Origin of the sequence: Streptomyces sp. NPDC096046 (assembly GCF_040303285.1) — a bacterium.
Classification (GTDB): Bacteria; Actinomycetota; Actinomycetes; order Streptomycetales; family Streptomycetaceae; genus Streptomyces.
Map to the genome: position 1 here is coordinate 1 of NZ_JBEOSZ010000012.1, position 115,343 is coordinate 115,343.

A 115,343-nucleotide genomic window follows, 5' to 3' on the forward strand; every position below is an offset into this window, starting at 1 on the left:
CAAGCCCAAGTACACCCAGTACGAGGGCTTGCACCCGGCACGCCGAGAGCACGCACCGGACGCCGCTCCTTGACGGGCAAACGTTGCCTGCCGCGACACTAGACTCGTCCGGAAACAGCCCGTACGACCATGGCCAGTGCTTCCGCCAACCCGAAGGGCTCCGGCGCCTTGATACGGATCGAATCAGTCACCAAGCGCTATCCGGACGGCACGGTGGCTGTCGACCGGCTCTCCCTGGAGATACCCGACCGCTCGATCACCGTCCTCGTCGGACCCTCGGGCTGCGGCAAGACCACCACCCTGCGGATGATCAACCGGATGGTCGAACCGAGCGAGGGCACCATCCTCCTCGACGGTGAGGACATCCAGCGCCGGCCCGTCACCACCCTGCGCCGGTCCATGGGTTACGTCATCCAGAACGCCGGCCTCTTCCAGCACCGCACGATCCTCGACAACATCGCCACCGTGCCCCGCGTGCTCGGCTGGGGCAAGCAGAAGGCGCGGGCGCGGGCGGCCGAACTGATGGAGCGCGTGGGCCTCGACGCCGCGCTCGCCAAGCGGTACCCGTACCAGCTGTCCGGTGGCCAGCAGCAGCGCGTCGGCGTGGCCCGGGCGCTCGCCGCCGACCCGCCCGTGCTGCTCATGGACGAGCCGTTCTCGGCGGTCGACCCGGTCGTACGCAAGGGACTCCAGGACGAACTGCTGCGCATCCAGGACGAGCTGGGCAAGACCATCGTCTTCGTCACCCACGACATCGACGAGGCGATCAAACTCGGCACCATGGTCGCCGTGCTGCGCGAAGGCGGTCACCTCGCCCATTACGCACCCCCCGCCGAGTTGCTGTCCCGCCCCGCCGACGCCTTCGTCGAGGACTTCCTCGGGGCCGACCGCGGCATCCGGCGGCTGTCGTTCTTCCCCTCCGCCGAACTCCCGCTGACCACCGGCCCGGTGATCCCGGTGGACGCCACCGCCGAGCAGATCGCCGCCCCCGACGCCCCCTGGCTGCTCGTCACCGACACCCAGGGAAGGCCCCTCGGCTGGGCCGAGCCGCACGACCTGACCGCCGGCGACCTCGACCCCGGCCGGCTCCTGCCGCACGGGCGGCCGTTCGTCCCCGGCACCGACTCCCTGCGGGTCGCCCTGGACTGCGCCGTGCTCTCCCCGGCCGGCTGGGCCGTCGCCGTGGACGACACCGGGCGGGTGACCGGCGTGGTCTCGCAGGCGACCATCGGCGAGGCGATCCGCGGCGCCCACGCCGCCGGCCGGGCCGACGAGGCCAAGGTCGCGTCGTGAACGGTTTCTTCGACATCCCGAGCGACCTCCAGCACAGCTACACCGGACTGATCGGACTGCATCTGCGCGAGGCCCTGCTGCCGGTGCTCGCCGGGCTGCTGCTCGCGCTGCCGCTCGCCCAGCTCTGCGTCCGGTTCCGCTGGCTGTACCCGCCCGTGCTCGGCGCCACCACCATCCTGTACGCCGTCCCGTCGCTGGCCTTCTTCGTGGTCCTCATCGACTACACCGGGCAGACCGAGCTGACCGTGATGATCCCGCTGGCCGTGTACAGCCTCGTGGTGCTCGTCCCGGCCATCGTCGACGGCGTGCGGTCCGTGCCGCAGGAGACGCTGGCCGCGGCCACCGCCATGGGCTTCGGGCCCGTACGCCGCTACCTCCAGGTGCAGTTGCCCATCGCGGTGCCCGCCATCATCGCCGGGCTGCGGGTCGCCACCGTCTCCAGCATCTCCCTGGTCAGCGTCGGCACTCTCATCGGCAACCAGGGCGCCCTCGGCAACCTGCTCGCCGACGCGCAGAAGTACGACCGTCCCGAACTGGCCGTGAACTCCGTGATCACCACGGCCGTCCTGGCCATCCTGTGCGACGCCCTGCTGGTGCTGCTGCGCGTCGCGCTGACCCCCTGGATGCCCAGCGGTACCCGCAGGCGCTCCAAGACAGCGCGGCAGCCGCTGCCCGCCCCCCAGGACGTGACCCGGTGAACGTACTGAACTTCGTCCACGCCTTCTTCAGCGACAGCGCCCACTGGCACGGCTACGACGGCATCCCGCAACGCCTGCTCGAACACGTCCGGTACTCGGCCCTGGCCCTGGTCCTCGCCGCCGCGATCGGCCTGCCCGTCGGCCTGCTGACCGGGCACACCGGGCGGGGCGGCAACGCCCTCGCGTTCATCGCCACCGCCGCCCGCGCGCTGCCCAGTTTCGGCCTGCTGGTGCTGATCGTCGTCCTGATGGGCTTCGGCCTGCTGCCCGTGATGATCCCCCTCGTCGTGCTCGCCGTGCCGCCGATCCTGGTGACCACCTACGAGGCCGTCCGCACCGTCGACCCGTCCCCGGTGGACGCCGCCCGCGGCATGGGTATGCACGAGTCGCGGATCCTCTTCCAGGTCGAACTGCCGGTCGCGCTGCCGCTGATCCTCAGCGGTCTGCGCTCGGCCGCCATCCAGATCGTCTCGACGGCCACCATCGCCGCGTACGTCAGCCTGGGCGGCCTCGGCCGCTACATCGTCGACGGGCTCTACCAGCGCGACTACGAGAAGGTCGTCGGCGGCGCCACCCTGGTCGCCGTCCTGGCGCTCGTCACGCTGGCGCTGTTCTGGGTGGCGGGCCGGGTGGCCGTGTCGCCGGGGGTGCGCAGACGCCGAGACCCGGCCTCGACCCGGTAAACCGTGACCAAGACGCTCTTGACTGATCATCAAGCGCCTGGATTGGATCGTTGAATGACTTCTACCGCGAAGAGCAGCAGGTCCAGGACGAGGCACACCGGCGCGGCGGCCGTCGCGCTCACCGCCGCGGCGGCGCTGCTCGCGGGCTGTTCGTCCGGCGACTCCTCCGGCAACCCCCTGGCGGGCGAGAAGGCGAAGGCCGGCACCGTCGTCGTGGGCTCCAACAACTTCGCCGAGAGCACCCTGCTCGCCGACATCTACGGCGAGGCACTCAAGGCCAAGGGCCTCGAGGTCACCTACAAGCACAACATCGGCAGCCGTGAGACGTCCTACGGCCTGATGAAGAACGGCTCCGTCACCGTGCTGCCGGAGTACAACGGCTCGCTGCTGGCCTACCTCGACCCCGAGGCCGAGCAGAAGTCCACCGAGGCGGTGAACGCGGCCGTCAAGGCCAAGCTCGACAAGAAGCTGACGATCCTTCAGTCGTCACCCGCCGAGGACAAGGACTCGGTCACCGTCAACGCCGAGACCGCGAAGAAGTACAGGCTCACGTCCTCGTCCACCCTCGCGGACCTCAAGGAGGCCGCACCGGACCTGGTGATCGGCGGTTCGCCCGAGTTCCAGACCCGGCAGCAGGGGCTGAAGGGCCTGAAGTCCGTGTACGGCCTGGAGTTCAAGTCCTTCAAGGCGCTCGACGCGGGCGGCCCGCTGACCCAGGCGGCGCTGGCCCAGAACACCGTCCAGGCCGCGGACATCTTCACCACGGACCCGACCATCGTGAAGGAGAAGTTCGTCGTCCTGAAGGACCCGGAGAACCTCTTCGGGTTCGCGAACGTGACCCCGCTGGTCAACAAGAGCGGCCTCTCCCAGAAGGGTGTCGACGCGCTCGACGCGGTCTCCGCCGAGCTGGACACGAAGACGCTCCTGGAACTCGACGCGCAGGTGCAGCTCCAGAAGAAGGACCCGCTGGACGTGGCGACGGCGTGGCTGAAGTCGGTGGGCCTGGTCTGAGCCGGCCGCCCGTCGCGAGGGGATGACGGGCCGGGCCACATCCGCAGGGGACCGAACGCGGGCCGGTGGTGGGGCGTCACAGGGAGGGAACCACCCCGGCACCGCGACTCCCTGGGAGAGCCATGCGTACCGACAGGACACGCACCGCACGACTTCTGCTCGTCCTCGCCCTGTCCGTCACCGGAGCCGGTGCCGCCGTCGGCTGCGGCCCGGCGGAGGCCGACGGCGGCCGGCCGACCCCGCCGGCGCGGGACGACGACCGCGCCCGCCGGGTCGCCGAGGCCTGGGACGGCTCACGGGCGGCCGCCCGGTGGCACGAGGGCTACCACCCCGTCGCCCCGGTCGTCCAACCGCCCGCGGAGGGCCTGCGCGGCGACGACCGGCGCGCCTACGCGAACGGCGCCTTCGACCTGCGGGCACCCCTTCCCTCCGCCCGGGGCGAGAGCGGCCGGGTGACGTGGCCGGACGGGACGTCCCTCACCAGGCCCCTCGCGGGGGCCGACCGGGTCTACCGCACCTTGGACCGCGACAGCGGCCCGGGTCCCCGACTGACCGTCACCAGGGCCGAGCGGGGGGAGATGACGGTGCTCACCGCCCGCGGGCCGGCGACCGTCCCGGCCTGGCTGTTCACCCTGGAGGGCTATGCCGGTCCGCTGAAGAGCGCCGCGGTGAGCCCCTCCGCACCGCCGGAGCCGCCCGTCGGGCCGCTCCGGCCGGACGTGCCATCCGATGTGCTGGCGCCGCTCGGCGGCCTGACGAGGGTGGCGCGGGACGGCCGGTCCGTCACCGTCGTGGCGCAGCACGGCTCCTGTGACGACGGCCCCGTCGTGGCGGCTCACGAGACCGAGGGCAGCGTGGTGCTGTCCGCCGCCGTGACGGGCGCCGAGGACGGTCCCTGCACCACCGAACTGCTCGGCGAGAAGGTGACGGTGAAGCTGGACCGGCCGGTCGGCGACCGCGTCGTCCTGGACGCGTTCACGGGACGCCCGGTGCCGTACACCGAGTGGCCGGGCGCCGCTCCCGGCCGGAGCTGAACCGTTCCGCCTCAGGCCTGCACCGCCGACGCGATCAACTGGTCGATCAGGGCGATCAGCACGTCACGGCAGGACTCCCGGTCCCGGGCGTCGCACAGCAGCACCCGCACGTGCTCGGGCACCGCGAGCGCCTCCCGGATGTCCTCGGGCGGATACGGGTGCTCACCGTGGAAGCCGTTGACCCCGACGACGAACGGGATGCCCCGGCGCTCGAAGAAGTCGATCGCGGCGAAACTGGACTCCGGTCTGCGGACGTCGACCAGGACCACCGCCCCCAGCGCGCCGAGCGCCAGGTCGTTCCACATGAACCAGAACCGCTGCTGCCCGGGGGTGCCGAACAGGTACAGCACCAGCTCCCGGCTGATGGTGATCCGGCCGAAGTCCAGGGCCACGGTGGTGGCCCGCTTCTCCTCGATGCCGTCGAGATCGTCGATGCCCAGACCGGCCATGGTCAGGGGTTCCTCGGTGCGCAGCGGGACGATCTCGCTGACCGACCCGACCATGGTGGTCTTGCCCACGCCGAAGCCTCCGGCGATGAGGATCTTGACCGTGTCGGGTGCCGAAGACGCGTCAGTGGCAAGGTCAGAGCCGGCCAAGGCCGTCCCTCACTTTCTGCAGCAGGTCCAGGTCCGGAGTGGTGCGGGAAACGAGGCGCGGTGGGCGGACGGTGATCCGGCCCGCCTCCAGCAGATCGCAGAGCAGGATGACGACCACGCTCACCGGCAGGTCGAGCCGGGCGGCCAGCTCCGCCACGGCGAGCGGCTCGGCGCACAGCCGCAGGATCCGGGTGTGCTCGGGCTGGCACCGCGCGGCCGAGGCGGGCTGCGGATCGACCGCCGTGACCGTCGAGATGAGCGTGAAGTCGGCGCGGCTGGGCCGGGTCCGGCCACCGGTCAGAGCGAACGGCCTGACGAGCCGGCCCGCCGCATCACCTCCGCCCACCTCACACGCCGGGGTCGACGACGGGGCCGGCCACGCCCCGCGGTGCGGCGCTCAGGTGCTCGCCGATCTTCTTCACCAGCATGTTCATCTGGTACGCCACCACTCCGACGTCCGCGCCGGGCCCGGTCAGTACGACCAGATGCGCGCCGGGACCGGCGGAGGTCAGGATCAGATAGCCGTTGGCCATCTCGATGAGCGCCTGGCGCACCGGACCGCCCCGGAAGTCCATGCTGACGCCCTTGCTGAGGCTCATCAGCCCGGACGCGGTCGCCGCGAGCCGCTCGGCGTCGTCGCGCAGGAATCCGGTGGACCTGCTGACCACCAGGCCGTCCTCGGAGAGCACCACCGCCTGGTTCACGTCGGCGACCCGCTCCACGAGTCCGGTCAGCAGCTGGTCAAGCTGGGTGTGCGTGGCGGGGATGGGGCGTGTCATTGCGGTGTCCTTCGTCAGCGGTCGGCGGGCGGAGTGGGGGGGACGGGACCGGCGGCGGCCTGCCCGGGTGCCGCGGCCGCTTCCACGTCGTACGGCGGCTCGGCGTCGTCGTCACGGGCCCGGAGTGTGCCGCGCTGGAAACCGGCCAGGGAGGACGCGGCGGCCTCCGCGGTGAAGTCGTCGGGGGAACCGTCGTCACCGGCGGGCGCCGCCTCCTCGCGCAGCTCCTCCACCAGGCTGGTCTGCGGCACCCTGCGGGGGAGTGGGGCGAGACCGTCCCGGCGGAGGACGACCTCGCGCGTGGCGGACGGGGCGGCGGAGGCGGTGCGGGCCGTGACGAGGGGACGGGGCTCACGGGCGGCCCCGGCGGCGCGTCCATCGGCCCCGGGAGCGTCGGAGCGCTGCGGCGCCTGACTCGGCTCGGCGTCCATCGCACCCCGTCCTTCCGCCACCGGCGTGCCCTCAGGGGTGCCACCGTTCTTCGCACCGCCGGCCGGGACCGCGAGGCCGTCGACCCCGGCTCCGTCCGAGGCGGCCCCTGCCCGCGGCGCCCCGCCGTCCGCGATCTCCCGCACCACGATCTCGTGCGGTATCAGCACGATCGCCGTGGTCCCGCCGTACGGCGACATGCGCAGGGTGACGGCGATGCCGTGCCGGTGGGCCAGCTGGGCGATCACGAACATGCCGAGGCGCAGGTCGTCGGCGAGCGCCACCACGTCGAACTGCGGGGGCACGGCGAGCTGTTCGTTGAAGGACGCGTAGTCCTCCTCCGACATGCCGAGGCCGCGGTCCTCCACCTCGACGGCCAGGCCCCTGGCCACCATCCCGGCCCGCACCGTGACGGGACTCGGGGCGGGGGAGTACGCGGTCGCGTTGTCGATGAGCTCGGCCAGCAGATGGATGACGTCCGCCACCGCGGGCGGCGCGACGTACACCTCCTCCTCGGTGAGCACGTCCACCCGCTGGTACTCGGCGACCTCCCCGACCGCGCTGCGCAGGATGTCCATCAGCGCGACCGGCTCGGTCCAGCTGCGGCCGGGCCGTTCGCCGCTGATGATGACGAGGTTCTCCTCGTAGCGGCGCAACTGGCTGGCCGTGGAGTCGAGTTCGTACAGACCCTTGAGGATGTCGGGGTCGGTGTGCTCACGCTCCAGCGTGTCGAGTTTGCTCAGCTGGAGGTTGACCAGGTTCTGGCTCTGCCGCGCGATACCCAGGATGATCTTCTGGAAGCCGCGCCGGGTGTCGGCGAGTTCGACGGCGGTGTGCACGGCCGTGCGCTGCGCGGTGTTGAACGCCCGGGCCACCTGGCCGAGTTCGTCGTGACCGTAGTCGAGTTCGGTCGTCGCCGACTCCGGATCGACCGTCTCACCCCGCTCCAGCCGCGCCACCACGTCGGGCAGCCGCTCCTGCGCGAGGCTGACGGCGGCCCGGCGCAGGCCGCGCAGCCGCCGGGACAGCGAACGGGTGATCCGCCAGGACATGCCCACGCACACCAGCAGCGCGAGCAGCCCGCCGGCACTCAGCAGCGCCGCCTTGAGCAGCAGGGCGTCCGCCTTCTCGGCACTGCGCTCCAGCAGCCCCGCCGTCTGCTGCTGGATGAGGCCCGCGTACTCCTCGGACAGCTTGTCCATGGCGGTGTTCCACCGCTGCCGCGCGTCCGGCAGGGCGATCCGGTCGGCGGAGGCAGCCGAGTGGCGCGCCGCCAGCACCTGGTCCTCGACGGACTGCAGCGCCTGCCACTGCGGACCGGCCAGGATGCGCTCCGTCTGCGCCTTCGCGTCGCCCGTCAGCTGCGGCACGACCTGGTCCTGGACCAGCCAGCGGCGCGTGTTCACCAACTCCGTGAACCGCGTCCACGCCTCGTCGTCCAGATGCCCGGACGGCCAGGCCAGGGTCAGCTGCGCGTCCTCCTGGGAGACCAGCTCCGCCGCGTGCTCGAGACCGACCAGCGGGCCGGCCTGCGAGGTGAGGTCGCCGTCGTCGACCTGCGACAGCTCCTGGAAGGCGTGGATCTGGTCGTCGATGATCGAGGAGTACTGGTCCAGCGCCTGCTGCGCGGTGATGTCGGTCGGGTCGTCCACCTGGTCCCGGTAGTACTCCAGGCTGCCCACCGAGCCCAGCACCGAGTACAGCCGGTCGGATATGCGGGAGGGCGCCTTCTCGATCGCGTCCGCCTGTCCGACCAGCTTGGCGACCGCCTTGTCGGTCTCCGCGCGCTGCGCGTCGAGGGCGGCCCGGGAGCCCTTCGGCGAGGCCAGCCACGCGGCCGACAGACTGCGCTCCCGCTGCAGCGCGAGCGTCGCGTCGGTGCCCATGGCGCCGGTCGACCGGCTGAGGTCCGTCTGGTCGCGCAGCCGGAGGCCCTCCGAGAACATCTGGATCGTCGTCACACCCCACATGGCGGCGAGGGTGACGCCGGGCACGAGGGCCAGGAGCACCAGGGAGAGGCGAATGGAACCGAGACGGCGCCGGGCACCTGTCCGTCGAGACATCGTCGTCCTAGGGGCGATCAGCGGCGGGTGGGGAACGGGGAGACGGAGGGGGCGAGAGGTGGGGAGGGGGGCGGGTGTGGTGCCTTCCCAGGTATGGCACATGGGATGCGCAGGATGTTATCCGTACATGTGGACGTACGGGCCGGGCGTGACCGAATCTTTGACGGCACCGTCACAGGAAGCTCCGGTCACCGGGTCCCGGCGGCCGCGAACCGTGCCACGGCGGACACGTTCGACCTGGTCACGAAGGCGGGACCGGTGAGTACCGGCGCCGTCCCGCCGCCGCTGACATTGCCGTTGGTCCGGTACAGCCACAGCGCGTCCACCGCGAGATAACCCTGCAGATACGGCTGCTGGTCCACGGCGAACTGCACCTGGCCGCTCCGGACCGCCTTGACCAGGTCCTTGTCGAGGTCGAAGGTGGCGACCTGGGCCTTGCTGCCGGCCTGCCGCACCGCCTTGACGGCGCTGAGCCCGTACTGGGCGCCCAGCGTGACGACTTCGTCGATGCTCGAGTCCTGCCGCAGCCGGGCCGCGATCGCGGCGGTCACCGCGTTCATGTCACTGCCGTCCACGTACAGGTTGTCGGTGGCGCCGCGGAACGTCTTGCGCACACCGGCGCAGCGGGCCTCCAGCGCCACGTTGCCCCGCTCGTGCACCACGCACACGGCGTGTTCGGCCTTGAGGTCGTTCAGCTTGTCGCCGACGGCCCGGCCCGCGACGGACTCGTCCTGACCGAAGTACTGCAGGAGCCCGGCCGGGCGCCAGGCGTCGATACCGGAGTTGAGCCCCACGACGGGGATGCCGGCCGCCTTGGCCTGGGCGACCGGGCCGCGCATCGCCGCCGGCTTGGCCAGGGTCACCGCGATGCCGTCGGCCTTGTCGCGGACCGCCTCCCGCACCAGGTCGGCCTGCGCGGCCGGGTCGGCGCTGCTGACGTACGTCAGGTCGACACCGTCCTTGGCCGCCGCCACCTCGGCGCCCCTGCGCACCAGATCCCAGAAGGCGTCGCCCTCGCCGCCGTGCGTCACCAGGGTGACCTTCATACCGCCGCCCGGCCCGCTCGCCGTGTCCGGCCCGTCGTCGGCCGTGCCGAAGGCGGAGCAGCCGGACACCAGCAGGCACAGGGCGGACGCCAGGGCCGCGAGTCGCATGCGTCTCACGGAGGTGTGCGGCGGGGGAGGAGTGTTCATGAGGGGCGGACCTCGCTGTGCGGCCGAGCAAGAGCAGGGTGAGAGTGCAGGCGGGCCGCAGGGTGTGCACCGGCCGGATGACTCTCGTAGGCCCGGAGCCAACCGTGTGTGACCACCGGTCGTCAAGTGAGCGCCCACATGCAGTGAGTTGATGGTGCCGCATCGTGATGATCTGTCCGACCGGTCGAACAGCGGCGCCGGGGACAGCTCTCACCTCGGCTTTCCGTACCGTCCGTGCGGTTCGGCCGCCCTGTGGACTGGGGCGGCGCCGGGCTCCCGCTCGCGATCACCGCCACCGCGACCGGCTCCGGTTCGGGGCGCCCGCCCGGGCCGGCCGTCTACGGCGAGAACACGCTGCCGGACCCGGCACGAAGGCTGGGCCCGCTCGATGCGGATCCTCGAGAGCGAGGCCAAGGCCATGAAGAGGGAGGGCGGTTGCGGCGTGGCCCCGGGAGCAGCCCCGGGCCGCCACGCCGGTGCCGCCACACAGGGCCGGTAGCGCGGCGGGAGCCGCTTCACCACAGGGCTCAGGGCTGCCCCACCGGCGCCGGGGCCGCGGTCTCCGCCCGGGCCTCCTTCCGGCGCTGCCTGCGGCTGACGCGGGGCTCCTGGTCCGGGAGCCAGCCGAAGGCGAGGCAGCTGCCGGCCACGCCCAGGAGCAGGCCGACGAAGAAGCCGCCCAGGTTGGAGGTCAGCCAGGTGCCCAGGGAGACCAGCACCCCGACGACCGAGTAGAACAGGCGCTGAGCGGGGTTGAAGAGGATCAGCACGCCGCACAGCAGCATCACGGCCGGGAGCAGATAGCCGGCCAGGCCCTGCATGCCGACGTGCAGGATGACGTCCAGCGACGCCTTCAGGGTGAGCAGGACCTCCGCGCCGCCCAGGGCGAGCAGCAGCCCGCCCCAGAACGGCCGGCCGGCCCGCCACCGCCCGAAGGCGGGCCGGAACCCCTCGCGCGGACCGCGCGGCATCAGCAACCCGATCCGCTGAAGCCCAGCTTCAGTCCGGGCAGTTTGAAGACGCCGGCCGTCGTGGCGTAGTTGGTCTGCCGCAGGTTGGCGATGTGCACCGTGTCGGACTGCTGGCTGAACACGCCCTTGGGTCCGCGGCCCTTCGGTCCGGCCTTGTCGAGCGTGCTGGCGTCGTTGCCGATCTCGATGTTGTTGAACGCCGCGTCGCCGGTCAGCTCGGTGGAGTCGGTCGTCAGATCGCTGGCGGTGACCTTCCGCGCCCCTTCACCCGCCCTGATGACCAGGTTCGTACCGCCCAGATCCACGCTCTGGCACAGCTTGGTGAGGGACGCGTTCTTGATCACTGACGTGACGACCAGCACCTGACCGCCGGTGTCACCCGCGTTGGGGCTGCCCTCGGCCATCTCGTCCAGGCCGCCGAACTGTGCGAAGCCGGTGCCGTTCAGCTCGGTCGCGGTGACGGTGAACGGCATGCCGGAGATGGCGAACTGGACGCCCAGCGCCCCCTCGGCGGTGAGGACCGCGAGGCCGGCGGCGACCAGGGTGGCCGGCACCGCCATCACCGCGGCCCGGCGTGCCCGGACCCGCCCGCGTCGCGCGGGAACGTCGCTGCCGGTGTCCGGGGCGGCGGCGCCGTCGGCTCTCTCGGGGGTGTGCTCGGCGGAGGAGGTCATGTCTGCTCCAGGTGCGGGTGGGTGCGGATCGGGACGTCGGTGGCCCATTGCCCTGGCGCGGACATCGACGGCGTACGCACATCCCCCGCAACTCCCGGCGGTTGCAAGGGCTTTCTGGTTACGCCGCAGTAGCCATCGAGGAAGTTACCGGCGGTTACATCAAGGGTCAAGGGAAGTGTGAACAAAGAGTGTCGATTCTGCGCCGCAGGTGAGTCGCCGATGCCGCGAAAGGCTCAGTCAACACACAACTCCGTTGCGAGGCCTTGACGTTGACGGAGACACAGGTCTACAACTCTCCTCGTCCCACCGGATCCGTGGCGCCGGATCCGCCGCGCGGCACCGTCCGCGTGCCCCGGACCCGCTCGTCCCCGTACGGGCAGCTCGTCACCCGGTGCGTCCGTACGGACAGCTCGTCACCCGGTGCGTCCGCACGGGCTTTCCCTCGCCCGAGTCCCCCCGCCACGGCACGGCCGCTCGCCTGGAGCCGTGTCACCGGCCACCCCCCGCCCGGCCCGGCCGCAGGTCCCTTCCCGTGTGGGCCTCCGGCCGGTGACCGGCCTGCCGCTGCCGGCCCGTCACGTACGGAGAAGGCGTGACGAGCCGGCAACGGCGGACGCCCGGCGCACCCCCACCCCACACCCCCCGCTATGAAAGAGGTACACCCGCATGCGTACACGCACCCTCCTCGCCCTCACCGCCACCGTCGCCGCCCTGGGCCTCGCCGCCCCCGCCTCCGCGGCCGACACCCCCGTCCTGACCACCACCGACGGCGCGGCCGTCGCGGTCGGAGACGTCCTCGACGCGTCCCTGGCGAGCGGCACCGCCGCCACCTTCTACTCCAGCGCGACCGGCACCAGCGGCATCTCCTGCACCAAGTCGGCGTTCTCCGCCACCGTCACCGACAACCCGGCCGCTCCCGGCACCGCCACCGAGTCCCTGACCCAGCACAGCTTCGACACCAGCGGCTGCAGCACCAACGTCGTCGGAGTCCTCGGCGTCAGCGGCATCACCGTCGACAACCTGCCCTACACCACCAGCGTCTCCTCCGACGGCACCGTCTCCGTGACCCCGGCCGCGGGCTCCACCGTCCAGTCCACCGTCAAGCTGCGCACCCTGCTCGGCTCCATCACCTGCGTCTACCAGGCCCCCGGGCTGACCGGCACGGCGAACAACGCCGACAACAGCATCTCCTTCAGCAACCAGCAGTTCACCAAGGTGTCCGGCTCGTCGCTGTGCTTCGCCAACGCCTTCTTCACCGCCAAGTACGCCCCGGTGACCGCGGGCGGCGTCGCCGTCCACGTCAACTGAACCGCGGTGTCCCTCAGTTCAGCGTCGCCGTAGCCGAACGGCCAGGGCGGCGCCGCCGGTGAGCAACAGCACCGCCGCGGCGCCGCCCGCCAGCATGGGCGCGGACGGGCCGGAGGTACCGGCCAGGGGCGTCCGGTCGCCCCGCGGGCGCGAGGTGGGGGTGTGCGCGGCAGGGCCGGCTGCCGGCTCCTTCCTCACCGCCTCCCCCTTCCGCTCGGGCCGCGCCTCCTGCGCCTCCTGCGGCTTCTTCCGCTCCGCCTCCCTCTCCTCCGCCGGCTGCGGCTCCTTCTTCTTCTCCGTCTCCGGGAACACCACGTCCGAGCACGAGTAATAGGTGTCCGGCGTACTGCTGTTCTGCCAGACCGTGTACAGCACGTGCCGCCCGGCCCGGTCGGACGGCAGGGTCGCCTCGAAGCGGTACGCGCCGCCCGTCAGGTCCGGGTCCGTCGCCTCCGCGAACGGCTTCCCGGGCAGGTCGGACCAGGACAGCGGCCCGGACGGGTCGTAGCCGGGCTTCGTCAGATACATCCGGAACGTGCCCGCGTGCGGGATCGTCGAGACGTACCGCATCGTGAGCGTCGCGCCGGGTGCCACCCGCGTCGAAGGCCAGTCGGCGCGGGCGAGATCGAGGCCCCGGTAGGCGGGCAGCCCCCCGCTGCACAGCTTCCCGTCGGGGACGACGTCGCGGTCCCGGCCGTTCACGTTCGCCACCCGCAGGTTGTCCCACGCCGTGAAGGGCGCCCCGTTCGCGGCGACGGCCGCACGGCACGCCGCCGAGCCGGCGCGGTCACCGCCCTCCGGGGAACAGGCCACCACCCGGCTGACCGGGTCCGTCGGCGCGCCGTGCGCCCGGGCCGTCCCCGCCGTCCACAACGGCAGCAGCAGCGGTGTCACGAGACCGGCCGCGAGGGCGGTGCGGTGTGCGGGTCCACGAAACATCCGTCTGCGTCTCCTCGGCCGGGGCGGTGACGTTCGGTATGCAGTACGGGAAACCGGCCCGGTGTGTTCATCACGCCACGACCTGCTCGAAAAGGGTCCATTGAGCGCTCAACTGCCCGCCATAGAGGGTCGCGTGGCGACCGGATCGAGGGTTTCCCCCGTATCCCGGTGACCTTCCCTTTGCCTATCGTTCGAGCACAGCTGACCCACAGGTAACCCCGAACGGGACAGCGGCTGTTCGCGCCTGGCCGGCCATCGCGTCGCTCTTCGCTTTTCGAACCACCCCCCTCCGCTTCGAGGACGAAGCGACTCCACCGCCGCTCCGCCCAGCCCGGAGTCCGGCCACGAAAGGCAACGACCGTGCGTATCTCCCCAGAGCTCCGGCGGAAGCTGATATCCGTCGCCGTCGTCTCCACGGCCCTGCTGACCGCAGCCCCCGCCTCGGTCGCCGTCGCCCAGGAATCCGTCCCCGCCCCGGCCGCCGTCCCGGCCGCACAGACCGAGGCCGCCCCCGGCACCACGGCCGAGCGCCTCATCGTCGGCTACAAGTCCGGTGCCGGCGAGGCCACGTCCAACAAGGCCGCCGCCGCCGACGCCGCGGCCAAGGCCGAGAAGACGGGCGAGGACGTCGACTTCCAGCGCCGCCTCGGCACCGGCGCCGCCCTCGTCGACCTGGGCACCGACTCCACCCGGGCGTCCGTCGCCGACGTCGTCGCCGCGTACCAGGCCGACCCGCAGGTCGCCTACGTCGTCCCGGACCGCCTGAACAAGCCGACGGCCGTCACCCCGAACGACACCGAGTACGGCAAGCAGTGGGACCTCTTCGAGTCCACCGCGGGCATGAACGTTCCCGGCGCCTGGGACACCACCACCGGCACCGGCGTCACCGTCGCCGTCATCGACACCGGCTATGTGGCTCACTCGGACCTCGCCGCGAACATCGTCGGCGGCTACGACTTCATCTCCGACACCGCCGTCTCCGTCGACGGCAACGGCCGCGACAGCAACCCGGCCGACCCGGGCGACTGGTACAACGCCAACGAGTGCGGCACGGGCATCCCGGCGTCCAACTCCTCCTGGCACGGCACCCACGTCGCCGGCACCATCGCCGCCGCCACCAACAACGGCAAGGGCGTCGCCGGCGTCGCCTACGGCGCGAAGATCTCCCCGGTCCGCGTCCTCGGCAAGTGCGGCGGCTACGACTCCGACATCATCGACGCCATCACCTGGGCGTCCGGCGGCACCGTCTCCGGCGTGCCCGCCAACACCAACGTCGCCAAGGTCATCAACATGAGCCTCGGCGGGGGCGGCGCCTGCTCCAGCGCCACCCAGAGCGCCATCAACGGCGCGGTGAACCGCGGCACCACGGTCGTCGTCGCGGCCGGCAACGAGAACCAGAACGTCTCCAACGCCTCCCCGGCGAACTGCAACAACGTCATCGCGGTCGCCGCGACCAACCGCTCCGGCGCCAGGGCGTCGTACTCGAACTACGGTTCCCTCATCGACATCTCGGCCCCCGGCGGCGAGACCCGCACCGGTACCGCCAACGGCATCCTCTCCACGCTGAACTCCGGCACCAAGACGCCGTCGAGCGAGAACTACTCCTTCTACCAGGGCACCAGCATGGCCACCCCGCACGTCGCGGGCCTCGCCGCCCTGATGAAGTCGGCCAACTCCGCCCTCACCCCGGCGCAGATCGAGTCGGCCGTCAAGGCCAACGCCCGTCCGCTGCCCGGCACCTGCTCCGGCGGCTGCGGCGCGGGCCTCGCGGACGCCGCCAAGACGGTCCAGGCCGTCAAGGGCGGTTCGTCCACCGGCACGACCTTCTCCAGCGGCACCGCCGTCGCCATCCCGGACAACGGCGCGGCGATCGAGTCGCCGATCAGCGTCACCGGCCGCAGCGGCAACGCCCCCTCGGCCCTCCAGGTCGGCGTGGACATCACCCACACCTACCGCGGTGACCTCGTCATCGACCTGGTCGCGCCGGACGGTTCGGCGTACCGCCTGAAGTCCGCCGGGTCGGACTCCGCCGACAACGTGAACACCACCTACACGGTGAACGCCTCCGGCGAAGTGGCCAACGGCACCTGGAAGCTGCGCGTCCAGGACACCGCGGCGCAGGACACGGGCACCCTCAACGGCTGGAAGCTGACCTTCTGAGCACTCTGATCCTCTTCGGGGAACGCTGAACAAGGCAGGCCACACAGCGGGCGGGCCGGCCGGTGCGGATGGGGCACCGGCCGGCCCGCCTTTGCGTTCGGCCCCACATCCCCCACAGTTAGATACCGAACCCGCTGTTTCCTTTCACCAGTCGCGCTTGTTTTGCCGGATGTGCACCCGCACTCCGGCACACTCGTGTGATGAGGGCCGTCTCAGGGTGAGTTATCGTGTACGGGGGGTAAAAACAAACGGCATGACCCGTTCATTTCCGTCCCGGGAGAGTTCAGTCGATGGCGAGGCAGTTGCGAGCCGAGCAGACCCGCTCGACGATCATCACGGCCGCCGCTGACCTGTTCGACCGTCGCGGCTACGAATCGACCAGTCTCAGCGACATCGTGGAACACGCCCACGTCACCAAGGGCGCCCTGTACTTCCACTTCGCGGCCAAGGAGGATCTCGCCCACGCGATCCTCGAACTCCAGTCGCACACCGCTCGCCGACTGGCGACGGAGACGGACCATCGCGGCCACACCTCCCTGGAGGCGCTGATGCGCCTCACGTTCGGCATCACCCGCATGTCCGTCGAGGACCCGGTGCTGCGGGCCGGTCTGCGGCTCGCCACGGGCGGGATCCGGCCGCGGCCGCCCCTGAGCCACCCGTTCACGGAGTGGCTGGACATCGTCACGGCCCGGCTCGTCGGCGCGGTCAAGGAGTCCGACGTCCACCCGGACATCGACATCGACGTCGTGGCCCACTCGCTGGTCTGCTTCTTCGTCGGCACCCGTGTCGTGGGCCGCTCCCGCGAACCGGTGGCGCGCCAGCCCCGCCGGACGGCCGAGATGTGGAACATACTCATCCGTGGCCTGGTCCCGGTGACCCGCCGCGCCCGCTACCTGAGCCTGGCCGCGCGTCTGGAGCGGGAGATCGCACCGGTGTGACCGGAGCGCCGGGCGGCTCGTCCGGTACCCGGGCACGCGCGTTACGGTGAGGCCCATGCCCGACATCCCCTCCGCCCCCGTGCTCCTCGGCAATCAGCCGGGCTCCTTCCCCCACAGTGTGCTGGCCGAGCGGCACCCCGCGATCATCAAGCAGGTCCGCGAGGCCTTCCCGTACGAGCCGGCCCAGCACCGCGCCCTCGATCAACTCCTCGCCAACTGCACCGAGGGCACGATCGAACCCCTCCCCGCCGACGCGCACGACCGGGATCACTGGGAGAGCTGGGGACTTCGCGCGTACACCGGCCGGTCCTGGTTCGACGTACCGTGGCTGTGGTCCGAGAGCTGGTTCTACCGCCGACTGCTCCAGGCCGTCGGCTACTTCGGCCCGGGCCCCTGGCAGGGCATCGACCCCTTCCGCCCCTTCAAGCGCGCCGAGCTCGACTCCGCCGAGACCGACGAGGAACTCGCCGCACTCGGCGACCTCACCGGCCGGTCCGCCGCCGACCAGGCACAGGCCCTGCTGCACGGCTCCCTCTGGGGCAACCGCGCCGACCTCGGCTTCCGCCTCTCCGCCGAGGGCGCGCGGGACGCGGACGCCGCTCCCGGACTGGTCGCCGACGACAGCGACCGGCTCTGGTCACTGCTCGACACCACGGGCCCGGGAGCCGGCACCCTGTGTCTGGTCGCCGACAACGCGGGCCGCGAACTCGTCCCCGATCTCCTCCTCGTCGCCCATCTCCTGGACAGCGGCCGCATCGGACGGGCGGTCCTGCACGTCAAGCCGTACCCCTACTACGTCTCCGACGCCACCACCGCCGACGTCGTCGACGCCCTGCGCCGGCTGACCGGCGCCGGGGGAGCGGCCGCCGCGTACGGGCGGCGGTTGTGGTCCGCCCTGGCCGACGGCCGTCTCGCCCTGCGCGCCCATCCCTTCTCCTGTGCCCCGCTGCCGTACCAGGAGATGCCCGGCGATCTGCGCGCGGAGTTCGCGTCGGCCACGCTGACGATCGTCAAGGGCGACCTCAACTACCGCCGTCTGGTGGGCGACCGGCGCTGGGCCCCGACCACCGCCTTCGCGGACGTCACCGGCTACTTCCCCGGCCCGGTCGCCGCCCTGCGCACCCTGAAGTCCGATGTGATCACCGGCCTCGGCGCGGACACCGAGGCCGCCCTCGTCGCGGCGGAGGACCAGCGCTGGCGCACCAGTGGCACGCACGCGCTGATCCAGGTACGGGACGTCCGGTAGAGAACCGGGTACGGGACGCCGGGTAAAGAGGGCGGTGGCGCCTTCGGCCCGCAGGGCCTTGAGGGGGGAACGTCACAACGGCTCGGTGGGAGGCCCGTATTCGCCTCCGATTCACGCGATGGTGTCATCATGTCCGGCCCGGCGGATGCCGCCGCGGGGCGCCGGGTAGGGCCCGGCCATGACGCAGCCGTTCGAACTCCCGCACTTCTACCTGCCGCACCCCGCGCGGCTGAACCCGCATGTCGACGAGGCCCGTGCCCATTCGACCGAGTGGGCGCGCGAGATGGGCATGCTGGAGGGATCCGGCGTCTGGAAGCGGGCCGACCTCGACGCGCACGACTACGGCCTGCTCTGCGCCTACACCCACCCCGACTGCGACGCCCCCGCCCTCTCCCTCATCACCGACTGGTACGTGTGGGTCTTCTTCTTCGACGACCACTTCCTGGAGATGTACAAGCGCAGCCAGGACCGCACCGCCGGCAAGGCCCACCTGGACCGGCTGCCCCTGTTCATGCCACTGGACCTGTCGGTCCCCGTCCCGGAACCGCGGAACCCGGTCGAGGCGGGGCTCGCCGACCTGTGGGCGCGCACGGTACCGACGATGTCCGAGGACTGGCGCCGCCGCTTCGCCGTGGCCACCGAGCACCTGCTGAACGAGTCGATGTGGGAGCTGTCCAACATCAACGAGGGGCGGATCGCCAACCCCGTCGAGTACATCGAGATGCGCCGCAAGGTCGGTGGCGCCCCCTGGTCGGCGGGTCTCGTGGAGTACGCGACCGCCGAAGTGCCCGCCGCGGTGGCCGCGACCAGACCGCTGCGCGTGCTGATGGAGACGTTCTCCGACGCCGTGCACCTGCGCAACGACCTGTTCTCCTACCAGCGTGAGGTCGAGGACGAGGGCGAGAACAGCAACGGCGTGCTCGTCCTGGAGACCTTCTTCGGCTGCACCACGCAGCAGGCCGCCGACACCGTCAACGACATCCTCACCTCCCGCCTCCACCAGTTCGAGCACACGGCGTTCACCGAAGTGCCCGCGGTGGCCCTGGAGAAGGGGCTCGGGCCGGACGAGGTCGCGGCCGTGGCGGCGTACACGAAGGGATTGCAGGACTGGCAGTCCGGCGGCCACGAATGGCATCTGCGCTCCAGCCGCTACATGAACGAGAACGCGGTGCGCGGCGGCGGCCCGTGGCCGGGATGCACCGCCATCGGCACCTCCGCCGCCGACGTCCGCGCCCTGCTCGCGACGGCGGGAGCCGACCGTCTGCGCTCCTACACGCACGTGCCGTACCAGAAGGTCGGGCCGTCGCGGATCCCCGACATCCGCATGCCGTTCCCGCTGGAGCTCAGCCCGCACCTGGACAACGCCCGCCGCGGCCTGCGCGCCTGGGTGGAACGCATGGGCATCCTCGCCGAGGGCGTCTGGGACGAGGACAAGCTGCGGGCCTACGACCTCCCGCTCTGCTCGGCCGGCCTGGACCCGGACGCCACGCCCGAGGCCCTCGACCTCAGCGCGCAGTGGCTCGCCTGGGGCACCTACGGCGACGACTACTACCCCCTGGTCTACGGCCACCGCCGCGACCTCGCCGCCGCCCGCCTGACCACGGCCCGCCTGTCCGACTGCATGCCGATCGCCCAGGAGGAGCCGCCGATCCCGGTCAACGCCATGGAGCGCGGCCTGGCCGACCTGTGGGCGCGCACCACCGCCGAGATGACGCCCGAGACGCGGCGCACCCTCAAGGACGCCATCGACGTCATGACCGAGAGCTGGGTGTGGGAGCTGTCCAACCAGCTCCAGAACCGCGTGCCCGACCCGGTCGACTACCTGGAGATGCGCCGGGCGACCTTCGGCTCCGACCTCACCCTCGGCCTGTGCCGGATGGGGCACGGACCGGCCGTCCCGCCCGAGGTCTACCGCAGCGGCCCGGTCCGCTCCCTGGAGAATGCCGCGATGGACTTCGCGTGCCTCCTCAACGACGTCTTCTCGTACCAGAAGGAGATCGAGTTCGAAGGGGAGATCCACAACGCGATCCTCGTCGTGCAGTCCTTCTTCGGCTGCGACTACCCGACCGGACTCGGCATCGTGCACGACCTGATGAGTCGGCGCATGTGCCAGTTCGAGCACGTCGTCGAGCACGAACTGCCCATCCTGTACGACGACTTCCAGCTCACAGGGGAGGCACGCGCGGCGATGGGGACGTATGTGGCGGACCTGCGGAACTGGATGTCCGGCATCCTCAACTGGCACCGTGAGGTGGACCGTTACAAGGACGCGTGGCTGTCCCGCCGCGCCCACGGCTTCCTCCCGGACCGCCCCCCGGCCGTGCCGGTGCCCGCCTTCCGCTGAGGCGGGGGTGGCGCCCGGGGTGCCGGGTCGGCCTTTCTGTTCCTGCGGGGCCGTGCCGGTGCCTGTCTTTCGCTGGGGCGCGGTGGTGCTCGGGGTGCCGGGTCGGCCCGCCCCTTCCGCGGCTCGTACCGCATCCGGCGACCGGGTGCGGTACGAGCCGTGTCCGCGTTCCGTGCTTCTCCCTCACCGCGCCGGGCCCCGTTCAGTCTCACTCGTTCGTGACTCGTCGGCCGCCGATGTGCCGGGTAGAGCACCTGCCGTGATCGCTCCGGGATCCGCCGGAGGCGATCGGCACCATCCGGAGGCGAGCCATGGAACAGACCGCGCTGAGACCCAAGCCGATGCCGGGTCGGGAACCCGGGTCGGCCGCGCCGGCGACGGGGCCCGGCCCGTTACGGCACCGCCCGCACGCCGCCCGGCGACGGGGCCGGAGGCTCCTCAACGTCCTGCTGGCGGGGTTCGCCGGCGCGGTCCTGGTGCTGTCCGGGATCGGCCTCGGGGCGATGGGCGTCACCGTGGCCGGCAAGGACGGGCGCTTCGACCCGCGGGCGTGGCACACGCCGTCGCTCCCCGGCCCCGGTCCCTCGCCCTCCGCCGCTCCCGCCGGGCCCGTCACCGCGACCCTCGGCGTGCAGGTCATGGACGCCCGCAAGCCGGGTGCCGTGGTCGTGGGGCTGCACGTCCCCGGCCCGGCCCAGGCCGCCGGTCTGGTGCGCGGCGACGTCCTCCTCGCCTTCGGCACGACCCGGATCGACACCGCCGCCGATCTGGCCCGGGCCGTCGCCCGCGCCCGCCCCGGTTCCGAGGTCAGGCTGACGGTCCGGCACCGCGGCGGAGGGTACGAGCAGCTGACGCTCGTACCGGCGGTCGCCGCGTGAGGCACGGCCTCAGGTCACGACCCGGAAGTGGCTCGTGAGCCGCCCCGAGTCGTCCAGGACATGGAACGCGTACCCGGGCGGCGCGTCCCGGTCCGCGACCCGCTCGCCCTCCCAGGGCAGCCGCAGCGTCCACGCCACCCCGGGCCCGACGGTCAGCGGCCGCCCGGCGAACGTGGTGGCGGCGGGGGTGTGGGCGTGGCCGGTGATCAGCCCGGCGACCTGAGGGCGGCGGGCCGGCAGGGCGGCCAGCCGGTCCGGGTGCCGCAAGGGGTGGGAGTCGGGCAGCGGATGGTGCAGGGGCACCGGCGGGTGGTGGAACGCGAGCAGGGCCGGAAGGCCGTCGTCGAGTCCGTCGAGGGTCGTCTCGATCCAGTCGTACGTCTCCTCGTCCAGTTTCCCGTCGTCGCGGCCCGGCACGCTGGAATCGCACAGGAGCACCGCGCCGTCGCCGAAGACGTGGACGCTGTCGACCGGCCCCCTGCCCCCGGGCCGGCGCAGCAGCGCCTTGCGGTGGGCGGTACGGCTGTCGTGGTTGCCGGGGCAGGTCAGTACCGGGAACGGGGCGTCGCCGGTGTGCAGCCCCAGGATGCGGGCCGCCTCCTCGTACTCCGGCTCCGTGCCGTGGTCCGCGATGTCCCCCGTCACCAGCAACGCGTCCACGTGTCCCGGCAGCTCCCACAGGCGGTCGCGCACCCGCTCGGCGCGCTCTGTCGCCCGCGCGCTCCCGTCCAGATGCAGATCGCTGATGTGCGCGAGTACCAGCACTGTCGTACGCCCCCCCTGTCGATCACTAATGGAAGACAAGTGTCTAAGCATTAGGGCTAATGCTCCAGCAATGCTCTGGCGTTAGGCGGGTTGCCCGGGCCGATACCCGCGGACGGCTCGCGCCGCCCCCTCCGGACGGGCAGGATGCTGCCCGTAGCCCCTTCGTCCGTTCTGGGAGGCCCGGATGACCGGAAGCACGGCCGCGTCGTTCACCGCCGACGACTACCGGGCCCGAATGGAGCGGGCCGCGCGCACGGCCGCCGAGGCAGGCCTCGCGGGTCTGCTGGTGGCCCCGGGACCGGACCTGGTGTGGCTGACCGGCTACACGCCCCCGGCGGTCACCGAACGGCTCACCCTGCTGGTCCTCGCCGCCGGGCAAGACCCCGTCCTCGTCGTCCCCGCCCTGGAGGCCCCGGACGCGCGCCGGGCGGCCGGGGCGGCCGCCCTGACCCTGCGCCACTGGACCGACGGCAAGGACCCCTACGCCGCCACGGCCGCACTCCTGGACTCCAAGGGCCGGTTCGGCATCAGTGACAACGCCTGGGCCCTGCACCTGCTGGCCCTCCAGCAGGCCCTGCCCGGCAGCTCCTACGCCTCGCTCACCGAGGCCCTGCCGATGCTGCGCGCCGTCAAGGACACGGCCGAACTGGACCTCATGGCGGCTGCCGGCGCCGCCGCCGACGCGACGTTCGAGGAGATCCGGAACCTGCCCTTCGCCGGCCGCCGGGAATCCGAGGTGGCCGCGGACCTCGACCGGCTGCTGCGCCGGCACGGCCACGAGCAGGTCGACTTCACCATCGTCGCCTCCGGCCCGAACGGAGCCAACCCGCACCATGAGGCGGGCGACCGCGTCATCACCCGCGGCGACATGGTCGTCCTCGACTTCGGCGGCCTGCGGGACGGCTACGGCTCCGACACCTCCCGCACGGTCCACGTCGGCGAACCCGCCGACGAGGAACGCCGCGTGCACGCCCTCGTGCGCGAGGCCCAGGAGGCCGGCTTCCGCGCGGTGCGGCCCGGGGCCGCCTGCCAGGACGTCGACCGGGCCGCCCGCGCGGTCATCACCGACGCCGGTTACGGCGAGTACTTCATCCACCGCACCGGACACGGCATCGGCGTCACCACGCACGAGCCGCCCTACATGATCGAGGGCGAGGAGCGGCCCCTCGTGCCCGGCATGTGCTTCTCCCTGGAACCCGGCGTCTATCTGCCCGGCCGGTTCGGGGTCCGCATCGAGGACATCGTCACCGTCACCGAGGACGGCGGCCGGCGCCTGAACACCACCACGCGCGAGCTGGTCATAGTGGAGTGAGGCCCCGATGTCCCCAGCCCGCCTCCCGAACGGCAACGGCGCGATCATGACCCAGGCACCCACACCCACCGCGGACACCGTCCGCCGCCTCGTCCTCTCCCTCCTCCAGGACGGCAAGGAGGACAAGGGCGCCCGGGACGCCCAGGACGGCAAGGACGCCCGGGGCGGCAAGGACTCACGCCCGGGCGGGAGTGGCCCCGGCCCCGACGTGCGCCCCGCCACCCCGGGCACCGATCCCGTCACCTGGTGGGTCGGCGCCCGCCACGTGTTGCGCCTGGCCCCCGACCGCGAGGCCACCCTGCGCCAGCGACGTGAGCTGCGCCTGCGCGACCTCGTCCGCCCGCACGTCCCGATGGCGGTGCCGGCCAGCGTCGCGCACGGCGAGTGGGCGCCCGGGCTGGCCTACACGCTGGACATCAGGGTGCCCGGCGGCTCGGGTGAGGAGCACGACGTGTCCGCCGTCGGGGAGGCCGACCTCGCCGCCCTCCTCACGGGCCTGCGCGAGGTACCGGTGCGGCAGGCCGAGACGCTCGGCGTGCCGCGCGCCGCGCCGCGCTCCCTGGAGGCCCTGCGCCGGGCCGCCGTGCGCGCCGCCGAACGCCTCGCCGCAGCCGACGAGTTCGACGCCGCACGCCTGAACCAGCTCACCCCGCCCGCCGCCGCCCAGCTCGCCGCCCAGCCCGGCACGGCGGTCCTCACCCACCACTCCCTGACCGGCGGCCACCTCGTGGTCAGCGCCGACGGCCGGGTGCGCGGCGTGCTCGGCTGGGCCGGCGCGGTCGTCGGCGACCCGGCGGAGGACATCGCGGGCCTCGCGCTCGCCGTCGGCTCACCCGCCGCCGTCCGCGCCGCCACCCTCGCCGGCTACGGCGCCCGCCCCTGCCTGCGCGGCCTGTGGCTCGCCCGCTGCGACACCGTCGTCCATCTCGCCGAGGCCCTCACCGGCAAGGACACCGCCCTCCCGGGGACCCGGCTGCGCCGCGCATGGGAGCCGATCCTGCTGGAACGGGTGACGGATTTGGGGGACGCCGACGACGCCCTGTAGCGGGCCGGGCGCTCCATCCCGCACGGCTGTCATCGAGGGGCCGGGCGCGCCGACCCGCCGGGTGCTCACTCCCGCAGCAGCACCACACTCGACTCCCCGGGCAGCCGCACCACCCCGTCCGCCCCGGGCGGGTCCACCGGCTCCCACGCGGCCAGCACGCGCGCGTGGGGTACCCCGAGCGGCAGCTCGGCCGCCCCGGGGGCCAGGTTCACCGCCACCAGTACGTCCCCGCGCCGGAAGGCGAGCCAGCGGCGCTCCTCGTCGTAGGCCACCTTGGTGTCCGCGAGGTCGGGGTCGGTCAGGTCGGGCTGCTCGTGGCGCAGGGCGAGCAGCCGCCGGTACCAGGCCAGCACGCGCGCGTGCGGCTCGCGTTCCGGCTCGGACCAGTCGAGGCAGGAGCGGTCCCGGGTCGCCGGGTCCTGCGGGTCGGGAACGTCCTCCTCCTTCCAGCCGTGCGCGGCGAACTCCCGCCGCCTGCCCCGCCGTACGGCGTCCGCCAGCTCCGGGTCGGTGTGGTCGGTGAAGAACTGCCAGGGTGTCCCCGCGGCCCACTCCTCGCCCATGAAGAGCATCGGCGTGAACGGCGCCGTCAGGACCAGCGTGGCCGCGCACGCCAGCAGCCCGGGCGAGAGCAGGGCCGAAAGCCGGTCGCCCTGGGCGCGGTTGCCGACCTGGTCGTGGGTCTGGTTGTAGCCGAGCAGCCGGTGCCCGGCCACCCGCGTACGGTCCAGCGGGCGCCCGTGGTGGCGTCGGCGGAAGCTCGAATAGGACCCGTCGTGGAAGTAGCCGCCGGTGAGGGTCTTGGCGATCCCCGCCAGCGGGGCACGCGCGAAGTCGGCGTAGTAGCCCTGCGACTCGCCGGTCAGCGTGGTGTGCAGGGCGTGGTGGAAGTCGTCGTTCCACTGCGCGTGCAGCCCGAGGCCGCCCTCCGCGCGGGAGGTGATGAGCCGGGGGTCGTTCAGGTCCGACTCGGCGACCAGGAACAGCGGCCGGTCCACCTCCTCGGCCAGAGCGTCGACGGCGGTGGAGAGCTCCTCGAGGAAGTGATGGGCGCGCGTGTCCACCAGCGCGTGCACCGCGTCCAGGCGCAGTCCGTCGAGCCGGTAGTCCCGCAGCCACGCCAGCGCGCTGCCGATCAGGAAGGCGCGCACCTCGTCCGAGCCGGGCGCGTCCAGGTTGACCGCCGCGCCCCAGGGGGTGTGGTGGGTGTCCGTGAGGTACGGCCCGAAGACGGGCAGGTAGTTGCCCGAGGGCCCGAAGTGGTTGTGCACCACGTCGAGCACCACCCCCAGGCCGAGCGCGTGGGCCCGGTCGGCGAAGCGTTTCAGCGCCTCGGGACCGCCGTACGGCTCGTGCACCGCCCACAGCGAGACGCCCTCGTAGCCCCACCCGTGCGTGCCCGGGAAGGGGCACAGCGGCATCAGTTCCACGTGCGTGACGCCCAGTTCGGCGAGATGCCCGAGCCGCTCGGCGGCCGCGTCCAGGGTGCCCTCGCGCGTGTACGTCCCCACGTGCAGCTCGTACAGCACCGCGCCGGGCAGCGGCCGCCCCCGCCACCGCGTGCGCCACGCGTACCGCTCGTGATCGACGACGGCGCTCAGCCCGTCCGGGCCGTCCGGCTGCCGGCGCGAGCGCGGATCGGGCAGCACGGGACCGTCGTCCAGCGCGAAGCCGTACCGGGACCCGTCGCGCGCCTCGGCCTCGCCCTTCCACCACCCCGCCCGTTCCGGATCGCGTTCCAACGCGCGGGTGACGTCGTCGCACCGGAGCGTCACACGGCCGGCCTGTGGTGCCCACACCTCGAACTGCACGGACGGTTCCCCTTCGTCTGCTCACCGTGATGTAGCCCGTCCATGGTGCGTCAAACGAGATCAATCCGCCGGTGCATCCACCCTTTTGCGGCGGGTCTCGCCGGTCACGCGCGCGTGGCACCGGGTTTCCCGCTTTCTGGACAGCCCGGCCGCGCTGCCCGACAATCACCAGGGTGACGTCGTCCTTCGAGTTCAACACGTTCCCCGCGCGGCTCTCCGACGCGGAGCGCGACCGGGCGCTGAAGGTACTCCGTGACGGCGTCGCCATGGGCCGCCTGTCCCATGACACGTTCGTCCGGCGCATGGAGCTGGCGCTCGCCGCCCGCCGCCCGGACGAACTCGCCGTGCTCACCGCCGACCTGCGCACCGAGAGGCGGTTCTCGCGCCTGGTGTTCGGCACCGTCGAGGCGGTCTCGGGCTTCACCGTGCGCATGCGCAGGGCGTGGCAGTCCGAGCGGCTGCCCAAGCTGCTGCTGCCGCATCCGTCGCACGGCCATCCGCTGCGCATAGGCCGCGACCCCGCCAGCGGACTGCGCCTCAACCACGAGACGGTCTCCCGCGTGCACGCCGAACTCCGTCACCAGGGCGGCCTGTGGGTCCTGCGCGATCTCGGTTCCACCAACGGCACGACGGTGAACGGACGGCGTGTCGTCGGCGCGGCCGTCGTACGCGAGGGGGATCAGGTGGGCTTCGGCCGGATCACGTTCCGGTTGTCGGCCGGCTGACCGGAAACAGAGCCACGCCCCGGCCCTGGCCTGGGCATGACCGCGCGCCGGTCGTGGAAGCGTGGCCGAAATGCCTTTGCCGTTCACGGTGTTGACGTACCCCTGAAGTCGTGACTGACTGTGTGTACGCCATCTACACCTGGTGAACCGACGGCACCGCATGGGGGAGGTGTGCCCTGCCGCCCCTCCCGCGCTATCCGACCGTCGACGAACTGGGCGCCCGGGCCACCGCCCTCGTCGCCCGCCACCCCCGTGACGCCCGGTTGCGCCGGGTCGGCACCTCCCGCGCGGGCACCCCCCTGTGGCTGCTCTCCGTCGGCCACGGCAGCCGCCAGGCCCTGGTCGTCGCAGGCCCCCACGCCAACGAACCGGTGGGCGGCGCCACCGTGCTGCGCCTGGCCGAGCGGACCCTGGCCGACCCGCGGCTCACCGAGGGCGCCGACGCCACCTGGAACCTGCTGCTGTGCCTCGACCCGGACGGCTCGCGCCGCAACGAGGGCTGGCTGTCCGGCCCCTACACGCTCGGCCGGTACGTCCGGCACTTCTTCCGGCCCGGCTTCTTCGAGCAGCCCGAGTGGCTGCCCGACGGCGCGGCCGGCGCCACCCTGCCGGAGACCCGGGCCCTGCTCGGCCTCCAGGACGAACTGCGCCCGTTCCTCCAGTGCTCCCTGCACGGCGTGGACATCGGCGGCGGCTTCGTCGAGATCACCCACGACCTCCCGGGCTTCGACCGGCGTCTCGCCCACATCGCCGCCCGGCTCGGCGTCCCCCGCGAACTGGGCGCCTACGACGCCCTGTACTGGCCCGGCCTCGGACCCGCCGTCTACCGCATCCCGCCGCCGCGCCGGGCCGACCTGGCCGCGGCCATCACGGAGGCCGCCGTCGAGTCCACGTGGTTCCACCCCTACCGGCACGGCACCGTCACCGCGGTCGTCGAGGCGCCCATGTGGGGCGTGACGGCCGTGGCGGACGACTCCCCGCCCGCGGACCGGGACGCCGTGCTGCGGGCCGTCAGCCGCACCCTGCGCCACGACACGGGCCTCCTGCGGCATCTGCTGACCCGGATCGGACCGCATCTCGCCGACGTGCCCGACGCGGCCCGCCTCCTCGCCCCGGTCGACGACTACCTCCTGGTCTGCCCCGGCCTCGCCGACGCCTGGGACCCTGACACCGGCGACAGCCCGGCCCACCCCCTCCCCGCGCTGAGCACCGCCCACCTCGTCGCCCTGCGCATCTCCGGGCGGCGGCTCGCCCTGCGCACGGCGGGACTGCTGCACCAGCTCGTACGGGCCGCCGGAAGCGACCCGGCCGGGGCGCTGCCGGAGCTGGACCGGCTGATCGACGCGTGGTGCGCCGACTACCGCGACGGCTGCCGGGCGCGCTGGATCCCGGTGGCCCGCCAGGCCGAGTACCAGACCCGCGTGGTGCTCGCCGCGTTCGAGCTGGCCGGACGGCACGCGCCCGCGCGCTCCGGCTCGGGCGAGACCGTGCCGGTGCAGCGGGACTGAGAACGCGGAACGGCCGGGGCGCCCCGCGGTGTCCGGAGCACCCCGCCGCGTGGCCCCCGCGACGCTACGAAGCCCTCTCGCGGGCGTGCAGCGCCGCCGCGACCACCGTGCGGGACTGGTGCTCCACCTGGTGCTCCAGGGGCACCCAGCGGGCGCGGAAACGTTCCGCGAACGCGTCGCTCCAGGTCGAGACGAGCCCCTCCAACTGCTTCGCCGCCTCGTCGTCGGTCCCGCGCAGCACCCGCAGCAGCATGGCCGCCGCCCGCAGCGGCACGCGGCGCGCGAAGGCGTCCACGCTGCCGACGTACGCGCGGGTGAGATCGGCGGGCGGAGTGTGCACCAGGTCCGCGGCCAGACCCGGCACCAGCTCCAGCCCCCACCGGGCGGCCCGCAGCAACGGCCCGTCCAGGTCCGCCAGCCGGGGCAGCGCCCCGTCCAGCACCCGCGTCACCTCCCGCGCGTCGCTCTGCAGCCGGCGCGCCAGCCGCCCGATCGCCGCCGCCGGAGCAGGATGCGGAGCCGGGTCGTCGACCAGGTCGCTCGCCCACATCGGCACCTCGACCACCGCGGTCAGCCCGCCGTACCGATGGGCGTGGTACCAGGTGCTGTGCCGCGCGTCGTCCGGCAGGCTCGGGTACGCCGGCCCGATCTCCGGCGCGGGCATGACGTGCACGCCCGGCCCGGACGCGGGCCAGCCCGCGGCGTCCGACGCGCCGGTCTCCACCGGGATGTGCAGCTCGGCCGCCGATTTCGCGAACGGCTCGGCGAGCCCCGGCACGTCCTTCGTCAACTGCACCCAGCTGCCGCCCAGGTCCGTGCCGTGCAGCGTCACCTGGAGGTAGGGGCGCAGCTCGTCGATGACGCCCGTCAGGACCCGGGTCTCGGGCGGCAGCCGGTCCGGCGGCAGCAGCGACGGCGCCCACTCGGGCTGCTCCGGGCCCGCGGGGCGGAAGAAGCCGAGGTGGTAGTCGAAGAGGCTGCGCGGCGCCGGCGTCACATGCAGGCTCGCCCCGTCGGGGTCCGCGCACAACAGGAAGTGCCACGCGATGCCGTCGCGCAGCTCCCGCTGCTCCAGGACCCGCCGGGCGAGCGCGAGCAGGGTGCAGGAGCCGGTCGGCTCGTTGGCATGGGCGCCGGCCACCACCAGTACCGCGCGAGGGGCGCGGCCCACGGACAGCAGGTGCAGAGGTCTGCCGGCGCGTGAGGCACCCACCTGCCGCAGGGTGCACACTCCGGGGCGCTGAGCGGTCAACGCCCGGGCAGCAGAGACCTGTTCGGTCACCGTCGGGTAGCGCAGCTCCGGCAGGACACTCACCCCCGTCACATCCGCCCGAGTTCGCCATCGCAGTACCCCACGGCCATGGTGCGGTGTCAAGGGCCCGACCGGGGAGGCTCCCGGAGGCGCCCGGAAGCACTGGCCGCAGGCTCCCGCTGGTTCGGCCTCCACCCCGCCGGGGTCAGGAGCGCCTGCGCATACGCGTCATGCGCCTGGCCCCCCCGGTGGTCGCGGGCCACGATGTCGTCGCGGGTGGCCACCAGGGCGGGCCGGTCGACCGCGTCCAGGTGGCCTTCACACCCCGGCGTTCGCGGGCCTCGGCGATTGTGTCGACGCGTTCGGCCGCGTGCGGCATCGCGGTCGTGTCCCCCGTCGTGGTGTAGCCGATCACGGTCCGTCGCCTCCGCTTCGGAGCCGTCCGGTACGTGCCGCTGCGGTCCGTCGTGCGATCACCGCTGGTCCCGGCTCGGCGAGCCCCAACAGGGCCGCCGACGAGGGCGATTCGGACCGCGACCTGCGGATTCCGCCAGCTTGATCGGCTACACCACTCGGCGGGACGCCATCGGCATCGCCTTGCCGGGGGTGCGGCCGCGGGTGCGGGCATGTCCCGCCGACCTTGTCCCGCTCGACGAGCACGGCCGCGAGGCCGAGGACCGCCGACCGGCGCGGCGGAGAGGTTCGTGGACCCGCCGCGGACCGCCTGGCCGCGCCCGCGGGCCCTTGCACGGCCGACGCGATCCTCGCCGCATCGGCCGTCCTCGGACCGGCCGCCCGACCGCCGAGGGCGAGGAGCCGCCAACGAGGACGGCCCCGCCGTCCCCTGAACTCAGTCACCCAGCCTTTCCAGCAGCGCCACCGGCACCCCCGCGAACAGTTCCTCCACGCGCGCGTGCCCCGTGAACTCCCGCCCGGGCTCCAGCACGTCCGCCCAGCGGCCCGGCGGCAGCGGCAGCCGTGTGTCCCGCCAGCCGCCCGCCTCCGCGAGCCGCAGGGACAGGCGTGTCACGGCCGTCAGCACCTCTCCGGAGCGGACGAAGGCCAGGCAGTGGGCCGCCGCCGGTCCCTCGGCCGGCAGTGCCGTGTACGTCGCCGTGTCGCCGAAGGCGCCGGGCCGCTGGGCCCGCAGTCCCAGCGCCGCCCGCGTCACCGCCGCCTTCCGCCCGGACGCGCCGCCGGACTCCTCGGGCGGGAAGCCCACCGCCCGCCGGTTGTCCGGGTCGACCAGCGCCCGGTACTCGGCCTCCGTGCCCTGGTAGACATCCGGGACGCCGGGCATCGTCAGCTGCACCAGGGCCGTGCCCAGCACGTTGGACCGGATGTGCGGCGCCAGTGACTCCCGGAAGGCGGCGACCCGCTCACCCGGCGCCCCGCACGGCCCGGCCGCCACGAACCGCTCCACCGCCTCCTCGTACGGCGGCTGCCGCTCGGTCCAGCTCGTGTACAGGCCGGCCTCCCGCACATGCTTCAGCAGCGCCCCCCGAACCCGTTCCAGAGCCCCCGACGCCGGGCCCAGCCCGAACACCGTCTGCCAGGCCGCCCACGCCAGTTGCGCGTCGGGCGCACCCTCCCCGGCCCGGGTCACCTCCGCGAGCACGTCCGCCCAGCGCTCCGGGCACTCGGTGAGCACGTGCAGCGCCGCCCGGACGTCGGCACTGCGCTTGGTGTCGTGCGTCGAGGCCACGGTGCCGGACACCGGCCAGTCGCGCTGCAGACGGGCGCAGTACGCGTGGAACTCCTCCGGCGACAGCGCGGGAGCGCCCGGATTCCCGCCCACCTCGGTCGCCGACAGCAGCGGCACGTACCGGTAGAACGCCGTGTCCTCCACCGACTTGGCCCGCAGCGCCGACGAGGTCTGCGCGAACCGCGTCCGGAACTCCAGCTGCGCGGGCCCGTCGCCGTACCGCCCCAGCACGAGGTCCCGGACGACGTCCACGGCACCGGCCTCCTCGGGCACCGCGAAGGCCTGCCGGGCCTCGGCCGCCGCCGCCTCGGTGACCACGGTCGCCGCGTCGACGGACTCGTAGGACCGGTAGACCTCCATCCGTACGAGGAGCTCCTGGAGTGCCGTGCGCAGCGCCCAGGGCGCGCGGTCGCGCAGGGCCGGTTCCGGTGAGGTCGCGCAGAGCCGGGTCGCCACCCGGGTCAGCCGGTCGGTCTCGGTGGCCAGCTCGTGCGTGAGGACCTTGTACGCCGCCCTCCGCACCGTCGCCTCCCACGTCCCGCCCCGGTCCGTCTGCGGGGCCGCGAAGCGCCGGTACCGCCCCAGGAGGTCCCCGAACCCGGCCGGGTCCGTGAAGACCCCGTCCACGTGCCGCAGGGCGTCGTAGCCGGTGGTCCCGGCGACGGGCCAGGAGGCCGGCAGGTGCTCGCCGTCGGCCAGGATCTTCTCCACGACCGTCCAGCGGCCCCCCGTCGCCTCGTGCAGCCGCGTGAGGTAGCCGTCGGGGTCGGCGAGCCCGTCGGGGTGGTCGACGCGCAGCCCGTCGATCACACCGTCGTGGAGCAGCCGGAGGATCGTGCCGTGGGTGGCCTCGAACACCTCGGGGTCCTCCACCCGGACCCCGATGAGCTCCGAGATGCTGAAGAAACGCCGGTAGTTGAGTTCGGTGCGGGCCAGCCGCCACCACACCGGGCGGTACCACTGGGCGTCCAGCAACTGCGGCAGCGGCAGGTCCTCGGTGCCCTCGCGCAGCGGCAGGACGTGGTCGTGGTAGCGCAGGACGTCACCGTCGACGCGCAGCTCGTCGAGCACCTCGCCCAGCGGCCCGCCGAGGACCGGCAGCAGCACCTGGCCGTCCTGTGCCTCCCAGTCGATGTCGAACCAGCGCGCGTACGGCGACTTCGGGCCCTCGCGCAGCACCGCCCACAGGGCGCGGTTGTGACGCGGGGACATGGCCATGTGGTTGGGGACGATGTCCACCACCAGGCCGAGCCCGTGCTCGCGTGCGGTGCGCGCCAGCGCCCGCAGCCCCTCCTCGCCGCCCAGCTCCTCACGCACGCGCGCGTGGTCGACGACGTCGTAGCCGTGCGTCGAGCCCGGCACCGCCTCCAGGACGGGGGACAGGTGCAGGTGCGAGACGCCGAGCGAGGCCAGGTACGGCACCGCGGCCGCGGCTGCTCCGAACGGGAAGTCGGGCTGCAGCTGCAGCCGGTACGTGGCCGTGGGCACCAAGGGGTCAGGTCGCTCAGGTGTCATGGAAACGTACGTACCCGCCACGCCGCCGTTCGTGTCATCGCTCGCGCCAGGTGCGCCGCGCGTCGCCCGGACGAGTGGCTCTTTCCGGACGACGCGGCGGCGGCACGGCCCCGGGGGGCCGCCGGGCGGTCACACGGGCCGCTGGAGCACCGTCATGCTCCGGTCCGTCAGGGTCAGCCGGTCCCCGGCCTGCACCTTCGGGCCGGTGCCGGAGGGGAGCCCGCTCGCGCGGGCCGTGTCGACCACGACCTCCCACTGCCGCCCGTGATTGACCGGAACCACGAACTCCAACGGCTTCGGCGAGGCGTTGAACATCAGCAGGAAGGAGTCGTCGGTGATGCGCTCCCCGCGCGCGCCCGGCTCGGAGATCGCGTTGCCGTTGAGGAACACCGTCAGCGCCGAGGCCTGCGCCGAGTCCCAGTCGCGCTGGGTCATCTCCCGGCCGTCGGGAGTGAACCAGGCGATGTCGGACAGGTCGTCGTGCGTGCCCTCCACGGGCCGTCCGTGGAAGAAGCGCCTGCGGCGGAAGACCGGGTGGTCCCGGCGCAGCCACACCATCGCCCGCGTGAAGGCCAGCAGCTCCCGGCTCAGCCCGCCCTCGGCGTCCTCCCCCTCTTCCGGCCACTCGACCCAGGACAGCTCGTTGTCCTGGCAGTAGGCGTTGTTGTTGCCGTGCTGGGTGCGGGCGAACTCGTCGCCGTGGCTGATCATGGGCACGCCCTGGGACAGCATCAGCGTCGCGATGAAGTTGCGCATCTGCCGGGCGCGCAGCCGCAGCACGTCCGGATCGTCGGTCTCGCCCTCGACTCCGCAGTTCCAGGACCGGTTGTGGCTCTCGCCGTCCCGGTTGCCCTCGCCGTTGGCGTCGTTGTGCTTGTCGTTGTAGGCCACCAGGTCGTGCAGCGGGAAGCCGTCGTGGCAGGTCACGAAGTTGATCGAGGCCAGTGGGCGGCGCCCGTCGTCCTGGTACAGGTCGGACGAGCCGGTCAGCCGGGAGGCGAACTCGGCGAGCGTGCGCTGCTCGCCCCGCCACAGGTCGCGCACGGTGTCCCGGTACTTGCCGTTCCACTCGGTCCACAGCGGCGGGAAGTTCCCCACCTGGTAGCCGCCCTCGCCCACGTCCCACGGTTCGGCGATCAGCTTCACCTGGGAGACCACCGGGTCCTGCTGCACCAGGTCGAAGAACGACGACAGCCGGTCCACCTCGTGGAACTGCCGGGCCAGCGTCGCCGCCAGGTCGAAGCGGAACCCGTCCACGTGCATGTCCGTGACCCAGTACCGCAGCGAGTCCATGATCAGCTGGAGCACGTGCGGGGACCGCATGAGCAGGGAGTTCCCCGTCCCGGTCGTGTCCATGTAGTAGCGCGGGTCCTCCGTCAGCCGGTAGTAGCGCGAGTTGTCCAGGCCCTTGAAGGACAGGGTCGGGCCCAGGTGGTTGCCCTCGGCGGTGTGGTTGTAGACCACGTCGAGGATCACCTCGATCCCGGCCTCGTGCAGCGCCTTGACCGCCGACTTGAACTCCAGCACCTGCTGTCCCCGGTCGCCCCAGGACGCGTAGGCGTTGTGCGGCGCGAAGAAGCCGATGGTGTTGTAGCCCCAGTAGTTGTTCAGGCCCATGTCGACCAGCCGGTGGTCGTTCACGAACTGGTGGACGGGCATCAGCTCCAGGGCGGTGACCCCGAGCTCGGTGAGGTGCTCGATGATCGCCGGGTGCGCGAGGGCCGCGTAGGTGCCGCGCAGCTCCTCCGGGAGGCCGGGGTGGCGCATGGTGAGGCCCTTGACGTGGGCCTCGTAGATCACCGTGTGGTGGTACTCGGTGCGCGGACGCCGGTCGTCGCCCCAGTCGAAGTAGGGGTTGACCACGACCGACGTCATCGTGTGCGGCGCCGAGTCGAGATCGTTGCGCCGGTCGGGATCGTCGAAGTGGTAGCCGTAGACCTCCTCGCCCCATTGGATCGAACCGCTGATCGCACGCGCGTACGGGTCGAGCAGCAGTTTCGCGGAGTTGCAGCGCAGTCCGCGCTCCGGGGCGTACGGGCCGTGCACCCGGAACCCGTACCGCTGTCCCGGCATGATGCCCGGCACATACGCGTGCCGCACGAACGCGTCGCTCTCCCGGAGCTCGATCGCCGTCTCCGAGCCGTCGTCGTGCAGCAGACACAGCTCTACTCGGTCCGCGGCCTCCGTGAAGACCGCGAAATTGGTACCGGCGCCGTCGTACGTGGCACCGAGTGGATACGCCTCGCCAGGCCAGACCTGCATGAATACGACTCTTTCAGGTGTGCGGCGCCGGTGGGGACGCCTAGGTCCCGAGTCTCCCCGAAAGTGAGGGAACCTCCTATGACTTATCTCCCTCTTACCGAGTGACCAGTGCATACGCGGTATGCCAAACCATTGGGGCAATCACATACTCCCGGGGCTTGGGGGAGTAGGGGGAAGACGTGCGCAAGATAGTGCACCGCCACCTGGGCAAGGTGGTGGCGGGTACGGCCATCGCGGTGGCCGGGACCGCCGTGATGATCGGGATCACCCTGCCGGGCACGGCGGGGGCGGACGACACGGGGACCCGTGCGGGGCAGTCCGTCCCGCGGGAGACCGGCGATCCGGCGGGCGGCGGCCCGGCGGACGGCGGCCCGGCGGGCGGGGGCCGGGCCGTGGCGCCGGGGGTCGTGGAGGAGGCGCCGGCCGAGGGTCAGCGGGGCGAGGGCCGTGATCCGCTGACCGACGACGAGCTGAAGCGGGTCGAGAAGATCGCTCTCAGCCGGCAACTGTTCCAGAGCAGTGAGAGCGTCGACGGCGATCGCGGCCCGCAGCGCCTCGGCGTCGACCTCGCCGAACCCGAGGCCGACGAGGTGGGCAAGCCGGACGCGCCCCGGCGTGCCGACGTGACGTTCTACGACTACCGGGACGACACCCTCGTCACCCGGACCGTCGACCTCGGCACCGGCAAGGTGGTGAGCACCGGCACCCAGCACGGTGTCCAGCCGCCGTTCAGCCGCGCCGAGAAGGCCGAGGCGGCCGCACTCCTGATCGCCGACCCGCTGGGCGCGGACCTCAAGGCCGACTACAAGGACGCCACCGGCAAGGCGCTCACCTCCCCGGACCAGCTCCAGCTCAGCGGCGCCGTCTACCGGGCCGCGCCGGGCGCCCAGCCCGCCGCGCTCGACCGGTGCGGGGAGCACCGCTGTGTCCGGCTGTTCCCGAAGATCAAGAACGGGCCGTGGGTCGACGCCAGGTCGCTGGTGATCGACCTGAGCGCCCGCAAGGTCGCCCGGCTCGGCTGACGCACCCTCTTCGCTCACCCGTCCACCTCGCTCCTCCTCGTCAGGGAGTCATCTCGTCATGCGTGTGAACAGCAACACCAAGGTCCGCACCCGGGCGGCCGTGGGCCTGACCGTGGCCGTGCTGGCCGTCGGCGCCACGGCCGGCGCCGGACCGGCCACCGCCCAGCCGAAGGCCGCCCCCGCGGCGGCACCGGCCGCCGACTGCAGCGCCGCCTACCGCATCGAGCAGAAGCTGTCCTCCGGCACGACCTGGCGGATGTGCTGGCGCTACGACGGCAAGGCCGGCCTCGTCCTGGAGAAGATCTCGTACCAGCCCAAGGGCGAGCCCAAACCGATCAGAGTCCTCAACAGCGCCCGCCTGGGCCAGATCCACGTCCCCTACGACGACGGCTCGGTCGAGTACGACGACCTCACCGGCTTCGGCTTCGCCCAGGGCCTGATGAACCTGGCACCGGGCGAGTGCCCCGGCGGGGCCATCAAGACCGTCAAGGTCCCCGACTCCTGGACCGACGACCCGAACGTCAAGGGCCTGTGCACCACCACCCGCTCCCGCGGCCACGCCTACCGCATGCAGGGCGACACCGCGAACAAGGTCTACCAGGCCCAGGGCAAGGACCTCCTCGTCTACACGGTGAACCAGGTCGGCTGGTACGAGTACATGACCGAGTGGCGCTTCCAGGACGACGGCACGATCACCATGAACGTCGGTGCCACCGGCAGCCTGTCCTGGGACGACTACGACGCCGGTGACGGCCGCGGCTGGCCCATCGGCAAGGGCGCGAGAGCCAAGGCCACCAGCCACAGCCACAACGTCTTCTGGCGGCTCGACTTCGCCCTGGACGGCTCCACCAAGAACCGCGTCGAGCAGTACGACTCCGCCGTCGCCGCGCCGACCCGGGGGCAGCGCGCCCCCACCACCAAGACGACCCGCACCAAGGTGACCAAGGAACTGGCCGGAGACAGCAAGAACTACCGCTGGTGGCGCATGGTCAGCGCGACCGGCAAGAACAAGGACGGACACGCGCGCTCCTACGAGATCGTCCCCGGGGCCACGACCAAGTACCCGGGCCGCGGCTACACCAAGCGCGACCTGTACATCACGCAGTACAACAAGTGCGAACTGTTCGCGAGCCACAACCCCGGCAACTGCGGGGCCGGAGCCGGAAAGTCCGTCGACAAGTGGGTGAACGGACAGACCCTGACCCACCCGGTCGTCTGGATGAACATCGGCTTCCACCACATAGCCCGGGACGAGGACCAGCAGCCCATGCCCGTCCACTGGCAGGGCTTCTCCATCGCCCCGCGCGACGTCACCGCCATGAATCCGCTCACTCCGGCCGAGCTCGCCTGGCAGAACGGCCAATGGCGGCCGCGCGGTTGAGAACCACCCTGCCCATCCGGCTGCACCGCCGACCGCTCCCGGAGTACCCTTCCTTGATCGTTGACAAGGGCGGTGCCCGGGGGAGCGGAAGGCGGTGCGCGGGTGGGCTCGGGAGGGCTGGAGCTGCCCCCTGGTGACGAGGGTCACGAGGGGCACTCCGCAGATGTCCCGACCGGTGCCGTGTCCCTGGCGCGGCCGATGGACGCGACGGGCTCGATCGGTCCGGAACTGGACTGGGACGCCGACGCCTGGCGCGAGGTGCGCACCCGCGCCCAGCGGGCCGGCCGGGCCTACATCTGGCTGAACCTCGTCGAACAGCGGCTGCGCGCGGTGGTCGCCGCCGTCCTGCGGCCGGTCTACGAACCGGTGCACGGCGAGGACTGGGTGGTGGCCGCCGCCGGACCGGCCGGCCAGGAGTGGGTGCAGCGCGCGGTGGCCGTGCGCGAGGTCAGCCGCCGCAAGGGCTATCTGCTCGACCCGGCCGACGACAACGTGCTGTCCTTCCTCACCCTGCCGCAGCTGCGCGAGCTGATGGTGCAGCACTGGCCCTGCTTCGAGCCGTACTTCGACGACCGCAGGGACGTCGAGCTCGCCCTGGACGAGCTGGAGGTCACCCGCAACGTCGTCTCCCGCAACCGGGCCCTGTCCGAGGCCGTGCTGAGCCAGGCGGAGCGGGCCTCTGCCCGGCTGCTGGAGATGCTCGTCGCCGGCGGGGACGTGCCGTCCGCGCGCCGGCTGCCCATCGACGCGGTCGAGGACCTGGTCGGCGACCGGTACGCCGACGTGGTCGCCGTGCACGCGGACCGGGTGCGGCTGATGCGGCAGTTCCCGGCCGAGGACATCTTCGGCGCCGCCCGCCGTCTCGACGCCATCGGCATCGGCCTCAACCTGCTCGTGCAGAACTTCTCCGGCCGGCGCCTGGTGCGGCTGGCCGAGTCCGGCTGCCGGGTCAGGCTGCTGTTCCTCAACCCGGCCTCCAGCGCGGTGAAGCGGCGCGAGCGCGAACTCGGCATCAAACGCGGCGAGCTCAGCCGGGCCGTCGAGATGAACATCCTGCACATGCGCCGGGTGCGCGCCCGGCTGCGCGACCCGGGCGCCTTCGAGATCCAGGTCTTCGACGAGACGCCCCGCTTCACCGCGTACCTGGTCGACGGCGACGGCGCGGACGGCATCGCGGTCGTGCAGAACTACCTGCGCCGGACGCGGGGCATGGAGGCACCGGTTTTCGTCCTGCGCAACAGCGGCAAGGTGGTCAAGTCGGGCGAGATCGACGAAAGCGGCCTCTTCCCCACCTATCGCGAGGAGTTCGAGGTGATGTGGGCGGATTCGCGGCCGGTGTCGTGAAGTGTGCCCGCCTTGCGCGGTGGTGCCCGGTCCGTCGGCGGGCGTGAGCGGAACGCGGCCCTCTGATTGTCAGTGGTGCGTGCGAAGGTGGAGGCCACTGGGGGAACGCACCACAAGAAGGGGGACCGCCCATGAGCTGGCACCGGGAGCTGCTGGTCGGCTTCGACCTGGAGACGACGGGCACGGATCCGCGCGAGGCGCGCATCGTCACGGGGGCCGTGATCGAGGTCAGGGGCGGAGAGCCGATGGGACGCCGGGAGTGGCTCGCGGACCCGGGAGTTCCGATCCCCGAGGACGCGGTGGCGGTGCACGGCATCAGCAGCGAACGCGCGGCTTCCGAGGGCAGACCGGCCGACCAGGTGGCGGACGCCCTGGCCGACGTCCTCACCTCCTACTGGAAGACGGGCGTGCCGGTCGTCGCCTACAACGCGACCTTCGACCTCACCCTGCTCTCCGCGGAGTTGCGGCGCCACGGCCTGCCGTCCCTGCGCGACCGCCTGGGCGGGGTGGACCCGGCCCCGGTCATCGACCCGTACACCATCGACCGCTGGGTCGACCGCTACCGCCGCGGCAAACGCAACCTCGAAGCCGTCTGCGCCGAATACGGAGTCGTCCTCGACGCCGCCCACGACGCCACGGCCGACGCTCTGGCGGCCGCCCGCCTGGCCGGCGCGATAGCCGACCGCCACCCCAAGATCGCCACCCTCGGCCCGGCGGCCCTGCACCATCGCCAGATCGAGTGGTACGCGCGGTGGGCGGCGGACTTCCAGACCTTCCTGCGTGGCAAGGGCGACGCGACGGCCCTGGTCGACGGGGCATGGCCTGTGCGGGAATTGGCGGACGAACCGGTCTGACAGAGCTCGCCGGCCGTCAGAACGGATACCACCGCACCGTCTCGTCCCCCTCCCGCAAGGACCTCACTCGCCGCTCGAACTCGGCCAGCGCCTTCGGGTTGCTCGGCGCGTGCTGGGCGACCCACGCACAACTGGCCGTCTCCCGGGCCCCGCGCAGCACACCGCAGCCCTCCCACACGCGTACGTCCCAGCCGTAGGTGTCGGCGAACGACGCGTACGCCCCGTCCGACACCCCGTACCGGTCGTGGGACAGCACCATCACCACCAGGTCGTGCTCCCGCAGATCCGCGGACACCGTCTCCAGGTCCACCAGTACGGGCCCGTCAGGGCCGACATGCACATTGCGCGGCAGCGCGTCCCCGTGGATCGGCCCCGGCGGCAGATGCGGGGTGAGCGCGGCCGCCCGCGCGGCGAACCCGTCCCGCCGCTCGCGCAGATACGCCGCGTCCGCGGGGTCGATCGCGTCCCCCGCGAGCCGCAGCCAGCGCTCCACACCGCCCAGCAGATCACGGCCCGGCAGCTCGAACGGAGGCAGCGCGGTGGCGTGCACGACCCGAAGGAGTTCGGCCAGATCCCGCGGCTCGGCGGGCCGCACGGCATCCGGAAGCCGGTGCCACAGCGTCACCGGATGCCCGTCCACCAGCAGCGCCTCGGGCTCGGCCGCCCGCACCGCCGGCACACCCGCCCCGGCGAGCCACACCGCGATGTCGAGTTCACGGCGCGCCCGGCCCAGGAGTTCGGAGTCCCGGCCCACCTTGACGACCAGGTCACCGGCGGCGAACACCGCGTTCTCGCCCAGGGCCAGCAGCCGTGCCTCCCGGGCCGCACCGGGCAGCACCCCTGCCGCCGCCAGTACGTCCCGCGCCCGAGTCTCGTCCATCGTCCGCCTCCGCCGTCCACGCTTCGGCCGTCGGGTCCCGGCCGTTCACCGGTCAGTGTCGCATCGGCGCAGGCCGGGCGGCGGCCGGCTGCTCCTGGGGCGGCACCCGCGACGGTGTGCTGCGGAGGCGACTTGAGGAGGACGGCACCCGGCGCCGACGCGCTACCGGTGCTGCGGCGCATTCGTCACGCACGCCGGCGCCGGCGGCAGCCAGGAGGGCCTGGTCACCGCCACACCGATGATCGCCGTCCCCCAGGCGGCGGACCAGTTCGCCAACGCGGAGATGCTCCAGGGTCTCGGCGTGGCCCGGTACCTCCCCGCGGAGGAGGCGACCGGCGAGACCCTGCGCGAGGCGGCCCTCGCCCTGGCCGGTGATCCCGAGGTGGCCCGCCGGCTCCAGGAACTCCAGGCGCAGACGGCCCGGGAGGGCGGCACCGGGCGCGCGGCCGACCTCATCGAGGGCGCACTGGACGCCTCATGGCAGGCCAGGCATCGACGTCCGGTGACGTGCTCCGTCGTCTCGTAGGCGAAGGCGGTGTCCTCGATCAGGGCCCGGGTTCTCGGCGTACTCGGGTTCAAGCTCAGGAGTCCGCCGGTGGTGACCGTCCCCGCGGGACCGGAGCCGGTTCGGGGATCCTGAACAGCTGCTCGGCGGCGGATGCGGAAGGGCCCGCCGGTTCCCCCGGAGACCGACGGGCCCTGCGTGCGGCGGTTTCGGTCAGACCTTGACGGGCTCGCCCTCGTCGTCCCGCGCCGCCGGTCGGGCGATCGCCTGCGGTGCCTCGTCGTGCGTGAGGTCCGGCAGCCGGTGCAGCCACTTCGGCAGGTACCAGTTGCGCTCGCCGAGCAGCGCCATCACCGCCGGCAGCAGCACGCCCCGGATGATCGTCGCGTCGATGAGCACCGCGGCGGCGAGGCCGACGCCCATCTGCTTCATGGACTGCATGGACAGCGTCCCGAAGATCGCGAACACGGCGACCATGATGACCGCGGCACTGGTGACCACTCCGGCCGTGGTGACCACACCGTGCCGGATCGCGTCCGTCGTCGGCAGGCCCCGAAACCGCGCCTCACGGATGCGGGAGACCACGAACACGTGGTAGTCCATCGACAGCCCGAACAGGATCACGAAGAGGAACAGCGGCAGCCAGGTGATGATGGCGCCGACACCCTCCGCGCCCACCAGGGACGCGCCCCAGCCGTGCTGGAAGACGGCGACGAGGATGCCGTACGCGGCGCCCACCGACAGCAGGTTCAGCACGATCGACGTGATGGCGATGGTCAGCGAGCGGAACGACAGCAGCATCAGCGCGAAGGCGAAGAGCACCACGAACGCGAACACCGGGACGACGGCGCCCGCCAGCTGGTCGTTGAAGTCCTTGGAACCGGCCACCTGCCCGGTGATGGGCGCCTCGACCCCGTCCACCTTGCCGAGCGTGGCCGGACGCACCTCGTCGCGCAGCTTGTCCAGGCTCACGCCCGCCTGGTCCTGGTCCGAGCCGCCGACCAGCGGGACGTAGACGAACGCGACGTTCTGCGCGTCGTGCAGCTTGATCTCCACCGGGCCGCGCGAGGCGCCCGAACTGATCGCCCGTTCGCGGAAGTCGGCGAGTGCGGACTTCACCTCGGGCGCGTTGATGTCGTCCGCCTTGACGATCACCTCGGCCGGTTCGGAGCCGCCCGGAAAGGCGTCGTTGAGCCGGTCGTACGTCTGCACGATGGGCAGCGAGTCGCCGAACTCCTGGTCCAGGGTGAACTGTTGCGTCTTCATGCCGAGCGCGGGAGCCGTGATGGCCAGCAGCGTACCGGCCGCCACGACGACGGCGATCACCGGCTTGGCGAGGACGCGCCGCAGTACGGCCGTCCAGAACCGGCTGTCCTGGCTGTCGCGGCCCCGCTTGCGCCGCCGCAGGAACGGGATGCGGCCCTTCTCGACGCGCTCGCCCAGCAGCGACAGCAGCGCGGGCAGCACCGTCACGGAGCCCACCATCGCCACGGCCACCACCATCAGCGAGGCCAGACCCATCGCCTCGAACTCGGCCAGCCCGGTGAACAGCATGCCCGCCATCGCCACGCACACCGTGACACCCGAGACGACGATCGCCCGGCCACTGGTCGCGGCGGCGATCCTGAGGGCCGTCTGCGCGTCCCGGCCGGCCTCGCGTTCCTCGCGTTCGCGGCGCAGGTAGAACAGGCAGTAGTCGACGCCGACCGCCAGACCGACCAGCAGCATCACGGAGTTGGCCGTGTCACTCATCGGCATGACGTGGCTCACGACGCCCATCAGACCCATCGTCGCCATGATCGCGGTGACCGCGAGCGCCACCGGCAGCAGCGCCGCGACCAGTGCTCCGAACGCGATGAGCAGAATGCCGAGGGCCACCGGCACCGCGGAGTACTCGGCCTTCTTGAAGTCGTCGCCGAACGCGTCGTCGAACGTCTTCATGATGCTGGCGCCGCCGATCTCCTCGATCCGCAGCGCCGCGTGGTCCTGCTGGACGCCCTCGACGGCCTTCAGCACCGGCTCGATCCGCTCGCCCGCGGTGTCCGGCTCGCCCCGCACGTCGAACTGCACGAGCGCGCTGCGGCCGTCCTCCGAGATCGTCTTCGTGTCGTACGGCGAGGTCACGTCGGTGACCCGGCCCGTCCCCTCGACCGCTCGCACGACAGCGCCGACGGCGTCCCGGAACTCGGCGTCCGTCGCCTTCAGGCCGCTGCCCTTCGCCTGGATCAGGACCGTCTCACTGGCGGGCTCGTCGATCCCGGCGTCCTCGATGATCCGCGCGGCGGTGTGCGTCTCGCCCTTCAACTGGTCGCTGTCCTTGACGTCGACCCGGCCCGCCACCGAACCGAGCCCCATCGCCAGGACGACGAACAGCACCCAGATGCCGACGGCGGCCCATCGGTGCCGGGCGCTCCAGCCACCGGCCCGGGCGGCGAGCCCCCGCACCCGTATGTCTCCGTTCCCCATGACGGGCCTGCCCCCTCGTGATGCGGTGGCGACCCCCTGCCGCCCCCTTCCGTTCCGAAGGTATGGGCCGGATCAAGCCGTCTCGTCGTGCTGCCCGGTGAAAGGGCGGGGCCGCACCTCATCCCCACGGAGCGAGCCCCCTCCCCACTGGGGAGGACCCCCACGGACGGTGGTCCCTTACACCTATCGGGAGACATACCGGGCTCCCCGGGTGTGTGGATCCTGAGCAGACGGTTGTGCCCCGCGAAGACCGGTGAGTACTTTACGGGGCCGGGCAGCCGCCCGCCGCGGCCGTCGTGCCCACCCCCACGGGGCACGACGGCCGCTCTATCGTGAGCGGATGACGACGACATACGCGGCTCTGCTGCGCGGAATCAACGTGGGCGGCAGCAGGAAGGTCCCCATGGCCGACCTGCGCACGCTCCTGGTCGGCCTCGGCCTCGACGACGTCCGTACATACCTGCAGAGCGGCCAGGCCGTGTTCTCCTCCGGCCACGGGGACGAGGAATCACTGGCCGCGGAGATCGCGCGGGCCGTCGAGAAGCACTTCGGCTTCGCCGTCGACCTGATCGTGCGCGACCACGCCTATCTGCGGGCGATCGCCGACGCCTGCCCGTTCCCGGCCGCGGACCTGGAAGCCAAGCAGCTCCACGTCACCTACTTCTCCGCGCCCGTCACCCCCGACCGCTTCGCGGAGATCGACCGAGAAGCCTGTCTCCCCGAGGAGTTCCGCCTCGCGGACCGGGCCCTGTACCTGTACGCCCCGAACGGCCTGGGCCGCTCCAAGCTGGCCGAACAGCTGTCGAAACCGCGCATCAACAAGGGCGTGATCGCCACGACCCGCAACTGGAACACCGTCGTCAAGCTGGTGGAGATGACAGGTGCCTGAGCACAACCCGGCCGTCGAGTCGGCGATGGAGGGCGAACTGGCCCTGCTCACCACGAAGATCCGTTGTTCGCCCGAGCGGGTCGGGGCGCTGCTGCACCCCGACTTCCACGAGTTCGGCGCCTCCGGCCGGCACTGGAGCCGGGCCGCGATCATCGCCTCCCTGGCCGCGACCACCGAGCCGGGAGCCCGGCCCGTCGCCGTCTCCGCGCTGAGAGGCGTCCAGCTCGCCCCGGACCTGGTCCATCTCACCTACGACACGGAGTACGACGGCAGCCGCGCCCACCGCAGTTCGCTGTGGCGGCGCGCGGAGGGCCGCTGGCTGCTCTGGTTCCACCAGGCGACCCCGTTCAGCGAACGGACCACCTGACGGCGCTCCCCGCGCGCCCCTGTCGGCAGGCCCGGCGCGGCTCGCGGGGCAGTGCCCCCGGTCGGGTTCCCCGGGATCGCTGTACGGCGTCCGGCGCACAGGGAAGTCCTCGTTCCTGCCGAAACCTTCGGCCCTGCGCCAGGGGCAAGGTCATCCCGGTCGCCGTTCCGGTGAACACCTCCGCCGCCACCTCCGTACCTACGGACGCAGGGACGGCACGAGAACGGAGTCTCGCGAGAGGAATCGCACGGCCACCGACAGGAGCCCGCAGTCATGAGCGACACGAACCTCGTCTACGCCTACGCGGTCCTGCGCCGCACCCCCGAGGCCGCGGCGGCGACGGCCCACCCGCGCGGTGTCGCCGGAGAGCCGATCCACCTGGTCGCCCCGGCGGTCACCGGCCCCCAACTCGCCTTCGCCGTCGGCCACGTCCCGTCGGCCGACTACGCCGAAGCCCCCCTCCAGGCCCACCTCGACGACCTGGACTGGCTGGAGTCCACGGTCCGCTCCCACCACGCCGTGGTGGCCGCCCTGGTCGCCTCCGGCACCGCCGTGCTTCCCCTGCGCCTGGCCACCGTCTACCGCGACGAGGACACCGCACGGCAGGCCCTCGACACCCGCCGCGGCTACTTCCTCTCCCTGCTCGACCGCCTCACGGGCCATGTCGAACTCGGCGTCAAGATCTACGCCGCCCCGGACATCACTCCGCCCGAAGCCGGCACCGAGCCCGGGCAGGACCCGGTCACCGCCCTCGGAGTCGGCCGCGCCTACCAGGTGATCCGCCGCCGCAGACAACGCCGGAACGACGACGCCTGGCGCACGGTCGCCCTGGCCGCCGCCCGACTCACCGAAACGGCCGGCGCCCTCGCCGTCGACCGCGTCGCCCACACCCCCGAACGCGGCAGCCTGGCGGGCTCGGCCCCGGGCACCAACATCGGCAACGACGCCTACCTCGTCCCGAAGGACCGGGTCGCCGCCTTCCGCACGGGCATCCTGGCGGCCGCCCGGGGCGTCCCCGGCCTCCGCGTGGAGATCAGCGGTCCGTGGGCCCCCTACTCCTTCGCCCTCCAGCCCCAGCCGCACGAGGAGACGGCGGCGTGACGCTCACCTCGTCCGCAGCCCTGCCGACGCCCTCGGACACCGAGGGGTGCCGGAGACGGTCGAGAACACCGTGCGGCCACACCGGCGCGATGGCACGGACATCCGGCACCCCACGTACACCAGACCCCGGACTTCCGCCGACCCGGCACGGGTCCGTGGCCCTCGCCCCGTCCGGGCGCTCCTGACCGGCCGTCGGGCCGGTCAGGAGGATCTGGCCAGGGCAAGGACGACGTTGTGCCCGCCGAAGCCGAAGGAGTGGCTGACGGCGACGCGGACGTCCTGCCGGCGCGGCTCCTCGGTGACGCAATCGATGTCGAACTCGGGCGCCGGGGCGTCCAGGTTCGCGACCGGCGGTACCGTGCCGTGCTGCAGCGTGAGCACCGTCAGGGCCGCCTCGACGGCGCCCGCCGCGCCCAGGCTGTGGCCGAGCACGCCCTTGGGCGCGGTGACGCTGGGGCGGTGCGGCAGCACCCGGGAGATCAGGGCGGCCTCCCCGGCGTCGTTGAGCGGCGTCGAGGTGCCGTGCGCGTTGACGTGGTCGACGTCGCCCGGGGACAGGCCGGCGTCCGCCAGGGCGGTGCGCAGCGCGGCCTCCGCGGCCCGGCCGTCCGGGGCGGGTGCCGTGGGATGGTACGCGTCCGTGGTGCTGCCGCAGCCCACCAGCCGGGCGCGCACGCGCGCGCCCCGGGCGGCGGCGTCCCCGGCCCGCTCCAGGACGAGGACGCCGGCGCCCTCCGCCATGACGAACCCGTCACGGTCGGCGTGGAAGGGCCGGGACGCCCCGGCGGGCGCGTCGGTACGCCGGGACAGGGCGCCCACACGCCAGAAACCGGTGGCCGTCAACGGGGTGACGGCGGCTTCACTGGCCCCGGCCACCGCGATGTCGCACCGGCCGGAGGCGAGCAGGTCACGAGCCGCGGCGACAGCGGTGGCGCCCGAGGCGCAGGCCGTGGCCGGGGCGAAACTCGGACCACGGGCGCCCAGGTCGATGGAGACCTCCCCGGCCGCCATGTTCGGGATGATCAGGGGGATGGTGAGCGCCGAGACCATGTCGGGGCCCCGTTCCTCCAGGCGCCGGGCCTGCTCCTCGCGCACCGCGTCCGCGCCCAGCCCGCAGCCGATGACGACCGCGACCCGATCGCCGTTCCACGTCCGCGGATCGAGCCCGGCGTCGCGCACCGCCTCCCGGGCGGCGAGCACTGCCAGCACGGCGTTCCGTGACATGCGCCAGGCGGCGCGTCCGACGCGCCGGTCCAGGGCGTCGCGGGAGAGGGGGACACGGCAGGAGAAGTCCACGGGCAGACCGGCCAGCATCGGATCGGAGGCGGCCGCGCTGCCCACACCGCGGCAGACCGTGCCCCAGGTGGCGTCGGCGTCCTCCCCGGCGGGGGTGAGCAGGCCGACACCCGTGACGGCGACCGGCTCGGTCACGACCGGGCCGCCCTCTCCGTGTTCTGCGCGCTCTCCGCGTTCTCCGCGCGCAACGTCTCGATATGGTCGACGACCCGGGCGAGGGTCGCATCGCGGGAGACGTGTTCGTTGCCGATCCTCACTCCGAGGCGCTCGTGCACGATGAGCACCAGCTCCGTCAGGGCCAGCGAGTCCAGGTCCAGTTGCCCCAGCGTCAGCTCGGGCCGGATCTCGTCCTCCGGGACGCGGAAGGCGCTGGTCAGGATGGAACGGACGGTGGTGTAGGTGTCCGGCACGGCGTTTCCTCGCTGTCGTTGGGGGCGGGCGGGGCGGACCGGGTGAGCTCGGCGATGCCGGCGTCGAATCCGATCGGTGGCTCGAAGTCGAGGTCGCGGCGTGCGGCGGTGAGGTCGAAGTAGTGCGGATGGAGCAGTTCCGCGACGAGGAAGCGGCTCAGGGCGTGGGTGCGGGTGCTCCGGGCCGCGCGCAGGAGCGCTTCGCAGGCGCCGGCTGCGGCGGTCGCGAGCCGGGGCGGTAGGGCGCACCAGCGGGCGTCGAGGCCGGCGGCCCGCAGAAAGTGCCGGGTGATCTCGCGCAGCGGACGCGGATCGTCCTGGCCGATGAAGTAGGCGCGGCCGCCCGCCTGCTCCGGTGACTGCCGCAGCCGGTCCAGGGCGAGCAGATGGGCGTGGGCGGCGGTGCGGACATGGGTGGTGTCGACGAGGTTGGAGCCGTCCCCCGGCATCAGCAGCCGGCCGACCCGCACGGCGCGCGCGAGGGCGGGGACGAAGTGGGGGTCGCCCGGCCCCCAGATGATGTGCGGGCGCAGCGAGACGGTGGCCAGCTCCGGACCGTGTGCGGCCAGCACCAGGGCCTCGGCGCGGGCCTTGGTGGCGGGGTAGGCGGCCAGGTGGCAAGGGGCGTGGGGGAGGCTCTCGTCGACCCCTTCCAGGCCGCAGGGCCGGAAGGCGACGCTGGCCGTCGAGGTGTGGAGGAGCGTGCGGACGCCGTGGGCGCGGCACTGCTGGATCACATGGCGGGTGCCGACGACGTTGGTGGCCCAGTAGGGCCGCGGCGGGCCGCTGACGCCGGCCAGGGCGGCGTTGTGGACGACGGCGTCGCACCCGGCGACGGCGCGCGAGACCGCCGCAGGGTCGGCGAGGTCGCCCACGTGCTGCCGGACGTCGAGCTCCTCCAGCGCGGTGCTCGGGCGGCGGCACAGGGAGGAGACGACGTCGCCGCGTGCGCGCAGCTGACGGCAGATCTCCCTGCCGAGGAAGCCGCTCCCGCCGGTGACCAGTACCTTCATCGGCCCCTCCCGCGCAGGTGCCGGGCGGCCCAGCCGGCCAGGCGCATGCGGTCGATCTTGGAGTTGTGCCGGGGGTCGGTGGGGAAACGGGGGCGGATCAGCAGGGCGCCGACGCGGTGGCCCTCCGGATGGTCCTTCAGGGCCGCACGCACGGCTGCCAGGGCAGCGCCGCGGGAGGTGGCGGGCAGGGGTTCGACGCACAGGACGGGCAGTTGGCAGACGGCCGTGCCGACCCCGACCAGGGCGGTGCGCCGGATGCCGGGTGCGGTGTCCGCGGCCGCCTCGATGTCCTCGGTGGTCAGAGTGAAGCCGGGGCCGGTGATCAGGTGGGCCTTGCGGCCGAGGAACCACAGCCGGCCCTCGTCGTCGAGCCGGCCCAGGTCCCCGGTGCGGTGCAGCACGCCGTGGTCGGTGTCGCTCTTGGCGACGGCGTCGGCGTCGGGACGCGCGTGGTAGGCGGGGCTGACGGTGGGACCGGAGACGGCGATCTCACCGAGCCCGGTGGCGTCGGTGTCCAGGATCCGGGCGCGGAGGCCGGGCAGGGGCCGGCCCAGACAGGTGCCGGCGTGCCCGGCGGGTGGCCGATCGCGGGTGGCACGCAGGTCGTGGTCGTCGATCGAGGAGACGGGCAGGCACTCCGTGGCGCCGTACACGCTGAGGATCTCGGCGTCGCCCGGCACGGCCTCGCGCAGGGCTTCGGTGAGGCGGACGCGCAGCGGGGCGCCGAAGGACAGGACCTGCCGTACCGAGGGAAGCCTGATGCGGTGGCGGGCGCAGTGGCGGGCGATCAGGGTCAGGACGGCGGGAGACGCCAGCAGGATGCTCGCCCGGTGTTCCAGGACCGGCCCGACGAGTTCCTCCGGCGAGGTGCGGGCCGGGGCCAGGTGGTTGACGGCCGGGGCGAGGGTCGCCACCCCCAGCAGCGGGCCGAGCAGTGCGACGGGCAGGAACCCGGCGAGGAGTACGTCGTCGGGCCGGGGATCCATCAGAGTCGTCAGCGCGTCGAGCTGGCCGGCCAGCGTCGTGTGGTGGTACTCCGCCCCCTTGGGCCGTCCCGTGGACCCGGACGTGAAGGCGATGAGGGCCGGTCCGTCGCCGTCGGGCTCCGGCGTCCGCGGAAGCGGGCCGGCGGCGTCCGGCGTCCGGGTGACCAGCCGCCGCGCCCCGGGGAGGGGGGCGGATCCGGTGACCAGGGGGATCCGGACGTGGGGGCGGCCCCACCCCAGGGCCCGGCGCCCGAGGTGGGCCAGCGGTTCCCCGACGAAGACGTCCGGAGCGACGTCCTCCAGGCAGCGGCCCACCTCGGCGCGCGGTTCGATCAGCACGGGGACGGCGCCGAGGAGGCCGAGGGCGTAGGAGACGGCCGTGAGGTCGTGGGCGTCGCGGGTCATCACGACGGCCTTGTGGCCGGGCCGGACCCCCGCCTCGCGCAGGGCCCGCGCGAGGCGGTGACAGCGCCCCACCAGCTCGCCGCGACGGGTCGTGCGGGAGGCTCCCTTGCGGCATTCGACGAGGGCGACGGCATCGGGCCGTCCGGCCAGGCGTGCGGCGATGCCGGCAACGGTCACGGTGCCCCCTGGAGGAAGTCGCGGATGAGGTCGCTCAGTTCGGCCGCGGCGTCTTCCATCACGAAGTGCCCGGCGTCGGGGAAACGGTGGATGACGGCGTGCGGGTGGCGGCGCGCCCACTCCTCCAGCAGGACCGGAGTGAACACGGGATCGCGCATGCCCCAGCCGATGAGCAGCGGCAGCTCCGTCAGGCCCGGTCCGGCACCGGGAGGGTCGAGCAGTCGCCAGACGGGGTCCGCCGGGCCGCGGGGGATCGCGCGCACGGCGTCCGTGACGGCCCTGCGTTCCCGCCTGCGGGCGTAGGGGCGCAGGAAAGCCCGGCGTTCGGTCGGCGGCAGCGGGCGGTGCACCCCGGCGTGGACGGCGACGCGGGCGAACGCGTTGGTGGCGTGGACGAATTCCGCGACCGGCCGGTGGTCACGGATCCAGCGCAGGTAGAACGGCAGCCGGAAGCCGTCCGGGAAGGGGAAGGCCAGGGTGTTGCAGACGACCAGCCGGGCCACGACCCCCGGGTTCCGCAGCGCCCAGGCGATGCCGAGCGGGCCGCCCCAGTCATGCAGGACGAACGTCCAGCCCCGCTCCGGCAGGCCCGCGTCCCGCACCAGGTGGCGGTGGAGACCGTCCAGGCCTTCCAGCTGGGCCTCGTAGGGGTCGGGGACGCCGTCCGCCGGCCGCAGATGCCGGGACAGCCCGAAACCGGGCAGGTCCGGTGCCACGCAGCGGGCGTGCGGGGAGAGCCGGCGCAGCAGCGCGCGCCAGACGTAGCTCCACGACGGGTTGCCGTGCAGGAACAGCACCGGCGGGCCGGAGCCGAGGTCGAGGTAGTGCTGTCCGGTGACCGGCACCCGCCGCCAGTGCCGGGGCGCCGGATAGCCCGGCAGCAGCCGTGCCCGGGCGGCGGCATCCGGTACCGGGGCGTGGCCGGCTGGTGCGGTCACCACCGGACGAGGGCCAGGCCGAAGCTGAAACCACTGGCCAGGCCGATCATCCCGACCAGGTCCCCGCTCTCGATGCGGTCGGTCTCCCGGGCCTTGGCCAGTTGCAGGGGCAGGGACGCCGCCGCGCAGTTCCCGTGCTCGGCCACCGCGGGCATGCACCGGTCCTCGGGGAGGGAGAACGAGTCGATCACCTCGCGGTACTGCGGCATGGCGATCTGGTGGAAGGCGATGAAGGCGAAGGCGCCGCAACGCGCCGCTTCGAGTTCCTCCCCGGCCGTGTCCAGGATTTGGGGGAGCACGTCGAGCGCGCTCTGCCGCAGGTCCCCGTTCAGCCGCAGGGTGGTGTGGTCCTCGTGGACGGAGAGGTGGTGCATGCTTCCTCCGCCGGCCACCGTGCACGCCTGCCAGGCCGGGGAGTTGCTGACGAACCGCAGGGACAGGATGCCGGGGTCGCCGTCGCCCGCGGGGCCGGCGGTGAGCACCATCGCGGCGCCGGCGTCGGAGGCGGTGTAGCCGGGCAGGGCCCTGAGCAGATCCTCCCGGGTGGGGGTGTGCCAGCGGGTGGCCAGGGTGGAGGGTTCACCGCAGGCGATGAGGACCGTGCGGTAGCGGCCGGTCTCGATGAACGACGCGGCCACCTCCATGGCGTTGAGGAAGCTGTTGCAGGCGTTCTTGACGTCGAACACCGGGCAGGAGGCGCCCAGTTTGGTGGCCACGATGTGGGCCGTGGCGGGTTCGACCAGGTCCTGCGAGGTCGAGGCGAACAACAGCAGGCCGATGTCGTCGATCCTCAGGTCCGCCTCGTCGAGCGCCGAGCGGGCGGCCTTCACGGCGAGATCGGAGGCGTTCTCGCCGTCCTCGTGCACATGGACCCCCCGGACCCCGGTGAGATCCTCCAGCAGACCGGGCGGTGGCGCGTAGCCGCCGGTCTCGGTGATCTTCACGCGGATCTCCTCCAAGGTCCGGTAGCGGGACGGAAGATGAGCGGAAACGGCGGCGATGCGCGCGCGGAGGGCTTCGGGCACCGCGTCACCGTAACGACGCGATGTACGCCGACGGGCCGGAATGCCGTTTGTACGGTGGTCTCCACCCCAACGAGTGATCCGCAGCGGGTTCTTCGTTCCCCGAACCCGTCCCAGCCGCACCATGTGACCGGCAACCGGCGTGTGAAGACGGGGGACTTGACGATGCACCAGCTCGAACGGGCCGTGGCGGTGGTGGGTGTCGGCTGTCGCCTTCCCGGTGGCGTCACGGACCTGGACGGACTGTGGTCCGTGCTGCGTGACGGGCGGGACGTGGTCGGCGAGATGCCCGCCGACCGGCTGCCCCGGGACCGCACCGTCGACCCGGGCCCCGTGCGGCCCGGCCGCAGCTACACCGCCGCCGGCGGTTTCCTCGACGACGTGGCCTCCTTCGACGCCGCCTACTTCGGCATGTCGCCCGCGGAGGCCCGGCACATCGACCCGCAGCAGCGACTGCTCCTGGAGATGGCCGCCGAGGCACTCGACGACGCCGCCATCCCCGCCGAGTCACTGGCCGGGTCGGACACCTGCGTGTACGTGGGCGTCTCCGACCCCGGCTACGGCGTGAGCCTGTCGATGATGCAGAACCACACCAGCCCGCACACCATGCCGGGCGCCACCCTGTCCATCACGGCGAACCGGATCTCCTACGCCTTCGACCTGCGCGGCCCGAGCATGGCCGTCGACACGGCCTGCTCCTCCGCCCTGGTCGCCCTGGACCGGGCCTGCCGCACCCTGCACGAGGGCACCGGCCGCGTCGCCCTCGTCGGCGGTGTCAACGTGCTGTCCAACCCCTACTCCTTCGCCGGGTTCTGCTACGCGAACATGCTCTCCCGGCGCGGACGCTGCGCGGCGTTCTCCGCGGACGCCGACGGCTTCGTCCGAGCCGAGGGCGGCGGGGTGGTCGTCCTCAAGCGCCTCGCGGACGCGGTGGCGGACGGCGACCGCGTCCACGCCGTACTGGCCGCCACCGGCAACAACACCGACGGCCGCAGCACCGGCATGATCGTGCCCAGCGCCGAGGCCCAGGAGGCGCTGCTGCACACGGTCTACGCCGAGGCCGGCATCGACGCGGACGACCTGGTGTACGTCGAGGCCCACGGCACCGGCACACAGGTCGGCGACCCCGCGGAGGCCGAGGCCATCGGCCGGGCGCTGGGCCGGCGCCGCCGCCGCGGCCCGCTGCCGATCGGCTCGGTGAAGTCGAACGTCGGCCACCTCGAACCCGCCTCGGGCATGGCCGGCCTGCTCAAGGCCATCCTGGTGCTGCGCCACCGGCTGGTACCGGCGTCCCTGCACGCCCTTCCCCTCAACCCCCGCATCGACTTCGACGGCCTCGGACTCGCCCCCGCCGTCGAGCCCGTACCGCTGGAGCCGGGCGAGAGGGCCGCCGTCGGCGTGAGCGCCTTCGGCTTCGGCGGGGCCAACGCCCACGCCGTCCTCACCCTGCCCCCCGCCGCCCGGGATCCCGAGCCGGGCCCGGCGCCGCAGAGCCGCCCGCTGCCGCTGGTCGTCTCCGCGCGGTCGCCCAAGGCGCTGAAGCAGATGACCGCCCGCATGGCGGAGCGGCTGCGGAACACGGCGCCGGAGGAGTTCTACGACCTGGCCCGCACCAGCACCGTACGCCGCACCGCGCACCCGCACCGCGCCGCCGTCCTGGCCGCCGGCCCGCAGGACGCCGCCCGGCAGCTGGACCGGCTGACGGTCGCGGAACCCGCCCGCGGGGCCGTCGTACGCAAGGGCGAGCGGGACGGAACCGCGTTCGTGTTCTCCGGCAACGCCTCCCAGTGGCCGGGCATGGCCGCCGACCTGCTGGAGAGCGAACCGGCCTTCCGCCGGGCCGTCGAGGAGGCCGACGCGGCCCTGGCGCCCCACCTGGGCTGGTCGGTGACCAAGGAACTGGCCCACCCGCGCCCGAGGACGTGGCAGCGCACCGAGATCGCCCAGCCGGTCCTGTTCGCCGTGCAGGTCGGCCTGACCGCACTGCTGGCCTCGCACGGGGTGCGTCCGCGGGCGGTGACCGGACACAGTGTCGGCGAGGTCGCCGCCGCCCACACCGCCGGAGCCCTGACACTGGAGCAGGCGGCGCTGGTGATCGCCGAGCGCAGCCGCACCCAGGGCGCCACCGCCGGCCGGGGCCGCATGGCCGCCGTCGGCCTGCCCGAGGCACAGGCTCGCGAGGAACTGCTCCGTCACGACGGGGCACTGGAGATCGCGGGCGTCAACAGCGACCGTGACGTGACCGTCGCCGGGGACGCCGACACCCTGGCGGCCTGGGGGGCCGAACTCACCGGCCGCGGTGTCTTCTTCCGCGAACTGGACCTGGACTACGCCTTCCACAGCCGGGCCATGGACCCCATCGGGGAGCCCCTGCTCGCCGCCCTCGACGGCCTCGAACCCGCCCCGGCCCGCATCCCGTTCCTCTCCACCGTCACCGGCACCCCGCTGAACGGGACCGAACTCGACGCCGAGTACTGGTGGCGCAACGTCCGCGAACCCGTCCGGTTCGCCGAGGCCGCCGCCCGCCTCGCCGACGGGCACGCCGGCCTCCTGGTCGAGATCGGCCCGCACCCGGTGCTGCGCCCCTATCTGCGCCACACCGGCGCCACCTGCGTGGCCACCCTGCACCGCGACGGGGACGGCCCCCGCGAGGCCGCGGCGGCCGTCGCCGCGGCACTCGCCGCCGACACCGCGACCGACTGGAGCCACCACTTCCCCCGCCCGGGCCGGGTGGTCGACCTGCCCGCCTACGCCTGGCAGCACGAACGGCACTGGCACGGCGCCCCACAGGACCTCGTCAAACCCGCCATCGGCAGTGGCCTGCTGGACCATCCGCTGGTGGGCGAGCGGATGCCAGCCCCGCACCCCGTGTGGCACGGCACCGTCGAACCGCAACTGGTGCCCTGGCTGGGCGACCACCGGATCGGCGACGACGTCCTCATGCCGGCCGCCGCCTACGTGGAGATGGCGTTGAGCGCCGGCCGGCGCGCCCTGGACCGCCCGGTCGAGGTACGGCACCTGGAGATCGGCCGTCCGCTGGCCGTGCCGTGGCCCGACCCGACCCCGGTCGCCCTGCAGACCTCGGTCACCCCCGACGACGGCGCCGTCACCATCAGCGTCCGCGAGGAACACGGCGGGGAGTGCGTGCCCGTCGTACGCGCCCAGGTCCGCACCCTGCTCGGCACGGCACCCGCCCCGCTCGACGTCGACGCGCTCCGAGCACGCTGCGACCGCGCCCTCGACGGTCCGGACTTCTACCGGACCTGCCACGGCATCGGCCTGAACTGCGGTCCCGACTTCCAGCTCATCGACCACATCGACGCCGGCGACGACGAGGTGCTGGTCAGCTACCGGCTGCGGCACGACACCGACGCCTACACCGCCCACCCCGTCCTGATCGACGCGCCGCTCCAGGCCACCGTGGCCCTCGCGGGGGCGCAGGCGGAGTCCGCCGCGTTCCTGCCGACCGTGTTCCGGTCCGTCCGCGTGTGGCGCACCCCCGCGCCCACCGGCGTGGTGCACCTGCGCCGACGCGGTCGCGGCGCCAACGAGATGTGCTGGGACATCACCTACGCCGACCCGGACGGCACGGTCACCGCCGAGATCGAGGGCTGCCGCACCCGCCGCGGCCACATGACCGAGCGCGTCCCGCTGACCGTCCAGCACACCGTGCTGCGGGCCGCCCCCCACCCGGCACGTCCCGCCGCGCCCTCCCCGCTTCCCGAGCCCGTCGAGGTGGTGCGCGCGGCCGAACCGCGCATCGCCGCCGCCCGCACCGCCCTGGACGACGACGGCCACCGCCGGTTCACCGCCGCCGCGGAACGGGCCGGCGCCCACTGCTGGGCGGAGACGCTGCGCGGACTTCTCACCGACCCCTCGGCCCCGTTCTCGATGGCCGACCTGGTGGCCGGGGGCATGCAGCCCCGGCACCGGCGGCTCGCGCGGCTGATGCTCCCCCTGCTGACGGAACACGGTCTCGCCCGGCAGGCGGAGGACGCCTGGCAGCTGACCGGCGCGCAGACCAGGGCGGAGGCGCTGCTGCGCGACCTGGTGGAGGACCATCCCGCGTTCGGCGCCCGCACCCTGCTCCTCAACCGGCAACTGCGCCGACTGCCCGACGTGGTGCGGGGACGCGCCGGCGCCCCCGAACCGCTGCCGGCCGGGGACGGCACTGTGGAGCAACTCCACGAGACGGACCCGGCCCACCGCTTCACCCACCGCGTCGTGCAGGCCCTGCTCGGCGACATCGTCGCCCGCTGGCCGGCCGACCGTCCGCTGCGCGTCCTGGAGTTCGGCGCCACCACCACCGCCCTGACGGCAGCCGTCCTCCCCGTCCTGCCGGCCGACCGGACCCGCTACACCTGCGCGGCCGCCGCCACGAGTGTGCTCACCCGCGCCGAACACCGCTTCGCCTGCCACGACTTCGTCGACCGCCGCACCCTGGACCCGGACGCCGACCTGATCGGCCAGGGCCTGCCCCCGGGCGGCTTCGACCTCGTCCTCGCGGGCGACACCCTGCACGCCACCGCCGACCTGGCCACGACCCTGAGCCGGCTGCACGGCATGCTGGCCCCCGGCGGGCACCTGCTGGTCACCGAAGCTCACCACGCCCGGCTGCAAGCCCTGCTGTCCGGCGCGCTGAACCACTTCTGGGAGCGCGGCGACCACACCCTGCGCCCGGCCTCCCGCATCCTGCCCCGAGACGCGTGGGCACCGCTGCTGGCTCGGTGCGGTTTCCCGCGTGTGGCGCAGACCGGGCCCGAGGACCGTTCCGTCCTGCTCGCCGCGGCGGACCACGGCCCCGTGCCGGACCCGGAGCCGCTGCGGACGGGTCCCGGCGCCGCCTGGGTGGTCGCCGTGGAGGACGCCACCGAGCTGCCGACCGCGCAGGCGCTCGCCGCCCACCTGGGGAAGGCCACCGTGGTCACCGCGCCCGACGACGCCGCCGCCTGGAAGGCGGTCCTGCCCACGGCCCCCGATCCGCACCTCGTCCTGCTGTTCGCCGAGACCGGCCCGCACAACACCGTGGCGCCGACCACCCGTCGCGCGGCGATGCTGCGATCCCTGGCCGCCGCCTGCGACGACCCGCGGGGCCGCACCGGCCCCGGCATCTGGCTCGTCACCCGCCCCACCGGGCTGTTCCCGGCCCCGGAACAGCCGACGCACCCGGTCGACGCGGCCGTCTGGGCGGCCTGCCGCACCCTCGCCAACGAGCGGCCCGATCTGCGCCTGCGGCGTCTGTCCTGCCACCGCACCGGTGACGCCGGCGCCGACGCCCGCCGCCTGGCCGGGGAACTGCTCGCACCCGGCGACGATCCGGCCGCCCGGGAGGACGAGATCGTCCTGACCGCCGGCGGCCGATTCGTCCCCCGGCACATCCAGCATCCGGCCGACGAGCCCCCCGGCGTTCCGGCCGGTGCTCCGTTCATCCTGGAGGCACGCGACCCCGGCCTGCGCAGGCGGCTGGTCTGGCGGCAGACGGACCTTCCCGAGCCCGGTCCGGGGGAGGTCGCGATCGAGATGCGGGCCGTGGCCCTGAACTACCGCGATCCCATGCGGGCCAACGGCCTGCTGCCGCCCGAGGCGGTGGAGAACAGCCCCATCGGCCGCGGCCTGGGCACCGACGGCGCCGGCGTCGTGCGCGCCGTCGGAGAGGGAGTGCGGGACCTGAAGCCGGGGGACCGGGTCTGCGGCCTGGTGCCCGCCGCCCTCGCCTCCCACGCGACGGCCCCCGCCGCCGCCGTCGTCCGCATCCCCGACGGGATGAGCTTCACGGAGGCCTCGACCTTCCCCGTCGCCTTCCTGACCGTGCACCAGACCCTCGTCAACCAGGCGGGCCTTCGCTCCGGGGAGACCGTGCTCGTGCACGGCGGGGCCGGGGCGGTGGGCCTGGCCGTCCTGCAGTGCGCCCGCAGGCGGGGCGCCCGCGTCATCGCCACCGCCGGCACGGAGACCAAACGGGACCTGCTGCGCACCCTCGGCGTCGAGCACGTGCTCGACTCCCGCACCCTGGACTTCGTCCCGCGAGTGCGGGAACTGACCGGTGGCCGGGGCGTGGACGTCGTGGTGAACTCCCTCAGCGGCGAGGCCATCGCCCAGGGCCTCGACCTGCTGCGCCCGGGCGGCCGGTTCATCGAACTCGGCAAGCGGGACATCTTCCTCAACAACCCGATCACGCTGCGCCCCTTCGACCGCAGCCTCACGTTCATCGGCTTCAACCTCGACACCGTCATCGACAACCCGGAACTGGGGTCCCGTCTCCTCGCCGACTTCGAGGCGGAGGCCGCCTCCGGCACGTACCGGCCCCTGCCCCACACCGTCCACCCCGCCGCCCGGGTCGAGGAGGCCTTCCACCTTCTGCAGCACTCCCGGCACACCGGCAAGGTCGTGGTCACCTTCGACCCGCTGGACGAACCCGTCCCCGTGGAGCCCGCGCCCGGCACGCTCCGCCTCGACGGCGACGGCACCTACCTGATCACCGGCGGACTGAGCGGACTCGGCGCCGCCACCGCCCGCCTGCTGGCCGACCGCGGTGCCCGGCACCTGGCCCTGGTCTCCCGCAGCGGCCCCGACGCACCCGAGGCACCCGCCCTGCTCCGGGACCTCACCGCACGCGGCGTGCATGTCACCGCCCACGCCGCCGACGTCACCGAGGAAGCGGCGCTGCGCCGGGTCCTGGACGCCGTGGACGCCACAGGGCACCGGCTGCGGGGCGTGGTGCACGCGGCGATGCACATGGACGACGCGGCGCTGGCCGACCTCGCCGACGACCGGTTCGCCGCCGTACTGGCGCCCAAGGCGGCGGGCGCGGCACTGCTGGACCGTCTCACCGCCGACCGCGACCTGGACCTGTTCCTCACCTACTCCTCCGTCTCGGCCGGTATCGGCAATCCGGGTCAGGCCGCCTACGCGGCGGCCAACGCCTACCTGGAAGCCCTCACGCGGGCCCGTCGCGCCGCGGGCCGGGCGGGTACGACCCTGGCCTGGGGCCCGATCGGGGAGACGGGCTATGTGGCGCGCAGCGGCATGGGGGGCGCGATGTCCGGACGCGGCCTGGAACTGCTCACTCCCGCCGAGGTCCTGACCACCGCCGACCGCTGCCTGGCCGCCGGCACCGATGTCGCGGGCGCGGGTCGCTACCGCTGGGGAACCGCACGTCACCTGCTCCCCGCCCTGGCCACCCCCCGGTTCGCCGCGCTGGCGCCGTCGTCCTCCACCGTGTCCGCGGACGCGCGCACCGAGCTCCTGAGCACGCTGGCGGACCTCCCGGCCGACGAGGCGGTGCGCGAGATCACCGGCACGATCACCCGGCTCCTCGCGGACGTCCTGCAGACCGATCCGGCCGACCTGGACCCGGCGCTCAACGTCACCGACTTCGGTCTCGACTCGCTGCTGGGCGTGCAGTTCCTGACGCAGGCGAGGGAGCTGTTCGACATCCGCCTCGGACCGGCCGACCTGGCCACCGGCCGTACGCTGACCCACTTCGCCCGCCTGGTCCACCAGCGGCTGGACCTGGCCACCGGCGGGTAGGGGACGCGGCCCCTGCGAAGGGCGTCACCGGTCCTGGCGGGGCACGGACCGCGGACCGGCGCCCTCCGTGCCCGGGGCGGTCATCCGGCGACGAGGACCGCCTCCGGCACCTGACCGGCGCCCTGCCGCCCCAGTACGCCGCCGGCCTCTTCGACGCCGAGAATCCGTGCCGCCTCGTACCGTTCCAGTACCACCCGCGCCACCTCCGGCGCCGGGCCCAGGACGTCCGCCAGGACGTCCGCCTCCGCCGCGCCCCGGGCGATGCGGTCCGGGAGGAAGCCGGGGGCCAGGACGTACGGGGCGACGGCGACCCGGGAGCAGCCGAGTGCGCGCAGTTCGCGGACGGCGTCCTCCGTGCGCGGGAGGGATGCGGAGGCGAACGCAGGCCGCACGGCGCACCAACCGGTGTGCCGCCACTCCCGCGCGATTGCTGCGATCACTGCGATCGCCTCCGGGTCGGTGGACCCCGCCGAGGCCAGGACGACCCCGGTCGAGGACTTGTCGGCGGGTGTCAGGCCCGCCTCGTACAGGCGTCGTTCCAGGGCCCCCACGAGGAGAGGGGACGGGCCGAGGACGTCCGCCTGGTGGATGCGCAGCTGCCGGGGCGCGTCCGCGAGGACCGCGGGGATGTCCGCCTTCGCGTGGAACGCCCGGGTCAGGAGCAGGGGCAGGGCGACGACGTCGCAGACGCCCTGCACCGCCAGGGACTCCAGGACCCCCTGCACGGAGGGGACGTTGAAGTCCAGGAAGCCCGTCTCCACCCGCACGTCGGGGCGCTGCGCGCGCACCCGGCGCACCAGGGCGTGCACCGTCGCGGCGTGGCGCGGGTCGCGGCTGCCGTGGGCGATGACGAGGAGCACGGGCTTGTCGATCATGTCAGCTCTTCACCAGGAGGCCTCGGCTGCGCAGCACCCACCGCTCCAGCGGACTGAAGATGAGCAGGTCGATGGCGATGCCGACGACGAGGATCAGCAGGATGGCCTCGAACACCATGGCCATGTCGCTGGCGTTGCGGCCGTTCTCCAGCAACTGGCCGAGGCCGACGCCGAGGTCGGGGAAGGACGCGATGATCTCGGCGGCCATCAGGGAGCGCCAGGAGAAGGCCCAGCCCTGCTTCAGGCCCGCCACATAGCCGGGCAGGGCGGCCGGGAGGACGATGTGCCAGGTGCCCTTCAGGCCCGTCGCGCCGAGCGTGCGGCCCGCGCGCAGGAACAGCGGGGGCACCTGGTCGACGCCGGAGACCAGGCCGTTGGCGATCGACGGGACCGCGCCGAGCAGGATCACCGCGTACATCATCGAGTTGTTCAGGCCGAGCCAGATCACCGCCGGCGGCACCCAGGCGACCGACGGCAGGGACTGCAGGCCCGACAGGATCGGGCCGATCGCGGCGCGGATGAACCTCACCCGGGCGACGATGAGCCCCAGCGGCGTGCCGATCAGGAGGGCGAGGCAGAAGCCGAGCAGACCGCGCGAGACGCTGGTCCAGATGTAACCGAGCAACTCGCCCTGGAGCCACGCCGTCCGGACGACGTCCCACACCGCGGACGGAGCGGGCAGCTTGGTCGGGTCGTCGACGATCCGGAACGAGACGAGCGCCTGCCAGAGGGCCAGCACCAGCGCGACGGCGAGGACGGGCGGCAGGATCTTCTGGACGAAGGTCTGCCGAAACGGCGTGCGGAGCGTCTGCCTCGACTCCAGCGCGTCGAGGCCCGCCTCCAGCCCGGCGAGATCGCTGCCGTCCTTGGCGACGGTCGTCGAATCAGTGCTGGCCATGACGGCGGATCTCCCCACGCAGTTCTTCGGTGATCTCGACGGAAAGCTCCGCCACGGCGGTGTCCTCGATGCGGCGCGGATGCGCGATGTCCACGGTCCACTCGCGTGCGATCCGTCCCGGACGGGAGGACAGCAGCACCACGCGCTGCGCGAGCCGGACCGCCTCGCGCACGTTGTGCGTGACGAACAGGACGGACAACTGCGTCTCGCGCCAGATGCGCGTCAGCTCGTCGTGCAGCACGTCCCGCGTGATGGCGTCCAGCGCCGCGAACGGCTCGTCCATCAGCAGCAGCTTGCTCTCCTGCGCGAGCGCACGGGCCAGTGCGACGCGCTGGCGCATCCCTCCCGACAGCTCGTGCACCCGCTTGCCGTACGCGCCCTTCAGCCGCACCAGTTCGAGCAGCTCCTCGGCCCGCTCGCGGCGCTCGGCCTTCGGCACACGCCGCAGCTTCAGGGCGAGTTCGATGTTCTTGCCCGCGGTCAGCCACGGGAACAGCGCGTGCTCCTGGAACATCAGCGCCGGGCGGCCGTCCGTGGTGATCTCGCCGGCGGAGGGCCGGTCCAGGCCCGCCACCAGGTTGAGCAGTGTGGACTTGCCGCAGCCCGAGGCCCCCAGGAGGGTGACGAACTCTCCGGGCGCGACGTCGAGGGTGATGTCGTCCAGGACGAGCTGCTGCCCGGCGGGGCCCGCGAACGACTTCGACACGTGTGCGATCCGGGCGGCGTGCGTGGCCGCCTCGGTGCCGTCGGCGGCCTCGGCGAGGGTCGTGGCCATGGTCGTCACCTCCTGGGAACTTTTCACAATGCGGCTTCGGGATGCGGGCTTACTTCGCGCCGAGACCGGCGTCGTCGACCGTGGGCTGGCCCTCGGCCTTGAGGACCTCGTTCAGCGGCGCGAGGTCGTAGATGCCCTTCAGGTCCGGCTTCTCGAGCAGCCCGGCCTCGACCGCGTGCTCCGCCTGGGTGTTCAGGGTGGCGGCCAGCGGGTCGTCGGTGAACCGGATCGACTTCCACGCCGGGTCCAGCACCTGCGCGGGCAGTGCCTTGCCGGAGTCGGCCTCCAGCTGCTCGTTGGCCGCTTCCTTCGCCGCGTCCGGGTGGGCGTTGATCCACCTGTTGGTCTCGACCGAGCCCTTGAGCAGGGCCTCGACGACCTTCGGGTGCTCCTCGAGGAACTGCTGCCGCACGATGATGTTCGTGATCACGAACTTCTCGTCCGGCCACAGCGCCGACTCGTCGAGCAGCACGGTGCCGCCCTCGGCGACCATCCTCGACGCCGTCGGCTCCGGCACCCAGGCGCCGTCGATCGACCCGGCCTTGAAGGCGTCCGGGGTGACCTTGTTGTCGCTGCGGACGACCGTGACGTCCCCCTTGCCGCTCTGCGGGTCGACCTTCCAGCCCTGCTCGGAGGCCCAGTCGAGGAACGCCACGTCCTGGGTGTTGCCCAGCTGCGGGGTCGCGATCCGCTTGCCCTCGACGTCCTTCAGCGACTTGATCTTGTCCGGGTTCACCACGAGCTTCACGCCGCCGGACGCCGAACCGCCGATGATGCGCAGGTTCTTGCCGCCCGACTTGACGTAGCCGTTGATGGCGGGGGAAGGGCCGATCCATCCGATGTCGATGGAACCGGAGTTGAGCGCCTCGATCTCCGAGGGACCGGCGTTGAAGACGGCCGACCGGACCTCGGTGGCGCCCAGCGCCCTCTGGAAGATGCCCTTCCGCACGCCCACCAGCGCGGTGCCGTGGGTGAGGTTGCCGAAGTAGCCGATCTTGACGGAGCCGAGACCCTCGATCCTCTTCGCTCCGGCGGCGATCTTCGCGGCGCCGTCGTCCTTGGCCTGGGAGCCGTAGCCGCAGGCGGCCACCGTGAGCAGGGGAAGTGCGGCGATGACCGCGAGGCAGCGGCGGCGAGCGGATGAAGCAGGCACGGGAGGTGTTCCTCTCGGAGGCCCGGCGGTCACGGTCTCTCAGGTCGTGGCCGGGAGGTCGGCGGGTCTGCGTCTACGGCGGTGGCGGGTGAGGGCGCGCATGCGGTGCGCGTACGTCAGCACACACATCGCGCCACTCCCCCCTGCCCGCTCCCGAGCGCACCGCTGCCGACGCGGCCGCCCTCCTTGGCGAACATGGGGTAGAAACCGGGGGCGGTCATGTCAGAAGTCCCACCCGTCGTCCTCGGAGTCGTCCCTGACCGGTTCCGGGGCGGCGAACGACTCGCCGACCATGCCGGCGGTCAGGGTCGTGCCGTCGTTCGGGTCGATCAGGATGAACGAGCCGGTGCGGCGCGAGTCGGCGTAGGAGTCGACCGGCAGCGGCTCGGCGGTACGGATCTTCACCCGGCCGATGTCGTTGGCGACGAGCTGTCCCGGGTGCGGGTGCAGGGACAGGTCGTCGAGCGTGAGGCGGGAGGGGATGTCCTTGACGATCGCCTTGACGGTGCGGGTGCCGTGCTTGAGCAGGACCCGGTGGCCGACGGTCAGCGGGGCGTCGGCGACATGGCAGACGGTCGCCTCGATGTCCTGGGTGGTCGCGGGCGCGTCCTTGCTCGGCACGATCAGGTCGCCGCGCGAGATGTCGATGTCGTCCTCCAGCAGGAGGGTCACCGACTGCGTCGTCCAGGCCACCTCGACCGGCTCGCCGAGCAGGTCGATACCGGCGATCTTCGAGGCCCGGCCGGACGGCAGCACCGTGACGGGCTCGCCGACGTGGAAGGAACCGGCCGCGATCTGACCGGCGTAGCCGCGGTAGTCCGGGTGGTCCGGGCTCTGCGGGCGGATCACGTACTGCACGGGCAGCCGGGCGTGGCAGTGGCTCAGGTCGTGCGCGACCGGGACCGTCTCCAGGTGCTCCAGCACGGTCGGGCCGCCGTACCAGTCCATGTTCGCGGAAGGCTCCACGACGTTGTCGCCGACGAGCGCCGAGATCGGGATGGCGGTGACCTCGGGGACGCCCAGTTCGGTCGCGTAGGCCGTGAACTCCTCGGCGATCGCCGCGAACACCTTCTCGTCGTAGCCGACGAGGTCCATCTTGTTGACGGCGAGGACCGCGTGCGGGACGCGCAGCAGGGCGGCGATGGCCGCGTGCCGGCGGGTCTGCTCGACGACGCCGTTGCGGGCGTCGACCAGGATCACCGTCAGCTCGGCGGTGGAGGCGCCGGTCACCATGTTGCGCGTGTACTGCACATGGCCCGGGGTGTCGGCGAGGATGAACCGCCGCCGGGGCGTGGCGAAGTAGCGGTACGCCACGTCGATCGTGATGCCCTGCTCCCGCTCGGCCCGCAGGCCGTCCGTCAGCAGCGCGAGGTCCGGCGCCTCCTGGCCGCGGCTCGCGGAGACGCGCTCCACGGCCTCCAGCTGGTCGGTGAGGACCGACTTGGAGTCGTGCAGCAGCCGCCCGACGAGGGTGGACTTGCCGTCGTCGACGGAACCGGCGGTGGCGAACCGCAGAAGGGTCGTTTCCGCGAGTTCCTCGGTGGTGATCGTGCTCATCTCTAGAAGTACCCCTCGCGCTTGCGGTCTTCCATCGCGGCCTCGGACATCTTGTCGTCGGCGCGGGTGGCGCCGCGCTCGGTGAGCCGGGAGGCGGCGATCTCGACGATCACCTTCTCGATGGTGTCGGCGTCGGAGTCCACCGCGCCGGTGCAGGACATGTCACCCACGGTCCGGTAGCGCACGAGCCGCTTCTCGACCCTCTCGCCGTCCTTCGGCCCGCCCCACTCGCCGGCGGTCAGCCACATGCCGCTGCGGGAGAACACCTCGCGCTCGTGGGCGTAGTAGATCTCGGGCAGTTCGATGCCCTCGCGGGCGATGTACTGCCACACGTCCAGCTCGGTCCAGTTGGACAGCGGGAACACGCGGACGTGCTCGCCCGGCGCGTGCCGGCCGTTGTACAGGTTCCACAGCTCCGGGCGCTGGCGGCGCGGGTCCCACTGCGAGAACTCGTCGCGCAGCGAGAACACCCGCTCCTTGGCCCGGGCCTTCTCCTCGTCGCGGCGGCCACCGCCGAAGACGGCGTCGAACTTCTCCGCCTGGATCTTCTCGGTCAGCGGCAGCGTCTGGAGAGGGTTGCGGGTGCCGTCCGGGCGCTCCTTGAGCACACCGCGGTCGATGTAGTCCTGCACGGAGGCGACGTGCAGCCGCAGCCCGTGCTTCTCGACCGTGCGGTCGCGGTAGTCGAGGACCTCGGGGAAGTTGTGCCCGGTGTCCACGTGCAGCAGCGAGAAGGGCACCGACGCCGGGCGGAAGGCCTTCAGCGCCAGGTGCAGCATGACGATGGAGTCCTTGCCGCCGGAGAAGAGGATCACCGGCCGCTCGAACTCGCCCGCCACCTCGCGGAAGATGTGCACCGCCTCGGACTCGAGGGCGTCGAGGTGCGACAGCGCGTACGGGCTGTCGGTCTCCTCGGAAACGGTGGCGACGGTCGTCATGCCAGTCCCCTTTCGGTCAGCAGGGCGTACACGGAGGCCGCGGACTCCCGCACGGTCTGGTTCTGCGACTCGATCCGCAGATCGGGCGACTCGGGCGCCTCGTACGGGTCGTCGACTCCGGTGAGCCCGGTGAGCTCGCCCGCGGCGTGCTTGGCGTACAGCCCCTTCACGTCCCGCTCGCTGCACACCTCGACCGGCGTGGCCACGTGCACCTCGACATACGCCGTGCCGTTCGCCTGGTGGCGCTTGCGCACCGCGTCCCGGCTGTCCTGGTACGGCGCGATGACCGGGACGAGGGCCAGCACACCGTTGCGGGCGAGCAGCTCGGCGACGAAGCCGATGCGCTGCACGTTGGTGTGCCGGTCCTCGCGGCTGAAGCCGAGGCCCGCCGAGATGAACTCGCGGATCTCGTCGCCGTCGAGCACCTCGACCCGGTGGCCCTCCTCGCGGAGCCGGCCGGCCAGTTCGTAGGCGATCGTGGTCTTGCCGGCGCTCGGCAGACCCGTGAGCCAGACGGTGGCTCCGGTCGTCACGTCACTCTCCTGAATCGTCGTCGTCATCCGTGCAGCCCGCACTCGGTCTTGCCGCGGCCCGCCCAGCGGCCGGCGCGCGCGTCCTCGCCCTCCAGGACGCGGCGGGTGCAGGGGGCGCAGCCGACGGAGGCGTAGCCGTCCATCAGCAGGGGGTTCGTCAGGACGCCGTGCTCGGTGACGTACGCGTCGACGTCGTCCTGGGTCCAGCGGGCGATCGGCGAGATCTTGACCTTCTGCCGCTTCTCGTCCCAGCCGACCACGGGGGTGTTCGCCCGGGTCGGGGACTCGTCGCGGCGCAGACCGGTCGCCCAGGCCTGGTAGCCCTTCAGGCCCTGCTCCAGCGGCTGCACCTTGCGCAGCTTGCAGCACAGGTCGGGGTCGCGGTCGTGCAGCTTCGGGCCGTACTCGGCGTCCTGCTCGGCGACCGTCTGAACCGGGGTGAGCGTGATGAGGTTGACGTCCATCACGGCATCGACCGCGTCGCGGGTGCCGATGGTCTCCTCGAAGTGGTAGCCGGTGTCGAGGAAGACCACGTCGACGCCGGGCATGGCGCGGGCGGCGAGGTGGGCGACCACCGCGTCCTCCATGGAGGAGGTCACGCAGAACCGCTTGCCGAACGTCTTCGCCGCCCACTGGAGGATCTCCAGCGCGGAGGCGTCTTCAAGATCGCGGCCCGCCTGCTCGGCGAGCTGCTTCAGGTCTTCGGTGGTGCGCTCTTCCTGAGCGGTCGTCATATCTGTGCCCCTCCGGAATCGGATCGCTGCGCTCCCCGGGACAGCAGCCCGAGGAACTTCAGCGAGAAGGCCCGGCTGCACGCCGCGCATTCCCACGCGCCGTGCCTGCCCTCGGCGGCCTCGCTCGGACGCAGGTCCTCGTCGCCGCAGTAGGGGCAGTAGAACGGTGCCGCCCGCTCGCTCACGACAGGGCCTCCTCGCTGGCCCGCGCCGCCCAGGCGGCGAAGCGCTCGCCGTCCGCGCGCTCGGCCTGGAACCGCTTCAGGACGCGCTCGACGTAGTCCGGGAGTTCCTCGGAGGTGACCTTCAGGCCGCGCACCTTGCGGCCGAAGCCGGCCTCCAGGCCCAGGGCGCCGCCCAGGTGCACCTGGTAGCCCTCGACCTGCTCGCCCTGGTCGTTGAGCATGAGCTGGCCCTTGAGACCGATGTCCGCCACCTGGATACGGGCGCAGGCGTTCGGGCAGCCGTTGAGGTTGATGGTGAGCGGCTCGTCGAAGTCGGGCAGACGGCGCTCCAGTTCGTCGATCAGTTGCGAGCCGCGCTGCTTGGTCTCGACGATGGCGAGCTTGCAGAACTCGATGCCGGTGCAGGCCATGGTGCCGCGTCGGAAGGAGGAGGGCCGGGCGGTGAGGTCGAGCGCCTCCAGGGCCTCGACGAGCGACTCGACCTGGTTCTCCTCGACGTCGAGGACGATCATCTTCTGCTCGACGGTGGTGCGTACCCGGCCCGAGCCGTGCGCCTCGGCGAGGTCGGCGATCTTCGTGATCGTCGCGCCGTCGACGCGTCCGACGCGCGGTGCGAAGCCGACGTAGAACCGGCCGTCCTTCTGCCGGTGCACACCGATGTGGTCGCGCCAGAGCTGGGACGGCTGTTCGGGAGCCGGGCCGTCGGTGAGCTTGCGCCGGAGGTACTCGTCCTCCAGCACCTGCCGGAACTTCTCCGGGCCCCAGTCCGCGACGAGGAACTTCAGGCGGGCGCGGGTGCGCAGCCGGCGGTAGCCGTAGTCACGGAAGATCGAGATGACACCCTCGTAGACGTCCGGCACGTCGTCGATCGACACCCAGGTGCCCAGCCGCACGCCCAGCTTGGGGTTGGTGGACAGGCCGCCGCCGACCCACACGTCGAAGCCGGGGCCGTGCTCGGGGTGCCTCACGCCGACGAACGCGACGTCGTTGATCTCGTGCACCACGTCCAGCACCGGCGAACCCGAGATGGCCGTCTTGAACTTGCGGGGGAGGTTGGAGTACGCCGGGTTGTTCAGGACGCGGCGCTTCATCTCCTCCAGGGCCGGGGTGGCGTCGATGATCTCGTCCTCGGCGATGCCCGCCACCGGCGAGCCGATCATCACACGCGGGGTGTCGCCGCAGGCGGTGACCGTCGACAGGCCCACGCCCTCCAGCCGGTTCCAGATCTCGGGAACGTCCTCGATGCGGATCCAGTGGTACTGCACGTTCTGCCGGTCCGTGATGTCGGCGGTGCCGCGCGCGAACTCCTGCGAGATCTCGCCGATGACCCGCAGCTGCCGCGTGGTCAGTGCCCCGCCGTCGATCCGGACACGCAGCATGAAGTACTCGTCGTCCAGCTCCTCCGGCTCCAGGATCGCCGTCTTGCCGCCGTCGATACCGGGCTTGCGCTGGGTGTACAGCCCCCACCAGCGCATACGGCCGCGCAGATCGTTCGGGTCGATCGAGTCGAAGCCCCGCTTGGAGTAGATCGTCTCAATGCGTGTCCGCACATTGAGACCGTCGTCGTCCTTCTTGAACTGCTCGTTGCCGTTCAGCGGGGTGAAGTGCCCCGCGGCCCACTGGCCCTCACCGCGGTGACGGCTCACCTTGCGGCGGGGAGTCGCGGCGGCAGGCTTCTGCGGGGTGGCGGCCATGGTTGATACGTCCTTCGGGACAGGCGAAAATGCGGCTCTGACCTGCGCATGCGGGCGCATGGGCATAGGGCGCGTCATTGCGCGAGGCGGGAAAGAAGAAGGTCGGGCGCGGGCTGAGTACGCTCAGTGCGCCGGACAGATGGCGCTGGACATGCGGCCGAGGTCGACGTGCCGCCGACTCACCAAGGCAATCCCAGTTCCAGACATGACGGAAGCGTGTCACGGCGATCTGGACACAGTCCAGCTTCGTCCAAGATGCGGACACCCTTGTCTCGCACAGCAAGACAAGGGTGTTGTGGGTCACATCGGGTGCCCCTGAGGTGTCCGTCCAGGTCAGACGGGGAACGCCCCAGGCCACGGTCCCGGAGCGGCGGCCTCCGCCTCCTCCTCGACCTTGGTGTCGAACAGCTTGAAGCCCCGCCGCCGGTAGTTGTCCATCGCGTGCTCGCCGTCCTTGCTGCAGGTGTGCAGCCAGACCCGCTTCGTCGGCGCCAGCCCGGCCCAGCGGTCCGCGAGGTCCCAGGCCCGGGCCGTGCCGTAGGACAGCAGGTGCCCGCCGATGCGCCGGCCCCGGAAGGCGGGCAGCAGCCCGAAGTAGACGATCTCCACGACCGCGTCGTCCTGCGCCTCCAGCTCCACGTACCCCGCGGGCGTGCCCCGGTCGTACGCCACCCACGTCTCCACGCCGGGCCGCTCCAGGTGCTCCACCCAGCGCGCGTACGACCAGCCGAGCCGGTCCGTCCAGAGGATGTCGCCGCCCACCGACGCGTACAGGAACCGGCTGAACTCGGGCGAGGGAACCTCGGAGCGGACGACCCGGACGTCCCCGCCCGGCGCGACGGCCGGCAGCAGGTCGGTCGGGGAAATCTGCTCCAGGGACCAGGTGGTCACGGCGATGGTGGTCATGCGGGCCAGAAAATCATCCGACCCGCTCGTCTGTCGATCGGCCCCGTGCCCAGCGGGGCCGCTCCGGTCAGCCCAGCGCCCGGTCGATCGACGCCAGCGGCAGCGCGAACAGCGTCCGCCCCGACTGGGACCAGACCTCGCCGGTCTCCTCCCAATAGGACAGGGAACCCGACCGGCCGCTCCAGCAACGCCGTGTCCCGTCCGTGCCGCACCGCGTCGCCCGCGCACCCTCCTTGTCCTGGCGCCACAGCGTCCCGTGACCACCCGGGCTTCCCGCCGCGCGGTCCAGATACCAGCCCGAGCGGTACGCCAGCACACCCCGCACATCGGTCGTCTTCGTCTCGTACGCCTCGACCGGGGCCGCCCGTCCGGAGGAGTCCGTGCCGAGCAGGCCCGAGCGGGCCGGGTCCCGGCTCAGCGCGTAACGCCACAGCCGGGTGCGCCGGTCCCCGTCCGCGGGCACCCACTCGCTCGCGACCAGACTGTCGGGGGAGGTGCTGCGGTCCAGGGAGACGGTGGCCGGACGGGACACGTCGTCGCCGCCGGGCAGGGTGTACGAGGCCACGGCGGGCAGCACGTACCGGGAGCCGTGCGCCGCCCAGCCGCCCCGGACCCGGCCGACCGCGTCGGACTCGACGGTGGCGCGCTGGATGCGGTCCATGTCGTACACGTACAGCGCGTCCCGGTCGCGATCGCGGGTCGTCACCAGCAGCTTGTCCTGATACCAGACCATGCCGGACAGCGGGGAGACCAGCCCCCGGTAGTCCCGCCCGCCGTCCACCGGGACGGCCAGCAGGGCCCAGGTGTAGCGCAGCCCGGCGGAGTCGTTCGCGTCGACGAAGGCGACCTTGGCCAGGCCCTGCCCGGGAGCCGGACCGTCCAGGGACCCGCCCTCGGCAGCGCCGCGGGTCCAGCCGGAGAGGATCACGCGGTTGCCGCCCCAGCGACCGTCGTCGTCCGCGTCGCCGGAGGTGGTGACCGCGCCGGCCCGCCAGCCCCGGGTGTCGGTGCCGCCGAAGCAGTACACGCGGGTGGCCGCCGGCTCCACCGGCAGGCTGTGCTTCTCGGCCGCCGAACAATGGGCCGCGTCCCGCAACGGCAGGTCGGCACCCTCCAGCACCGCGCCGACACCCACGGGCCGACCCATCTTCGACGCGAGCCGGTCCAGCCACCGCCCGGGCACCCGGTGCTCGGCCAGTGGCAGCCGCCCGCCCTCGTCGGACGCGACCGGCTTCAGCGCTCCGGGGGCATCGGCGACGGTGGCCTGTGAAGCGCTGATCAGGGTGGCGGCGGCGGTGAGCGCGAGGGCCGTCCCGGCCAGGGTCGCGCGCAGCGCCCTGCCCCGCCTGCGCCGCCGGTGTCTGCCGCGATGCTTCATAACGTCCTCCCGAGACGGACCAACTGCGCCTGGTGATCCGTACGTTGACGGAGGAGCAGGTGGGGTGGCCCGTAGAGGGATGCTACGGCAGGCAAGCGGTGCGGGGGACGAAGACCCTGCAAATATGCGAAAGATGCACCCTCGGGGCGGCGTGTACGGCACGCGCGGTGAACCTCAGGGCGGCGTGTACGGCACGCGCGGTGAACCTCAGGGCGGCGATGCGGACCCGCGCCGCCTGCTCACCGCCGGTGCGGTCGAGTGCGGCAGCAGATGCCGCGGGTCCTCCGGGAGCAGCACCTCCACTTCGGCGTCCTCCGCGAACCGGTACGGCCGGTGCTCCAGGAACGCCCCCAGATACCGCCGCACCCGCGACATCTCGGCGCGCACCGTAACCGTGCGGGCCGGGTCGCCGAACACGTCCCCGGCCAGGCCCGCGGCGCTGCGGCCCGAGCGGTGGACGGCGAGGAGATACAGCAACTCCGCGTGCCGGGGGCTCAGTTCCCGGGCCCAGGAGCCCGCCCCGCCGTGCACCTCCACCGACCAGTGCCGCGCCTGCCTGAGGTCCAGCACGATCCGGGCCGGGCCGTGCGGCACCGGCTCGCCGGCCGCCGCCGAGAGCAGCCAGCCCCCGGCCAGCGGCTCCACCGAGCACAGCCCGAGCGCCGGCAGCCATCTCGGGCCCGCGGACAGCGACTTGGGCAGGGCCACGCGCCGCACGTACGGCATGCCGCTGACCGCGGCGGTCCAGCCGTCCGGGTCGACGGCCAGGGCACGGACGCCGGCCCGGGCCAGCACCGGCGCCGCCACCGCCCGCAGCCGCTCCAGCGACTCCACGTGCATCTCCCGCAGCCGCGCCTCGGCCAACTTGGCCACCGAGCCGACCCAGGCGAGCGTGGCCGGATGCATCGTCTCCAGCGGCCCGCTCACGTCCACCACACCGAGCAGCCGGCCGTCCCGCGGATCCGTCAGGGGAGCACCCGCACACGTCCACCCGGCCTGGGAGCGCACGAAGTGCTCGGACGCGAACACCTGCACCGGTCGGCGCACCACCGCCGGGGTGCCCACACCGTTCGTGCCGACGACGTCCTCCCGCCAGTCCGCGCCGAGTTCGAAGCCGAGCCCGTCGGCCTTGCGCAGCACCGGCGGACTGCCTTCGCGCCACAGCACCCGGCCGTCCTCGTCGGCCACCACCATGATGTGGTGGGCGACGTCCGCGGCGGCCAGCAGCCCCTCCCGCAGCACCGGCAGCACATGGCGCAACACCGACGTCTCGCGCCGCCGCTGCACCTCCTCGCGGGACAGCGGATCCGCCCGGAAGTCGTGGTCCGGGTCGACGCCGCCGCGCAGCATCCGCTCCCAGGACCGCTCGATCACCGGACGCGGCGCCACCGGAGCGGGTTGCCCGGCCAGCCGGGCGGAGCGGACCTCGCTGAGGACCCGGGCCGCGCGCGAGCTGTCCACGGCGGCCAAGTGCGTGACGTCCATACGCGGTGCGCCCCCCGGAGTCGCTTTTTGACTGTCCGTCTCATAGTGCCGCCTGCCCGAGGGGTGTGCGCACGGTCCGCACACAGTCAGCAGCAAGTTGCAACCCCTTGCAACCCTGGTGGGCCGGCCCGGCCGTGTCCGAAACTTGAGCGGCGCCGTTCCGAGCGGCGTTCAGTGGCTCGAACGGGCCAGTGCGGCGGGGGTGGTGCCGTGTCGGCGCAGCACCACCCCCGTTTCTCCCGTTCACCCGAGGTCGGACCGGGTCAGGACACCGGCCGGGCCCGCTCCACCACCGACGCCAGGTCCAGCGTGTGCGGCAGCGTCCCGAAGACCGCGCCCCCGTCGCCCCCGAGCCGCCCCGCGCAGAACGCGTCGGCGACCTGCGGTGGCGCGAAACGGACCAGCAACGAGCCCTGGAGCACCAGCGCGAGCCGCTCCGCCAGCCGCCGCGCCCGCCCCTCCACGCCCTCCAGGTCGGCGAGATCGGTCAGCAGGTTCTTGATGGCCGCGTCGAGGCGATGATCGGCGCCGCGCGCCTGCCCGACCTCCCGCAGATACGCGTCCAGCGCCCCCGGCTCCCGCTGCAACGCCCGCAGCACGTCCAGCGCCTGGACATTGCCCGCGCCTTCCCAGACGGAGTTCAGCGGCGACTCGCGCACCAGTCGCGGCATTCCGGACTCCTCCACGTACCCGTTGCCGCCGAGGCACTCCGCCGCCTCCACGGCAACGGACGGGCACCGCTTGGTCACCCAGTACTTGGCGGCCGGCACGGCGATCCGCAGCAGCGCCCGCTCCTGCTCGCCCCCGTCGTCGCAGGCCGCCGCGAGCCGCAGCGCCAGGGTCGTCGCCGCCTCCGACTCCAGCGCCAGGTCGGCCAGGACGTTGCGCATGAGCGGCTTGTCGACGAGCTTCCCGCCGAACGCCTCGCGGTACGTGCAGTGGTGCACCGCCTGCGCCACGGCCTGCCGCATCAGCCCCGCCGAGCCCAGCACACAGTCGAGCCGGGTCGCCGCGACCATCTCGATGATGGTGCGCACCCCGCGCCCCTCCTCGCCCACGCGGCGCGCCCAGGTCCCGTCGAACTCGACCTCGGCCGAGGCGTTCGACCGGTTGCCGAGCTTGTCCTTGAGCCGCTGGAGCAGGAACACGTTGCGCGTGCCGTCCGCCAGCAGCCGCGGCACCAGGAAGCAGGTGAGCCCGCCCGGCGCCTGCGCCAGCACCAGGAAACCGTCGGACGTGGGCGCCGAGCAGAACCACTTGTGCCCGGTCAGCTGGTACGTCCCGTCCTCGGCGAGCGGCCGGGCCGACGTGGTGTTCGCCCGGACGTCGCTGCCGCCCTGCTTCTCCGTCATGCCCATCCCGAACAGCGCCCCGGCCTTGAGGTGGGCGGGCCGCAGCTCACGCTCGTAGATCATGGACGTCAGCCGCGGTTCCCACTCGGCGGCAAGGTCCGGGTCATGGCGCAGGGCGGGCACCGCCGCGTGCGTCATGGACAGCGGGCAGCCGTTGCCGGCCTCGACCTGCGTCCACACCAGGAAGGCTGCGGCCCGCCGCAGGTGCCCGGCCGGCCGGTCCCAAGCCGCCGTCAGACCGGCCGAGACGCCCTTGCCGAGCAGCCGGTGCCAGGAGGGGTGGAACTCGACCTCGTCGACGCGGTTGCCGTACCGGTCGTGCGTGAGGAGCCGGGGCGGGTTCTCGTTCGCCAGCCTCCCCCACTCCTGCACCTGGGCCGAGCCGGAGGTCCGGCCGAGTGCCGCCAGCTCGCCGAGGACCTCCTCGCGCAGCTCCGGGTCGAGGTGCCGGCCGACCGCGGCGGCCAGGGCCCGGTCGGCGGAGAAGACGTCATAGCCGACCAGCGGCGGGACCTGGTTCGTCACGGTGTGGGTGCTGCCTGCCATGCTGCGAAAGTACCCCGCGGTGGCACCTTGGCACCCGGCGGACCCGGGCCGGTCCGCGAAGACCCGGCCTGTGGGTGAGTGGGGCCGGGCACGACGGATACCGTTAGGGGGTGCAGCCAGCGAGTGACACCCCCGACACGCCCTCCGGGCGCCTCCACCGGGCGCGGGCCCTGTACCGGAACGTCTCCAAACGCAAGACCGCCTGGCTGTTGCTCAAGGACACCGTCAACTCCTGCATCGAATACCGCATCCTGGGCCTCGCCGCCGAGGCCGCGTTCTTCACGCTGCTGTCGGTGCCGCCGCTGCTGCTGAGCATGATCGGACTGCTCGGCTACGTCGACGCCTGGACCGGCGCCGACACCATCGAGAGCCTCCAGAGAAGCCTCCTGGAGGCCTCCCGCACGGTCCTGTCCGACCGGGGCGTGCGCGAGATCGCCCAGCCGATCCTGCACGACGTGATAAAGGGCGGCCGGCCCGACGTCATCTCCATCGGCTTCCTGTTCGCCCTCTGGTCGGGCTCCCGCGCGGTGAACGTCTTCATCGACACCATCACCGTGATGTACGGCCTCGACGGTGTCCGGGGCATCGTCAAGACCCGCCTGATGGCGTTCCTGCTGTTCATCGTGGCCCTGCTCATCGGTTCGGTCGCGCTGCCGCTGATGGTGGCCGGGCCGGACGCGGTGGTGCGGGTCGTGCCGTGGTCGACGACGGTCGTGCAGGTCCTGTACTGGCCGGTGGTGATCCTTTTGTCGATCGCCTTCCTGACGACGCTGTACCACGTGTCCGTCCCGGTCCGCTCCCCGTGGATCGAGGACGTGCCCGGCGCGCTGGTCGCCCTCGGCATGTGGGTGCTCGGCAGCTTCCTGCTGCGGATCTACCTGTCCAGCACGGTGGAGGGCCCCACGATCTACGGCTCCCTCGCCGCGCCCGTCGCCGTGCTGCTGTGGATCGGTGTGTCCGCGTTCGCCGTGCTCGTCGGGGCCGCCGTCAACGCCGCCATCGACCGGGTCTGGCCGGCCGCCGCCACCGCCGCGGCCCGTGAGGCCAACGAACGGCTGCGGCAGGCCCAGGTCGCCGAGTACGTCGCACGCGCCACCGCCGCGGGCGAGGCCGATCCCGACATGCCCTCCGAGTTCCCGGAACGCTGGTCCCGCTTCCTGCCTCCGGAGGACGTGTCGTCCCGGCTGCGCACCCACGTGAAGAGCACCCACGTGAAGAGCACCCACGTGAAGAACGCCCACGTGAAGAACGCCCAGGTGAAGACCACCCAGGTCAACGGGGAAGGACGGCCGCCCGAGGAGAGGTGACGGACGCCGGTCTCAGGCCCGCCAGGTCCCGGCCGCGGCCTCCTCGCGCACGAAATCGCCGAAGTCCCGGGGATCGCGGCCCAGCACCTCCCGCACCCCGCCGGAGAGGCGGGCGTTGCGGCCGTCGAGGAGGGTGCCGAAGATCTCCGTCATCCGCGTCACCTCCTCCGGCGGCACACCGAACCCCACCAGCGCCTCCCCGTACTCCCGTGTCGAGACGGCCCGGTACGTCAGCGGACGCCCCGTCGCCCCCGCGATCTCCGCCACCGCCTCCCCGAAGGTCAGCAAACGCGGCCCCGAGAGCGTGAGGGTGCGCCCCGCATACCGGTCTCCGGCCGTCAGCGCGGTCACCACCACGTCCGCGATGTCCCGCACGTCGAGGAACGGCTCGCGCACCTCGTCGGCCGGGAACACCAGCTCCCCGTGCTCCCGCAGCTCCGCCACCAGCGGACCCTCGCTGAAGTTCTGCGCGAACCACGCGGCCCGTACGACGGTCCAGTCCGCCCCCGACGCGTGCAGCGCCTCCTCGGTGGGCAGGGCCTGGTCCTCGCCGCGCGCGGACAGCAGCACCAGCCGCCGTACCCCGAGCCCGACCGCCTCCCGCGCGAGGTCGCCGACCGCCTCGGCGGCCCCCGGAGCGCCGACGTCCGAGGGGTGGACGAGGTAGGCCGCGTCGGCGCCGCGCAGGGCGTCCGCCCAGGTCGAGCCGTCCCACCAGTCGAAGCCGGTCGTGCGCGACGCCGCCCGCACCATGAGCCCGGCCGCCGTCGCGGCCCGCGCCACCCGGCTGCCGGTACGCCCCGAGGCGCCCGTCACCACCACCGTCATCTCCCCCGGAATCCGTGCCGTGTTCCGTGCCGTGTGCTCCGCCGTGTTCGTCATGCCGTCGAGTCAACTGCCGTACACCGTCCGGAACCATCGCTGAACGGCTCATTCCCATACGCCCGCGTCTACGCTGGCCCCATGGACGCGCCTCCACGCTCGAACACCCTCACGCGGGGGGACCCCCTCGCAGGTCTCCTGGAGGGCCCCCGCGCGCGGGGCGCGTTCATGATCAGGGCCTGTTTCGACCCGCCGTGGGCGGTGCGCGTGGAGGACCGGGCCCCGCTCACCGTGATGCTCGTCGTCCGCGGCGAGGCCTGGATCGTGCCCGGACGGGGCGCGTGCACGCGGCTCGGCGCCGGGGACCTCGCCATCGCCCGCGGCCCCGACCCGTACACCTGCGCCGACGCCCCCGACACGGCACCGCAGGCGGTGATCCTGCCGCACCAGGAGTGCCGCTACCCCGGCGGACGGCCCCTCAACGGCTCCATGGACCTGGGCGTCCGGACCTGGGGCGACCGGCTCGACGGGGCCACCGTCATGCTGATCGGCACCTACCCGTTGCAGGGCGAGATCAGCGGGCGGCTGCTGGACGCCCTGCCGCCCCTGCTCGCCCTCACGCCCGACGTGTGGGACTGCCCCCTCACGCCGTACCTCACCGAGGAGATCGTCCGGGACGAGCCCGGCCAGGAGGTCGTCCTGGACCGGTTGCTCGACCTGCTGGTCATCGCCGCGCTGCGGGCCTGGTTCGCACGCCCCGAGGCGGAGGCACCGGCCTGGTACCGGGCCCTCGCCGACCCGGTCGTCGGCGGTGTGCTGCGCCTGTTCCAGGACGACCCGGCCCACCCCTGGACCGTTGCCGCGCTCGCAGCGAAGGCCGGGGTGTCCCGTGCCGCGCTGGCCCGCCGTTTCACCGGCCTGGTGGGCGAACCCCCGATGTCCTACCTCACCGGCCGGCGCCTGGCCCTGGCCGCCGACCGCCTGCGCGACTCCACCGACACCCTCGACGCGGTGGCCCGCGAGGTGGGCTACGGCAGCGCTTTCGCCCTGTCGACGGCGTTCAAGCGGGTGTACGGGGTGAGTCCGGTGGAGTACCGGGGGCGGGTGACGTAGCGCGCCGGGCCCGGAGGTGCCGCCGTGGCGCGCGTATCGGGGGCGCACGGCAGAGGAGGCGCCGATCGCGCGATCGAGGGCGCGAGGCAGCGGAGCGAGGCACCGGACTCCGCGCGGCCCCCGTGTCACGGCGTAGCCTGGCCCCGTGTACGCGGAGCGGGCGTCGCGGCTGCCGGGGGCGGTCGTCTGGACCAACACCCCGTCCCCGCCCGGAGCGGGGCGGGTCCTGCCCGACGGGTGCATGGATCTGCTGTGGCACGACGGGCGGCTGCTGGTCGCCGGGCCCGACACCCGCGCCCACCTTCCGGACGGTGCGGCCGGCCCCTGGGCCGGGGTCCGTTTCTACCCGGGCACGGCCCCGGCGCTCCTGGGCGTGCCGGCGCACGAGCTGCGTGACCGGCGCGTCGAGCTCGCCGACCTGTGGCCGGCCACGCGGGTGCGGCGACTGGCCGACCGTGTGAACGCGGCCCGCGACCCGGCGAGCGGCCTGGAGGACCTGGCACTGCGGCAGGCGGCCGGCACCGAACCCCCGGACCCGCTGCTCCGGCAGATCGTCACCGCCCTCGACGCGGGCCGTTCGGTCGCCGCCACCGCCGACGCACTGGGCGTCGGCGCCCGCCGGCTGCACCGCCGCTCGCTGTCCGCCTTCGGCTACGGACCCAAGACCCTGGCCCGCGTCCTGCGGCTGAACCGCGCCCTCGCGCTGGCCCGGAGCGGTGTGCCCTTCGCTGAGACGGCAGCCCGGGCGGGTTACGCCGACCAGGCCCATCTGGCGCGGGACGTGAGGGAGTTGGCCGGCCTGCCGCTGGGGGAGCTACTCGGCCGCGGTGGCCGACGGGGCGAACAGATCCACCCCGTTGCCGTCCGGGTCGAGCACGACGGCGTACCGCTGGCCCCAGAAGGCGTCCCACGGCTTGAGCTCGCCGTGGTACCCGGAGCCGACCAGTTCCTCGTAGAGGGCGTCCACCTCGCGCGGCCCGTCGCACCGCAGGGCCAGTGAGGTCCGGCCCCCCGGGGCGGGCGGCCGCCACTCGGGCAGGAAGGAGCGGACCGTCTCCTCGGTGTCGAACATCAGCCGCAGCCCGCCGGGCAGTCCGGCCTCGGCGTGCGGCTGTTCCTCGGCACCGTCCGGGAAGGCGAACCCGAGCCGGCGGTAGAACGTGACGGAGGCGGCCATGTCGGAGACGACCAGGCCGATGGCATCGAATCGTGCGGTCATGGAGTCACCGTAGGCAGACCCGCGCAGCCCGGTCTTGAACGAATCGGACACCCCGGCCCGGCCGGGCCGGGCGGCGCCGGGCCCGAAAATTTCGGTCACCGAACCGGCCTGCCCGGCCGCCTCGGATACCTGCGTTCGGATGTCACGGCACCACGACTGCTCGTCCACACCCGCGCCACCGGCCACCGGCCACCGGCACGACTCCCTCCCGGCCGGCGTCGCCGCCCTGCGCCCCGTCGGGGACTTCGAGGTCGACGCCACCGAGGCCCCGGCACCTCCTACGCGCGCGGCGCCGCCGTGCTCGCCCTTTCCACCAGACGCGTCGACAGCTCCGTGCGCGTGGACTCCGGATGATGGCCGTCCATCAGACGCAGCAGCGACCGCAGGGCCGTCGCGGCCATCTCGGACAGCGGCTGGCGGACGGTGGTCAGGGCGGGGGAGGCCCAGCGGGCCTCGGGCAGGTCGTCGAAGCCGACCACGCTGATGTCGTCCGCAACCCTCAACCCCCTGTCGGCCAGGGCCGCGTAGACACCCAGCGCCATCCGGTCCGAGCAGACGAAGACGGCGGTCGGCGGCTCGGGCAGGTCGAGGAGCTCCAGCATGCGGCGGTGGGCGACCCGCTCGTCGAAACCGGCGTGCCGGACGTAGTCGGGGCGGTGCCGGACCCCGGCCGACGCGAGCGCCGAGCGGTACCCGGCGACCCGGGCGCTGCTGCACATCGTGCGGCGGGGACCGGCGATGACGGCCACCCGCTCGTGCCCCAGCGACAGCAGATGCTCCGTGGCGGTCAGACCGCCCTGCCAGTTCGCCGCCCCCACCGAGACCACGCCCTCCGGCGGCTCCTGCACCGGATCGAGCATCACGAACGGGATGCGGTGCTGCTCCAGCCACGCGTACTGCGAGTCGCTGAGCTCGGCCAGGTTGAACAGGACCCCGGAGGAGCCCCGGGCGACCAGCTTGTCCAGCCAGCCGCGCTCCGGGCGGCCGACCCGGGAGCGGATCAGCGCCGCCGACACCACGACCTCCAGGCCCGCGTCGTGCGCCGCCTCCTCCGCCCCGTGCAGCACCGCGCCCGACCAGGAGCTCTCCAGCGAGTGCACGACCAGATCGATCAGCCGGGGCGGTTTCGCCGCGTCGAAGCGAGGTCTGCGCACGTACCCGAGCCGGTCCAGCGCCTCGGTCACACGGCGGCGGGTCTCGGGTGCCACGTCCTCGCGACCGTTGACCACCTTCGACGCGGTCGGCACCGACACCCCCGCCTCGCGCGCCACGACCGCCAGCGTCGGACCGGCCGTCACGCTCGCACTCGCCGTACGGACCATCGGGAACCCACCTCTCCGGCCCGCCCGTGGGCCGTGGAAAGTTTCGACCAGTGCTGCACACGGCGGTCACGAGATCCGGCCGGGCAGAAAGCGCTTCCTACTGTAGGTGCGGCGCAGGACGGCGGGAAGACAACCGAATTCTTTGCTACGCGCCGGGCAAAACTTTCGAAACGTCGAACAACGCCCGCAGCCGGGTGTGCAGTTCAGCCGAAACCCGGTGAAGTCCGCCGTGAACGACGCGTCCACGAGGCCGTCCCGGGCGTGCTGCCCGCCCACATCGTCGGATGCCGTGTCAGGGAGCCGGCCGACCCGTAAGGACCCGACGGCCGGGCGCCGCCGACCACCCGGGACGCCCCGGGTGCCGTCGCGGAAGGCCACCCGCACACCGTTCGGCACACCGATGTCCGCCGCATGGCGGTATCACCCCCTCACGCACCGGAATACCGGGCCACGATGAGTTGCTCTGATCTGCAGGGTGCACGAGCGCGGTGAGGGGCTGGTGGACATATGATGGCAGACCAGGCGGACCCCGTGGTGAGCACGCCCCACGGTGCCCTGCGGGGCCGGTACGAGCGCGGGGTCGCGGTCTTCCGCGGCATCCCGTACGCCGCCCCGCCCTTCGGCCCCCGCCGTTTCCGCCCGCCCGTGCCGCTGCCGCCCTGGGACGGCGTCCGCGACGCCGGCGCCTTCGGCCCGACCTCACCGAAACCGCCGTACTCCGAGGCTTTCGCCCCCTACCTGTCCGACCCGGTCGTGCCCGGCGACGACTGCCTCAACCTCAACGTCTGGACCCCGCAGCCCGACCCCGCAGCGCACCTCCCCGTCCTCGTCTGGCTGCACGGCGGCGCCCTGACCAGGGGCTCCTCCGCCGTACCCGTGTACGACGGTCACGCCTTCGCCCGCGACGACGTGGTCTGTGTCTCCGTCAACTACCGGCTGGGCGTTGAAGGGTACGGGCTGTTCCCGGACGCGCCCCCGAACCCCGGGCTGCGGGACCAGATCGCCGCCCTGACCTGGGTGCACGAGGCCATCGAGGCGTTCGGCGGCGACCCCGGCCGCATCACGCTTGCGGGCCAGTCCGCCGGCGCCATCAGCGTCGGCGCCCTCCTCGCCGCCCCGCAGACCCAGGGGCTGGTCCGCCGGGCCGTGCTGCAGAGCGGCCCGCCGGAGGCGTCCGAGCGGGCCAGGGTGCGACGGATGGTGCGCCGGATGGCCTCCCGGCTGAAGATTCCCGCCACCGCCGAGGCGTTCGCGGCCGTCGACCGCGATCTGCTGCTGCGCACCCAGGCCGACGTGGGGAAACTGGGCAGCCCGGTGGTCGGCGGACCCGCCTTCGGCCTCGTCATCGATGGTGACGTCGTCCCGCGCGACCCGATGGAGGCCCTCACGGAGGGCGGCGCCGCCCCGGGCGTCGAACTGCTGCTGGGCTGGACCCGCGACGAGTACCGGCTGTGGCTGGTGCCCGGCGGCCTGCTGGAGCGCGTCGACCGTCTCGGAGCCGTCGCCATCGCGGGGGCCATGGCCCGCTGTCACTGCGGCAGCGAGGTACCGCGCGGCTACCGCAGCCTGCATCCGGAGGCGAGCACGGCGGACCTCGTCGGCCAGCTCGTCACCGACCATCTGCTGCGCATCCCCCTGCACCACCTGGCCGACGCCCGTACGGATCCGTCGTACGTCTACGAGTTCGCCTGGCCCTCGAACCTGCCCGGGCTCGGCGCCTGCCACGCGCTGGAGCTGGGCTTCGTCTTCGACACCGGAGACGTCGAGGAGTCCCGGAAACTGGCGGGGGAGGAGGCCCCGCAGGAATTGGCCGACGCGATGCACACGGCGTGGGTGCGGTTCGCGACGGACGGCGACCCGGGCTGGGAGCGCTGGAACGGCGACCATCCGGTGCGGGTCTTCGGAGACCGCGCGCCCGACGCCGAGGACGGCCTGGCTTACACGGCCCACGGTCCCCGCGACCGGGAACTCGCCCTCTGGCGGGCCGACGCCCTCAGACCCCCGGAGCCCCCGCCCGTGTCGATCCCGTCCGACGGTTCGCCCGCCCGCAGCACGGAACTGCGATCGGCCGTACGACGCCTCCGGCGCTCCGGGGCACTCCGCCGGCACTGACGTGCTTCGCGCCCGCCGGGTGGGCCGTGCGGCCGGCGGGGCCAGGGAGATCCCACCGAGTCCTCACCACCACGTGCGTGCCCGGCGGCAGGCGTTCGTCCCCGGGTGTGCTCCAGGGCCGTGCGGTCGCTGAAGCGGCCCAGTTCCTCGTAGGACGGGTGGACCGTCGTCCGGGCGGGATGGGTGTGCGGGGATTGCGTCGGCGGCCGGGGCGCTGTTGTCCTTTGCGGTTGTCGGCGTCTCCGGGGTGACCGTCGTCCGGGCGGGATGGGTGTGCGGGGATTGCGTCGGCGGCCGGGGCGCCGTCGTCCTACGCGGCTGCCAGCGTCCCCGCGATGTCCGAGATCCCCTCCGGGCCCACCCGGCAGCAGCCGCCGATCAGCCGGGCCCCCGCCTGCCGCCAGCCCTTCACCTGGTCGGCGGTGAAGGTGGAACGGCCGGTCCAGGCGCGTGCCCCGGCGTCCCAGGTCTCGCCGCTGTTGGGGTAGACGACGACCGGCTTGCCGGTGACCCGCGCCGCAGTCGCCGCCGCGGCCTCCACGTCCTCGGGCGCGCAGCAGTTCACCCCCACCGCGATCACCTCGTCCGCCTCCGCGGCCAGGGCGAAGGCCTCCTCCAGCGGCTGCCCGGCGCGCGTGCGGCCACCGGCGACGGAGTAGGTCAGCCAGGCCGGCACCCCCAGCCCGCGCACCGCCCGCACCAGGGCCGCGGCCTCGTCCGCGTCGGGAACCGTCTCCAGCGCGAGGACGTCGGGCCGGGCGGCGGCCAGCACCTCTAGGCGCGGCCGGTGGAAACGCTCCAGCTCGTCCACGCTCAGCCCGTAGCGCCCCCGGTACTCCGAACCGTCCGCGAGCATCGCCCCGTACGGACCGGCCGAGGCCGCCACCCACAAGGGCCGCGGGACCCGCGCCCGCCGGGCCGCCTCGCGGGCCGACTCCACGCTCAGCGCCATCAGTTCGGCGGCCCGGTCATGACCGATCCCGCGCGTGGCGAAACCCTCGAACGTCGCCTGGTAGCTGGAGGTGATCGCCACGTCCGCGCCCGCCCGGAAGTAGGCGAGGTGCGCCTCGGTCACCGCCTCCGGCTGTTCGGCGAGCAGCCGCGCCGACCACAGCTCGTCGCTCAGGTCGTGCCCGGCCGTCTCCAACTGGTTGGACATGCCGCCGTCCAGGACGACCGTCCCGGCGGCGAGGGCTTCGGCGAGGGTGAGGGTGCTGGTCATGACGACGACGGTAGTCCAGAAACAGCGGCGCATCCCAGCCGAGTGCGTCCAGTGCGTGAACAGGTCGACCAGCATGTGGGACAGCGGGTTACGATCACGGCCCTCCCCCCTCCGCTCGTACAGGAACGCCCATGACCGCCCCCCGCCCCGCCGACGCCGAACCCGCCGGTCCCGCGTCCCCCGAGCCGGCCGCGCCCACCGGCGTGACCCCGCCTCGCCGCCGCCACGGCCCTCGTCATGGGCAACATCATCGGCGGCGGCATCTTCGTCCTGCCCGCCACCGTCGCCCCGTACGGCACGGTCAGCCTGCTCGCCTTCCTCGTGCTGTCGGTCGGAGCCGTCCTGCTCGCCCTGCTCTTCGGCCGGCTGGCACGGCGCAGCCCGGTCACCGGCGGCCTGTACGTCTACCCGCGGGACGCCTTCGGTGAGTTCGCCGGATTCCTGTCGGCCTGGTCGTACTGGACGATGTGCTGGGTCAGCATCGCCGCCCTGGCCGTCGCCGTCGTCGGCTACGTCGACGTTCTCATACCCCTGCACGGCGACCACGCCCTCCAGGCCGCCGTCGCCCTGGCCGCCCTCTGGCTGCCCGCCGCGGCGAACTTCGCCGGTACGCGCTGGGTGGGCGCCGTGCAGGTGGTCTCCACGATCCTGAAGTTCGTGCCGCTGCTCCTGCTCGCCACGATCGGCCTGTTCTTCGTCGACGCGGACAACTTCGGCCCGTTCAACGCCTCCGGCCAGAGCGTCTCCGGCGCGCTCGCCGCCTCCGCCGCGCTGCTGCTGTACAGCTTCCTCGGAGTGGAGTCGGCCGCGGTCAGCGCGGGCGAGGTCCGCGATCCCGAGCGCACGGTCGGCCGGGCGAGCGTCCTCGGCACCCTGGCGTCCGCCCTCGTCTACGTCCTCGGCACGGTCGCCGTCTTCGGCCTCGTCCCGCACGACCGGCTCGTCGAGTCGGGCGCCCCGTTCGCCGACGCGGTCGATGCGATCGCCGGGGGCGGCTGGGGCGGTACCGTCATCGCCCTGGTCGCCGTCGCCTCCATCACCGGCTGCCTCAACGGCTGGATCCTCATGGCCGCGCAGATGCCCTACGCCGCCGCCCGCGACGGTCTGTTCCCGGCTCCCTTCGCACGGCTGGGCAAGGGCGGCGTCCCCGGTTTCGGCGTGTGGGCCTGTGTGACCCTCGGTTCGCTGCTCATCGCCCTCAACTACACGGCCGGCCCGGACACCACCTTCCGCGTCCTCGTACTGATCACCACGTTCACCGGCTGTGTGCCGTACCTGCTGTCGGCGGCGGCCCAGCTGTACTGGCTGGCCCGCGGCACGCGCGAGCTCCCCCACTCTCGGCTTCGCTCGAGCGGGAGGGGCCCCCATCGCCCCGCGGTCCTCGCCCGGGATCTGACGGTCGCCGTCCTCTCCTTCGGGTTCTCCTTCTGGCTGATCGCCGGTGCCGGGTACGCCGCCGTCTACCAGGGAGTGCTGTTCCTCTTCGCCGGTATCCCGGTGTACGTGTGGCTGCGGGGGCGCAAGGACACGGCGGAGGTGTCGGCATAGCATCGGGGGATGCCCGAGGTCGCTGCAGCGCATGCCGAAGTACGTGAGGTCCTGGGAGTCCCGGCGGACCAGGCGGTGTTCGAGCCGCTCCCGCACGACCCCGGCAACGGCGTCACGGCCGGGGTGTGGCGTGTCACGGGCGGCGACCGCTCGGCCGTCCTGAAGGTGCTGACGCGGACGAAGGAGACCGGCGTCGCCTGGTCGGCGTCCAACGACCCGCGCCACCCGAAGTTCTGGCGCCGCGAGGCGTACGTCTACCGGTCCGGCCTCGCCCAGGTCTGGCAGCCGCAGGGCATCCGCGCGCCCCGGCTGCTGGAGTGCGCCGAACGCCCGGACGGTGACGTGGCGTTGTGGCTGGAGGACGTGCCGGGCGAACCGGCGACCGCCTGGTCCCTCACCCGCCACGTCGACCACGCCCACCGCCTGGGCGCCGCGCAGGGCGCGGTCGGCGCGGGGGAGGACACCCCCTGGCTGTCGCAGGGCTTCCTGCGGGACCACATCTCGGGGAAGACGACCGGCCAGGCCACGCTCGACGACGACGAGGCGTGGCAACACCCCCTGCTCCGGCGGCACTTCCCGCCCGGCCTGCGCGAGGACCTGGCCCGCCTCCACCACGACCGCGCGTGGTTCCTCACGGTCATGGAGTCGCTGCCCCGCGCCCTCTCCCACCTCGACCAGCGGCCGGCGAACCTCCGCTCCGACGGCCCGGGCACCAGTGTCCTGTTCGACTGGGCGTTCACCGGCGACGGCGCCCTCGGGGAGGACCTCGGCACGTACCTGCCCGACTGCGTCCTCGACCTGTTCGTGCCCGCCGCCGACCTGCCGGGCCTGGCCAAGGCGGCCTACGACGCCTACGTGCACGGCCTGCGCCGCGGCGGCTGGCGGGGCGACGAACAGTTCGTACGACTCGGGGTGTGCGCCTCCGCGGTGAAGTACGGCCGGCACACGGCCCTGATGCCGGCGCGGGCGGACGAGGAGCGGGCGGCCCACGGCGGCGATCGCGCCGCCCCGGCAGAACTCCGTTACCGCGAACGCGGCCTGGCCCTGGAGTTCCTGGCCGAGCGGGCCGCCGAGGCCCGGCTGCTGGCTCCCCGGCTCGGCTTTCCCGAAGCCCCCAGCGGCCGCTGAAGCGCGGAGGGGGACCGAAGGCCATGGCCCGAGTCGTCGCGTTGTCGTACTACCCCGTCAAGGGCTGTGCCGGGACGTCGGTGCCCGAGGCGCTGCTGACGCCGGCCGGACTGGCGCACGACCGCGACTTCATGGTCGTCGGCGAAGAGGGCGTGTACCGGACACAGCGCAGGGATCCGCTGCTGGCCGTCATCCGCCCCCTGATCGCCCCCGACGGCGGCCACCTCACACTCACCGCGCCCGGGGCCGAGTCCCTCCATGTCCGGGTGGACACCTCCGGCACCCGGCGGAAGGTGGACCTGTTCGGAACCGCCTACCAGGGCATCGACCAGGGCGACGAGGCGGCGGACTGGCTCTCGGCGCGGCTCGGCGCCCGGAGCCGTCTGGTGCGGGTCCCGCCGGAACACAGCAGGGTGACCGACGGCCTGACACCGGGCACCTCCGGCTACGCCGACAGTTGCGCCCTGCACGTCATCTCCCGCGCCACCCTGGACCTCCTCGCCACCAAGCTCATCGACCGCGGTGCCCGCCCCCTTCCTCTCGACCGTTTCCGCCCCAACCTCGTCATCGACGGCTGGGACGACCCCCACACGGAGGACCGCGCCCACCGCCTGCGCATCGGCACCACGGAACTCGGCTACGCCAAACTCGCCATCCGCTGCGCGGTCACCCTGGTCGACCAGCAGGCAGGCACCCGGGCGGGCCCCGAACCCCTCCGTACCCTCGCCGGCTACCGCCGCGCCGCCCAGGGCGGCGTCGCCTTCGGCACGAAGTATGCGGTACTGCGGCCCGGCAGGGTGACGGTGGGGGACGAGGTGGACGTCACGGTGTGGCGCGAGTCCGAGCTGTGACACCGGAACCCGGGCCGACCGAACAGGGGCGCCACGGCGGACGGTCCGCACGGCGAGCACCGGTTCGACGGGCTTGAGGAGCCTCCCCGACGACCGGGCGACCGCACCTCGGCCGTGACGTCCCGGGCGACGGCGGCCACCGCCGGGGGAGCGGCGACCGCCGGGGGCGGTGACCAGGGGAGCGACCGCCGCGGGGATGCCCGAGGAGGCCGCCGCGGTGTGAGTGAGGCCGCGCACATGACCGGAGACGGGCCATGTCCCCGCCGATGACGAGCGATTCGGCGGCTGCCGCTGCCGCAACGCGCGCGATGTGTTCGTCCCGTCAGACCCGTTGACCTCCTCGTGCCGCCCCCTTACGTTTTCGGCGTTCGTAATGACAGATGGTGTTCGAAATTTCAGATGTCGTTGGAATGGCAACGCCGTGTGTCCCCAGTGAGAGGCAGGCCCCCTGCGCATGAGCCGCGACCGCGACCACGCTCTGCCCGAACCCCCCAGCCGCAGACTGTTGTTGAAGGGCGCCGCAGCAGCCGGCGCCCTGGCCACCGTCCCCGCCCTCCCCGGCGTCGCCGGGGCGGCACCCCGGACGGAAACCGCTGCCGAGACCCCCGGCGGGCACCCGAAGCCGCCGTCCGTCGTCAACCCCCTCGTCCGCAACCGTGCCGACCCGCACATCCACCGGCACAAGGACGGCTTCTACTACTTCACCGCCACCGCCCCCGAGTACGACCGCATCATCCTGCGCCGCTCCCGCACCCTGAACGGCCTCGGCACGGCGGACGAGTCCGTCATCTGGCGGGCCCACGCCACCGGCCCCATGGGCGCCCACATCTGGGCGCCCGAACTGCACCGCATCGGCGGCAAGTGGTACATCTACTTCGCCTCCGCGCCCGCCGAGGACGTCTGGGCGATCCGCATATGGGTGCTGGAGAACGCCCACCCCAACCCCTTCAAGGGCACCTGGGTGGAGCGGGGCCAGGTCAAGACGGCCTGGGAGACCTTCTCCCTGGACGCCACCACCTTCACCCACCGCGGCAAGCGTTACCTCGCTTGGGCGCAGCACGAGCCCGGAATGGACAACAACACCGGCGTCTTCCTCTCCGAGATGGCCGACCCGTGGACCCTGAAGGGCCCGCAGGTGCGGCTGTCCACCCCGGAGTACGACTGGGAGTGCGTCGGCTTCAAGGTCAACGAGGGCCCGTACGTCCTCAAGCGCAACGGCCGCCTCTTCATGACGTACTCGGCCAGCGCCACCGACTTCAACTACTGCGTGGGCCTGCTGACCGCCGACGCCGACAGCCACCTCCTGGACCCCGTGAGCTGGTCCAAGTCGCCGGCCCCGGTCTTCACCAGCAACGACACGACCAAGCAGTACGGCCCCGGCCACAACTGCTTCACGGTCGCCGAGGACGGCCGCACCGACGTCCTCGTCTACCACGCCCGCCAGTACAAGGAGATCAACGGCGACCCGCTGAACGACCCCAACCGCCACACCCGCGTCCAGAAACTCGGCTGGAAGCGCGACGGCACCCCCGACTTCGGCGTCCCGGTCGCCGACACGGTGAAGGTGAGCGACTGACATGAGACGTGCCCACGCCGCCCTCCTCGCCCTGTGCCTCGGGCTGTTCGGCGCCCTCGCCACCGGCGGCCCCGCCCAGGCCGCGCCCCAGACCATCACCAACGGAACCCAGTTCACGGACACCTCCGGCAGCCCCGTCCACGCGCACGGCGGCGGCGTCCTCAAGGTCGGCACCTACTACTACTGGTTCGGCGAACACCGCAACGCCGACAACACCTTCCGGTACGTCGACGCCTACCGCTCGACCGACCTGAAGAACTGGGAGTTCCGCAACCACGTCCTGACCGAGGCCGGTGCCCCGGAACTCGCGACCGCCAACATCGAGCGGCCGAAGGTCATGTACAACGCCTCCACCGGCAAGTTCGTGATGTGGATGCACAAGGAGAACGGCACCGACTACAGCGAGGCCCGCGCGGCCGTCGCCGTCTCCGACACCGTCGACGGTAACTACACCTGGAAGGGCAGCTTCCGGCCGCTCGACCGGCACATGTCCCGTGACATCACGGTCTTCGTCGACACCGACGGCGCCGGCTACATGATCTCCGCCGCCCGGGAGAACTACGACCTGCAGATCTACCGCCTCACCGCCGACTACACGGGCATCGCCGGCCTGGTCGCCAACCCCTGGCCCGGCGGCCACCGCGAGGCCCCGGCGCTGTTCAAGCGGGGCGGCGTCTACTTCATGCTGACCTCGGGCGCCACGGGCTGGAACCCCAACCAGCAGCAGTACGCCACGGCCACCAGCATCGCCGGCCCCTGGTCGGCCATGAAGAGCGTCGGCGACTCGACGACGTACGGTTCGCAGACCGCGTTCGTCCTGCCCGTGCAGGGCACCGCGGGCACCTCGTACCTGTACCTGGGCGACCGCTGGGGCAACTCCTTCGGCGGCACGGTCAACGACTCGCGGTACGTGTGGCTGCCGCTGACCTTCCCCAACTCCACGACGATGTCCATGTCCTGGACCCCCGAGCTCACCGTCGACACCGCCGCCGGGACCGTCACCGGCACCACCGCCACGTACCACACGCTGATCGCCCGCCACTCCTCCAAGTGCGCGGACGTGACGAGCCAGTCGCTGTGGGCGGGCGCCCAGCTCAAGCAGTACGACTGCAACGGCGGCGCCAACCAGAGGTACTGGTTCAAGTCCGTCGGAAACGGCTACTACCAGTTGATGGTCAGGAACAGCAGCCTGTGCGTGCGGGAGAACGCGAGCACGGTCACGCAGGAGAACTGCGCCTCCTCCGCGACGAGCCAGCAGTGGTCGCTGACCACCACCGGCTCGTACCTGAACGTCAAGTCCCGTGCGAGTGGCGAGTGTCTCGACGTGAACGGCGGATCCACCGCCAACGGCGCCGCCCTCATCACGTACACGTGCAACGGCGGCACCAACCAGCAGTGGACACGCGGTACCTGACCCGCCCCGAGCCGGCCGCTCGCGTGGGCCGTCGTCACCCCCGTTGCGCGGGGTGTGTGCGGCGGCCCGCCCGGGCGGCCGTCTTCTTGAACCCGGCTGTGGCGTGCCGTTCCGGTCGCCGATCCGCCAGATCGTGCCCGCGTCCGACGGTCACGGGAGACCGGTGGCCGTTGAATCGTTTTCGTGAAAGTGCTTTCAGTCAGGCGTTGCCGAAGATCCGGTGAATGCTGCTCGGGGGCTAGTAAGCGCTTGTCGATACCGGTACGGTCCCCCTCCAGGTCTTGTCGTGCGGGGAGAGGAGCCCGGAGTGAGACGTTTCAGCAGCGCCGTCGTGGCGGCGGTGACCCTGGGTGCCGCGTTGTCGTCCGTGCCCGCCCACGCGGGCGAGGCGAGCGGAGGACCGGGGCTCGCGCACTGCGCCACCGGCACCTGCCACTTCGACGTTCCGCCGGGCACCTACGACGTCCGCGTCACCCTCGGCGGGAAGACGGCGTCCAGCACGAGCATCAGCGGTGAGACCCGCCGCTCCCTGCTCCCCGAGACGGCCGCACCGGCCGGCACGGGGAGGGTCACCCGCAGCTTCACCGTGAACGTCCGCACGCCCGAGGGCGAGCCCACCGGCCCCGAGGGAACGCCCGGCCTCGACCTGCGGATCGGCGGCTCCGCCCCGGCCCTCGCCGATATCGAGGTCACCCGGGCCCGGCACGCCCGCCAGATCTTCCTGGTCGGCGACTCCACCGTCTGCGACCAGCCCGGCGCCCCGTACTCCGGCTGGGGCCAGCAACTGCCCCAGTACCTCCGCAAGGGTGTGTCCGTCGCCAACTATGCCGATTCCGGGGAGAGTACGGTCTCGTATCTGGGGAACCCGAAGCTGTGGGCCACCGTACGGCCCCTGATCCGCCCCGGCGACCTGGTCCTCGTCCAGCTCGCCCACAACGACAAGACCACGGACGAGGCCACCTACCGGGCCAACCTGGAGACCCTGGTGGCGGGCGTCCGGGAGCGGGGCGGACAGCCGGTCCTTGTCACTCCCATCGTGCGGCGCTGGTTCAACTCCGACGGCACGCTGAACAACGGAACCGCGCTCCTGGTCAACGGCCTCGGTGTCGACCACCCGGCCGTCATCCGCTCGGTCGCCGCGGCGCGCGGCGTCCCGCTGATCGACCTCACGGCCAAGACCAGGACGCTGGTGGAGTCCCTCGGCGTGGAAGGCTCCAAAGCGCTGTACCTCACCAACGAGGCGCGGGACAACACGCACACCTCCGTGCGCGGGGCGACGGCCTACGCGGGCCTCGTCCGCGACGAACTCGTCACCCGGCATCTGGTGCCGAAGGGCATGGTGCGGGTGGGATGAACCCCTGGGGCGCCCCGACCGGAACCGGGGCGCTCCAGGTCTGGTCCGTTCCGGCCGGCCCGTGCCCGAAAGACATCCGATGCAGCTGCCTCCCGCCGACCGCACGACATCCCCGTTCACCGGATACACCCGCGCCCACTGGGAGGCGGCGGCCGACTCCCTGCTCACCGCCGTCGAACCGTACGCGAGCGGGGACCGCGCGCTCTACCACCTGCCCGGCGACCGGGCGAGCTGGTCGGGCCGCCTTTCCGACGGACTGGAGGGCTACGCCCGCACCCTGCTGCTCGCCGCCTTCCGCCGCGACGAGAAGGCCCTGGAACGCTACGCGACCGGCCTCGCCGCCGGCGTCTCGGGCGTCTGGCCCCGCATCGAGGACCGCAGCCAGCCCCTGGTGGAGGCGGCGTCCGTCGCCCTGGCCCTCCGTCTCACCCGGGACCTGCTCTGGGACCGCCTGGACGACGCCGTACGCCAGCGCACGGTGCACTGGCTGGCCGACGCCCTCACAGCCGAGCCCTGGCCCTGCAACTGGGAACTCTTCCCGGTCATGGTGGGCGGCTTCCTGGCCGAGATCGGCCACGAGCCGGAAGCCTCCCGCGCGGCGATCGACCGCGGCCTGGAACGCATCGAGCAGTGGTACGTCGGCGACGGCTGGTACACCGACGGCGACGGCCGCAAGTACGACTACTACAACGGCTGGGCGATGCACCTCTACCCGGTGCTGCACGCCTGGCTGGAGAACGACGAGCGCCTGCTGGACCTGTACGGCGACCGCCTCTCGCGCCACCTCTCCGACTATGCCCTGCTCTTCGGCGGCGACGGCGCCCCGCTGCACCAGGGCCGTTCCCTGACGTACCGCTTCGCGACGACGGCCCCGCTGTGGCTGGGCGCGCTGACCGGCCGTACGCCCCTGCCCCCCGGCGAGACCCGCAGGCTGGCCTCGGGCGCGCTGAAGTACTTCCTGGAGCGGGGCGCGGTGGACGACCGGGGCCTGCTCTCCCTCGGCTGGCACGGCCCCGACGAGTCCGTCCTGCAGGGCTACTCGGGCCCGGCCTCCCCGTACTGGGCGAGCAAGGGCTTCCTCGGCCTGCTGCTGCCCCCGGACCACGAGGTGTGGACGGCACCGGAGGAACCCGCCGCCGCCGAGCGCGCGGACTTCGTCACCCCGGTCGGTCCGCCCAACTGGCTGCTCCAGGCGACCCGTTCCGACGGCGTGGTCCGCCTGCACAACCACGGCAGTGAGGACGTCCGCTACGACCCGTACTACACGCGGCTCGCGTACTCCACCGTGACGACGCCCGCGGACTCGTACGACAACAGCGTCCTGGTCGCCGGGGACCCGGGCCGCACCGGCATCGAACCGCTCGGCGTGGGCGACGGCTGGGTGGCGTCCCGGCACGCGGCGGGCGGGGGAGCCCGGGTGACGAGTGTGGTGCTGGCGCGCGGGGCGGTGGAGGTGCGCGCGCATCTGGTGGTGGGCGCGGAGCCGGGGTCGCGGGTCCGGGTGACCGGCTGGAGCGCACCGGACGGTGTCCGGGCGGAACTGCTGCCCGCGGCCGGCCTCGACGAGGACCTCACCGGCGTCACGACCGGGGACTCCACCCTGTTCGTCGCCCTGGCCCGGCTCACCGCCGAGACGGATGCGGACCCGCTGGCGGAAACGGTCACCGTGACCGCTTCCGGCGCGGAGTTCACGGCCCACTGGAGCGAGGGGCCCCAGGTGCGGGTCCGGCTGGACGGGGCCGGTGTGACCGTCGACTGACGCATGCCCGGCCGGGTTCGCCCACGGCTGCCACGGTTCGGTCCGCGCCGAAGCGAGCCGGGCCCAGCATGGTGGCATGAGCGCAGATCCGCGGGAGACGCCGTCCGGCCGGTCCCTGACCGCCTTCACCGCCCTCCACCACGCCGGGCGGCCCCTGCTCCTGCCCAACGCCTGGGATCACGCGTCCGCGCGGGCCCTCGCGGAGCAGGGCCACCCGGCCATCGGGACGACGAGCCTGGGCGTCGCCGCGGCCGCGGGACTGCCCGACGGGGTGGCGGCCACGCGCGAGGAGACCCGGCGGCTCGCCGCGGCCCTGGGGTCCGGACCGTTCCTGCTGTCCGTCGACGCGGAGGGCGGGTTCAGCGACGACCCGGACGAGGTGGGGGAGTTCGCTCGGCAGCTGTACGCGGTCGGGGCGGTCGGCATCAACCTGGAGGACGGGCTCGGACCGGCCGCCCGGCACGTGGCGAAGATCAAGGCGGTCAAGCTGGCCGCTCCCGGCCTGTTCGTCAACGCCCGCACCGACACCCACTGGCTGGGCGACGGCGACGGCACCCTCGCGCGCCTGGACACCTACCGGCAGGCGGGCGCGGACGGGGTGTTCGTCCCCGGCCTCACCGACCTGCGGGCGATCGAGGCGCTGGTGCGCCGTCTGGACGTGCCCCTCAACGTCCTCTACTCGCCCGGCGGCCCGTCCGTCGCGCACCTCGCCGACGCGGGCGTACACCGCGTCAGCCTCGGCTCGCTGCTGTACCGGCGGGCGCTGGGCGCGGCCCTGGAGGCGATGGCGGACCTGCGAGCCGGCCGGGCACCGACGGGTGCGATGCCTTCCTACGACGCCGTGGCGGCCTTCACCGCCGGCCGGGTGTATCGACCCGGAGCGTGTTGACGCGGCTGATCGGTGGGTGGCCGCCGAACGGTCACGGTCCAGGGGCCGGTGCCGGCGAGCAGACCTCGGTCCTGACGCCGGCCGTGTCCTCGGGGCGGGCCGGTTCGGCCCTCGGGTGTCCCCTTCGCGCGGGGCCACGTCCGGAGCAGTGTGTGCGGGGCGTGGATCGCCCTGCCCCACGCGGCCTGTACGTCGCGGGGCGCGCCGAAGGCTCCCGTGGACTCCAGGGCGCGGTGGCCGTGGAAGGTCGTAGCGCCGGGGACGCCGTCGCGCGGGGCCGGGACACCCGGCCCCGCGGTGCCGGCCCGGTCCGCTCAGCGGATCGGCGCGTACACCATCCCCAGCTTGTCGACCTCGGCGCCCGAGCGGCCGGTGAAGCCCACGATCTGCCAGCCGGAGGGAGCGGTGAAGGTCTTCGCGTCGGACGTGGCCGTGCCGGCGGACAGGGTGCGGTTCCGGTCCGTCGTGAAGGCCGCCGAGAACAGGCGCGTGCGGCCGTCCTTCCGACCCTGCGTCAGCCTGACCGAGGTCAGGTGCTCACCGGCGGCCAGGGTCAGGGAAGTCGCGGTGCCGCCCGTGCCGCCGTGGGTGAGGGTGGTACCGCCGTCGTGGGTGAGGGACACGGCGTCCAGTCGGGCGCTGCCGCGCAGGGTCAGGGTGCGGGGAGAGGGGGCCGGCGGCAGGTCGTCCGCGTCGTTGAAGGCCGTGCCGTGCGGACCGCCGAAGAAGTCGCTCGCGCGCAGCGACGAGTTGAGGGTGTAGGAGAAGTCGACCGCGTGCGGGAAGTGGTCGGAGAGGTTGCCGCCGGCCGGGTCCAGGAAGGACGCCCACGCGTTGCTGTAGCGGGTCGCGTCCAGGCTCAGCAGCCGGCTGCCGCGGTAGAGGACCTTGTCCACGACCTCGCAGTCGTTCGGGGGTGCCGTGGTGGGGCAGAGGAGCGGGTCACCGCCCTGCGCCGGGGGCGTCCCGCCCTTCACCCGCTGGACCCATGCGTCGGTCAGGCCGTTCTCGGTCACGAGGGTGCGGATGTTGTCGCCGGCGCGCGTGTAGCGCGTGTTGGTGTCGCCCATGACGATCACCGCGTTGCCGGACGAGTTCGCCCGGATGAAGGCGGACAGTTGCTCGACGTTGGCGCGACGGGCGGCGAGCGCGTCGTCGGTCGAGTCCGCGTTCGTGTGCACGTTGTAGAGGTCCAGGAAGGCACCCTCGGCGAGCCGTACCCGCGCCAGGGAGAAGCCCTTCGGGGTGAGGCAGTTGGTGCCGGTGCACTTGTTCCACTTCACCCGCTGGAAGTCCTCGAAGGGCATGTCCGAGAGGGTGTTGAGGCCGTCTCCGAAGGGGACGCCGCCGCTGGTCGCGGTGCGGTGGGCGTGGTTGTCGCCCGCGTACAGGGCGGCGTGGTAGTTGAAGTCCTCCTGCACGTTGACGAGGTCGTACGCCCCGAGCCGGGGGGAGATCAGCGGAGTGTTCTTCTCCGGGCTGCCGGAGCTCAGGCCTTCGGGGAGGCCCGCGACGTTGTAGGTGAGGACGTTGAAGGAGCCGGAGTCCGCGGCGGCGGCGGGTGTCACGGTGGCGGTCGTCAGGCTCGTGACGGCCAGGGCGGCGGCCACGGCGGTGCCGATCAGTCTCTGCATGGGGGGTGTCTCCGGTCGGAGAGGCGAAGGGGAGGAGTTGAACGGTGCTCAGGTTCGAGGGCAACGCCCCCGGTGCGCAAGGGGAGCCGCGCGAACAATGGGGAACACCCTCGTGTCGGAAGGGACGCGGCAGGCCCAGATCCCCGCCCCAGGAGCCGGGGACCTGGCCGTGCCCGGCCCCGCGCGCCGCCTCCTCGGTCCCGGCGAAGAGGGCGCGCTGCGTGGGCGGGTCGCCGTCGACCAGGACGCGCCGCAGGCCCGGCGGAAGCCGCTGCGCGTCCCACCGGGGGTCACGGCCACCCCGTGCTGCGCTGGCTCACGGTGCCGCTGTTCGTCTTCAGCTTCCTCACCCTCGGCATCCACGACCTGGTCATCCACCACCTCAAGCACGACCTCGGGCACGACGACGGCACCGTGGGCACCGTCATGGCCGTCGGCGCGCTCGGCACCATCACCGGCGCCCTGCTCGTGGCCGGGATCCGTCGCCGCCTCGGCTTCGGGCCGACGTGGACCGGCTCGGTCGCGGGCTGTGGTGTGGCGTTCGCCGGTCTCGGCTGGGCGCGTGACGTGCCGGCCGTCGCGGCCCTGAGTGCCGCCTTCCTCGCCGGTGCCGCCATGGAAGGCACCTGCTCGCTGTCGCTCCGCCAGGAGGTCACTCCGGAACACCCCCTGGGCCGGGTCACCTCCGCGTTCTGGACCCTTCACTACGCGGCGGCGCCGATCGGTGCCGCCGTGCTCACCTGGGCCGCGGAGGAACAGGGCACGGCACCGGTCGCCCCGGCCGCCGGAGCGACCTGCGTCCTGCTCGCCGTGGCCGCCCTGTTCACCCCCGTCCACAGGCCGGGCCGGGCCGGACCGTCAGCCGTTGATCCCGCTGTAATGCCGCAGGCTCCACTTCCACAGCCCGCGCGCTGCCAGATACGCCAGCAGCCCGAGCAGCGGTGAGGCCGCCGCGAGCCAGTACGGGACTCCGGTCGAGTGGCCGTGGCCCGTCAGGACCGCCGCCGGGAAGTAGGCGACGAACGCGAGCGGCAGCCCGAAGGTCAGGAAGCCGCCCACCGCCCTGGGCAGCACGTTCAGGGGGTAGCTGCCGAAGGTGCCGAGGAGTTCCTCCAGCCAGCGGCCCCACAGGTCGGCGGCCGGGAAGCGCAGCGACGCACTGGCCAGCACCGTGAACAGGGCCGCCTCCAGCAGCATGCCGCCGAGGACGGCCGCGATCAGGTACGTCACGCGGCCCGTCGTCCAGTCCAGCTCGCTGCGGGAGAGCGCGCCCACCATCAGGCCCGCCGCCACCGTCAGGTCCCCGATCGCGTTCGTCGGGAAGAACGCCAGCTGGATCTGGCGGTGGACCGGCATCGGGCGCATCAGATAGATGTCGATCCTGCCCTCCTGGACCTGCCGGCCGGCCCAGTGCATGCGCCCCAGGAACAGCACGAACAGCCCGTGCGCCAGCATTCGCGTCGCCGGGATCAGCAGCACGTCGGAGCTGTCCCAGCCGCCCATCCCGGCGAACCGCGACAACAGCACCGTCGCGAACACGATCACCGACACCTGCCAGATCGCCCCGATCGCGATCATCAGCAGGAACTCGGTGCGGTACTCCAGCTGCGCGCGGAAGTTGAGCGCCGTCACCCGCCACACGATCCGCAGTGCCTTCAGCGACATCTCAGCCTCCCTGCGAGATCACGCGCCGGGCGGCCCGCCGCCACAGCAACCGGGTGAACAACGCCAGCGCCACGATCCACGCGGCCTGCACGGAGAGCTGGAACGCCGCGTCCGACAGGGGAATCCGCCCCACGTACAGCGACAGCGGCACGCTCAGTGTGGCCTGGAAGGGCAGGAACGCGCTCATCGTCACGAACCAGTCGGGGAAGAACCACAGCGGCGCGTACACCCCGGACAGCAGGTTCTGCGCGAACAGCAGGATCAGCATGGCCGCGGTGTTGCGGACCGTCCAGAAGCACAACTGGTCCAGGACCAGCATCACGTAGTACAGCACCCACTGGCCCAGCAGCATGCTGAGCAGGAACACCCCCGCCGCGGCGGACGACGCTGGCGGCTCGACGACGCCCGCGGCCAGGCAGATGAGGTATCCCGCCAACGCCCAGGCCAGCCCGTACAGTTGCTCTCCGGCGGCCCGCAGGGCGTAGTAGCGCTGCGGGGGCAGCGGCCGCAGGTACCAGTACACGATGGTGCCGAAGTGCATGTGCTGCAGGACGGTGTCCCGGCCCGCGTACTGGTCCAGTTCCCGCAGCCGGGACGCCAGCACGGCCAGCACGGCGTACGTGACCGCCTGGTCGCGGCTCAGCCCCGCGGTCGTGCCGGTCTGCGCGTACAGGCCCCGCCACAACGACCAGACCAGCACCACCTGCACGGCCAGCCGCAGGGCGACGGCGGTCATCCGGGGCGGTGCGTTCAGCTCGCCGAGCGGGGTCACCCGGGCGGCGCGCCAGGCCTGCAGCAGGGCCACGTCAGGCCTCCCCGGCATGCGCGTACGCGGCCCGCATCACGTCCTCGAGGTCCGCCTCGTCCAACGCGATGTCCGTCACCTCGAACCGCTCGATCACCGCCTTCAGCGCCTGCTGGAGGGTGGGCGCGTCCGGCCCGTCGGGGCCCAGGACGATCTGCGCGCCGGTGTGCCGCAGCAGTGTGGTGCCCGGCGGCGGCACGACCTCGGCGGGCGGATCGGCCAGCGTGGCCCGCACCTGCCAGGTCGAGCCGAACGTCCGGCGGATCTCCTCGAGCGAGCCGTCCAGCATCAGCCGGCCGTGATTGACCAGCACGACCCGCTCGGCGAGCCGCTCCACCTCCGTCATGTCGTGCGTGGTCAGCAGCACCGTACGGCCCCGCTGCTCCACCTGGTGCCGCAGGAACTCCCGCACCTGCTCCTTCACCACCACGTCCATGCCGATCGTCGGCTCGTCGAGGAACACCACCGGCGGGTCGTGCAGCAGCGCGGCGGCCAGATCGCTGCGCACCCGCTGACCGAGGGAGAGATGGCGCACCCGGGTGTCCCAGAACGACGACAGGCCGAGGATGGCGTCGAACTCCGCCAGCCGGGCGGCGTGTTCGGCCTTCGGCACCTCGTAGATGTCGCGCAGGATCGCGAACGACTCGCGCACCGGCAGGTCCCACCACAACTGGGTGCGCTGCCCGAACACCGCCCCGACGTTGCGGGCGTTGCGCTCCCGCTCCCGGTACGGCACCACGCCCGCGACCCGGGCCTCGCCGGACGTGGGCGTGAGGATCCCGGTGAGGATCTTGATGGTGGTGGACTTGCCGGCGCCGTTCGGGCCGAGCAGGGCGAGGAGTTCGCCCGCCGCCACGTCGAAGGTGATGTCGCGGACGGCGTGCTTGGCCACCCGCTCCGGGTTGACGAGGGAACGGACGGCGCCCGTGAAGCCGGGGCGGCGGACGGTGGTGTGGAAGGTACGGGACAACCCGCGGACCTCGATGGCGACACTCAACTGACCCACCAACTCCCAAGTGGTGAACACAGCGACGGCCGGTCGGCGCGAGGGCCGACCGGCCGTGGAGGACACCCCGAGCCTGTCGGAATGTCGATCAGTCGGTCAATCGATTAATCGGCTGCCTACCTGACGGTCGAGAGGACGAACGAGAACTCCACCGGCTGCGCCCTCAGGAAGTACTGCGGCAGCGGACCCGGGCCGCAGGACTGAGAACCGATGCCGTGCAGCCCGTGGTCGAGGTTGACCCACACCGTGTCGCCGGCCGTGAGATCGCTGCGGTGCCGGGCGGCGTCGAGCTGCTCGGTCGTCCAGCGCCGCGCGGTGAACCAGAACTCGGGGTCGCCCTCGATCCGCAGGCCCCCGAGCTCCACCCAGCGCACGTCGGCACGGGCGCCGTTCTCCTGCGGACGCACGTACGGCGTCTGCAGCCCGTCCACCGTCGACTGCCAGCGGCCCACCATGGACGCCTTCCGGGTGTCCGGGTACGCCTCGCCGGGACCGCCGCCGAACCACTCCACCCGGTCCGCCTCCGCCAGCCCGAAGCGCACGCCGAGCCGGGGCAGCGGCACGGTCCAGTCGCCCTGCGGCGTCACGGACACGGACAGCCGCAGCCGCTCGCCGTCGGACGTCCAGCGGTACACCGTGTCCAGGCCCACCTCGCGGGCGGCGGGCGCCACCCGGGTCCGGACGGTCAGCGCGTCGTCGCCGGCCTCGACGGAGACCAGGCGGTGCCGCATGCGGTGCAGGCCGAGCGTGCGCCACAGCATCCCGTAGCGGGTGTCGGTCTGCCACTCGGCACCGTCGTCGTTGTCGGTCGGCGCCCGCCACACGTCCAGCCGCGGCGCTGCGGAGACCTCCACCCCGTCGACCGAGAGGAGCGCCCCGGTGCGGGCGTCGAACCGGGCCGGGCCGAGCGTGATCCGGTGCCCGTCGAGCACCGGCCGGTCGGTCGCGGGGAAGGACGGCAGCGGCCGTGCCCCCACCGCGAACTGGCCCCAGGCCACGACGTGGCCCTTCGGGGCCCAGGACGTGTCGTCCGCGAGCAGCGCCCGCACCGTCCACTGGCGTTCGCCGCCCCGGCCGTCCATGGGCGGCTCCGGCAGCTTCACCTCGGCGCTCTCGCCCGGTGCCAGCGCCGGCACCCCGAGCGAACCCGACTCGACGGTCTCGCCGTCCACCTGGCACGACCACTCGAAGGCCAGCGCGGACAGGTCGGCGAAATCGTGCTTGTTGGTGACCCGCACGGTGCCGTTCGCGCCGTCGCCCTCGATGTGGACGGGCTCGATCACCTTCTTGTACTCGACGAGACCCGGCGACGGGGTCCGGTCCGGGAAGACCAGCCCGTCGCAGACGAAGTTGCCGTCGTGCAGTTCCTCGCCGAAGTCACCGCCGTAGGCGTAGCCCAGCTCGGGGTGCTTGACGCCGTGGTCGATCCACTCCCAGATGAACCCGCCCTGGAGCCGCTCGTACTTCTCGAACAGCTCCTGGTAGTCGGCGAGCCCGCCCGGGCCGTTGCCCATGGCGTGCCCGTACTCGCACTGGATGAAGGGGAGCTCGCGGCGCTTGTGGGTGCCGCCGTCGAGCCGCTGCCCGATCTTCTCGACCTCGTCGTGGGAGGCGTACATCCGCGAGTACACGTCCGTGTCGCGGCAGTTCCAGTCGCCCTCGTAGTGCACGAGCCGCTCGGGGTCGCGGTGATGGATCCACTCGGCCATGGCGGTGAGCCCGCGGCCGGTGCCGGCCTCGTTGCCCAGCGACCAGAACACGACCGACGGGTGGTTCTTGTCCCGCTCGACCATGCGCGCCGCGCGGTCCAGCAGGGCCGGGGTCCAGCGGTCGTCGTCGACCGGGTTGTCCCGCCAGTCCTGCTCGGTGAAGCCGTGGGTCTCCAGGTCGCACTCGTCGATGACCCACAGGCCGTACTCGTCGCACAGGTCCAGGAAGGCCGGGTGCGGCGGGTAGTGGGAGGTGCGCACGGCGTTGAGGTTGTGCCGCTTCATCAGCAGCACGTCCTCGCGCATGGTCTCCAGGTCGAGCGCGCGTCCGTGCTCGGGGTGCCACTCGTGCCGGTTGACGCCCTTGAACAGGACGGCCTTGCCGTTGACCTTGACGAGCCCGTCCTCCAGGACGACCGTGCGGAAACCGATCCGCAGCGGCACCCGCTCCCCGCCCGTGGCCAGCACACCGTCGTAGAGCTTCGGCGTCTCGGCGGTCCACGGCTGCACGGTAACCGTCACCGGCTCGCCGGTGGTGACATCGATGTCCAGGGCCGGCACGCTCACCCGGCCGTCGACGTCGGAGTCGACGCGCAGGGTGCCCTCGCCGGTGGTGTGGTCGTAGGAGGCGTGCACGAAGAAGTCGCCCGCGCCGTCCGCCGGGCGGTGCAGCAGCGTCACGTCACGGAAGATGCCCGGCAGCCACCACTGGTCCTGGTCCTCCAGGTACGACCCGGCCGACCACTGGTGCACGCGCACGGCGAGCACGTTGGCGCCCGGCTTCAGCAGCTCGCCGACCGCGAACTCGTGCGGCATCCGGGAGCCCTTGAACTCGCCGAGCTCCGTGCCGTTCAGCCAGACGCGGGCGCAGGACTCGACACCGTCGAAGCGCAGCACCGCCCCGCCGTCCGACGGCCAGTCGGACGGCAGGTCGAAGAAGCGCAGATGGTCACCGGTCGGGTTCTCCGTCGGGACGTACGGCGGGTCCACCGGGAAGGGGTAGAGGTGGTTGGTGTAGATCGGGGAGCCGAACGCCCCGTCGCCCTGGAGGACCCAGTGCCCGGGGACCGTGACCTCGGCCCAGTTCCCGGCGTCGTAGCCCTCCTCGGCGAAGGAGTCGTCCTCGGCGCCGGCGGTGGCCGACAGCCGGAAACGCCAGCTGCCGTTCAGGGACAGGGACCGCGCGTCCGAGGACGCGTACCAGGCACGGGGCGGCAGGGCACCGCTGCCCGGAGAGACGTCCTCGACGTAGTCGACGGATGGGGTCGTGCGGAAAGACATCGGTCTCCTAGCTCAGCCCTTGATGCCGGTCTGCGCGATCCCCTGCACCAGCCAGCGCTGGAGGAAGAGGAAGACGAACACCAGGGGCAGGATCGAGATGGCGGTGGCCATGAAGATCAGGTGGTAGTTGACGGTCTGGTTCGTCATATACGACGACAGCGCCACCTGGACTGTCCAGGCACTCGGATCCTGTCCGATGACCAGGGGCCATAGGAAGGCGTTCCAGCCGTTGATGAAGGTGATCGTGGCGATGGCCGCGAAGAAGTTCAGCGAGTTCGGCACGACGACACGCCAGTACGCGCCCCAGTAGCCGAGCCCGTCCACACGCGCCGCCTCCTCGAGCTCCTTGGGGAACCCCAGGAAGTACTGCCGGAACAGGAAGCAGGTGAACCCACTGAAGAGGCCCGGGATGATCAAACCCCGGTAACTGTCCACCCAGCCGAGGGACGAGACGAGGACGAAGCTCGGCACGAAGGTGACCGCCGTGGGCACCATCAGGGTGACCAGGACGGCGTAGAAGACCTTGTTGGCGTGCTTGTAGGGGATCCGGGCGAGGCCGTACCCGGCGAGCGAGCAGATCAGCAGGATGCCGGCGGTGTGCAGGACGGCGACGACCACGGAGTTCCACATGGACTGGGCGAAATCCACGGTGACGTCGTTGAAGGGTTCGGTGAAGTTGCCCCACTGGATGGTGGTGGGGAACCACTTCCACTCCTCGCCCGTGATCTCCGGGTCCGTCATCAGGGAGTTGCGGACGATCAGGTAGAAGGGGATCAGGAAGAGGATCGTGGCGATACCTGTCGCGATGTACAGCCCGGTGTTGCCCATGACGCCGCCGTGCTTGGCCTTGACCGGCTTTGCGGCCTTTGTGACGTCGGGTGCTGTGGTGGTCACTTGGATTCCTCACCCCTCCCGAAGCCCATGATCTTTCCTTGGAACAGCGTCACGATGCAGATGAGCACGGTCAGGACGACCGCGCCCGCGCTGCCCGCGCCGTAGTTCTGGTTCTCGCCGAGGGCCATCTTGTAAAGCTCGACCAGCGGGGGTTGGCCCCAGGTCGCCTTCTGCAGCAGGTTGAAGAACTCGTCGAAGGCCTGGTAGGCGGCGATGAGCAGGAGCAGGATCACCGCGGTCGACGTCGCCCGCAGCTGGGGCAGTGTGATGTGCCTGAAGGTCTGCCAGCCCGGCTTGGCTCCGTCGATGGCGGCGGCCTCGTACAGCTCCCGCGGGATGTTCTGCAGTGCCGCCAGGAAAAGGATCATGAAGAAGCCCGACTGCAGCCACAGACGGACGGTCACGATGACTAGCCAGTACCAGGGCGGGTCCGGGTTGGCCAGCCAGGCGATGTTCTCGACGCCGAACCAGTCGAGGACGGTGTTGGCCAGACCGAAGCGGACGCCGTTGAAGAGGGACATCTTCCAGATCAGCGAGGCGGCGACATAGCTGACCGCGGTCGGCAGGAAGAACACCGACCGGAAGAACGCCCTCATGAACCGCAGTCGGTTCACCAGCAGCGCCAGCCCCAGCGACATCGCCCAGGTGGCGGGCACGATGAACGCGGCGAAGACGGTGAAGGTGACGAGGGAGTTCAGGAAGTCCTCGTCGGTGAGGACCTGCCGGTAGTTGTCGAAGCCGACGAACTCGCTCGGCGTGACGGTGAAGCGCGCCTCGAAGAAGCTGAGCCAGATGCTCCAGCCGATGGGTACGAAGACGAAGATGATCAGGCCGAGCAGGAACGGCCCGGTGAACAGCCAAAAGTTGAAGGTGCTGCTCGCCCTGAAGCCCCGCCGCGGCCGGGTCTTGGAGACCTTGGCCGGGGCGGGCTGGGCGACCCCGCGCGTGGTGGTGGTCGACATGTCGAGATCCGTCCGGCGCCCTATCCGAAGAGCTTCTTGAGTTCGGTGTCGACCTTCTTCTCGCACGCGGCGAGCTGGGCCTTGGGATCGCCGTTCTTGCGGACCGAGTTCGCCATCACGTCGTTGAACGAGGCGATCATGGCCTGCGTCCAGCCGATGTTGTCGAAGTGGCCGAACTCATTGAACAACTTGACACCCTCGGCCGGGAGACCGGACTGGAGCTTGGAGGCGCTCTCTGCGAGCGAGGTGCGCGGCGGGATGTGGAAGCCGTAGGAGGTGGCGAAGTCCTCCTGGTACTTCTTCTGGTCGATCCACAGCCACTTGACGTATTCCTTGGCTGCCTCGACGTTCTTGCCCTTGGCGTTGACGAACATCGACCAGCCGCCGTTGTAGACCGACTCCTTGCCGGAGGAACCGACTTTCGGGAAGGGGAAGATGCCGATGTCGTCGCCGAGAGCCTTCTGCATGGCCGGCATAGCCCACATGCCGCACCACTGAATGGCCGTCAGTCCCTGAGTGAAGGCCGACGGGTCCCACCAGTCCGCAGGGGCGTCGAGCAGCAGGTTGCCGCTGGTGAACAGTGAGCGCAGCTGCTTCAGGCCCTCCGCGACGCCGTCGGTGTTGAACGCAGGCTTGTTGTCGGCGGTGAGGGTGTCGGCGCCTGCCGACCAGATCAGATTGTGCTGGAACGCGGTGAGGTTGTTACCGAGGTAGGCGCCCTTGACCTTGTTGGTAGTGAGCTTTTCTGCGGCCTCGAGCAGCTCCTCAAGGGTGGTCGGCACCTCGATCTTCGCCTTCTCGAACATCGAGGGCCGGTAGAAGAAGAACTGCGGGTCGTCGATCATCCGGACGCCGTATATCTTGCCGTCGACCGTGTGGGACTTGATGTCGGCCTGGTTGAAGTCGTCCTTGACCGGTTCGACGATGTCGGTCAGGTCGGCCACCTGACCGCTCTTGATGAGCTGGATCTGCGGGTGGAACTCGAAGACGTCCGGCGCGTTCTTGGTGAGCAGCGCGGCGAACAGCTTCTGCTCGAAGTTGGAACCGGTGATCCACTGCGTGGTGACGTTGGCGTCCTTGTACGCCTTCGCGTATCGCTTGACGGCCTGTTCGACGCCCGCCTCGCCATACGCGTGGAAGTACTGGACGAGGGCGTCCCCCGACCCGTCGCCGCTGCGTCCGGTGTTGCTGCCGCACGCGGCCAGACCGCCGGCGGCGGCCAGGCCCATCGCGGCCCGCAGTACGTTGCGGCGGTCCCAGTTCATGTTGCTCGATGCCGACATGCTGACGTCCTTGTCTCGAGTGCGGCTGCGGCTCTGCGGCTCACTGCCTGATGTCACGGCCCGGGGGGGCTCGCACCAGATGGCTCAAAGGGAGGTGCGGTGCGGGACGCTAGAGCTTCGGTTAAGCCTTCGGCAAGGGGTTGGACGAAGTCTGTGCGAAGCGTTGTTTTCGGTTCGCGATTTCGAACACCCGGAGGGAGTGGAGGAGTTGGTTCCACCCCTACGGCGGTGGGACGGTGGTGCGTCTCCTCGCGGGGGCGGTGCGTGTGCCGTTCCGCTGCCCGACGGCCTGCAGCGCGCCCTCCAGCGCGAACGTCGCCGCGCCGAGGCACACCGGGTCGGTGGGGATCGGGGAGAGAACGACCCGGGTGGCGGCCAGCGGCCGTGGCAGCGCGTGCCGGGTCACGGCCTCGCGCACCTCGTGCAGCAGCGGCTCGCCCAGGGTGCGCGCCACCCAGCTGCTCAGCACGACGACCTCGGGGTTGAACAGGTTGACCAGGTCCGCGACACCGGCGCCCAGATAGCGGGCGGTGTCGTGCACGACCTGGCGCGCCACGGGGTCGCCCGCCGCGACTCCGCGGGCCAGGGCGTCGATGGTGGCCGTCTGGTCATCGGGGTGCAACAGCGGGCTGCCGGGGCTCAGTTCGCACAGGTTCAGCATGATGCCGCGTGCGCCGACGTACGCCTCCACACAGCCGTGGTCGCCGCAGCGGCACAGGCGTCCGTCCAGCACCATCGTGGTGTGGCCCCACTCGCCGGCGCTGTTGCTGACACCGCGGTGCAGTCCGCCGCCGAGGACGAGCCCGGCGCCGACGCCGGTGCCGAGGTTGACCACCACGGCGTTCCCACGCCCGCGCGCGGCTCCGAACCACAGCTCGGCGACCGCGCTGGCGCGCAGCGGGTTGTCCAGGTACAGCGGGTAGGCGATGTGCTCGGTGAGCAGTTCTAGGAGCGGTACGTCGTGCCAGTCCCAGTTGGGCGCGTATTCCGAGATGCCGGTCGCGCGGTCCACCTGCCCCGGCACGCTCACGCCGACCCCGAGCACCCGGGCGCCCTCGATCCCGGCCTGGGTGACCACCGAGCCGACGGCGGTGGCCACGTGGCCGACCACCTGCTCGGGCAGGCTCTCACTGGGCGGGACGTCCTCCTCGGCGCGGGCCAGGACGTTCAGGCCCAGGTCGAACAGCTCGACATGGACGTACGTCTCGGCGATGTCGACGCCGATCAGCGCGCCGCCCGAGGTGTTGACCGCGACCAGGCCACGGGGGCGCCCGCCCGCCGAGTCCTCGAAGCCGACCTCGGTGATCATGCGGAGGTCGAGCAGTTCGCCGACGAGGGTGGCGACCGTCGCGAGGCTCAGACCTGTGGCCGCTGCCAGTTCCTGCCGGGAGGTGGGTGACTCGGCGATGATCTGGCGCAGCACCTCGTAGCGGTTCGCGGTGCGGATGTCACGTGAGGTGCGCTTCACCGGGTGCCCCATTCCTTCCCAGACCGGCCGGCCGGGTCGGACGTCGGCACCGGCGCGGCGCAAGGCTATGGGCTGCCGGGACTTTCGACAAGGGGTTAGGAAAGGGGCTTTATAAAGTGCGGGCCTGGTGAAAGCCGGTGATGGCCGACCGTGGCCCCTGCCCATGATGCCTCAGTGCGGGTGCGGCCCCCGGCTGCGGGTGCGGGGCGGGGCGGGGTGTTGTCAGTCCGCGTCCTCGGCGGCTCCGCCCGTCGCGCCCGCCGCCTCCTCGCCCCGGCGGCTCCTGCCGGCGACCGCGGCGGCCAGTTGCCGCTGCACCTGCTCGGGCAGGGGGGTGCCGCGCACGGTCCCCGTCAGGTCCTGGGCCAGGTTGTGGAGCTTGGTGTTGGTGTTCTGGGAGGTCCTGACCAGTACGCTCCAGGCCGCCTCGGGGCTCAGGCCGAAGGAGGCCATCAGTATGCCGCGGGCCAGGTCGATGGTGGGCCGGGTCTGCATGGCGCGGCGCAACTGGGTGACCTCGGCGCGGAGGTCCTGGTCGTCCTCCTGCGGCGGGGCGGTGGCGGGCAGGGCGCCCTCCCGCGGGTCGGTGTCCCCGCCTTCACGCGGGCCGGTGTCCTCGAACAGCTCCCGCGTGCCCGTCAGGCCGAGAAGGCGCTCGACCGCGGCGCCGCAGGACCGGACGGTGACCGTCTTGCCCTGGGCGACGGCGTGGGCACGCAGGTCCAGCAGGGCTTTGAGGCCGGAGCAGTCGCAGAACCCGACCGCGTCCAGACGCAGGTCGATGCCGCTGCCCGACAGGGCGAGCATGTCGTGGAGTTCCGGCAGCAGCCGACGGCTGCCCAGGTCCAGTTCGCCCCACATCGTCACGGACATCCGGTCGCCGTCCGGAACGACGTCCATGGTCGCCATGCACGGCGGCACCGCCGCCGGCCCACTGTCGCCCGCCACGGGTGCCCCCGGCCGCGGGTGAGACGGCGCAGCGTACGCAGGCTCCGGCATGGCCCTGTTCTCCCTCGTCTGTCCGCCTTGCCTCGCTTCCAGCGTTGCCGCTCTACCCCATACACGTCAACCGATACATGAAATGGAGTACGTGTTTTTGAGTGCGCGAATGCGATGTCGTTAGAGTTGGAGCATGGATGGAGTGCCCGAGCCACACACCGGATGGACGTTCCTCACCAACCACGCCCGCGTGCTGGCCGCCATTGCCGACAATCGCAGCGCCCGCATCAGGGACATCGCGGCCCACTGCCGGCTCACCGAACGAGCCGTGCAGAAGATCATCGCCGACCTGGAGCAGGACGGATACCTCTCCCACACCCGGGAGGGGCGCTCCAACACGTACCGGATCGACCCCGGCAAGGTGCTGCGTCACCCGGCCGAGGCGGGTCTGACCGTGGCGTCCCTGATGTCCCTGCTCGTCAAGGACGAGGCCGACCGCGCCACGAACTCCACCTCCCGCGTCCGCCCCCACGCCACCACCTGACCGACGGAGCGCCGTGGCCGGACCATGTCGCCCCGCCCGTACGTGCGCGTGCGCCCCGCAGGGCATCGCCTTCCCCGCCGATGGGCGATAACCCGTGGCACGGTGATGCGATCCCTCCCAGGGCTGAGGCCCTGGGGTTCCTCGCACGACCGGGTACGGCGTCCGCGCGGGCATGCCGCGCGGACGCGCACGTGCTGAACCCGACCCGGCGGGCCGCCCGCCGTGGACGGCCGGCCGGCCCCGGTGCCCCGCTACGCGCCCGCGAGCACCTCCCGCACGAAGGTGTTGGTGAACTTCCCCCGGGGGTCCAGCTCCCGCGTCAGCGCCCGGAAGTCGCCGAGCCGCGGATACAGCGCGCGCAGGGCGGGGGCGGGTACGGCGAACACCTTGCCCCAGTGCGGCCGTGCCCCGAAGGGGGCCAGCGCCTCCTCGACCCGCCGCACCACCGGCAGCACCGCCCGGGTGTCCTCGACCCAGGTGAAGTGTGCCGCGACGGTGTCCCGGCCGTGGCAGGGGCTCAGCCATTGGTCGTCGCCGGCGACCGTGCGCACCTCGCAGGTCTGCAGCACGGGGGCGATCGTCGCGCGGATCGCGTCGAGCGCGTGCAGCATCTCCACGGCGTGCCCGCGCGGCAGCAGGTACTCCGACTGCAGTTCCGCCCCGCTGCTCGGGACGAACTCCGCCCGGAAGTGCGGCAGCCGCTGGTGCCACGGCCCCGGCACACCGAACTGCTCGGTGCAGTTGAGCGCGGGCATGCCCGGCACCGGGTGCATCTTCTCGGTGGCGGGAGTGGCCCAGGGAAAGGCGGGCAGCGGCTGGTCGGTGCGCCGCTTGAGCCACACCTGACGAAAGCCCGGCGCCCGCCAGTCGGTGAACAGGCTGACGCTGTACCCCGTCGCCGTCACCGTCTCGAACGCCCCCTGGTCCAGGCCCTCCAGTGGCAGTTCGGTGAACACGTGCTGCTCGACCTCGTAGGCCGGCTCCAGGTCGAGGGTGAGCGCGGTGACGACGCCGAGCGCGCCGAGTGAGGTGACGGCCCCGCCGAACCGCTCCTCGTCCCGGCCCATGGTGACCGCCGAACCGTCGGCCGTGACCAGCTCCACCTCCCGCACGGACACCGAGAGCGGGCCGTTGAGCACCCCCGAGCCGTGGGTGCCGGTGGCGACCGATCCGGCCACCGAGATGTGCGGCAGGGACGCCATGTTGTGCAGCGCGAGCCCCTGCCCGTGCACCCGGCGGGCCAGCTCCGCGTAGCGCACGCCGCCGCCGACGCGAACCGTACGGGCGGCCGTGTCGACGTCCACCTGAGGGGGCAGGCCGGCCAGCGACAGCAGGACGCCCTCGGGACCCGGTTCGGCGATCTCGTTGAACGAGTGCCCGCTGCCCAGGACCCGCACCCGGTCGCCGTCCGCGACGAGCGCGCGCAGTGCGGCGAGCGAGCCGGGCCGGTGCAGTTCCTTGGCCGCGTAGGTGATGTTGCCCGCCCAGTTGGTCACGGTCCCGTTCATCGGGTCTCCTTCGTGGATACCCCGGCCTTCGGGCCGGGGAGGAAACGAAGCTCCTGCGGAGCAGGGCAGGGAAAGGCGAATCGCGCAGACGGCGTTCGCCAACTTCTTCGCCAAGCGTGCGAAGTACCCGCGCTACAAAACGCGGAAGAAGTGGAGGGCATCGGCCGAGTACACCCGCAGCGCGTTCAAGTGGCGCGACGGAAAGCTGACTGTGGCCAAGATGGCTGAGCCTTTGGACATCCGCTGGTCCCGGCCCCTTCCTGAGGGGGCGGAGCCGACAACGGTGGCGGTGTCCCGTGACAGTGCGGGCCGCTGGTTCGTGTCCTTGCTGTGCGAGGACTCCATCACTCCCGCACCCGCCACCACGGCGGCCGTGGGCATCGATGCCGGGATCACCTCCCCGGTGACTCTGTCCACCGGCGAGAAGATCACCAACCCGAAGCACGGGCGCCGCGACCGCGCCCGCCTGGCTCGCGCGCAGCGGGAGCTGTCCCGGAAGGCGAAGGGCTCGGCGAACCGAGAGAAAACCCGCCGGAAGGTCGCCCGCATTCACGCACGGATCGCCGACCGGCGCCGCGACTTTCTCCATAAGCTGTCGACTCGTCTCGTCCGTGAGAACCAAACGGTTGTGATCGAGGACCTCACCGTCCGCGACCTGCTGAAGAACGGCAAGCTCGCGCGCGCCGTCTCGGATGCGGCATGGACGGAACTCTGCTCGATGCTGCAGTACAAGTGCGCCTGGTACGGGCGCGAACTCGTGGTGATCGACCGCTGGTTCCCCAGCTCCAAGCTCTGCGGGGCCTGCGGCACCGTCCGCGAGGAACTGCCGCTGAACGTCCGCGAGTGGACGTGCGACTGCGGCACCGTGCATGACCGTGACGTGAACGCGGCACGCAACATCCTGGCCGCCGGGCTGGCGGCGTCTGCCTGTGGAGACGGTGTAAGACCTCAACGGGAGTCCTCCCGGACGGGGCGGTCGTCGGTGAAGCAGGAAAACCAGCGGGCGACCGCTGGAATCCCCCGCCTTTAGGCGGGGGAGGAAGTCAACGCGTCGTCCTTCCCCGCCGCAGCAGCGGGGGACCGGCTAAGCCCCCCGCCGGAACCTATCCCGGCCTGTCGTCCATTGCCGTCGCCGCCCTGGCCGCATACCGTGGAGGCCCTGTAGAGAGCGGTTTCCATCCGTGTCGCCGAGCCGGAAAGGTCACCTCCTTGAGTCAGCGCCCCCAGGCACTGTTCGCCATGGCCGCCGAGAACGTGCCGCAGGTCTTCCCGCCCGGGGTGCTGGCGCGGCTGCGCGAATCCGTGGACGTCGATCCGGACCTCGTCGCCCAGGACTTCACCGAGCCGCGTGTCCTCGACGCGCTGGCCCGGACCGAGATCCTGGTGACCGGCTGGGGGTGCCCCCGCCTCGACGCGGCGGTCCTGGACGCCGCTCCCCGGCTGCGGGCGGTGCTCCACTCGGCCGGCTCCGTGAAGTCCTTCGCCACCCACGCCCTCCGGGAGCGCGGCGTCACCGTCTCCTCGGCCGCCGCCGCCAACGCGCTGCCGGTCGCCGAGTACACCCTCGCCATGGTCCTGCTCGCCGGGAAGGACGTCCTCGCCGCCCGCGACCGCCTGCGCACCTCCCGCACGTCCGCCGGCTGGGGCGTCATCCCCGGAATCGGCAACTACGGCCGCCGGGTCGGCGTCATCGGCGCCTCCCGCATCGGCCGCCGCGTCCTCGACCTGCTCCGCCCCTTCGACCTGCGCCCCGCCCTCACCGACCCGTACGTCGACGAGCGGCAGGCCGCCGAGCTGGGCGTCCCCCTGCTGCCCCTGGACGAGCTGCTGCGCACGTCCGGCATCGTCACCGTCCACGCCCCCGAGACGCCCGAGACCCACCACATGATCGGCCGCCGCGAGCTGGCCCTGATGCCCGACGGGGCCGTGCTGATCAACACCGCGCGCGGCGCGCTGGTCGACCACGACGCCCTCGTGGCGGAACTGCGCGCCGGGCGCCTGACGGCGATCCTCGACGTCACCGACCCCGAGCCGCTCCCCGCCGACTCGCCCCTCTACGACCTGCCCGGCGCCTTCGTGACCCCCCACCTCGCGGGCTCCCAGGGCAACGAGCTGGCCCGGCTCGGCCTGACGGTCGCACAGGAGGCGGAACGGCTGCTGGCCGGGGAGGAGCCGGCGCACGCGGTCGACTGGGCGGCACTGGCGCGCGAAGCCTGACCCGCTCGCCCACCCCGGCGAAAAGCCATGACGAACAGGACATTCCATCAGCTCGGGGGGACCCGGTACCGGCCGCGTACACCCATGGGCATACCGTGAGGAGTCGTACGTCCGAACCGGGAGGAGACACGGGATGGGCAGCCGTACCGCGCTGGTCGAGGATCTGATGGAGCGGTTCCCGCACGTGCCGCGGGAGGCCGTCTTCAAGGAGGACCTGCTCCGCGGCGGAGTCGCCTTCGACCCGTCCGCGCTCAGCGACAACGAGGGCGGCGAGGTCAAGCCGAAGTCGTACTTCATCTTCTCCTTCGACCACGGCACCCTGCCCGAACTGGGCGAGGCCGCGCTGCGCCGGCCGCCCGAGGAGATCATCCTCACCGGCGGCCCCTACGACCTGCGCCGCACCGTCGTCTCGGTGAGGGTGAACCCCTCCTCGCCGTACCGCGTCGCCGCGAACGAGGACGGGGTGCTCGGCCTCTACCTCGACGGCAAGCGGATCTCCGACGTCGGCGTGCCGCCCATGCCCGAGTACTACCGGCACACCCTCTCCAACGGGAAGTCGGTCATGGAGGTCGCCCCGACCATCCAGTGGGGCTACCTGATCTACCTGACCGTCTTCCGGGTCTGCCAGTACTTCGGCGCCAAGGAGGAGTGCCAGTACTGCGACATCAACCACAACTGGCGCCAGCACAAGGCCGCCGGCCGGCCCTACACGGGCGTGAAGGACGTCGAGGAGGTCCTGGAGGCCCTGGAGATCATCGACCGGTACGACACGGCGAAGGCCTCCACCGCCTACACCCTCACCGGCGGCGCCATCACCAAGACGGTCTCCGGCCGCGACGAGGCCGACTTCTACGGCCACTACGCCAAGGCCATCGAGGAGCGCTTCCCCGGCCGCTGGATCGGCAAGGTCGTCGCCCAGGCGCTGCCCCGCGACGACGTCCGGCGCTTCAAGGACTACGGGGTGCAGATCTACCACCCCAACTACGAGGTGTGGGACGAGTACCTCTTCAAGATGTACTGCCCGGGCAAGGAGCGGTACGTCGGCCGGGACGAGTGGCACAAGAGGATCCTCGACTCGGCCGAGATCTTCGGCGCGCGCAACGTCATCCCCAACTTCGTGGCGGGCGTGGAGATGGCCGAGCCGTTCGGCTTCAAGACGGTCGACGAGGCCATCGCCTCCACCACCGAGGGCCTGCGCTTCTTCATGTCACACGGCATCACACCCCGTTTCACGACCTGGTGCCCGGAGCCCACGACCCCGCTCGGCAAGGCCAACCCGCAGGGCGCGCCCCTGGAGTACCACATCCGCCTGCTCCAGGCCTACCGGCAGACGATGGAGGACTTCGGTCTCTCCTCGCCCCCCGGTTACGGGCCGCCCGGTGCCGGCAACGCGGTCTTCTCGGTCAGCTCCTTCATGGACAGCCTCCCGGCCGACGAACCGACCGCTGTTTGATAACGCTTCGATGACGTCGCCCTTCATGGCGGCACCGCATTGAGCAGCGGGGCGGTCGCACCCGTATGACACTCCGAGGCCGGAGCCATGGGGATGCGGCCGCCCTGTCGTGATATCTGAACAGGGCGCTTGTCAGTTGTGTGAGAGGCGTGAAAAGCTCTTGCCCTGCCGCGAGGTTCCCCCCAACTCCAATGCCGATGTGGTGAGTTGACCTCGCTTGTGGATGCAGGAGACTCATGCCCGACCTGCCGACCCCTCAGGACGCCACCGAGGCCGCGCTGTTCTCCGAGTGCTGGGACGCGGTCCTCGCGTACGCCGATCTGTGCACGTCCGGTTCCACCGCCGCGGCACAGCTGGGCCGCGAGGCGTTCGCGCACGGCATACGTGAGGCCCGGGCCGCCGAAACCGGCCCCATCCGCGGCACCGGCCGCCGCCCGGCCCGGCTGCCCCGCATACCCCTGCTGCTGACCGCCGTACGCACCACGGCCGCGGCCTGGGAAGAGGAGGGGCAAGGCCACAGACTCGACCCCGACCTGCGCCTGTGGCTCAACTCGGACAACGCCGCCCGCTACACCGGCCCGCCCCTGCAGCGTCCGCTCGCACTGCGCGGCCTGCGCGATCTGCAGCAGCCCGACGCGGAACTGCTCTGGTTCGCCGAGGTGGAGGCGCTGCCGCTGCCCCTGGTCGCGCGCCGTCTGGGCCTCGACCCGGCCGGCGCCGCCGAGGAACTCCAGCAGGTACGCACCCTGTTCCGGGAACGCTGCCACCGCAACCACCTCGACACGCCGATGGACGCCCGGTGCCGCAGCTACGCCCGGCTGCTGGACGCCGTCACCCGCTCCGCCGCCGCCGAGACCCCCGGCGACCTCTCCCGCCACCTCGCCACCTGCGTGCAGTGCGCCGAGGCCGCCGCCTGTCTGCGCCTGCACGGCGGTGGACTGCCCGGTGCGCTGGCCGGCGGAGTGATCGGCTGGGGCGGCCTCGCCTACCTGGAGCGCCGCCGCCGCGCCGCCGAGGTGCGGCTCGGCGCGGGACGCCCCGGCGCCGCGGACCAGGCCGCCGGAGAGCCGGAGGAGGCGGAGCAGAAGGCGCGCGCCGCCCGCAACGGCCTCCTCGTCGCCGCGGTCCTGGTCTCCGTGCTGGCCCTCGGCGTCTCCCTGATGCCCTTCGGCGGCGAGGGCGGCGACCTCGGCGCACGCGAGGGCGTCGACCGTCAGCCGGTGGCCGATCCCGGCCCGTCCCTGCCCTCCGCCCCCTCCCTGCCGCCCGCGACCTCGAAGCCGGACACCCGGAACACGCAGAAGACCGAGCGGCCGGACCCCTCCGGCGCGCCGGAGGACAAGAACCGCCACACCGAACCGCAGGGCACCTCCTCACCCACCCACCGGGCCGAGCCCGGCGAGAGCGGGGAACCCGCCTGCCGGGTGGAGTACGACCTGGTCAACCAGTGGCCCGACGGCTTCCAGGCCACCGTCACCGTCACCAGCGCCGGGTCCCTCGACTCCTGGCGCCTCGCCTGGTCCTTCCGGGACGGCCAGCAGGTCGGCCAGATGTGGGACGCCTCCGTCGCCCAGAACGGCTCCCGCGTCACCGCGACCGCCGCCGAC

General features: G+C 72.4%; 88 protein-coding genes and 6 pseudogenes (1 of these 94 running past the window's edge). 42 read left to right on the forward strand and 52 right to left on the reverse strand.

Annotated features, from left to right (window positions below; genetic code table 11):
* Window positions 1–168: 168 nt before the first annotated feature.
* The 5 genes from ABTX62_RS13265 (at window position 169) to ABTX62_RS13285 (ending at window position 4,719) form a co-directional block, all read left to right on the forward strand.
* Window positions 169–1,293, forward strand: coding sequence for an ABC transporter ATP-binding protein (locus ABTX62_RS13265; RefSeq protein ID WP_352116380.1), 1,125 nt, complete (start codon window positions 169–171; stop codon window positions 1,291–1,293).
* Window positions 1,290–1,991 (forward strand): ABC transporter permease, encoded by a 702-nt coding sequence (locus ABTX62_RS13270; protein ID WP_352116260.1) that lies wholly within the window; start codon window positions 1,290–1,292, stop codon window positions 1,989–1,991. Before ABTX62_RS13265 ends, ABTX62_RS13270 begins: the two co-directional genes overlap by 4 nt.
* Window positions 1,988–2,674 carry an ABC transporter permease gene (locus ABTX62_RS13275; RefSeq protein WP_352116261.1) on the forward strand — a complete coding sequence of 229 codons (687 nt, stop codon included), beginning with the start codon at window positions 1,988–1,990 and terminating at the stop codon, window positions 2,672–2,674. The genes ABTX62_RS13270 and ABTX62_RS13275 overlap by 4 nt, the downstream gene beginning before the upstream one ends.
* A gap of 54 nt (window positions 2,675–2,728) precedes the next feature.
* Window positions 2,729–3,685: an ABC transporter substrate-binding protein gene (locus ABTX62_RS13280; protein WP_352116262.1), complete on the forward strand. Its 957-nt coding sequence runs from the start codon at window positions 2,729–2,731 to the stop codon at window positions 3,683–3,685.
* A 122-nt stretch (window positions 3,686–3,807) separates the two neighbouring features.
* Window positions 3,808–4,719 (forward strand): hypothetical protein, encoded by a 912-nt coding sequence (locus ABTX62_RS13285; RefSeq protein ID WP_352116263.1) that lies wholly within the window; start codon window positions 3,808–3,810, stop codon window positions 4,717–4,719.
* Between the two features lie 11 nt (window positions 4,720–4,730).
* Here ABTX62_RS13285 and ABTX62_RS13290 read toward each other — a convergent pair whose 3' ends face one another.
* The 7 genes from ABTX62_RS13290 to ABTX62_RS13320 all read right to left on the reverse strand — a co-directional run bounded on the left by ABTX62_RS13290 (window position 4,731) and on the right by ABTX62_RS13320 (window position 11,424).
* On the reverse strand, window positions 4,731–5,315 hold the full coding sequence (locus ABTX62_RS13290) for a GTP-binding protein (RefSeq protein WP_352116264.1): 585 nt from the start codon (window positions 5,313–5,315) through the stop codon (window positions 4,731–4,733).
* The gene (locus ABTX62_RS13295) at window positions 5,302–5,661 is read right to left on the reverse strand and encodes a DUF742 domain-containing protein (RefSeq protein WP_283970397.1); all 360 of its coding nucleotides are present in this window, start codon (window positions 5,659–5,661) and stop codon (window positions 5,302–5,304) included. The genes ABTX62_RS13290 and ABTX62_RS13295 overlap by 14 nt, the downstream gene beginning before the upstream one ends.
* Before the next feature lies 1 nt (window position 5,662).
* The gene (locus ABTX62_RS13300) at window positions 5,663–6,094 is read right to left on the reverse strand and encodes a roadblock/LC7 domain-containing protein (RefSeq protein WP_352116265.1); all 432 of its coding nucleotides are present in this window, start codon (window positions 6,092–6,094) and stop codon (window positions 5,663–5,665) included.
* 14 nt (window positions 6,095–6,108) lie between these two features.
* Window positions 6,109–8,586: a sensor histidine kinase gene (locus ABTX62_RS13305; protein ID WP_352116266.1), complete on the reverse strand. Its 2,478-nt coding sequence runs from the start codon at window positions 8,584–8,586 to the stop codon at window positions 6,109–6,111.
* Window positions 8,587–8,774: 188 nt separating this feature from the next.
* A complete protein-coding gene (locus tag ABTX62_RS13310; RefSeq protein ID WP_352116267.1) occupies window positions 8,775–9,779 on the reverse strand; it encodes a substrate-binding domain-containing protein in 1,005 nt (334 codons plus the stop codon).
* A gap of 527 nt (window positions 9,780–10,306) precedes the next feature.
* Window positions 10,307–10,750, reverse strand: coding sequence for a DUF6114 domain-containing protein (locus tag ABTX62_RS13315; RefSeq protein WP_352116268.1), 444 nt, complete (start codon window positions 10,748–10,750; stop codon window positions 10,307–10,309).
* A complete protein-coding gene (locus ABTX62_RS13320) occupies window positions 10,750–11,424 on the reverse strand; it encodes a DUF6230 family protein (protein WP_352116269.1) in 675 nt (224 codons plus the stop codon). Before ABTX62_RS13320 ends, ABTX62_RS13315 begins: the two co-directional genes overlap by 1 nt.
* Before the next feature lie 666 nt (window positions 11,425–12,090).
* Between ABTX62_RS13320 and ABTX62_RS13325 the strand changes: the two genes are divergently transcribed.
* Window positions 12,091–12,732: a Tat pathway signal sequence domain protein gene (locus ABTX62_RS13325; protein ID WP_352116270.1), complete on the forward strand. Its 642-nt coding sequence runs from the start codon at window positions 12,091–12,093 to the stop codon at window positions 12,730–12,732.
* Window positions 12,733–12,750: 18 nt separating this feature from the next.
* Here the strand turns inward: ABTX62_RS13325 and ABTX62_RS13330 are convergent, their stop codons facing one another.
* A complete protein-coding gene (locus tag ABTX62_RS13330) occupies window positions 12,751–13,671 on the reverse strand; it encodes a lytic polysaccharide monooxygenase (protein WP_352116271.1) in 921 nt (306 codons plus the stop codon).
* Between the two features lie 360 nt (window positions 13,672–14,031).
* Here ABTX62_RS13330 and ABTX62_RS13335 point away from each other — a divergent pair, with 360 nt between their 5' ends.
* The 5 genes from ABTX62_RS13335 (at window position 14,032) to ABTX62_RS13355 (ending at window position 21,237) form a co-directional block, all read left to right on the forward strand.
* Window positions 14,032–15,831 carry a S8 family serine peptidase gene (locus ABTX62_RS13335; RefSeq protein ID WP_352116272.1) on the forward strand — a complete coding sequence of 600 codons (1,800 nt, stop codon included), beginning with the start codon at window positions 14,032–14,034 and terminating at the stop codon, window positions 15,829–15,831.
* Window positions 15,832–16,121: 290 nt separating this feature from the next.
* Window positions 16,122–16,769 (forward strand): ScbR family autoregulator-binding transcription factor, encoded by a 648-nt coding sequence (locus ABTX62_RS13340; RefSeq protein ID WP_283970388.1) that lies wholly within the window; start codon window positions 16,122–16,124, stop codon window positions 16,767–16,769.
* A 55-nt stretch (window positions 16,770–16,824) separates the two neighbouring features.
* The gene (locus tag ABTX62_RS13345; RefSeq protein WP_352116273.1) at window positions 16,825–18,015 is read left to right on the forward strand and encodes a damage-control phosphatase ARMT1 family protein; all 1,191 of its coding nucleotides are present in this window, start codon (window positions 16,825–16,827) and stop codon (window positions 18,013–18,015) included.
* 178 nt (window positions 18,016–18,193) lie between these two features.
* The gene (gene cyc2 / locus ABTX62_RS13350) at window positions 18,194–20,359 is read left to right on the forward strand and encodes a germacradienol/geosmin synthase Cyc2 (protein WP_352116274.1); all 2,166 of its coding nucleotides are present in this window, start codon (window positions 18,194–18,196) and stop codon (window positions 20,357–20,359) included.
* Between the two features lie 311 nt (window positions 20,360–20,670).
* Window positions 20,671–21,237 (forward strand): PDZ domain-containing protein, encoded by a 567-nt coding sequence (locus ABTX62_RS13355; protein WP_352116275.1) that lies wholly within the window; start codon window positions 20,671–20,673, stop codon window positions 21,235–21,237.
* A gap of 9 nt (window positions 21,238–21,246) precedes the next feature.
* Here the strand turns inward: ABTX62_RS13355 and ABTX62_RS13360 are convergent, their stop codons facing one another.
* Window positions 21,247–22,002, reverse strand: coding sequence for a metallophosphoesterase (locus ABTX62_RS13360; RefSeq protein ID WP_352116276.1), 756 nt, complete (start codon window positions 22,000–22,002; stop codon window positions 21,247–21,249).
* Window positions 22,003–22,186: 184 nt separating this feature from the next.
* Here ABTX62_RS13360 and ABTX62_RS13365 point away from each other — a divergent pair, with 184 nt between their 5' ends.
* Both ABTX62_RS13365 and ABTX62_RS13370 read left to right on the forward strand, forming a co-directional pair.
* Window positions 22,187–23,314 carry a M24 family metallopeptidase gene (locus ABTX62_RS13365; protein WP_352116277.1) on the forward strand — a complete coding sequence of 376 codons (1,128 nt, stop codon included), beginning with the start codon at window positions 22,187–22,189 and terminating at the stop codon, window positions 23,312–23,314.
* Window positions 23,315–23,360: 46 nt separating this feature from the next.
* The gene (locus ABTX62_RS13370; RefSeq protein WP_352116381.1) at window positions 23,361–24,359 is read left to right on the forward strand and encodes an aminoglycoside phosphotransferase family protein; all 999 of its coding nucleotides are present in this window, start codon (window positions 23,361–23,363) and stop codon (window positions 24,357–24,359) included.
* Between the two features lie 65 nt (window positions 24,360–24,424).
* On the opposite strand, the gene treZ is transcribed toward ABTX62_RS13370, so the two are convergent.
* On the reverse strand, window positions 24,425–26,170 hold the full coding sequence (gene treZ, locus ABTX62_RS13375; protein ID WP_352116278.1) for a malto-oligosyltrehalose trehalohydrolase: 1,746 nt from the start codon (window positions 26,168–26,170) through the stop codon (window positions 24,425–24,427).
* A 173-nt stretch (window positions 26,171–26,343) separates the two neighbouring features.
* Here treZ and ABTX62_RS13380 point away from each other — a divergent pair, with 173 nt between their 5' ends.
* Window positions 26,344–26,895, forward strand: a complete 552-nt coding sequence (locus ABTX62_RS13380) for an FHA domain-containing protein (RefSeq protein ID WP_352116279.1) — start codon at window positions 26,344–26,346, stop codon at window positions 26,893–26,895.
* Between the two features lie 176 nt (window positions 26,896–27,071).
* Window positions 27,072–28,403 (forward strand): M14 family zinc carboxypeptidase, encoded by a 1,332-nt coding sequence (locus ABTX62_RS13385; RefSeq protein WP_352116382.1) that lies wholly within the window; start codon window positions 27,072–27,074, stop codon window positions 28,401–28,403.
* A gap of 64 nt (window positions 28,404–28,467) precedes the next feature.
* On the opposite strand, the gene ABTX62_RS13390 is transcribed toward ABTX62_RS13385, so the two are convergent.
* The 4 genes and pseudogenes from ABTX62_RS13390 to glgX form a co-directional block, all read right to left on the reverse strand.
* On the reverse strand, window positions 28,468–29,718 hold the full coding sequence (locus tag ABTX62_RS13390) for a M14 family zinc carboxypeptidase (protein WP_352116280.1): 1,251 nt from the start codon (window positions 29,716–29,718) through the stop codon (window positions 28,468–28,470).
* Between the two features lie 155 nt (window positions 29,719–29,873).
* Window positions 29,874–30,037 (reverse strand): annotated as a pseudogene (locus ABTX62_RS13395) (dihydrolipoyl dehydrogenase); the annotation flags it as partial.
* Between the two features lie 468 nt (window positions 30,038–30,505).
* On the reverse strand, window positions 30,506–32,875 hold the full coding sequence (treY, locus tag ABTX62_RS13400; RefSeq protein ID WP_352116281.1) for a malto-oligosyltrehalose synthase: 2,370 nt from the start codon (window positions 32,873–32,875) through the stop codon (window positions 30,506–30,508).
* A 129-nt stretch (window positions 32,876–33,004) separates the two neighbouring features.
* Window positions 33,005–35,137 (reverse strand): glycogen debranching protein GlgX, encoded by a 2,133-nt coding sequence (glgX, locus tag ABTX62_RS13405; protein WP_352116282.1) that lies wholly within the window; start codon window positions 35,135–35,137, stop codon window positions 33,005–33,007.
* Between the two features lie 179 nt (window positions 35,138–35,316).
* Here glgX and ABTX62_RS13410 point away from each other — a divergent pair, with 179 nt between their 5' ends.
* The 4 genes from ABTX62_RS13410 to ABTX62_RS13425 all read left to right on the forward strand — a co-directional run bounded on the left by ABTX62_RS13410 (window position 35,317) and on the right by ABTX62_RS13425 (window position 39,738).
* Complete coding sequence (locus ABTX62_RS13410) at window positions 35,317–36,159, forward strand: Tat pathway signal sequence domain protein (protein WP_352116283.1); 843 nt, start codon at window positions 35,317–35,319, stop codon at window positions 36,157–36,159.
* Window positions 36,160–36,217: 58 nt separating this feature from the next.
* A complete protein-coding gene (locus ABTX62_RS13415) occupies window positions 36,218–37,540 on the forward strand; it encodes a copper amine oxidase (RefSeq protein ID WP_352116284.1) in 1,323 nt (440 codons plus the stop codon).
* 102 nt (window positions 37,541–37,642) lie between these two features.
* Window positions 37,643–38,884, forward strand: coding sequence for a DUF5919 domain-containing protein (locus ABTX62_RS13420; protein ID WP_352116285.1), 1,242 nt, complete (start codon window positions 37,643–37,645; stop codon window positions 38,882–38,884).
* Window positions 38,885–39,015: 131 nt separating this feature from the next.
* Window positions 39,016–39,738: a 3'-5' exonuclease gene (locus ABTX62_RS13425; RefSeq protein WP_352116286.1), complete on the forward strand. Its 723-nt coding sequence runs from the start codon at window positions 39,016–39,018 to the stop codon at window positions 39,736–39,738.
* 16 nt (window positions 39,739–39,754) lie between these two features.
* Here the strand turns inward: ABTX62_RS13425 and ABTX62_RS13430 are convergent, their stop codons facing one another.
* On the reverse strand, window positions 39,755–40,618 hold the full coding sequence (locus tag ABTX62_RS13430; RefSeq protein WP_352116287.1) for a phosphotransferase enzyme family protein: 864 nt from the start codon (window positions 40,616–40,618) through the stop codon (window positions 39,755–39,757).
* Between the two features lie 181 nt (window positions 40,619–40,799).
* Between ABTX62_RS13430 and ABTX62_RS13435 the strand changes: the two are divergent.
* Window positions 40,800–41,144: pseudogene (locus tag ABTX62_RS13435) on the forward strand (nucleotide disphospho-sugar-binding domain-containing protein); the annotation flags it as partial.
* Between the two features lie 192 nt (window positions 41,145–41,336).
* Here ABTX62_RS13435 and ABTX62_RS13440 read toward each other — a convergent pair.
* Window positions 41,337–43,589, reverse strand: coding sequence for an MMPL family transporter (locus ABTX62_RS13440; RefSeq protein ID WP_352116288.1), 2,253 nt, complete (start codon window positions 43,587–43,589; stop codon window positions 41,337–41,339).
* 340 nt (window positions 43,590–43,929) lie between these two features.
* On the opposite strand from ABTX62_RS13440, the gene ABTX62_RS13445 reads away from it, so the two are divergent.
* From ABTX62_RS13445 to ABTX62_RS13455, 3 genes are all read left to right on the forward strand, one after another.
* Window positions 43,930–44,478, forward strand: a complete 549-nt coding sequence (locus ABTX62_RS13445; RefSeq protein ID WP_352116289.1) for a DUF1697 domain-containing protein — start codon at window positions 43,930–43,932, stop codon at window positions 44,476–44,478.
* The gene (locus ABTX62_RS13450) at window positions 44,471–44,845 is read left to right on the forward strand and encodes a nuclear transport factor 2 family protein (RefSeq protein WP_352116290.1); all 375 of its coding nucleotides are present in this window, start codon (window positions 44,471–44,473) and stop codon (window positions 44,843–44,845) included. Before ABTX62_RS13445 ends, ABTX62_RS13450 begins: the two co-directional genes overlap by 8 nt.
* 273 nt (window positions 44,846–45,118) lie before the next feature.
* A complete protein-coding gene (locus ABTX62_RS13455; RefSeq protein ID WP_352116291.1) occupies window positions 45,119–45,946 on the forward strand; it encodes a GvpL/GvpF family gas vesicle protein in 828 nt (275 codons plus the stop codon).
* 201 nt (window positions 45,947–46,147) lie between these two features.
* Here the strand turns inward: ABTX62_RS13455 and ABTX62_RS13460 are convergent, their stop codons facing one another.
* From ABTX62_RS13460 to ABTX62_RS13485, 6 genes are read right to left on the reverse strand one after another with little or no spacing between them, the layout of a single operon-like run.
* Window positions 46,148–47,377: a beta-ketoacyl-[acyl-carrier-protein] synthase family protein gene (locus ABTX62_RS13460; RefSeq protein WP_352116292.1), complete on the reverse strand. Its 1,230-nt coding sequence runs from the start codon at window positions 47,375–47,377 to the stop codon at window positions 46,148–46,150.
* Complete coding sequence (locus ABTX62_RS13465) at window positions 47,374–47,652, reverse strand: acyl carrier protein (protein ID WP_352116293.1); 279 nt, start codon at window positions 47,650–47,652, stop codon at window positions 47,374–47,376. Before ABTX62_RS13465 ends, ABTX62_RS13460 begins: the two co-directional genes overlap by 4 nt.
* Window positions 47,616–48,665 carry an NAD-dependent epimerase/dehydratase family protein gene (locus ABTX62_RS13470; protein WP_352116294.1) on the reverse strand — a complete coding sequence of 350 codons (1,050 nt, stop codon included), beginning with the start codon at window positions 48,663–48,665 and terminating at the stop codon, window positions 47,616–47,618. The genes ABTX62_RS13465 and ABTX62_RS13470 overlap by 37 nt, the downstream gene beginning before the upstream one ends.
* Window positions 48,662–50,233 (reverse strand): AMP-binding protein, encoded by a 1,572-nt coding sequence (locus ABTX62_RS13475; protein ID WP_352116295.1) that lies wholly within the window; start codon window positions 50,231–50,233, stop codon window positions 48,662–48,664. Before ABTX62_RS13475 ends, ABTX62_RS13470 begins: the two co-directional genes overlap by 4 nt.
* The gene (locus ABTX62_RS13480) at window positions 50,230–51,171 is read right to left on the reverse strand and encodes an alpha/beta fold hydrolase (protein ID WP_352116296.1); all 942 of its coding nucleotides are present in this window, start codon (window positions 51,169–51,171) and stop codon (window positions 50,230–50,232) included. Before ABTX62_RS13480 ends, ABTX62_RS13475 begins: the two co-directional genes overlap by 4 nt.
* Window positions 51,168–52,196 carry a 3-oxoacyl-ACP synthase III family protein gene (locus ABTX62_RS13485; protein WP_352116297.1) on the reverse strand — a complete coding sequence of 343 codons (1,029 nt, stop codon included), beginning with the start codon at window positions 52,194–52,196 and terminating at the stop codon, window positions 51,168–51,170. Before ABTX62_RS13485 ends, ABTX62_RS13480 begins: the two co-directional genes overlap by 4 nt.
* A gap of 162 nt (window positions 52,197–52,358) precedes the next feature.
* On the opposite strand from ABTX62_RS13485, the gene ABTX62_RS13490 reads away from it, so the two are divergent.
* Window positions 52,359–59,723: an SDR family NAD(P)-dependent oxidoreductase gene (locus tag ABTX62_RS13490; RefSeq protein WP_352116298.1), complete on the forward strand. Its 7,365-nt coding sequence runs from the start codon at window positions 52,359–52,361 to the stop codon at window positions 59,721–59,723.
* An 80-nt stretch (window positions 59,724–59,803) separates the two neighbouring features.
* Here ABTX62_RS13490 and ABTX62_RS13495 read toward each other — a convergent pair whose 3' ends face one another.
* The 15 genes from ABTX62_RS13495 to ABTX62_RS13565 form a co-directional block, all read right to left on the reverse strand.
* The gene (locus ABTX62_RS13495; protein WP_352116299.1) at window positions 59,804–60,598 is read right to left on the reverse strand and encodes a sirohydrochlorin chelatase; all 795 of its coding nucleotides are present in this window, start codon (window positions 60,596–60,598) and stop codon (window positions 59,804–59,806) included.
* A 1-nt stretch (window position 60,599) separates the two neighbouring features.
* On the reverse strand, window positions 60,600–61,496 hold the full coding sequence (locus ABTX62_RS13500; RefSeq protein ID WP_352116300.1) for an ABC transporter permease: 897 nt from the start codon (window positions 61,494–61,496) through the stop codon (window positions 60,600–60,602).
* Window positions 61,483–62,271, reverse strand: coding sequence for an ABC transporter ATP-binding protein (locus ABTX62_RS13505; RefSeq protein ID WP_352116301.1), 789 nt, complete (start codon window positions 62,269–62,271; stop codon window positions 61,483–61,485). The genes ABTX62_RS13500 and ABTX62_RS13505 overlap by 14 nt, the downstream gene beginning before the upstream one ends.
* Window positions 62,272–62,320: 49 nt before the next feature.
* Window positions 62,321–63,424 (reverse strand): ABC transporter substrate-binding protein, encoded by a 1,104-nt coding sequence (locus ABTX62_RS13510; RefSeq protein ID WP_352116302.1) that lies wholly within the window; start codon window positions 63,422–63,424, stop codon window positions 62,321–62,323.
* A 222-nt stretch (window positions 63,425–63,646) separates the two neighbouring features.
* Window positions 63,647–64,981 carry a sulfate adenylyltransferase subunit 1 gene (locus tag ABTX62_RS13515; protein WP_352116303.1) on the reverse strand — a complete coding sequence of 445 codons (1,335 nt, stop codon included), beginning with the start codon at window positions 64,979–64,981 and terminating at the stop codon, window positions 63,647–63,649.
* A gap of 2 nt (window positions 64,982–64,983) precedes the next feature.
* Window positions 64,984–65,919 (reverse strand): sulfate adenylyltransferase subunit CysD, encoded by a 936-nt coding sequence (gene cysD, locus ABTX62_RS13520; protein ID WP_352116304.1) that lies wholly within the window; start codon window positions 65,917–65,919, stop codon window positions 64,984–64,986.
* Window positions 65,916–66,452 carry an adenylyl-sulfate kinase gene (gene cysC / locus ABTX62_RS13525; RefSeq protein ID WP_352116305.1) on the reverse strand — a complete coding sequence of 179 codons (537 nt, stop codon included), beginning with the start codon at window positions 66,450–66,452 and terminating at the stop codon, window positions 65,916–65,918. Before cysC ends, cysD begins: the two co-directional genes overlap by 4 nt.
* 23 nt (window positions 66,453–66,475) lie before the next feature.
* A complete protein-coding gene (locus ABTX62_RS13530) occupies window positions 66,476–67,186 on the reverse strand; it encodes a phosphoadenylyl-sulfate reductase (protein WP_352116306.1) in 711 nt (236 codons plus the stop codon).
* Window positions 67,183–67,371, reverse strand: a complete 189-nt coding sequence (locus ABTX62_RS13535; RefSeq protein ID WP_107453554.1) for a hypothetical protein — start codon at window positions 67,369–67,371, stop codon at window positions 67,183–67,185. Before ABTX62_RS13535 ends, ABTX62_RS13530 begins: the two co-directional genes overlap by 4 nt.
* Window positions 67,368–69,065, reverse strand: coding sequence for a nitrite/sulfite reductase (locus tag ABTX62_RS13540; protein WP_352116307.1), 1,698 nt, complete (start codon window positions 69,063–69,065; stop codon window positions 67,368–67,370). Before ABTX62_RS13540 ends, ABTX62_RS13535 begins: the two co-directional genes overlap by 4 nt.
* 123 nt (window positions 69,066–69,188) lie before the next feature.
* The gene (locus ABTX62_RS13545; RefSeq protein ID WP_311241247.1) at window positions 69,189–69,272 is read right to left on the reverse strand and encodes a putative leader peptide; all 84 of its coding nucleotides are present in this window, start codon (window positions 69,270–69,272) and stop codon (window positions 69,189–69,191) included.
* Between the two features lie 126 nt (window positions 69,273–69,398).
* On the reverse strand, window positions 69,399–69,971 hold the full coding sequence (locus tag ABTX62_RS13550) for a GNAT family N-acetyltransferase (protein WP_352116308.1): 573 nt from the start codon (window positions 69,969–69,971) through the stop codon (window positions 69,399–69,401).
* 67 nt (window positions 69,972–70,038) lie between these two features.
* Entirely contained in the window at window positions 70,039–71,349 is a 1,311-nt protein-coding gene (locus ABTX62_RS13555; RefSeq protein ID WP_352116309.1) for a hypothetical protein, read from the reverse strand.
* Between the two features lie 207 nt (window positions 71,350–71,556).
* Window positions 71,557–72,834: a GAF domain-containing protein gene (locus tag ABTX62_RS13560; RefSeq protein ID WP_352116310.1), complete on the reverse strand. Its 1,278-nt coding sequence runs from the start codon at window positions 72,832–72,834 to the stop codon at window positions 71,557–71,559.
* 263 nt (window positions 72,835–73,097) lie between these two features.
* Window positions 73,098–74,732, reverse strand: a complete 1,635-nt coding sequence (locus tag ABTX62_RS13565) for an acyl-CoA dehydrogenase family protein (protein WP_352116311.1) — start codon at window positions 74,730–74,732, stop codon at window positions 73,098–73,100.
* A gap of 110 nt (window positions 74,733–74,842) precedes the next feature.
* Between ABTX62_RS13565 and ABTX62_RS13570 the strand changes: the two genes are divergently transcribed.
* Window positions 74,843–76,039, forward strand: coding sequence for a YihY/virulence factor BrkB family protein (locus ABTX62_RS13570; protein ID WP_352116312.1), 1,197 nt, complete (start codon window positions 74,843–74,845; stop codon window positions 76,037–76,039).
* Between the two features lie 12 nt (window positions 76,040–76,051).
* On the opposite strand, the gene ABTX62_RS13575 is transcribed toward ABTX62_RS13570, so the two are convergent.
* Complete coding sequence (locus tag ABTX62_RS13575; protein ID WP_352116313.1) at window positions 76,052–76,921, reverse strand: NmrA family NAD(P)-binding protein; 870 nt, start codon at window positions 76,919–76,921, stop codon at window positions 76,052–76,054.
* Window positions 76,922–77,002: 81 nt separating this feature from the next.
* Between ABTX62_RS13575 and ABTX62_RS13580 the strand changes: the two genes are divergently transcribed.
* The gene (locus tag ABTX62_RS13580; protein WP_352116314.1) at window positions 77,003–77,974 is read left to right on the forward strand and encodes an AraC family transcriptional regulator; all 972 of its coding nucleotides are present in this window, start codon (window positions 77,003–77,005) and stop codon (window positions 77,972–77,974) included.
* A gap of 145 nt (window positions 77,975–78,119) precedes the next feature.
* Window positions 78,120–78,806 (forward strand): annotated as a pseudogene (locus ABTX62_RS13585) (helix-turn-helix domain-containing protein); the annotation flags it as partial.
* On the opposite strand, the gene ABTX62_RS13590 reads toward ABTX62_RS13585, so the two are convergent.
* Window positions 78,789–79,193, reverse strand: coding sequence for a VOC family protein (locus tag ABTX62_RS13590; RefSeq protein ID WP_352116383.1), 405 nt, complete (start codon window positions 79,191–79,193; stop codon window positions 78,789–78,791). The pseudogene ABTX62_RS13585 and the gene ABTX62_RS13590 sit on opposite strands and share 18 nt — an antisense overlap.
* 278 nt (window positions 79,194–79,471) lie before the next feature.
* Window positions 79,472–80,515 carry a LacI family DNA-binding transcriptional regulator gene (locus tag ABTX62_RS13595; protein WP_352116315.1) on the reverse strand — a complete coding sequence of 348 codons (1,044 nt, stop codon included), beginning with the start codon at window positions 80,513–80,515 and terminating at the stop codon, window positions 79,472–79,474.
* Between the two features lie 507 nt (window positions 80,516–81,022).
* Between ABTX62_RS13595 and ABTX62_RS13600 the strand changes: the two genes are divergently transcribed.
* Complete coding sequence (locus ABTX62_RS13600; RefSeq protein ID WP_352116316.1) at window positions 81,023–82,627, forward strand: carboxylesterase/lipase family protein; 1,605 nt, start codon at window positions 81,023–81,025, stop codon at window positions 82,625–82,627.
* A 310-nt stretch (window positions 82,628–82,937) separates the two neighbouring features.
* Here the strand turns inward: ABTX62_RS13600 and mmuM are convergent, their stop codons facing one another.
* A complete protein-coding gene (mmuM, locus tag ABTX62_RS13605) occupies window positions 82,938–83,849 on the reverse strand; it encodes a homocysteine S-methyltransferase (protein ID WP_352116317.1) in 912 nt (303 codons plus the stop codon).
* A 131-nt stretch (window positions 83,850–83,980) separates the two neighbouring features.
* Here mmuM and ABTX62_RS13610 point away from each other — a divergent pair.
* The 8 genes and pseudogenes from ABTX62_RS13610 to ABTX62_RS13645 all read left to right on the forward strand — a co-directional run bounded on the left by ABTX62_RS13610 (window position 83,981) and on the right by ABTX62_RS13645 (window position 94,368).
* Window positions 83,981–85,397 (forward strand): annotated as a pseudogene (locus ABTX62_RS13610) (amino acid permease).
* A gap of 9 nt (window positions 85,398–85,406) precedes the next feature.
* A complete protein-coding gene (locus tag ABTX62_RS13615) occupies window positions 85,407–86,525 on the forward strand; it encodes an aminoglycoside phosphotransferase (protein ID WP_352116319.1) in 1,119 nt (372 codons plus the stop codon).
* Window positions 86,526–86,548: 23 nt separating this feature from the next.
* Window positions 86,549–87,376 (forward strand): MOSC domain-containing protein, encoded by an 828-nt coding sequence (locus ABTX62_RS13620; protein ID WP_352116320.1) that lies wholly within the window; start codon window positions 86,549–86,551, stop codon window positions 87,374–87,376.
* Between the two features lie 454 nt (window positions 87,377–87,830).
* Window positions 87,831–88,952 (forward strand): glycoside hydrolase family 43 protein, encoded by a 1,122-nt coding sequence (locus tag ABTX62_RS13625; protein WP_352116321.1) that lies wholly within the window; start codon window positions 87,831–87,833, stop codon window positions 88,950–88,952.
* 1 nt (window position 88,953) lies between these two features.
* Entirely contained in the window at window positions 88,954–90,366 is a 1,413-nt protein-coding gene (locus tag ABTX62_RS13630) for an RICIN domain-containing protein (protein ID WP_352116322.1), read from the forward strand.
* A gap of 307 nt (window positions 90,367–90,673) precedes the next feature.
* Window positions 90,674–91,720, forward strand: coding sequence for a rhamnogalacturonan acetylesterase (locus ABTX62_RS13635; RefSeq protein ID WP_352116323.1), 1,047 nt, complete (start codon window positions 90,674–90,676; stop codon window positions 91,718–91,720).
* Between the two features lie 79 nt (window positions 91,721–91,799).
* Window positions 91,800–93,479: a DUF2264 domain-containing protein gene (locus ABTX62_RS13640; RefSeq protein WP_352116324.1), complete on the forward strand. Its 1,680-nt coding sequence runs from the start codon at window positions 91,800–91,802 to the stop codon at window positions 93,477–93,479.
* Between the two features lie 76 nt (window positions 93,480–93,555).
* On the forward strand, window positions 93,556–94,368 hold the full coding sequence (locus ABTX62_RS13645; RefSeq protein ID WP_352116325.1) for an isocitrate lyase/PEP mutase family protein: 813 nt from the start codon (window positions 93,556–93,558) through the stop codon (window positions 94,366–94,368).
* Window positions 94,369–94,682: 314 nt separating this feature from the next.
* Here ABTX62_RS13645 and ABTX62_RS13650 read toward each other — a convergent pair whose 3' ends face one another.
* Window positions 94,683–96,002 carry a jacalin-like lectin gene (locus tag ABTX62_RS13650; RefSeq protein ID WP_352116326.1) on the reverse strand — a complete coding sequence of 440 codons (1,320 nt, stop codon included), beginning with the start codon at window positions 96,000–96,002 and terminating at the stop codon, window positions 94,683–94,685.
* 246 nt (window positions 96,003–96,248) lie between these two features.
* Between ABTX62_RS13650 and ABTX62_RS13655 the strand changes: the two are divergent.
* Window positions 96,249–96,851, forward strand: a pseudogene (locus tag ABTX62_RS13655) (MFS transporter); the annotation flags it as partial.
* 9 nt (window positions 96,852–96,860) lie between these two features.
* On the opposite strand, the gene ABTX62_RS13660 reads toward ABTX62_RS13655, so the two are convergent.
* From ABTX62_RS13660 to ABTX62_RS13700, 9 genes are all read right to left on the reverse strand, one after another.
* Window positions 96,861–97,667: an ABC transporter permease gene (locus ABTX62_RS13660; protein ID WP_352116328.1), complete on the reverse strand. Its 807-nt coding sequence runs from the start codon at window positions 97,665–97,667 to the stop codon at window positions 96,861–96,863.
* A gap of 1 nt (window position 97,668) precedes the next feature.
* On the reverse strand, window positions 97,669–98,472 hold the full coding sequence (locus tag ABTX62_RS13665; RefSeq protein ID WP_352116329.1) for an ABC-2 family transporter protein: 804 nt from the start codon (window positions 98,470–98,472) through the stop codon (window positions 97,669–97,671).
* A 1-nt stretch (window position 98,473) separates the two neighbouring features.
* A complete protein-coding gene (locus ABTX62_RS13670; RefSeq protein ID WP_352116330.1) occupies window positions 98,474–99,469 on the reverse strand; it encodes an ABC transporter ATP-binding protein in 996 nt (331 codons plus the stop codon).
* A 125-nt stretch (window positions 99,470–99,594) separates the two neighbouring features.
* Complete coding sequence (locus ABTX62_RS13675) at window positions 99,595–102,468, reverse strand: glycoside hydrolase family 2 TIM barrel-domain containing protein (protein WP_352116331.1); 2,874 nt, start codon at window positions 102,466–102,468, stop codon at window positions 99,595–99,597.
* 12 nt (window positions 102,469–102,480) lie between these two features.
* Window positions 102,481–103,362 (reverse strand): carbohydrate ABC transporter permease, encoded by an 882-nt coding sequence (locus ABTX62_RS13680; protein WP_352116332.1) that lies wholly within the window; start codon window positions 103,360–103,362, stop codon window positions 102,481–102,483.
* On the reverse strand, window positions 103,359–104,324 hold the full coding sequence (locus ABTX62_RS13685; RefSeq protein ID WP_352116333.1) for a carbohydrate ABC transporter permease: 966 nt from the start codon (window positions 104,322–104,324) through the stop codon (window positions 103,359–103,361). The genes ABTX62_RS13680 and ABTX62_RS13685 overlap by 4 nt, the downstream gene beginning before the upstream one ends.
* Window positions 104,325–104,344: 20 nt before the next feature.
* Entirely contained in the window at window positions 104,345–105,607 is a 1,263-nt protein-coding gene (locus tag ABTX62_RS13690; RefSeq protein ID WP_352116334.1) for an ABC transporter substrate-binding protein, read from the reverse strand.
* A gap of 220 nt (window positions 105,608–105,827) precedes the next feature.
* A complete protein-coding gene (locus ABTX62_RS13695) occupies window positions 105,828–107,087 on the reverse strand; it encodes an ROK family transcriptional regulator (RefSeq protein ID WP_352116335.1) in 1,260 nt (419 codons plus the stop codon).
* A 210-nt stretch (window positions 107,088–107,297) separates the two neighbouring features.
* On the reverse strand, window positions 107,298–107,984 hold the full coding sequence (locus ABTX62_RS13700) for an ANTAR domain-containing protein (RefSeq protein ID WP_352116336.1): 687 nt from the start codon (window positions 107,982–107,984) through the stop codon (window positions 107,298–107,300).
* Between the two features lie 223 nt (window positions 107,985–108,207).
* Between ABTX62_RS13700 and ABTX62_RS13705 the strand changes: the two genes are divergently transcribed.
* On the forward strand, window positions 108,208–108,558 hold the full coding sequence (locus tag ABTX62_RS13705) for a helix-turn-helix transcriptional regulator (RefSeq protein ID WP_352116337.1): 351 nt from the start codon (window positions 108,208–108,210) through the stop codon (window positions 108,556–108,558).
* Window positions 108,559–108,809: 251 nt separating this feature from the next.
* On the opposite strand, the gene ABTX62_RS13710 is transcribed toward ABTX62_RS13705, so the two are convergent.
* Window positions 108,810–110,066: a D-arabinono-1,4-lactone oxidase gene (locus tag ABTX62_RS13710; RefSeq protein ID WP_352116338.1), complete on the reverse strand. Its 1,257-nt coding sequence runs from the start codon at window positions 110,064–110,066 to the stop codon at window positions 108,810–108,812.
* A 76-nt stretch (window positions 110,067–110,142) separates the two neighbouring features.
* Here ABTX62_RS13710 and ABTX62_RS13715 point away from each other — a divergent pair.
* The 4 genes and pseudogenes from ABTX62_RS13715 to ABTX62_RS13730 form a co-directional block, all read left to right on the forward strand.
* Window positions 110,143–111,096: pseudogene (locus tag ABTX62_RS13715) on the forward strand (RNA-guided endonuclease InsQ/TnpB family protein); the annotation flags it as partial.
* Window positions 111,097–111,275: 179 nt separating this feature from the next.
* Window positions 111,276–112,283 carry a hydroxyacid dehydrogenase gene (locus tag ABTX62_RS13720; RefSeq protein WP_352116339.1) on the forward strand — a complete coding sequence of 336 codons (1,008 nt, stop codon included), beginning with the start codon at window positions 111,276–111,278 and terminating at the stop codon, window positions 112,281–112,283.
* Window positions 112,284–112,416: 133 nt separating this feature from the next.
* Window positions 112,417–113,736: a radical SAM protein gene (locus tag ABTX62_RS13725; protein WP_352116340.1), complete on the forward strand. Its 1,320-nt coding sequence runs from the start codon at window positions 112,417–112,419 to the stop codon at window positions 113,734–113,736.
* Window positions 113,737–113,972: 236 nt separating this feature from the next.
* On the forward strand, window positions 113,973–115,343 hold the 5' portion of the coding sequence (locus tag ABTX62_RS13730; RefSeq protein WP_352116341.1) for a cellulose binding domain-containing protein. It continues 123 nt past the right edge of the window; the window shows 1,371 of its 1,494 coding nt (coding positions 1–1,371); it begins with the start codon at window positions 113,973–113,975; its stop codon lies off the right edge, out of view.

Excerpts from the sequence above, each read along its gene's own strand:
- ABTX62_RS13550 (WP_352116308.1), bottom strand. The coding sequence starts at position 69,971 with ATGACCACCATCGCCGTGACCACCTGGTCCCTGGAGCAGATTTCCCCG.
- ABTX62_RS13415 (WP_352116284.1), top strand. The coding sequence starts at position 36,218 with ATGCGTGTGAACAGCAACACCAAGGTCCGCACCCGGGCGGCCGTGGGC.
- ABTX62_RS13300 (WP_352116265.1), bottom strand. The coding sequence starts at position 6,094 with ATGACACGCCCCATCCCCGCCACGCACACCCAGCTTGACCAGCTGCTG.
- ABTX62_RS13555 (WP_352116309.1), bottom strand. The coding sequence starts at position 71,349 with ATGAAGCATCGCGGCAGACACCGGCGGCGCAGGCGGGGCAGGGCGCTG.
- ABTX62_RS13690 (WP_352116334.1), bottom strand. The coding sequence starts at position 105,607 with ATGTCGGCATCGAGCAACATGAACTGGGACCGCCGCAACGTACTGCGG.
- ABTX62_RS13325 (WP_352116270.1), top strand. The coding sequence starts at position 12,091 with ATGCGTACACGCACCCTCCTCGCCCTCACCGCCACCGTCGCCGCCCTG.
- ABTX62_RS13645 (WP_352116325.1), top strand. The coding sequence starts at position 93,556 with ATGAGCGCAGATCCGCGGGAGACGCCGTCCGGCCGGTCCCTGACCGCC.
- ABTX62_RS13430 (WP_352116287.1), bottom strand. The coding sequence starts at position 40,618 with ATGGACGAGACTCGGGCGCGGGACGTACTGGCGGCGGCAGGGGTGCTG.
- ABTX62_RS13710 (WP_352116338.1), bottom strand. The coding sequence starts at position 110,066 with ATGAACGGGACCGTGACCAACTGGGCGGGCAACATCACCTACGCGGCC.
- ABTX62_RS13440 (WP_352116288.1), bottom strand. The coding sequence starts at position 43,589 with ATGGGGAACGGAGACATACGGGTGCGGGGGCTCGCCGCCCGGGCCGGT.
- ABTX62_RS13470 (WP_352116294.1), bottom strand. The coding sequence starts at position 48,665 with ATGAAGGTACTGGTCACCGGCGGGAGCGGCTTCCTCGGCAGGGAGATC.
- ABTX62_RS13445 (WP_352116289.1), top strand. The coding sequence starts at position 43,930 with ATGACGACGACATACGCGGCTCTGCTGCGCGGAATCAACGTGGGCGGC.
- ABTX62_RS13315 (WP_352116268.1), bottom strand. The coding sequence starts at position 10,750 with ATGCCGCGCGGTCCGCGCGAGGGGTTCCGGCCCGCCTTCGGGCGGTGG.
- ABTX62_RS13565 (WP_352116311.1), bottom strand. The coding sequence starts at position 74,732 with ATGGCAGGCAGCACCCACACCGTGACGAACCAGGTCCCGCCGCTGGTC.
- ABTX62_RS13330 (WP_352116271.1), bottom strand. The coding sequence starts at position 13,671 with ATGTTTCGTGGACCCGCACACCGCACCGCCCTCGCGGCCGGTCTCGTG.
- ABTX62_RS13340 (WP_283970388.1), top strand. The coding sequence starts at position 16,122 with ATGGCGAGGCAGTTGCGAGCCGAGCAGACCCGCTCGACGATCATCACG.
- ABTX62_RS13575 (WP_352116313.1), bottom strand. The coding sequence starts at position 76,921 with ATGACGAACACGGCGGAGCACACGGCACGGAACACGGCACGGATTCCG.
- ABTX62_RS13515 (WP_352116303.1), bottom strand. The coding sequence starts at position 64,981 with ATGAGCACGATCACCACCGAGGAACTCGCGGAAACGACCCTTCTGCGG.
- cyc2 (WP_352116274.1), top strand. The coding sequence starts at position 18,194 with ATGACGCAGCCGTTCGAACTCCCGCACTTCTACCTGCCGCACCCCGCG.
- ABTX62_RS13320 (WP_352116269.1), bottom strand. The coding sequence starts at position 11,424 with ATGACCTCCTCCGCCGAGCACACCCCCGAGAGAGCCGACGGCGCCGCC.
- ABTX62_RS13650 (WP_352116326.1), bottom strand. The coding sequence starts at position 96,002 with ATGCAGAGACTGATCGGCACCGCCGTGGCCGCCGCCCTGGCCGTCACG.
- ABTX62_RS13580 (WP_352116314.1), top strand. The coding sequence starts at position 77,003 with ATGGACGCGCCTCCACGCTCGAACACCCTCACGCGGGGGGACCCCCTC.
- ABTX62_RS13455 (WP_352116291.1), top strand. The coding sequence starts at position 45,119 with ATGAGCGACACGAACCTCGTCTACGCCTACGCGGTCCTGCGCCGCACC.
- ABTX62_RS13505 (WP_352116301.1), bottom strand. The coding sequence starts at position 62,271 with ATGGCCACGACCCTCGCCGAGGCCGCCGACGGCACCGAGGCGGCCACG.
- ABTX62_RS13625 (WP_352116321.1), top strand. The coding sequence starts at position 87,831 with ATGAGCCGCGACCGCGACCACGCTCTGCCCGAACCCCCCAGCCGCAGA.
- ABTX62_RS13310 (WP_352116267.1), bottom strand. The coding sequence starts at position 9,779 with ATGAACACTCCTCCCCCGCCGCACACCTCCGTGAGACGCATGCGACTC.
- ABTX62_RS13490 (WP_352116298.1), top strand. The coding sequence starts at position 52,359 with ATGCACCAGCTCGAACGGGCCGTGGCGGTGGTGGGTGTCGGCTGTCGC.
- ABTX62_RS13595 (WP_352116315.1), bottom strand. The coding sequence starts at position 80,515 with ATGGTCCGTACGGCGAGTGCGAGCGTGACGGCCGGTCCGACGCTGGCG.
- ABTX62_RS13560 (WP_352116310.1), bottom strand. The coding sequence starts at position 72,834 with ATGGACGTCACGCACTTGGCCGCCGTGGACAGCTCGCGCGCGGCCCGG.
- ABTX62_RS13495 (WP_352116299.1), bottom strand. The coding sequence starts at position 60,598 with ATGATCGACAAGCCCGTGCTCCTCGTCATCGCCCACGGCAGCCGCGAC.
- ABTX62_RS13600 (WP_352116316.1), top strand. The coding sequence starts at position 81,023 with ATGATGGCAGACCAGGCGGACCCCGTGGTGAGCACGCCCCACGGTGCC.
- mmuM (WP_352116317.1), bottom strand. The coding sequence starts at position 83,849 with ATGACCAGCACCCTCACCCTCGCCGAAGCCCTCGCCGCCGGGACGGTC.
- ABTX62_RS13355 (WP_352116275.1), top strand. The coding sequence starts at position 20,671 with ATGGAACAGACCGCGCTGAGACCCAAGCCGATGCCGGGTCGGGAACCC.
- ABTX62_RS13620 (WP_352116320.1), top strand. The coding sequence starts at position 86,549 with ATGGCCCGAGTCGTCGCGTTGTCGTACTACCCCGTCAAGGGCTGTGCC.
- glgX (WP_352116282.1), bottom strand. The coding sequence starts at position 35,137 with ATGCAGGTCTGGCCTGGCGAGGCGTATCCACTCGGTGCCACGTACGAC.
- ABTX62_RS13545 (WP_311241247.1), bottom strand. The coding sequence starts at position 69,272 with ATGTCTGGAACTGGGATTGCCTTGGTGAGTCGGCGGCACGTCGACCTC.
- ABTX62_RS13630 (WP_352116322.1), top strand. The coding sequence starts at position 88,954 with ATGAGACGTGCCCACGCCGCCCTCCTCGCCCTGTGCCTCGGGCTGTTC.
- ABTX62_RS13345 (WP_352116273.1), top strand. The coding sequence starts at position 16,825 with ATGCCCGACATCCCCTCCGCCCCCGTGCTCCTCGGCAATCAGCCGGGC.
- ABTX62_RS13660 (WP_352116328.1), bottom strand. The coding sequence starts at position 97,667 with ATGTCGCTGAAGGCACTGCGGATCGTGTGGCGGGTGACGGCGCTCAAC.
- ABTX62_RS13700 (WP_352116336.1), bottom strand. The coding sequence starts at position 107,984 with ATGGCGACCATGGACGTCGTTCCGGACGGCGACCGGATGTCCGTGACG.
- ABTX62_RS13540 (WP_352116307.1), bottom strand. The coding sequence starts at position 69,065 with ATGGCCGCCACCCCGCAGAAGCCTGCCGCCGCGACTCCCCGCCGCAAG.
- ABTX62_RS13370 (WP_352116381.1), top strand. The coding sequence starts at position 23,361 with ATGACCCAGGCACCCACACCCACCGCGGACACCGTCCGCCGCCTCGTC.
- ABTX62_RS13500 (WP_352116300.1), bottom strand. The coding sequence starts at position 61,496 with ATGGCCAGCACTGATTCGACGACCGTCGCCAAGGACGGCAGCGATCTC.
- ABTX62_RS13640 (WP_352116324.1), top strand. The coding sequence starts at position 91,800 with ATGCAGCTGCCTCCCGCCGACCGCACGACATCCCCGTTCACCGGATAC.
- cysD (WP_352116304.1), bottom strand. The coding sequence starts at position 65,919 with ATGACGACCGTCGCCACCGTTTCCGAGGAGACCGACAGCCCGTACGCG.
- treY (WP_352116281.1), bottom strand. The coding sequence starts at position 32,875 with ATGACACCTGAGCGACCTGACCCCTTGGTGCCCACGGCCACGTACCGG.
- ABTX62_RS13705 (WP_352116337.1), top strand. The coding sequence starts at position 108,208 with ATGGATGGAGTGCCCGAGCCACACACCGGATGGACGTTCCTCACCAAC.
- ABTX62_RS13615 (WP_352116319.1), top strand. The coding sequence starts at position 85,407 with ATGCCCGAGGTCGCTGCAGCGCATGCCGAAGTACGTGAGGTCCTGGGA.
- ABTX62_RS13305 (WP_352116266.1), bottom strand. The coding sequence starts at position 8,586 with ATGTCTCGACGGACAGGTGCCCGGCGCCGTCTCGGTTCCATTCGCCTC.
- ABTX62_RS13725 (WP_352116340.1), top strand. The coding sequence starts at position 112,417 with ATGGGCAGCCGTACCGCGCTGGTCGAGGATCTGATGGAGCGGTTCCCG.
- ABTX62_RS13695 (WP_352116335.1), bottom strand. The coding sequence starts at position 107,087 with ATGGGGCACCCGGTGAAGCGCACCTCACGTGACATCCGCACCGCGAAC.
- ABTX62_RS13685 (WP_352116333.1), bottom strand. The coding sequence starts at position 104,324 with ATGTCGACCACCACCACGCGCGGGGTCGCCCAGCCCGCCCCGGCCAAG.
- ABTX62_RS13285 (WP_352116263.1), top strand. The coding sequence starts at position 3,808 with ATGCGTACCGACAGGACACGCACCGCACGACTTCTGCTCGTCCTCGCC.
- ABTX62_RS13425 (WP_352116286.1), top strand. The coding sequence starts at position 39,016 with ATGAGCTGGCACCGGGAGCTGCTGGTCGGCTTCGACCTGGAGACGACG.
- ABTX62_RS13590 (WP_352116383.1), bottom strand. The coding sequence starts at position 79,193 with ATGACCGCACGATTCGATGCCATCGGCCTGGTCGTCTCCGACATGGCC.
- ABTX62_RS13365 (WP_352116277.1), top strand. The coding sequence starts at position 22,187 with ATGACCGGAAGCACGGCCGCGTCGTTCACCGCCGACGACTACCGGGCC.
- ABTX62_RS13530 (WP_352116306.1), bottom strand. The coding sequence starts at position 67,186 with ATGACGACCGCTCAGGAAGAGCGCACCACCGAAGACCTGAAGCAGCTC.
- ABTX62_RS13280 (WP_352116262.1), top strand. The coding sequence starts at position 2,729 with ATGACTTCTACCGCGAAGAGCAGCAGGTCCAGGACGAGGCACACCGGC.
- ABTX62_RS13675 (WP_352116331.1), bottom strand. The coding sequence starts at position 102,468 with ATGTCTTTCCGCACGACCCCATCCGTCGACTACGTCGAGGACGTCTCT.